Below are 115,343 nucleotides of genomic sequence, written 5' to 3'. Positions count from 1 at the left end.
GCGGCACCGGGATCGGCACCACGCCGTAGTGCAGGGACTTCTGCTCGTCGAGGCGGGCGATGTTCCACGACCCGTTGATCATCATCGCCGCGTTGCCGCCGACGAACTGGTCGGCGACGTCGTTCTGGTTCCAGGTCACCACGGACTTCGACGCCGCACCCGAGTTCACCAGGTCGGTGACGTACTGCAGGGCCTGGGCCGCCTTGGGGGAGTCCAGCTGGGACAGTTCGGCGCCGTTGCTCCAGAAGAACGGGAGGAACTGCCAGGTGCCTTCCTCGGACGGGATGGCGGAGAAGGCGAGCCCGTACTTGCCGTCCTTGGTCAGCTTCGCCGCGGCGGCCTTCAGCTCGTCCCACGTCTTCGGCGGCTCGACGCCGGCGGCCTGCAGGAGGTCCTTGTTGTAGATCAGCGCGAGGCCGTTGACGCCGGGCGCGACGCCGTACACCTTGCCCTGGTAGGTCCCGGCCTTGACGATGCTGTCGTAGTAGCCGTCGGTGCTGATGCCGTAATCGCTCAGCGGGGTCAGCGCGCCGGTGGCGGCGACCTGCTGCAGCGTGGGGTTGTCGGTGAAGAGCAGGTTCGGCAGCGTCTTCGAGCTGGCGCTCTGCAGCACCTTCGGCAGCATCTGGTTGGTCGGCACCTTCTGGCGCTCGATCTTGATCCCGGTCTGCCCGGCGCAGGTGTCGAGGATCTTCTGCCACGCGGCGGAACCCTGCTCGTCGGCGTAGTAGTCGAGCTCGGTGATCGACGTGGCGGCCGGGGCGTCGGCGCCGCCGGGCGCGGCCGGGGCCGTCGGGCTGGGGCTGCAGGCGGCCAGCAGCACGGCACTCGTGGCGCTCGCGGTCAGGACGAGGGCGCGACGGACTACGGGCATGGTGATTCTCCTTCGGCAGCGGAGCAGAACCGGGGGTCAGGCGCGGGGCGCGGCGGTGCTTTCGCGCCGGGTGAGGCGGGGCCCGAGCAGCCGGACCTCCGGGGTGGTGTGGCCGGCGAGCCGGCGCATGGTCATTTCGACGGCCTGGGTGCCGACCTCCTCGGCCGGGATGGCCACGTTGGTCAGCGCGACGGCGTGCTGCTCGGCCATGCTGTCCGGGCAGACGGCGATGACCGAGATGTCCTCGGGCACCCGCAGGCCGCGGTGGCGCAGGTCCGACAGCAGCCCGGGCAGCACGGCCTCGTTGTGCACGACCAGGCCGGTCAGGCCGGGATCGGCGGCGAGCAGCTCGTCGAGACAGGCGCTCACCGCTTCGTAGGAGTGGGCGCACGCGTGGGAGGCCGCGCGCACGTCCCGGCTCTTCGTCGCTTCGTCGAAGCCGCGCAGGAACCGCGTCGCGTAGCTCGTGCCCCGCCGGTAGACCGCCGGGGACGGGCCGATCAGCGCGATCGAGCGGTGGCCGAGGTCGGCCAGGTGGGCGACGCAGGCCGAGGCGGCCGCGGTGAAGTCGAGGTCGACGCAGCTCAGCCCGGCCGGGTGGTCGGGCACGCCGATGAGCACCACCGGCAGGTCGAGAGCGAGCAGCATCGGCACCCGCGGGTCGGCGGTTTCGACGTCCATCACCATCAGCGCGTCGGCGATCGCCGAGGACGCGACCCGCTGCAGCGCGGCCGGCCCCTCGTCCTTGGTGAGCAGCAGCAAGTCGTGGTCGTGCGCGCGGGCCGCGGTGACCGCCGAGGCGACGAACTCCATCACGACGGCGACGTTGAGGTCCGTGCGCAGCGGGACGACCAGCGCCAGCACGTTGGTCTTGCTGCTGGCCAGCGCCCGGGCACCGGCGTGGGGGTGGTAGCCGAGCTTGCGGATGCTGTCCTCGACCAGCCGCCGGGTCTTCGGCGAGATCGAGCGTTTGCCGCTGATCACGTACGACACCGTGCTGGGGGCGACCCCGGCCGCGTTGGCGACGTCGTTGATCGTGACCACGGGCGGCCTCCTGAAGGCGGGGAGGGGGACGGGCGGTGTGTCGAAGCGCATCGACGATGGCACGAAGGTAAGTGACACCCGCCGGAAACACAAGCATCATTCACCGTTTGCCGGTATTCGATGGTTATTCGACAACAGAGGTGTTCGTCGAAATCGTCGAAGGTCCCTGTTGAACGTTCTTTTTGCAGCTCAGTGCCACGATCAAGCCGTCGTCTCGACCGGCCTGGGAGCGTTCCCAGGAACTCTTGACCTTCTGCTCACGCGGCTGTAATAGTCGTCGGGTTCCCCGCCGTTCGACGCGAATGTTCCGCGCCGCGCCGTCGAAACGATTCGACGAATCGGAGGCCGTCCGTGCGCTTGTCCCTCTTCCGCCGTGCCCTCGTCCCGGCGGTGGCCGCGACCCTGCTGCTGGCTTCGTCGCCGGCGCTCGCGGCGCCGCCACCCCCTTTCCGCGATCCGTCGCTGCCCCTGGCCACCCGGATCGACGACCTGCTGTCCCGGCTGACGGCGGACGAGAAGATCTCGCTGCTGCACCAGTACCAGCCGGCCATCCCGCGGCTCGGCATCGGCGTCTTCAAGACCGGTACCGAAGCGCTGCACGGTGTCGCCTGGTCGACCGACTACGACAACTCCGGTGCCGTCGTCAAAGCCGACGGCACGGTGTTCCCGCAGGCCATCGGCCTGGCCACCAGCTGGGACCCGGCGCTGGTGAAGCAGGTGGGCGCGGCCGTCGGGCAGGAGGCGCGCGGCTTCAACGCCCGCAACCCGACGCTGTGGGGCCTCAACCTGTGGGCCCCGGTGGTGAACCTGCTGCGCGACCCGCGGTGGGGCCGCAACGAAGAGGGTTACTCCGAAGACCCGTACCTGACCGGCGAATTCGCGAAGGCCTACGGCCACGGCATGCAGGGTGACGACCCGCGGTACCTGCAGGCCGCGCCGACGCTCAAGCACTTCCTGGCCTACAACAACGAGGTCAACCGCGACACGACGAGTTCCTCGGTGCCGCCGAAGATCCTGCACGACTACGACGAGCAGGCGTTCAAGATCCCGCTGGAGGCGGGCGCGGCCAACGCCGTGATGCCGTCGTACAACCTGGTCAACGGGCGGCCGAACCACGTCAGCCCGGACCTCGACGGCAAGCTGCGGAAGTGGGCGCCGGACGACATCGCCGTGGTCAGCGACGCCGGCGCACCGTCCAACCTGGTCAACTCCGAGAAGTACTACGCCACCAAGGCCGAAGGCGACGCGGCGGCGATCAAGGCGGGGCTCGACAGCTTCACCGACAACGACACCGACGGCTCGATCACCGTCGCGGCGGTCAAGGAGGCGCTCGCGAAGGGCTTCCTGACCATGGCCGACGTCGAGAACGCCGACCGCCACCTGCTGTCGCTGCGGTTCCGGCTCGGCGAGTTCGACCCGCCGGGCCGCAACCCGTACGCGAAGATCACCCCGGCCGTCATCGGCTCACCGGAGCACCAGGCGCTGGCGCGCAAGGCCGCCGACGCGCAGATGGTGCTGCTGCGCAACAACGGCGGCGCGCTGCCGCTGAACGCCGCGAAGAACAAGAAGGTCGCGGTCGTCGGCTCGCTCTCGAACACGCTGTACGAAGACTGGTACGCCGGCGCGATGCAGTACAAGGTCACGCCGCTGCAGGGCATCAAGGAACGGCTCGGCTCGGCGGGCACGGTCGCGTCGTCCGAAGGCGTGGACCGGATCGCGCTGAAGGACCTCGGCACCGGCCGGTACCTGACGGCCCCCGCGACCACCGGGAAGATCACCGCCGGCGGCACGGTGGCGGGCACCGCCGAGTCCTTCGACGTCTACGACTGGGGCGCGGGCAAGAACACGCTGCGCGCGGCCGCGAACGGCAAGTTCCTGAGCTACTCCGGCGGCGCGCTGGTGAACGACGTCGACCAGCCGGCCGGCTGGTTCGTGCAGCAGCAGCTGAAGCTCGACGCCCAGCCCGACGGCAGCTACGTGCTCGAGTACGCGGGCAACGAGGTCAACGAGCCGTGGTTCGGCCCGAACAAGTTCGCCGTGGTCGGCGCGGACGGCGTCCTGACGATCTCCTCGCCGGATGCCGCGCACGCGACCAAGTTCGGCCGGGACGTGCTGAGCAGCGGCGTCGGCAGCGCGGTCGCCGCGGCGAAGGACGCGGACACCGCGGTCGTCGTGGTCGGCAGCATGCCGTTCATCAACGGCCGCGAAGCCAACGACCGCACGAGCACCGAGCTCGCCCCGGCGCAGCGCGCGCTGATCGAAGCGGTGCAGAAGGCGAACCCGCACACGATCGTCGTGGTGGAGAACAGCTACCCGACGACCGGCTGGGACACCTTGCCGGTCCCCGGCATCCTGTGGACCAGTCACGCGGGCCAGGAAACCGGGCACGCGGTCGCCGACGTGCTCTTCGGCGACACCGACCCGAGCGGGCGGCTGACGCAGACCTGGTACGCCTCCGACGCCGGGCTGCCGAACATCCTGGACTACGACATCGCCAAGACCGGGATGACCTACCAGTACTACCGCGGGAAACCGCTGTTCCCGTTCGGCTACGGCCTGAGCTACACCAGTTTCCGCTACGACAACGTCCGCGCGTCCCTGGCGGGCGGCCAGGTCCGGGTGAGCGTCGACGTGACGAACACCGGCGCCCGCAGCGGGTCCGACGTCGTCCAGCTCTACTCGAAGAACTCCGGTGTGCAGCGGTTGCGGGACTTCTCGAAGCTGACCCTGGCCCCGAAGGAGACCCGCACGGTGCGATTCGACGTGCCGGTGGCGGACCTGGCGTCCTGGGACGTCGCCCGCGACCGGTCCGTCGTGGCGGCGGGGGTGTACGAGTTCTCGGTGGGCCGCAACGCCTCCGAACTCTCGGCACCGCAACCGGTCTACGTGCCGGGGGAGCGGCCCCAGCCGCGCGACCTGAGCCGGCCGACCCAGGCCCAGAACTTCGACGACTACTCCGGCACGACGTTGACGGACACGTCGAAGGTTTCGGGGACGTCGGTCGCCACCGCGGCCGGCAGCTGGGTGGCGTACCGCAACGTGGCGCTGAACGGCCCGGGGCGCTTCTCGGCCTCGGTGTCCGCGACGGCGTCGTCGAAGGTCACGGTCCGCCTGGACTCGCCGACCGGCCGCGTGCTGGGCACGGTCCCGGTTTCGCCGACGGGTGACCGGTACGCGTACACGACGGTGACGGCGGCGCTGGCCAAGGCGAGCGGCCGGCACGACGTCTACCTGACGTTCGACGGCCCGGTGAACCTGGCGACGTTCTCGCTGCGGTGACCTAGGGTTTGCGGCCCACGCCCGCATAGGGCAAGGAGTTGACCGAAGGGTCGTCGGACATGTCGCCGGCGCCCTCGGGGTTCCACATCGCGCAGCCGACCAGGCCCGGTTCGACGAGGTCGAAGCCCTCGAAGAACCGGAGCACCTGGTCGTGCGTGCGCGGGAACGGCTGGTTCTGCTGGTTCTGCCGGGTCGTGTAGACCTCGATCGCTTCGTCGAGGCCCTCCGACCCCGAGTCCGCCGCGACGTGCGTGACGGCGAGGAAGCTGCCCGGCGCGAGCCGCTCGCGGTAACGGGCCAGGATGCCCACCGGGTCCCAGGAGTCGGGCACGAAGTGCAGCAGCAGCAACATGAACACGCCCGTCGGCTGCTCGGGGTCGAGCAGCCGGCGGGCCGGCTCCGCGTCGAAGATGTCGTTGACGTCGCGCAGGTCGGCCTGGATCACCGCGCAGTTGTCGTTGCCCTGCAGCAGCAGCTCGCTGTGCGCGACGGCGACCGATTCGCGGTCGACGTACACCACCCGGCACGACGGGTCGACCTGCTGGACGATCTCGTGCAGGTTGCCGACGGTCGGGATGCCGGAGCCGACGTCGAGGAACTGCCGGACCCCGGCGTTCACCATGTACCGCGCGGCGCGGCGCAGGAAGGCGCGGTTGAGCCGGGCGGCGTCGCGGATGCCCGGCATGATCTTCAGGATCTGCTCGCCGAGCGCCCGGTCGGCGGCGAAGTTGTGGTCCCCGTCGAGCCAGAAGTCGTACACCCGGGCCGGGTTCGGCACCGAGGTGTCGATCTCCGGCGGTACCCAGCTCAATTCTCCGGTCACGGGACCTCCCACCCTCGCGGACGCTGCGGGACCGGAGCTTAGCCCCTCATCCGTTCGTGTGGACCCGCGCTCCGCAGCCCCGGCGTCCGGCTAAGGTGGCCCGGTCGCGAGGGAGGCGAGGCCATGACGAACCCGCGTCCCGTGCCCGGCCGGGTCCCGCTGCTCGGGCACACGGTGCCGCTGCTGCGCGACCCGCTGAAGTTCTTCACTTCCCTGTCCTCGCACGGAGAAGTCGTCAAAATCCGGCTCGGGCCGCTGCCGGTGCACGTGGTCACCACCCCGGAACTGGCCTGGCAGGTGCTGGCCACCGACGCCGACAAGTTCGACAAGGGCCTGGTCTTCGACAAGATGCGCCCGCTCTTCGGCGACGGCCTGGCCACCTCGAACGGCGAGCTCAACCGCCGCCAGCGCCGGCTCGTGATGCCCGCCTTCGGCCGCACGCGGATCGCCGGCTACGCCGAGCACACCATGACGACGCTGGCCGACGACCTCGCGAGCTCGTGGCGGCCCGGCGAAGTCGTCGAGTTCGACAAGCGGATGCAGGACCTGGTGCTGACCATCGCCGGGCAGACGCTGTTCTCCACCGCGCTCGGCGAGGAGGCACTGGCGGAGATCCGGCACTCGATCCCGGTCATGCTGAAGTACGTGCTGATCCGGGCCTTCTCGCCGAAGTTCGTCGAGAAGCTGCCGATCCCGGCGAACCGGCGGTTCGACACCGCGGCCGCGCGCCTGCGCGAGGTGATCGGCGAAACCGTCGTCGCGGCCCGCGAAGACGGCGCCGACCACGGCGACCTGCTCTCGATGCTGCTGCTGGCCCGCGACGAGGACACCGGCGAAGGCATGTCCGATCGCCAGGTGCACGACGAGGTCATCACGATCCTGACCACCGGCGCCGAGACCACCGCCGTCGCGCTGGCCTGGTTTTTCCACGAGCTGGGGCAGCACCCGGAGGTCGAACGGCGGTTCCACGCCGAAGTCGACGAAGTGCTGGGCGGGCGTGCCGCGCGCTTCGAAGACCTGCCGGATCTGGTCTACACCCACCAGATCGTGAACGAGATCGTCCGCCGCACCCCGCCGCTGATCCTGATGCGCCGCGCGCGGGAGGACGTCGAGCTCGGCGGGGTGCCGATCCCGGCGGGCAGCGAGGTCGCCGTCAGCCAGCACACCCTGCACCGCGATCCGCGCTGGTTCCCCGAGCCGGACCGGTTCGACCCGGACCGCTGGGCGCCCGGCCGCACCGCGGACCTGCCGAAGGGGGCGTACATCCCGTTCGGCGCGGGCGCGCGGCTGTGCCCGGGGCACGTGTTCGCGCCGACGGAGATCGGCATCGTCGCCGCGACCATCGGGGCGCGCTGGCGCCTGGTCCCGGTGCCCGGCAAGAAGGTGTACGCGCAGATCAAGGTCACGATGCAGCCGAACCGCCTGCCGATGACGGTGGTGCCGCGCAAGACCTGACGGTACCGGTTCGGCTACCGGGTGTAGTGTTCCGGAGTTCCTTCACCTGTCCGAGTCCAGAGGGAGTGCGGCGTGAAGCTGCCCGTCAAGGTGACGTCGGCGTTGTTCGCGTGCGGTGTCCTGTGCGCGTCGCTGACCGCGGCGGTGCCCGCCGAGGCCGCCGCGATCTCCTGCAGCGACACGGATCTGCCGGTCACCGGCCCGGGCCTGCCCCCGCTGGTGCCGGGGGCGCCCGCGACCGTCCACGGCCGGCTGTGCCTGCCCGCCGGGGACGCCCCGGACACCGTCCAGCTGCTCGTGCACGGCGGGACGTACAACAGCGCGTACTGGGACCTGCCCTACGAGCCGGAGCGCTATTCCTACCAGCGCGACATGGCCGCGCACGGTTACGCGACCTTCGCCGCGGACCAGCTCGGGGCCGGGCGGAGCAGCCGGCCGCTGAGCCTGCCGCTGTCGGTCTGGGCCGCGGCCGAGTCGATGCACGAGGTGGTCGGGCACCTGCGGGCCGGCCGGGCCGGCGGCGTCCGGTTCGCGAAGGTGGTCATCGTCGGGCACTCGGTCGGCTCCGGGGTCGTCGCCGTGGAAGCGTCCACGTACCGCGACGTCGACGGCGTCGTCCTCACCGGCATCACGCACCTGCCGGCCCTGCCCGTGCTCGCCCTCGGCGCGGCGCTCGGCCTGCAGCCGGCGCTGCTCGACGGGCAGCTCGGAACCCTCGGCAGCGACCCGCTGTACTTCACGACGAAGCCGGGAGCGCGCGCCGGGCTGTTCTACGCGGCGGGCGACGCCGACCCGGCCGTGATCGCCGCCGACGAGGCGACGAAGGACCAGGTTTCGGTGCCCGGGATGGGCACGGTGGCGTTGTTCGGCATCGTGTTGCCCGCGACGTGGGGAATCTCCGTGCCGGTTTTGCAGGTGGTCGGTGAAAAGGACGTCCTTTTCTGCGGGGTGCTGGCGTTGCGCGACTGTTCCGACGCGGCGGTGCTGCGGGCGCAGGAAGCGCCCTATTACGCCGACCCGTCGAAGTTGTCGACGTACGTGCTGCCCGGCGCGGGGCATTCCGTGGCGCTGCACGAAAACGCGGGCGAATACCGCAGTGCGACCCGATCCTGGCTGCAGGCGCGCCTCGGGATCGCTCCGCAGGGTTATCACTCGATCGGACGAAACTGAACCCGTGCGTGTCGCACAATTCCGGGCCAAGATATATCGATTGACCCGAACGGTGTGTACTGAACCCTTGGACAGCCTGAGGTGACTGCTCCCCAACCCCGCGGCAACGCCCCGCGGAACCAGCCGGACGCCGATCGCGCGGCGAAACGGCTCGGTGCGCTCGCGCGCAAGTGGGGCTACCTGATCAGCACCACGGCGTACCTGCCGCACACGCCCGAGGAGATCGAGCGTGAGCTGGCCGCCCTGGCCGGGCGGCTGTTCGAGGCGGTGGCGAGCGAACCTCCGGACCTCGCGGCGGCCGCGACCGCCGGCGGGCGGCTCGTCGAGCTGCGCGGCGTCGGCGCCGAAAGCCTGCGCCGCAGCCTGGAAGTCCTGGGCAAGGCACTGGTGCGCGAGCCGGAGCTGCGCGGGCTCGACCGGCTGGCCGAGCGGGTCGTGCTGGTGCTCGGCGCGTTCAGCTCCGGGTACGGCGAGATGCTGCGCGAGGACATCCAGAAGCGGCAGGAGGGCTTGAGCCGTGCCCTGCTGAAGGTCGAGCAGGAGACGCGGCAGAAGCACGTCATCTCCCGCGCGCAGTTCGAGGAGGTGTTCGCCGGCTCGGCCAGCGGCGTCGCGCTCACCGAACTGGACGGCCGGGTGCTGCGGGCCAACGCGGCGCTGGCCAAGACGCTCAACCGCACGCCGGCCGAGATCGCCGCGATGACGCTGTTCGACCTGGTCCACCCCGAGGACGTCGAGCAGTTGCGGGAAAGCTACGGCGAGCTGGTGGCCGGCCGGCTGCACCGGCTGCGCGCCGGCCGCCGCCTGCTCGGCAAGGACGGCGAGCCGATGTGGGCGACCTTCGCCGCGTCGGTGATCCGCGACGCGGTCGGCAAACCCCGCCAGCTGCTCACGATCGTCGACGACGACACCGAGGTGTCATTGCTGCAGCGGCGGCTGAGCCACCAGGCCCTGCACGACGTGCTCACCGGGCTGCCGAACCGGCAGTTCTTCAGCACCCGCCTGGAAACCCTGCTCCGCGACGCGGACCCCGCGCGCGGAGTCACCCTGTTCCACCTCGACCTCGAAGGCTTCTCCCAGATCAACGGCGGTCTCGGCCAGGAACTCGGCGACCGGCTGCTGCGCGGGGTCGCCGCCAAGCTGAAGCTGGTGTTCGACGGGGAGAAGGCCCTGGTGGCCCGCCTCGGCGGCGACGAATTCGGCGTGCTGGTGCAGAACACGGCGGACACCCCGGGGGTGGTGACGCTCGTCCGCCGGATCACCCACGAGCTGGCCGAAGCGGAGTACGTCGACGGGCAGCGCGGGGTCGCGGTGCCGGCCGCGATCGGCGTGGTCCACCGCCCGCCGCGCGACATCACGCCCGCGGAGCTGCTCCAGGCGTCGGACCTGACCCTGCGGCGCGCCCAGCGGACGGGCAGCCAGTGGGGCCTGTTCGACCGCGAGCTGGACCGCCGCGACCGGCACGACTTCGGCCTGGCCGCGTCGATGGCGGGCGCGTGGGAGAACGGCGAGATCGAAGACCGCTACCAGGTGCTGACGTCGGCGACGACCGGCGCGGCCGAGGCCGTCGAGGCGCGCCTGCGATGGAACCACCCGGCGGAAGGCGTGCTGCCGCACGAAACCTGTGTCCGGCTGGCCGCGGAGATCGGGCTGGCGCTCCCGCTGGGCACGTGGCTGTTGCGCACGGCGGCCGAGCGGCTGGCGGCCTCCGGGCTCGCCGTGCCACTGGTCGTCGAGCTGACGACCCAGCAGGCGGCGGACCCGGAATTGGTCGGCGAAATCCGCCGCGTCCTGGACGACACCGGCCTGCCGCCGGACCGCCTGCGCCCCGGCTTTCCGACGGCGGCCCTGGACGTCAGCGACGCGGCGGACAACTTCAGGGTGCTGGGCGAAATCGGCGTCCGGGCGGAGATCCACGGCCTCGGCGACATCACGTGCCTGACGGAGTTCCCGGCCGGCGCGGTCCGGATCGCACCGAACCTGGCGGCCAAGCGCGAACACCCCTTGGTGGCCGGCCCGCTGTCGGCCCTGATCGACGCGGCCCACACGGCCGGGGCCGCGGTGTCGGTCGCCGGGGTGCGGACTTCGGAGGAAGCCGGGTGGTGGCGGGACCGGGGTGTGGACCTGCTTTCGGGTCCGGCGTTCGCCGACCTGCCGGACGGCTTCCCCGGCTGAAGAGGTCAGATCCGCACGAGGACCTCATCGAGAGGCTTGCGCTGCAGGTCCGGCACCACACAGTCGTCGGCCGGGTAGCCGACCGGGATCACTGCGAACGCCTTTTCGTTGCGCGGGCGGCCGAGCAGTTCCCCGAGGAACCGCATCGGCGACGGCGTGTGCGTCAGCGCGGCGAGGCCCGCCACCTGCAACGCCGTCAGCAGCATGCCCACCGCGATGCCGACCGACTCGTCGACGTAGTAGTGCTTGCGGACGCTGCCGTCGTCGTCGAGGGCGAACCGTTGCTGGAACACGACGATGAGGTACGGCGCGTCCGTCAGGTGGGGCTTCACCGCGTCCGTGCCGAGGGGCCGTAGCGCGTCGAGCCACGCATCGCCGAGGCGGCCCTCGTAGGAAATCCGCTCCTCGGCCTCGGCGGCTTCGCGGATCCGCCGACGCACCGCGGGATCGGTGACGAGGACGAACGTCCACGGCTGCTGGTGCGCCCCGCTCGGCGCGGTCGAGGCGACGGCGATCGCGTCGAGCACCGCGCGTTCGGGCACCGGGTCGGGGGAGAACATCCGCACCGAACGGCGGGCTTCCATCCGCTGGCGCAGCGCGGCGGCCCGGGCGATCGCTTCGGTGTCCGGCAGCCGGGCGGGCCGGTAGGGGACCGGGTGATACGTCATGTCCGGATTGTGGCGCGGGACACGGAGCGCGCAGCAGGGCCGAACGTACGATTCGCGGTGTCAAGCGTCCGCTGTACGGACAGTAAGGTGATCCTTGCTTGAGAAATTGCGCCGAACAGTCCAGGGAAACTAGGCCGAACGGTCCTGTCGCGTGAAGTGATCTCCTCATTACCCTCCAGTAGCAGACAGTGGTGCCGATCACAGTCGCTCCGGGAGGCTTCATGGCGTCGCGCGTCCGAGGACCCGGCTCCGAAGACCGGCGCGAACTGCGGATCCGGCACCTCACCGGCTGCCTTCCCTGCACGCTCAAATGCGCGTATTGCGGGCTGCCGGTGCGGCTCACCGGGCCGGGCGACCACCCCGGCTACGGCGTGGTCGAAGAAGTGACCGGCGATCTCGTGCTGCTGCACCGGTTCTGCCGCGCCGCGCTCGGCCGGTGCCGGACCCGGGGGTGCGTGCTGCGGCGCGCCCACCTCGGCCGCGCGACCGAGCAGTACGAAACCGGCCGGCGGCCCGGGCGTTACCAGCGCCTCGGCGTCCGGCGTTCGCCCGACCTCGATCTGTACCGGAAGCACTGGCGGATCGCGAAGATGCGGTACGCGTGCAAGGCGTGCCGGTACTACACCGGCTCGCACTGAGCCGGTCCTTCCATCACGACGCGGAGGACTCGTGCTCGTTCGTCTCATCCTCGGCCTGCTCATGACGGTCGTCGGCCTCGCCGTCGCCGGCAAGCGGGTCGCGTTCCTCTACCGGCTGATCAAGGCCGGCCAGCCCGACGCCAAGCGGTCCGACGAGCTCGGTGCCCGGGTCTTCGCGCAGGTGCGCGAGGTGTTCGGCCAGCGCAAGCTGCTGAAGTGGTCGGTGCCCGGCCTGGCGCACTTCTTCACGTTCTGGGGCTTCGTGATCCTCGCCTCGGTGTACCTCGAGGCGTACGGCGCGTTGTTCGACGAAAAGTTCGCCATCCCGTGGATCGGCCACTGGGCGGTGCTCGGCTTCCTGCAGGACTTCATCGCCGTCGCGGTCGCCGTCTCGCTCGGCGTGTTCACGATCATCCGCATCAAGAACGCCCCCGAGCGCAAGGATCGCGCGTCCCGCTTCTACGGCTCGCACACCGGCGGCGCCTGGCTGATCCTGATCATGATCTTCAACGTCGTCTGGACGATGTTCTTCTTCCGCGGCGCCTCGTCGGCGTCCGGCAACTTCCCGTACGACTCGGGCGCGTACGTCTCGCTCGGCGTCGGCAACCTCCTCGAGCCGCTCGGGCACTCGACGACCGAGGTGCTGGAAACCATCGGCCTGCTGCTGCACATCGGCGTCATGCTCGTCTTCCTCAGCATCGTGCTCTACTCCAAGCACCTGCACATCTTCGTGGCGCCGATCAACGTCTCGGCGAAGCGGCTGCCGGACGCGCTCGGCCCGCTGCTGCCGATGGAGTCCGCGGGCAAGCCGATCGACTTCGAGGACCCGGGCGAGGACGACACGTTCGGCCGCGGCAAGATCGGCGACTTCACCTGGAAGGGCATGCTCGACTTCGCCACGTGCACCGAGTGCGGCCGCTGCCAGTCGCAGTGCCCGGCGTGGAACACCGGCAAGCCGTTGTCGCCCAAGCTCGTCATCATGAACCTGCGTGACAACCTGTTCGAGGAGGCGCCCTACATCCTCGCGGGTACCGAGCACGAGGGCGCGCGCCCACTGGTCGGCCCCGAGGACGACGGCGGCGTCATCGACCCGGACGTGCTGTGGTCGTGCACCACCTGCGGCGCGTGCGTCGAGCAGTGCCCGGTGGACATCGAGCACGTCGACCACATCGTCGACATGCGCCGCTACCAGGTGATGATCGAGTCGGCGTTCCCGACCGAGCTGGGCGGCCTGTTCAAGAACCTGGAGACCAAGGGCAACCCCTGGGGCCAGAACAACTCCGAGCGGCTGGCCTGGACGAAGGACCTCGGGTTCGACGTCCCGGTGTTCGACGGCGAGCTGGCCGAGGACGTCGAGTACGTCTATTGGGTCGGCTGCGCGGGCGCGTTCGACGACCAGGCCCGCAAGACCGTCCGCGCCACGGCGGAGCTGCTGCACATCGCCGGGGTGAAGTACGTGGTGCTGGGCAAGGAGGAGTCCTGCACGGGTGACCCGGCCCGCCGTGCGGGCAACGAGTTCCTCTTCCAGATGATGGCGCAGCAGACGGCCGAGACGCTCAACGCCGTGTTCGAGGGCCGCGAGCCGAGGTTGCGCAAGATCGTCACGACCTGCCCGCACTGCCTGAACACGCTGAGCCGCGAGTACCCCCAGCTGGACGGGCACTACGAGGTGGTCCACCACACGCAACTGCTCAACCGCCTGGTCCGCGGCGGGCAGCTGACCCCGGTCAAGCCGGTCGAGGACGGCCCGAAGGTCACCTACCACGACCCCTGCTACCTCGGCCGCCACAACAAGGTCTACACCCCGCCGCGCGAGCTGGTCGGGGCCACGGGCGCCGAGCTGGCCGAAATGCCCCGCCACGCCGACCGGGCCCTGTGCTGCGGCGCGGGTGGCGCCCGCATGTGGATGGAGGAGCAGATCGGCAAGCGCATCAACCTGGAGCGCGTGGACGAGGCGATCGCCACGGACGCGGAAACGATCGTGACGGGCTGCCCGTTCTGCCGCGTGATGCTGACCGACGGCCTGGTCCAGCGCCAGAGCGAGCAGAAGGCGGAGAACGTCGACGTGCGCGATGTGGCGCAGCTGCTCTTGGAGCGGGTGAAGGCCACGGACACCTCGGCCCCGAAGGTCTGAACGGGTTCACCCGTTCGCCCTATATCCACCGGCCGCCGCGCGGCTCTTCCTTGAGAGGCAGGGAGCCGTGCGGCGGGAGGAGAGCCGATGGCCGGGGCGAGGATCGAGACGGTCGGCGGGGCCGGGGTGCGCCTGGTGGTGCGCCGGGGCTCGTGGCTGGTGGGGCGCGGGCCCGACGCGGACCTGCGGTTGCCCTCGGACCAGGTTTCGCTGCGGCACGCCTGGATCCGCCAGGACGCGCGCGGCACCTGGGTGGCCGACGCCGGGTCGCGGAACGGGACGTGGGTCAACGGGCGGCGGCTGGCGCCGCGGCAGGACCACCCGCTCCGCCACGGTGACCGGCTCGAGTTCGGCCCGGTCGCCGCGGTCTACTCCGACGGGGACGGCGGCGGGCAGCAGACACGGAGCTGGCAGCGGTCGTCCGGCGGGGTCTCGTTCGGCGACGTGTCCGCGGGGACCATCAACAACGCCGGGCGCGATGTCAACAACAGCTACGACAACCGCCAGCACCACAAGTACGAGTTCAGCACCCCCGAGGGACAGCTGATTTCGGAACTGGCCACCGGGCGGGGCGCCGGCCGCGCGGTCATGGTGCTCGGGTTGCTCATGGTGCTGGCCGGGTTCGCGATCTGGGCGTCGGTGATCTTCCGGTTCGTCAAGGCGGGATCCGACGCGGTCTCGTCGGGGTCGTTCGACGCGCCGCCACCGCTGCTCGGCCCGGAGGTCTTCGACGGCGTGCCGCTCGGGGCGATCGGCTTCGCGCTCTTCGGGCTCGGCGGGGTCGTGGCGATGATCGGGCTGGTGCTGGCCAAGGCGGCGCGCGAGCGGCGCCGGAACAGGAGGCGGTAGTGGACGGCATCCACTTCCACGGCGACGTCCGGGCCGGGACGGTCAACAACGCCGTGCACGGCGACATCAACACCGTCCACGGTGGACACCAGGAGATCCACCGCGGCCTCGACGCGCGGCAGGTCGCGTCGCTGGTGCGGTCGGTCCGTGCGGAACTCGACGCCGCCCGGTTGCCGCCGGCCACGAAGGACGCCGTGCACGACGCCCTCGACGAGGTCGACCGGGACGTCGTGCACGGCGGAACCGGCGTGGGCGCAAAGGTGCGCCGGGCCAGGGATCTGCTGCGGGACGCCGGCGGCCTCGCGACCGCCGGCGCCGGGTTGTGGACCGCGGTGCGGGCTCTCGCCGCCGCGGCCGGCGTCCCGTTCTAACCGTCCACAGCGGACGCGACCACAGTGGACGGTGCCGCGGGGGCGGCGCCGCCCAGCTGCGCGGTCGGCACCCGGTAGGTCTCCCGGGCCGTCGCCGCGGACAGTGCCGCCACCACGCACACCGCCGCGGTGAAGATCGCGACGCCGAGCCAGTCCTCCTTGCCGGACCCGATCGCCGCCACGACGCTGGGCGCGAACCCGGCCACCGCGAAGCCGATCTGGGTGCCGATCGCCATCCCGGACAGGCGGACCCGCGCGCTGAACATCTCGCCGTACAGTGCCGGCCAGACGCCGTTGATCCCGGAGTACGCCACCCCGAACAGCACGATGCCGAGCACGAACAGCAGCGCGTACGAGCCGATCGAAATCGACCACAGGTACGGGAAGATCAGCACGCCGCAGGCCAGGCAGCCGGTGATGAACACCGGTTTGCGCCCGACCCGGTCGGCGAGCCCGGCCAGCAGCGGGATCGCCGCCAGCGCGACGACGTTCGCGAGCACACCCACCCAGAGCATCGGGGTGCGGGACAGGCCGATCGTGTTGACCGCGTAGCTCAGCGCGTAGACGGTGAAGATGGTGCTCACCGAGGCGATCGTCGCCGCGACGATCACCCGCAGCACGTCCGCCCAGTGGTGCCGGAACAGCAGCGCGACCGGCAGTTTCGCGACCTCGGTGCGTTCGAACACCGGCGTCTCGTCGAGCTTGCGCCGGATCACGAAGCCGACGACCACGACGAGCGCGCTACCCCAGAACGGCAGCCGCCAGCCCCAGGTCAGCAGGTCCTCCTGGGGGAGGGCGGCGACCGGCAGGAAGATCGCGGTGGCCAGGATCTGGCCGGCTTGCGTGCCGCTCAGGGTGAAGCTGGTGAAGTAGGCGCGCCGGTGTTCGGGGGCGTGCTCGAGGGACATCGAGTTCGCGCCGGCCTGCTCGCCGGCCGCGGAAAGGCCTTGCAGCAGCCGGAGAACGACCAGCAGCACCGGGGCGAGGACGCCGACGCTCGCGTACGTCGGCAGGCAGCCGACGCAGAACGTCGCGAAGCCCATGAGCAGCAGGGTGAAGACGAGCACGCGCTTGCGGCCGAACCGGTCGCCGACGTGGCCGAGGACGAACGCGCCGACCGGCCGGGCGAGGTAGCCGACGCCGAAGGTGGCCAGGGCCAGGAGGGTGCCGGTGGCGGGGGAGGAGGCGGGGAAGAACACCTTGCCGAACACGAGCGCGGCGGCGGTGCCGTAGATGAAGAAGTCGTAGTACTCGAGCGCGCTGCCGATCCAGGCGGCCAGCGCCGCCTTGCGGGGCATCGATCCGGTCACGGGGAGGTGCTCCTGACGTCCGTGCTTCGTTGCTCAGACTGCGGCGGGGAAGCAATGTACGGTCTAGTTAGTTAATAAAGAGTGCGAGACCGGGGCGCCGGGTGTCAAGAGATCCTTTTCGCTGGTGGGGGCGCGGGGCTCAGCGAGCCGTCAGGTACTCGATCAGCAAGTCGCCCAGCATGGTGCGGTGGTGCTCGCGCCGGGCCGGGTCGAGCATGTCGCGGCCGAAGATCGCCTGGAACGTGTGGCGGTTCGCCAGCCGGAACACGCAGAACGAGCTGATGACCATGTGCACGTCGAGCGCGTCGACGTCCTCCCGGAACAGGCCGGCCGCCCGGCCGCGCTCGAGGATCCGGGTGATCCCGCCGAGTGCCGGGTCGGCCAGGCCGGCCAGGATCTCCGACCGCGACAGGTGCTCCGCGTGGTGGATGTTCTCGATGCTGACCAGCCGGATGAAGTCCGGGTGCGCCTCGTGGTGGTCGAACGTCAGCGCGGCCAGTTGCCGCAGGGCGTCCTCGGGCTCCAGGTGCTCGACGTCGAGTTGCTGTTCCGAGGCCCGGAGCTCGGAGTACGCCCGCTCCAGTACGGCGAGGTAGAGCTGTTCCTTGCCGCCGAAGTAGTAGTAGATCATCCGCTTGGTGGTGCTGGTGCGCGCGGCGATCTCGTCGACCCGGGCGCCGGTGTAGCCCTTGTCCGCGAACTCGCGCGTGGCCACCGCGAGGATGTCGGCCCGCGTCCGTTCCTTGTCGCGCTGGCGCTCGGCCTCCGACGATGGTGCGGCCACCGGGCTCCTTCCGCTGCAGGTCGACGGGCCTCACTCTAGCCCAGCCCTTCCGTCCGGGAGGACGCCGCGCTACCGTGAACGTACTAGTTCGTACATTAACGGCCGGAGGGCGCCGCGTGACCAGCTACCTGATCGGGCTCGTCGGCACGGGCATCGGGCCGTCCGCCAGCCCGGCCCTGCACGAACGCGAGGCCGACGAGCTCGGCCTGCGCTACGTCTACCGGCTGCTGGACCTCGACGTCCTGTGCCGCCCGGTCGCCGACGTCCTCGCCGCCGCCCGGCTCGCCGGGTTCGACGGCCTCAACGTCACCCACCCGGCCAAGCAGGCCGTCCTGCCGCACCTCGACGAGCTTTCGCCGGAAGCCGAAGCCCTCGGCGCGGTCAACACCGTCGTCTTCCGGAACCACCGCGCGATCGGCCACAACACCGACGCCACCGGGTTCGCCCGCAGCCTCACTCGCGGCCTGCCCGACGCCCCGATGGACGACGTCGTCCTGCTCGGCGCCGGGGGAGCGGGCGCCGCGGTCGCGCACGCCCTCCTTTCCCTCGGCACCGGCCGGCTCACCGTCCACGACGTCGACGGCGGCCGGAGCGCTCGCCTGGCCGAGGCGCTCGAGCGACGATTCGGCCCCGGCCGCGCGCAAACCGGCGACCTGACCGCGCTCGAAGGCGCCGACGGCCTCGTGCACGCCACCCCGACCGGGATGGCCGCCCACCCCGGCTCACCGGTGCCGGCCGAGCTGTTGCACCCGGGGCTGTGGGTCGCCGACATCGTCTACCGCCCCCTGGAAACCGCGCTGCTCGCCGCCGCGCGGGCGCGCGGCTGCCGGGTGCTGCACGGCGGCGGCATGGTCGTGCTCCAGGCCGCCGAGTCGTTCCGGCTGTTCACCGGCGCCGAACCCGACCCGGTGCGGATGCTGCGCCACTTCGACGCCCTGGAAGGGAAAGCCGCCCGTGCCGCCTGAACCACGCACCGCCATCGCCACCGTCTGCCTGTCCGGCACCCTGGAGGACAAGCTCGCCGCGGCCGCGGCGGCCGGGTTCGACGGCGTCGAGCTGTTCGAGAACGACCTGCTGGTCTCCCCGTCGAGCCCGGCCGAAATCCGCCGCCGGTGCGCCGACCTCGGCCTGTCCATCGACCTCTACCAGCCGTTTCGCGACTTCGAAGCCGTGCCGCCGCCGCAGCACGCGGCCAACCTGCACCGGGCCGCGCGCAAGTTCGACGTCATGGCCGAGCTCGGCGCCGGCACGATCCTGGTCTGTTCGTCGGTCTCGCCGGAGGCCATCGATGACGACGAACTGGCCGCGGAACAACTGCACGCGCTGGCGGAGCTGGCCGCCGCGCGCGGCCTGCGAGTCGCGTACGAAGCCCTGGCCTGGGGCCGGCACGTCAGCGGGTACGAGCACGCCTGGCGCATCGTCCGCCGCGCCGCGCACCCCGCGCTCGGCGTCTGCCTCGACAGCTTCCACATCCTGTCGAAGGGCCACGACCCGGCGCCGATCCGCGCGATCCCCGGCGACAAGATCTTCTTCCTCCAGCTCGCCGACGCGCCGAAGCTGCCGATGGACGTCCTGCCGTGGAGCCGCCACCACCGGCTCTTCCCCGGCCAGGGCGACTTCGACCTCACCGCGTTCACCGGGCACGTCCTCGCCACGGGTTACCGCGGTCCGCTGTCCCTGGAAGTCTTCAACGACGTCTTCCGCCAGGCCGACCCGCGCCCGGCCGCGGTCGACGCGCTGCGCTCGCTGCTGGCCTTGAAGGAATCGCTCGGCGTGCGGGACCTGCCGGCCGCGCCCGCGCTGACCGGCCACGCGTTCGCCGAGGTCGTCACCGACCCGGGTGCGGGCCGGATCCTGGCGTCGCTCGGGTTCGCCCGCACCGGCGTCCACCGGACCAAGCCGGTCGAGCTGTGGGAGCAGGGCGACGCGCGGGTGGTGGTCAACGAAGGCGGCGCGGCCCACGGTGCCGTCGGGGCGGTCGCGCTGGCGAGCACCGACCCGGCCCGCTCCGCCCGCCGCGCCGAGGCCCTGCTCGCGCCGGTCCTGCCGCGGGTGCGCGGCCCGCGCGAGGCCGACCTGGCGTCGGTCGCGGCGCCGGACGGCACCCAGGTGTTCCTCTGCGGCGACGACTGGCGGGACGACTTCGCGCCCACCGGCGAAACGGCGCCCGGGGCGGGGATCTTCGGAATCGATCACGTGGCCCTCACGCAGCCCTTCGACCACTTCGAGGAAGCGGCGCTGTTCTACCGCTCAATGTTCGGGCTGACGCCGTCCCCGGTGGCCGAGTTCGCGGCGCCGTTCGGGCTGGTGCGCAGCCGCGCGGTGGCGGCGGGGGCGGTCCGGCTGACGCTGGACAGCGCCGTGGTCCGCCGCGGCGAGTGGGCGCCGGCCGTCCCCGAACCGCAGCACGTGGCGTTCGCCTGCGCGGACGCGGTGGCGGCGGCCGCGGCCACGCGTGCGGCCGGCGCGCCCCTGCTGGAGATCCCGGGCAACTACTACGACGACCTCGAAGCCCGCCTGGACCTGCCGGCCGAGCGGCTGGCCGCGCTGCGGGAGCACTCGGTGCTGTACGACCGGGACGCCAACGGCGAGTTCCTGCACTTCTACACCGCGCTGGCCGGGGCGCGGGTGTTCTTCGAGGTGGTCCAGCGGATCGGCGGGTACCGGGGTTACGGCGTCGGCAACGCGCCGGTGCGGATGGCCGCCCACCGCGCCCGCCGACACGCGGCCCCACCGGCGAAAACGCCGGCCTGAGCACCATCGCCGGCCCCGGGATTTCTTTCCCGGGGCGGTTTTCGTCGTGGCCGGCCACCGCGGGCGCGCGGGATTCCCGTGCCGCAGCGGTGAAAAACGGCCGGGACGCCTTCCTATCCGGACGACTTCTGGCGCCCGCCGCCGGTGGCCGGTGACCGCCCGGCTACTCCCCGCATGCGTTTACAACGTTCCGGCAACCGCCTTGACAGGGCCTGTGGTACGTACCACTCTAACCCCAACATTGGTCTACACCATTTGGGGCGTCCGGCCGCGGTGGCCGGGCAGGGAAAGGACGGCATCGAGTGAAACGCTGGCTCAAGCTCGCGGCGGGCGCCGCCGCACTCACGCTCGCGACCGCGGGCTGCGCGGGCTCCGGTGGCTCGGACACCGCGGCCTCGTCGAGCGGCAATGCACCGCTGAGCGGGACCGTCACGGTCTGGCTGATGACCGGCTCCGCGCCGGAGACGCTGACCGGCGCGCTCAACAAGGAGTTCGAGGCCGCGCACCCCGGCGTCAAGGTCAAGTACGAGGTCCAGCAGTGGGACGGCATCCAGCAGAAGCTGACCACCGCGCTGGCCAGCGGCGCGCCGCCGGACGTCATCGAGATCGGCAACACGCAGACCGCGGCGTTCGCCGCGCAGGAAGGCGTCCTGACCGACCTGACCGCCGACAAGGACAGCTTCAACGGCGCGCAGTGGCTCAAGGGCCTCGCCGACTCGGGCAGCTACGACGGCAAGGTCTACGGCGTCCCGTTCTACGCGGCCAACCGTGAGGTCATCTACCGCAAGGACATGTTCGAGCAGGCCGGCATCACCAAGACGCCGACGTCGAACGACGAGTGGATCGACGCGATCGGCAAGCTGAAGACGAAGTTCGGCTCCGACCCCGACTTCCAGGCGCTCTACATGCCGGGCCAGAACTGGTACGCGCTGCTGTCGTTCATCTGGGACAACGGCGGGGACATCGCCAAGGCCGACGGCAAGAACTACAAGGCGAGCCTGGACACCCCCGAGGCCAAGGCCGGCCTGGAGTTCTACAAGAAGCTCGTCGACACCTCCGGCACCAAGGCGCCGAAGGACGCCGACGAGGCCAAGCCGCAGCAGGCGACCGTCTACGGCGCCGGCAAGGTGGCCATGATGATCGGCCTCCCGTGGGAGCTGGCGACCGCGGCCAAGACCGACGCGAGCCTGACCGCCAAGACCGGTGCCTTCGCGATCCCGAGCAAGACCGCCGGCCAGAGCGCCCCGGTCTTCCTGGGCGGCTCCAACCTGGCGATCCCGGCCAACAGCAAGAACGTGGCCGCGGCCAAGGAGTACATCAAGCTGCTCTCCAGCCCGAAGTACCAGAGCCAGCTCGCCGCCGCCGGCGTCGTGCCCGGCACGTCGACCGACCTCACCGGCCTGGACAAGGACCCGCTGGGCAGCGTGATGGCCAAGGCGTCGGCCAACGGCAAGGCCGTGCCGGCCAGCCCGAAGTGGGGTGACGTGGAGTCCGGCCAGAACCCGGTCAAGGACATGCTGACCGCGTACCTGACCGGCAAGAAGACGCTCGACCAGGCGACCGCCGACGCCAACGCAGCGCTCAACAAGCTCATCGGCGGATGACCGCGACCGCGAATGTGACGATGCCGGCGGGGGCCACCCCGCCGGCATCGCCGCGCGACACCCGGGTCACCAAGCGCAGGCGGGGCCGGTTCGGCGACCGGCTGCTCCCGTACCTGCTGCTGCTCCCGGCGCTGGCGGCCATCCTGGTGCTGCTCGCCTGGCCGCTGGTCCAGGTGCTCGCGATCAGCTTCCGCAAGCTCGACATCGGCCAGCTCGTCTCCGGCAAGATGGTCTGGATCGGGTTCGACAACTACACCAACACGCTCTCCGACCCGGAGTTCTGGACGATCACCGTCCGGACCTTGGTGTTCACCGCCGCCATCGTGGCCGCCACCATCCTCGGCGGCCTCCTGCTCGCCGTGCTCATGCGCCACCTCGGCCCGGTCGTGCGGATCATGGTGCAGGTGACGCTGGTGCTGGCCTGGGCCACGCCGGTGATCGCCACGACCACGGTGTTCCAGTGGATCTTCGACCAGCAGTACGGCATCCTCAACAAGACGCTGGACCGGCTGGGCTTCCACGGCTTCATCGGGTTCTCGTGGTTCTCCAGCGGGCCCAGCACGCTCACCGTGATCGGGCTGCTCATCGTGTGGCAGGCCGTGCCGTTCGTGACGTTCTCGCTGTACGCGGGCATCATCGGCGTCCCGCGCGAGCAGTACGAGGCCGCCGGCATCGACGGCGCCAGCGCGTGGCAGACCTTCCGCGCGGTCACCTGGCCCGCCATCCGGCCGATCACCACCATGGTGACGTTCCTGTCGGTCCTGTGGGACTTCAACGCCTTCGCCCAGATCTGGGCGATCCGCGAAGGCGGACCCGACGGCGGGAGCACCACCCTGGCCGTCGTCCTGTACCTCAAGGGCATCGCGGGCAACCACTTCGGCGCGGCGGGCGCGATCGCGACGCTGATGCTGATCGTGCTGGCGCTCATCACCGGCCGGTACATCCAGCTGCTCGTCCGGACCCCGGAAGGTGATCTCAAGTGAGGAAATCGCTGCCGCAGCGGATCGCGCTGTCGGTCGTCGGCGTCCTGGTGGCGCTGGCCATCGTCTTCCCGACGTACTGGATGTTCGTCACGTCGCTGAGATCACCCGGCCAGATCCTCTCGCCGAAGTACGACCTGATCCCGACGTCGTTCTCGTTCGGCAACTTCGCCACCGCCCTGGGCAAGGACAACTTCCCGACCTACCTGCTCAACAGCCTGATCGTCACGGTCGGGTCGGTGCTGTGCGCGCTGGTGGCCGGCACCCTGGCGGCGATCCCGCTCTCGCGGCTGCGGTTCACCGGCCGCCGGGGCTTCCTGGTGCTGGTCATGGTGGCGCAACTGGCGCCGGTGTCGGCCCTGTTCATCCCGCTGTTCCTGCTGATGCGGGACGCCGGGCTGCTCAACACGCTGCCGTCGCTGCTGCTGATCTACTTCGCCACCACGCTGCCGTTCACGGTCTGGATGCTCTACGGCTTCGTCAACGGGATCCCGTACGAGCTGGAGGAGGCCGCGATGATCGACGGCTGCAGCCAGACCGGCGCGTTCCGCCGGGTGACGCTGCCGCTGCTCGGGCCGGGGCTGGTCACCACCTCGGTGTTCAGCTTCATCACCGCGTGGAACGAGTACCTGTTCGCGCTGGTGTTCATCCAGGACAAGCCGAAGGAGACGCTGCCGGTGTGGCTGGCGTCGTTCCGCACCGCGTTCGCCACCGACTGGGGCGGCGTCATGGCCGCGTCGGTCATCTACGCGATCCCGGCGCTGATCTTCTTCCTGCTCGTGCAACGCAAGCTCGTGTCCGGCGCGACCGCCGGCGCCGTGAAGGGGTAGCCGTTGTCTTCGCCCGAGAAGCTCGCTGAAGCCGTCCTCCTGCCCGGGTTCGCCGGGACGACCGCACCGGACTGGCTGCGCCGCCGGGTCGCCGACGGCCTGGGCGGGGTGGTGCTGTTCGGCCGCAACGTCGTCGACGACGAGCAGGTCGCCGCCCTCGTCGCGCAGCTGCGGGGCGAGCGGGACGGCGTCGTGGTCGGGATCGACGAGGAGGGCGGCGACGTCACCCGCCTCGACGTCAACACCGGGTCGTTCGTGCCGGGGCCGCTGGCCCTCGGCGCGGCCGACGACCCGGAGCTGACCACGGCGGTCGCCGCCGCGCTCGGCGAGCGGCTGGCGGCCTGCGGCGTCACGGTGAACCTCGCGCCCTGCGCGGACCTCACCCTGGCCGCCGAGGACCCGATCATCGGCGTCCGGGCGTTCGGGTCCGACCCGGCGAAGGCGGCACCGCACGTCGCGGCGTACGTCACCGGCCTGCAGAAGTACGGCGTCGCGGCGTGCGCGAAGCACTTCCCGGGCCACGGCGCGGCGACCGAGGACTCGCACGTGGAGCTGCCGGTGCTGCCGCGTACCGTCGAGGAACTGCGGGAGATCGAGCTCGTCCCGTTCGCCGCGGCCATCCGGGCCGGGGTGCGCTCGGTGATGTCCGGCCACCTGGTCGTCCGCGCCTGGGGCGACGAGCCGGCCACGCTCAACCGCACCGCGCTCACCGACGTCCTGCGCGGCGAACTCGGCTTCACCGGCGCGGTGATCACCGATGCGCTGGAGATGGGGGCGGTGTCCGGGGCGTATGGGCGCCACGACGGTCTCGGCCGGTCGGCCGTGCGAGCCCTGGCGGCGGGGGCCGACGCGCTGTGCCTCGGCGGCGCGGCCTTCGAAGCCGAACACCTGGACGCCTGCGTCTCGGCGATCGTGGCCGCGGTCGCGGCGGGGGAGCTGCCCCTGGAGCGGCTGGCGGAGGCGGCGGCCCGGACGGCGGCACTGGGCACCGACCCGGCGCCGGCGTCGGTGGGCCCGGTGGACCGGCGGCTCGGCCTGGAGGCGGCCCGCAAGGCGCTGCGGGTCCGGGGCGAGCCGCGGCTGGCCGGGCCGCCGCTGGTGGTCGACGTCCAGACCGAGCCGACCATCGCGGCCGGGCCGATGCCGTGGGGCCTCGGCGCCCACCTGGCCGAGCTCGTGCCGGGCACCCGGGCGATGACCGCGACACCGGACGACGCCGACGCGGTGCTGGCGGCGGCCCGCGGCTTCGGCAGCGTCGTCGTGGTGACGCGGGAGGCGCACCGGCACCCCCGGGTGCGGGAGCTGCTGACCGCGTTGTCCACTGTGGACTTCATCTGGGTGGAGACCGGCGTCCCCGGGCCGGCCGACGGCGACGGCCCGCGGATCGACACGTTCAGCGGTTCCTGGGTCAGCCTCCGCGCCGCGGCCGAATATCTCGCCTGAACCGGACGAAACCCCGCTCCTGAGCGGGGTTTCGTCCGCTTTGCCGCATCTCCAGAAGTTCAGCCGCGGTTTGTACGCGGCTTGTACCGGTGGAACGCATTCTGTCCGCACACCGGAAAACTGGAGGACGGAACAATGAACATGGGGATCGTGAAGCGGCTGGCCGGGGTGGCCGGAATCGCCGCGGCGATCGTGGTCGCCGGGGCGGGCCCGGCGTTCGCGGCATCGGGCACGGTGCACACCGATTCGGGCGCGCCGCTGACCGTGCGGTCCAGCCCGAGCGCCAGTGCGAGCTCGGTCGGTAGCATCGCCGACGGCACCGCGGTGACCATCAGCTGCCAGACCAACGGATCCACGGTCGACGGCAAGTACGGCACCTCGGACATCTGGGACAAGGTCGGCGACGGCTACGTCAGCGACGCCTACGTCTACACCGGCTCCGACGGCCGGGTCGCCCCGGACTGCGCCGGCTCGACCCTGACCTGCTCCACCGCGGGCACCGGCAACCCGAAGACCTGCGCGCAGGCCGTGGCCTACGCCAAGACCCGCATCCACACGAACGACCTCGACTCCTACGAGGGCTGGTGCGACCGGATCAACGCGCAGAACTACGGCTGGTCCGCCTCGGGTTCGGAGACGGCCTACGTCCACTGGACCCAGATCCCGTCGTCGTTCAAGCACCCGGGTGACTACCAGGTCCCGGCCGGTGGGCTCGCCTTCTTCAAGAGCAGCGGGGCCGGCCACACGATGATCTCGATCGGCGACGGCAAGTTCCTGTCGAACGACATCAACGGCTACGGCAGCTACACCGAGACCACGATCGCGCAGATCAAGAGCAAGTGGGGCCAGACCTACCTCGGCTGGTCGCAGCCGTGGTTCAAGGTCAACCACTGACACCCTGACCACGCACGGGCCCCTGTCCTCCTTCCCCGGACAGGGGCCCGAGCGCGTCCCTCCACTGTGGACGTCAGGACATCGCGATCGCGGTCTTGGCCCGGACCGCGGTCGAGCCCTGCAGTTCGTTGTCCGCCGGACGCGCGTCCTCGCGGTAGGGGTCGATGCTCGCGTAGACCTTGAACTGCGTCTTGCCCGCCGCGGCGTCGGCCGCGGTGTAGGTGTAGGCGAACGGGAGGACCACCTTGCGGCCCGCCGGCACCCACTGCTTGAGCTGCCCGATCTCCTGGAAGTAGCCCTGCTCGTTCAGCTTCGACAGGGAGACCACGACCGTCTCGTCGTGCCGGGTGTTCGTGACCGACACCTTGATCGGCTTGGTGTCGTCCACCCGTGCCTTGGCCGGCACCACGAAGTCCGAAAGCGCCACGTCGTGCGTCTCGACCTGCACCGTGCCGGAGCCGGATCCGGTCCGGCCGTCGGCGGTCGATCCGGTGACCTCGAGGCGGTACTCGCCGTCCGCGGCGTACCGGTGCACGATGGGCGCACCGGTGATGGGCGCCGAGCCGCCGTCGCCGAACCGCACTTCGCCGCTGACGAAGTCCCGGCCCAGGCTGTCGCCCGAAGAGGGGTACAGCGTCACATCGGTGTAGACGGACGGGTTGTTGGGGGACGCCGACACCCACGGCCGCAGCGGCGGCGCCGTCTCGAGCCGGAGCTGGAACACCGACGCGGCCTCGGCGTCGTCGGCGACGCGGATCCGGTAGGACTGCCCGGCTTCCGCGGTGAACACGGCAGCCCGGCGGTCACCGGAGGCCACGCAGTCCACTTCGGACAGCGAGTCCGCCGTCGTGCCCCGGTACACCGTGATGCCGGGGCCCCAGTCGTACATCGCCAGCGCGCTCACCGACCGGGTCCGGTCCGGCGTGAACGCGAACCAGACGGACTGCTCCGCGCCCGGGTCGCAGCTCGGCCGCGCTTCCCCGGCCTCGGCCGAGGCGACGGTGAGATCACCGGCGTAGTCGCCGGGCACGGAAACGGGCGTGGCCGCGGCAAGGCCGTCGTTCGGTGCCGGTGGCACCGCGGTGAACTCGGCGGTCAGGTCGCCTTGGTTGTACTGCTGGGCGAACATCACGTGGTAGGTCGTCCCGGCGGTGGCGCGGAAGGTCGCGTAGCCGGGAGTGCCCCAGGCACGGCAGGCGACCGGGGTCAGCGTCCCGCGCTCACCGGTGTAGACCGCGACGAACGGCCTTTCCCCGGTGCCGGCCGGCGTCACCCGGACGATTTCGTCCGCGGTCGCGGTGTAGTCGTACCAGACGGTCCACGTCGTGTAGGTGTTGCACGGTGCCGGGTCGTCGGCCGCCTTCGTCGCCTCCCGGACGTCCTGGGACGCCTTGAAGGGCAGGGCGGTGACGGCGGTGGCGGAGCCGAAGTCGTCGTTGGCCGGGGCGGCCGCGTGGGCGACCCCGGGCAGCAGCAGCGCGGCCGTGGCGGCCGCGAGGCAGGCGAGCAGCGGTCGGAATCTCATGTGTTCCCCCGGGAAGTCAGACGGCGGCGATGCGCGTGGCGGGCGGCTTGACGGTCGTGGCGACGGAGATCGCCTCGTTGTCGGCCGGAAGGGCATCGGCCGCCGGGTACGCCAGCTGGACCTCCGCGCGGAAGGCGACCTTCCCGGACGCCGCGTCGTCCGGGGTGAAGGTGTAGGCGAACGGGAACCGGACCTTGCCGGTGGCCCGCGCGGGCACCTGCAGCGTCAGCCGGCCGACCTCGGCCCAGTAGTCCGTGGACCGCTTGGACAGCACGACGGTCACCGTCTCGGCGTACCGGGTGTTCGTCACGTCCACGTTGATCGGCTTGCTGTCTCCCTGCCGGGCCGCCGACGGGACGGTGAACTTCGAGATCCCGACGTCGTGCGTGGTCACCGTGACGGACCTGGTCACCGTCGCGGTGCGCCCGTCGGGTGAAGTCGCGTGGAGCGTGGCGGTGTAGACACCGTCGGCGGCGTAGCGGTGGTGGACGGTGTCGGTGCCCACGGGGGCCGACGTGCCGTCGCCGAAGTCCCACGTCCCGCCCAGCGGCAGGTCGATCTGCTCCCAGGACGAAGCGGAGAAGCCGACGTTGTCGAACACCGTGGGGGACGACGGGTACACGTCCACGTCCGGGTTCAGCGGCGGCGTCTCCTGGAGCGTGAACCGGAAGGTCCCGTAGCCGTGGTGGGCCCCGGTGACGCGGATGGCGTAGACCGTGCCGGGGTCCGGGCGGAACATCGCCGGGCGCGAGGAGTTGTTCCGCGCGCACGCGACCTGGGTCAGGGCCGCCGGTGAGCTTCCGGAGTAGACGGTGACGGTGGCATCGGTCCCTTCGACCCGCGCGGAAAGGGATGGCGCGGGGCCGGAGGCGGGGTACGTGTACCAGACCGACGGCTGGCCCTCATCGTCCACACAGGTCGAATCGGGCTCGCCGGCCTCGGCCGCGGCGACCGAGAGGTCCGGCTGGCTCGTGAACGGCAGCGCGGTCACCGGCTCGGCGTTCGCGTAGGTGTCGTTGGGCGCCGGGGCGACCGAGTCGACGGCGAACTTCAGGGCGCCGCCGGGGGTGTCGATGCCGGCGACCAGGAAGGAGTACGTCGTCCCGGCCGTCGCGCGGAAGGTGATGGCCGGCCCGGTGCCGTAGTCACAGGCGTCGGCGACGTTCAGCAAGCCGCCGCGTGCTCCCGTGTTCGCGGACAGGAGCGTCCGGTGGTCGCTGCCCGCGGTCGTGGCGCGCAGCAGGCCGTCCTGCGTCGCGGTGTAGCTGAACCAGACCGTGCCGGCCGCGGCGTAGCCGCTGCACCAGCCGGGATCGTCGGCGGCCTTGGTGGCCGCGCTGCTGTCCTCCTCCGCCGTGAACGGCAAGGACGTGACGACAGTGGCGTTGTCGAAGTCGTCGTTGGCCGGTGGTGCCGCCGCGTGGGCGACCCCCGGGACCACAGTGGCCAGTGCCGCGGCCACCACCGGGACCACGGCCATCCGGCCACGAGAACGTAACGGGAACAACACGGAATCCGCCCCCCTCGCGGGGTTCTCCGCCCCCATGACGAAGATCCCCGCGAGGCGTATCGGCGATCACCCGATCCGCGTGACAGCCTTCGCGCAAGTTGCCCCGAATGACGTAGTCGCGGCCGGTGTCACACCTTCATGATCCGGTGCGCGGGGTCCGCCAGGTACGCCAGGAGGTTCCCGGGCCGGTACGGCGGCTGCATCTGTTCGCTGCGGTGCAGCGCGCACGAGCCCGCGAACTCGGTCGCCGGGTCCGCCCGGCCGATGACGCGGTTCGCCGAGCCGAACCACCGGAAGAACGCGTTGAGCGAATTGTGCAGTTCGCCGAGTTCGTCCCGCGCGGCCAGGTAGTCGAAGGCGTTCTCCGTGAAGGCGAGGCCGCACTGCTCGGCGCGGTCGGCCATCCACCGGAGGGCGAGGTTCGACAGGGCGGGCTGCTGGTAGCCGCCGCCGACGTCGGAATGGGCGCCGGCAAACCAGACCTGTTCGCGGAGCCGGCCGTCGGCCGCTTTGGACGGTGCCCACACGGCCGGGCTGAACGACTTGCGGTGCTCGTCCACCGCCAGTGCCTGGAACGCAGCCTGCACGATCGACGTCAGCTCCATGTCGTGGAACTGCCACCGCTTGTTCAGCAGGTGGATCAGCCGGCCACCGCTGAGGGGGATGCCCAGCGCGCCGACGGTGTCCCAGACGCCCACGAACCGGACGGGGGTGCGGTCTTCGCGGGCGTACTTCGCGCGGAACTCGCGGGCCCGCGGGCTGTCCGGGCCGGAAGTGGCCCGGTCGCGGGCGCGGTAGAGCCCGTAGGCCTCCTCGAGCCGGCCGAGCTCGCCGGGGCGCAGGACACCGCAGTTGCGGATGAAACCCACGGTACTGCGCGCGGTGTAGGCGCCGCGGCTGAAGCCGAAGAAGAACAGTTCGTCGCCGGGTTCGTAGTTTTCGGCGACGAAGCGGTAGGCGCTCTTCACGTTCTTCGAGAGGCCGACGCCGAAAGCGCCGCCGGTGAGGCGGTCCCACAGCTTTCCGGTGCCGACGCCTTCGTGGTAGTACACCCGCTGCGGCACGCCGGCCGGATCGGTGGGCGCGACCACCTTCTGGAGCTGGCCCACATTGGTCGGAGCGGGCTGGCGGAGGGAGTTCCACGTCCCGTCGCAGCAGATCACCAGACGTTTCGCCATGCTTCCTCCCCGGGTCCGTGCCCTCGTGAGTCGCCGGGACCCGGTGCCGCGTTACGGCCACCGGAATACCCGATCCGCCGGCCGTTTCCCGATTTCCGGATCTTTGCGCGTCCGGTGATTTCCCGCTGCCCGGAATCGGGTCGCGCGTGAGGGTGAATCCGCGTTACGCGGTCCGCGGGACCACCGACTCAAGGGGTGAGTTGTGCGCCGGACGGCGGGACCCCGCGTAGGCTCGGCGAAATGGAGCCCAGGCGCGGAACCGTGGCACCGGAGCTGGACCGGTGGGCCCGCCGGGCGGAGCGGGAGGCCCGGCGGACCGTCGTCGTCCGGCTGCGGGCCGGCACCGATCCGGGGCCGGCGGCGGAGCGGCTGGCCGAGCTCGGCACGGCGGTCGCCGACCGCGGCCCGGGCTCGGTGACCGGCGAGGTCACCCCCGGCGTCCTGCGCCGGATCGGGCAGGAGCCCTGGGTGCTCGCCGTCGAGCCGCCGCGGGGTCTCCGGCAGCTCGGGTGACCGGCGCGCACCTCGAGGCGTCCGGAACGGTTCCGGAGCCGGCCGGAGGCGAGGTGCTCCCATGGAAGCTCGGCGTGACACCCACTTGGACGCGCGGCTGCGCGGGGCGATGGCCGCGGCCCAGGCCGGCGGGCCGGCCGGCGGCGTCGGGGCGCGCGCCCTGGACGTCGGTGGGCTGCTGGCCGCCGCCGGGGAGGTGGCCGGCCCAGCGCAAACGACGGTCAAGCTGCTGGTGCCCGCCGGTGCCGTGCCGGCCGCCGCGGCGTGGTGCGAGCAGGCCGGCGGGTCCGTGGTGTCGGCCCCGCCGGACGCGAGCGGCGACGCGGTGCTGCTCGCCGACGTCCCGGTCGACCGGCTGTCCGAACTGGACGGCCAGACCTGGCTCCGCCGGGCCGAAGCCCCCAAGGAGCTGTTCGCCCGGCTCGACCAGGCCCGCGGCGCGGTCACCGGCCTCGACAGCACGCTCGGCCTCCCGGAACACGCCGGGCTGACCGGCGCCGGTGTGCTGCTGGCGATCGTCGACAGCGGCGTCGACTACACGCACGCGGACTTCCGGCGCGGCGACGGCTCGACCCGGCTCGAGCGGTTCGTCTGGGCCCGCCACCAGCAGGGCGCGACGGCGTCGGAGTTCACCACCTTCGACACCGCGCAGATCCAGGACGCCCTCGACGGTGGCCCGGCGCTGCCGCAGGGCGACCCCGGCGGGCACGGCACCCACTGCGCGTCGATCGCGGCCGGCAACGGCCTGGCGCTGGCCGGCCGGCGGTTCCGCGGGGTGGCGCCCGAAGCGGCGTTGTACGCGATGCGCAGCGAACCGCTGCTGGACGTGCACACGATCCGGGGCATCCGGGACGCGTTCGAGCTCGCCGGCGACCGCCCCTGCGTGCTGAGCCTGAGCAGCGGGACGCACTTCGGCGCGCACGACGGCACGTCGGCGCTGGAGAACGAGATCGCCCGGGCGTCCGGGCCGGGCCGGATCATCGTGGTGGCGGCGGGCAACGAAGGCGACGACGGCATCCACGCGTCGGGCCGCCTGGTGCCCGGCCAGGACCTGGTGTTCCCGGTGCGCGTCGCGGACACCGGGTTGCTCTACTGCGACGTGTGGATCCCGCGCGGCGACGTCGTCGACGTCTGGGTGGAGGCCCCGGACGGGACGCAGTTCGCGCCGGACCCGGACGAGGTCCCGACCGCGCGCGGCACGTTCGTGGCCGACTTCGTGGAGAACCCGCTCAACCGCGACCAGAACCTGACGTTCCTGATGATCGACGGCCACGTCGACGACCGCTGGACGGTCCGCATCCGCGCGGTCTCGGTGGTCCACGGCGAAGTGCACGCGTGGGCGGGCACGGTGGCGGGCGGCCGGATGCTGTTCCCGGGCGCGCCGCTCGACGGCTACACGGTGGGCATCCCGGCGTGCGAAGAGCGCGCCATCTCGGTGGCGTCGCTGATCAGCCGCACCAGCTTCGAAGGGCCGGACGGACCGTCGCCGCTGCCGGCGTTGCAGGTCGGCACGCTGTCGGCGTACTCCAGCCAGGGCCCGACCCGCATCGGCGGCTTCAAGCCGGACATCGCGGCCCCGGGCCAGGTGGTGACGGCGGCCCTGAGCAAGGGTTCGGAGTTCGCGGCGGACCCCCGCCTCGCGGCTCGCCTGCACCCGAGCGGCTGTTACGTGACGATCCAGGGGACGAGCATGGCGACGCCGTTCGTGGCGGGTCTGGTGGCGCTGATGCTGGCCCAGGAGCCGGCGCTGACCCCGGAGGACGTCCAGCAACGCCTCCGCACCACGGCCCGGCGGGACGCGGCGACCGGCCCGGTCTGGAACCCCCGCTACGGCTGGGGCAAGCTCGACGCGGCGACGATCCTGTCCGGGTGAGGCCGGGGCGTCCGTCAGAGCGGGTGGGTCTCCAGGTATTCGGTCCACACCTTCTTCGGCACGCACATCCGCCACGCCTCCACGACCAGCTCCCGCATCTCGCCGAGGTCGATCGCCGCCAGGCGGCACCGCACCCAGCGGAAGCGCAGGTCCGACGGCTCCGGCAGCAGGAACTTGCCGGGCTCCCCGGCGATCAGTGCTTCCCGCTGCTCGCGGGGAAAGGCGAACCCCATCAGGGTCTCGTCCGCCGAGAGGGCCACGAACACGATCTGCCCGACCCGGAACTTGATCCGGTCGCGCACCACCGCCTCGTAAGCACGCGGGAGGGTGGACGCGAACGCGCGGACGTCGTCACCGGTGACCATGCCACCATTCTCCCGCGGAACGCGGAACCGGCGGCGCACCATCCCCGGGTGCGCCGCCGGTCCCGGGTCACGCCCGGCAGGTGCGGCCGCGGTTCACGCAGTTCACCAGGCCGTTCATGATCCGCTGCGACATCACGTTGGCGAAGTCGTCGTGGTCGGACAGCGGGTTGTGCTTCTCCTGCGGGAAAGCGTCCACTTTGTACTGCTTCTTCAGCTGGATGTCCCGCGGGATGTCGTAGGTCAGCGAGATCTGCAGCTGCGGCACCGCCTTGAACCCCTTGCCGCACCGGCCGAACTGGTCCGGGAACACGATGTGCGTGCGGTGGTTGGCGCTGTCGGTGTTCTTGCCGTCCCAGCAGCTCGGGAAGGTGTGGATGCGCTTGACCTTGCTGCCCTGCGGGCAGATCGGGTACTTGTCGACCAGCCGGTTCTCGAAGCCGGTGCAGGTCCAGCTCGCCTTGGCGTTGGCGGGCCCGTTGGTCGACACCTTCGCGTCGCCGTAGAGCACGCGCAGGAAGCGCGGCATTGCCACGACCTTCCCGACCGGGCTGCCGCGGAAGGTGAGCTGCACCTTCTGCGGCCGCAGGATCTTGCCGTCGTTGCCGGGCAGCTCGTTGTTCTCGTCCTGCCCGGGCAGCGCGCCGCCGGCGGTGCTGCTCGGGGGCGGCGTCGGCGTTCCGGTGTCCTTGCCCGGCTTCGTCGTGCACGGCGCGAGACCGCCGAGGTCGCCCGGCTTCTGCGTGAACCGCCCGATCGCGATGGCGATCCGGTCGATGATCGCGGCGCGGCGGTCCTTGAGCGGGTTCAGGATGGCGTTGCGCACGAAGTCGGGGCCGCCCTGGCCCTGCGTCGCGGCGATGCGCTGGTTGGCCTCGTCGGCCTGGCTGTCGAGCTGGTCGAGGTTGCTGTCCACTTCGGCCATCGCCTGGTCGGGGATGTCGGCCAGCTTGCTGGCGACGTCCGGGCACGCGACCTGGACGGTCTTCGCCTCGCGGTCGGCCTGCGCCCGGTCGCCGTCGGGCTTCTTGGCCGGCTCGTTCTTCTCCTCTTCGCCGGTGTCGATCCGGACCACGGGCCAGAAGTAGGCGGATTTGTCGCCGTTCTTGCAGGTGGTCCCGGCCTTGACCAGGCTCTTGTTGTTCGAGTCGGCGTTCGTCGACAGGTTGCCCACGTAGTCGTGCAGGTGCTGGGCGCCGTTGCGGACGCCGGGCTGGGCGATGAAGTTGTCCGGGTTGAAGTGCTGGTTTTCGTTGCGGCCGCAGTCGACGGTGAACGTTCCCGTCGACGCGCCGGTGACCGGGCGCGGGTCGAACTGGTTCGGCTTCACCTTCAGGATGTCGACGAAGAAGGCGGGGTTCGCTTCGTCGGCGCTGGCTTCACCGGTGTTGCCGGTGGTCGTCGCGACGACGATGCCGCCGACGGCGATCGCGAGGGCGAGGCCGCCGGTCGCGATCTTCGTCCGGCGGGAAAGGCGATGCCGTCCTTGGGTGCGGGACATGGGGAAATCCTCCGGGTGTCGGGCTGGCGGGAACGCGCGACACTGAACGGGTACGAGCCCAGGCTCGTCCCGGACAGGCGGGGTTCTTGCGGGTGTGTGCGGGATGTGTCGGCAGGAACGAAACCCGGCTGGTCCACTGACCCGACATCAGTGGGTGCGCGCCCACCTGCCCGTGGCCGCGCCGTCAACCGGCTGGTTATCGTTCCGTTATGGACGCTACACGGGCGCTTGACACCGGGCAAGAAGTTCTTTTCGACAGTTACGAACCGTCAGGCCGGGTTCGCGTCTGCGTAGCGAAAGAGGCTGTTGACCTGCGGATTCGCTGCCCGCGGCAGGCTCGTGGAAAAAAGTTTGAACCGAAGTGAACCGGCATCCGTATCCCTCGGTGAGACCGGTCGAATGCCCGCAGCGCGGACGGCGTCGTGAATTGCCGCGAAATGCGGGAATGGCGCTTTTGGCGGCCGATTCACGGCAGCGACGACCAGCCGCTCGCGGCGCCACGGCTCGTATTCGCAGGCCACGATCTCCGCTCAGGTGGGCGGGCGGTGCCCGGCGGCGAGTCCCGTGGCCCGCCAGGCGTCGCGGGTGACAGCGAGCGGGTTAACGCACTCGGCGATCACGCTGACGCCCGTCCGGAGCAGATCGCCGGCGACCTCCCGGGCGACCACGTACCCAGCCGCCCCCAGCGGCGGCTCCGGCGGGGTGCTGCGCAGGATCGCCTGCTCGATCGTGTCGACCCGCAGGAAGGCGAAGCCGGTGCGGCGCGCCGGTTCCACGGCGACGGTCGTCTTCCCGGTCGCGGGCAGGCCGCCGAGCACGATCGGCACGGGGGACACCGGACGATGATCGCAGGTTCCCGGGTCAGGACGCTTCCCGGTGGGCGAGCAGGCTGCGCCGCAGGGTCGCGAGGGCGCGGTGCTGGGCGACGCGGACCGCACCGGCGCTGCCGAGGCCGACCGCGGCCGCCGTTTCCTCCGCCGTCATGCCGAGGATGATCCGCAGCACCAGGATTTCGCGCTGGCGCGGCGGCAGCGTGTCGAGCAGCCCGGACGACCAGTCGAGGGCCGCGGAGCGCTCGACCTCCTCGCCCGTCGGGTCCGCGCCGCCCGAGCGGCCGGCCGGCGGTTCGGCGACCGGGCTGGTGCGGTCGCGCGCCCGGCGGCGGTGGAAGTCGGACACCTTGTGCGCGGCGATGCCGAAGACGAACGGCACGAAGCCGTCGGGTTCGTGGCGGTACTCCGGCAGGGCGCGCACGATCGCCAGCAACACGTCCTGGGCGCAGTCTTCGGCGTCCGACGAACCGTCCTGCCAGGTGCGCAGCCGGCCCAGGCAGTAGCGGAAGACGATCGGCCGCAGCGCGCGCAGGAGCCCGGCCACCGCGGCGCGGTTGCCCTGGATCGCCGCCCGGACGAGCACCGGGTCGAGGGCGAACGTCGCCGTGGGCGTGGGACCACCCTCGGCGGAGTGCGGCGGCATCGGCCCTCGCCCCCTCTTTCGGCTGAATCGGCAACGGACGGTTACGACGCTAAGTCACTCCGCGTGGCCGCCACACCGGCCGGGCGGCCGTCCCGAACCGGGTCTTCCGGCCCTGGTCCGGATCGGCTCGATGTGCCTTCCCGCCGCGGTCGCGGGTGGCCGGGCCGAACGGCCCTATCGGCGGACCGGGTGAACCGATCACGCTGGTGGCCGGGGATTTTTCACAGGAGAAACACAGGGACGCGATGGTGGACGAAGTGGGCTTCGGGCTGCTGCTGGACCGGCAGCAGTGCCTCGCCTTGCTGCGGACGGCGAGCCTCGGCCGGGTGATCTACACCCACCGGGCGATGCCGGCGGTGCGCCCGGTGCGCTTCACGGTCGTCGACGACGCCGTGGTGTTCGCCGTCCCGCCCGGCAGCCCCCTGTACGCCGGCGCGCGCGACGCCGTCGTCGCCTTCGAGGTCGACGAGTTCGCCGCCGACCTGGGCGCCGGCTGGTACGTCAGCCTGCTGGGCCGCGCCACCGAGTCCGGCGCCGTCGACCTCACCTGCCCGTGCCCGGCGCCCGCCCGCGCCGGCCACCGGTTCCTGCGCGTCCCGGCGGAGACCATCAGCGGTCACCGCCTCGCGTGCCACGCGGAGTGATTTCCCGATCGCCGTAACGGAGCGGCGCTCGTCATCGACCCACCGGATGGACGAACCGGATTGGGCCGACACGGGCAGTGGCCTGTGGGACCCTTGACGGCCCGGGGCAGGCCCGGGACTCGGGCGGAACCAGCGGGGTCGACGGGACGTGGCGGACGAATTCAGCATGCCGGCGATCCTGGCCGCCGTGGGCGGCATCGCCCGCGAGCTGGAGCTGCCCACGCTGCTGACCCGCGCGGTGACGGCGACGTGCGAGCTGCTCGGCGCCCGGCGCGGGCGGCTGGACCTGGCCGAGAACGGCACCGCCGACTACGGCCGGGGCGCGCTCGGCCCCGGCGCGGTCGAGCTGCCGGTCCGCGCGGGCGCGGAGACCTTCGGGACCCTCGCCGTCGAGCCCGGGGCGGGGCGCGCGTTCGGCCGCCGCGAACGCGAGGTGCTCGGCGCGCTCACCGCGGCCACCGGGATGGCCGTCGAGAAGGCCCTGCTCGTCGACCAGATGCGCCGCCGCGAACGCTGGCTGGAGGCGTCCTACGACGTCACCCGCGCGCTGCTCTCGGCCCAGGACCTGCGGGCCACGCTGCGGCTGGTCGCCGAACGCGCCCGCGTCGTCGCCGGCGGGACGGCCGGCGCGATCGCCCGGCCCGACGGCCCCGGCCGGCTCGTGTTCGACGTCGTCGAGCCGCCGGGCGAGGACGCCGACCGGCTGACGGGGATGACCGTGCCCGTCGAAGGCACCGCCACCGGCATGGCCTTCGCCACCCGCCACCCGGTCGTGGTCCGCGACTACGGCGAGCGCGTGCAGGAGCAGCAGCGCGAGCACGACGGGCCGATTCCCGCGATGGTCAAGGACCTCGATTCGGCGATCTCGGTGCCGCTGATCGTCGGCGAGGAGACGCTCGGGGTGCTGGTGGTCGCGAAGTTCCGCGACCGCTCGCCGTTCACCGAGTCCGACGTCCAGCTGGCCGAGACCTTCGCCGGGCACGCCGCGCTCGCCGTCGAGTTCTCCCGGGCGCAGGAGGCGCGCCAGCAGCTGGCGGTGTTCGCCGACCGCGACCGGATCGCCCGCGACCTGCACGACCTGGTCATCCAGCGGCTGTTCGCGACCGGGCTCGGGCTGGAGGGGGTCAGCAGGCTGATCGCCGACGCGGGGGTCGCCGCGCGCGTGGCCGGGTTCGCCCAGGACCTCGACGGCACGATCCGGGAGATCCGCAACAGCATCTTCTCGCTCCAGGCGCCCGCGCAGGCGCAGGGCAGCCTCCGCTCGGAACTGCTGCGGGTGGCCGTGGACGCGCGGGACGCGCTGGGCTTCGAGCCGCGGGTCGGGTTCGACGGGCCGCTGGACGCCGCGGTGCCGGAGGCGGTCCGCTCCGACCTGATCGCATCGCTGCGGGAAGGGCTGACGAACGTCGCCCGGCACGCCGGCGCGAAGTCGTCGTCGGTCGAGGTCACGGTGGACCGGCTCGGCCGGCGGCTGACGCTGGTGGTGCGCGACGACGGGACCGGCCCGCCGGCGGAGGCGGGCCGGATCAGCGGCCTGGCCAACCTCGCCTCGCGGGCGGCCCGGTGGGGCGGCCACTGCGTGCTGGCGGCGGGCGAGGACGGCGGGTCGCGGCTGGAATGGACGGCGGAGCTGCCGGCGATGACCGGCGAGCAGGGGAGTGGACGATGACGATCGCGGTGTTCCTGCTGGACGACCACGAGCTGGTCCGGACCGGGCTGAAGACCGTCTTCGAGCCCGAAGCCGACATCGAGGTGGTCGGGGAGGCGGGGACGGCGGCCGAGGCGCTGGTGCGGATCCCGCAGGCCCGCCCGGACGTGGCCGTCCTCGACGTCCGGCTGCCCGACGGCGAGGGCGTGGCGGTGTGCCGGGAGATCCGGTCCACCGTGGACCCGCCGCCCGCCTGCCTGATGCTGACGTCCTATTCGGACGACGAGGCGCTGTTCGGCGCGATCATGGCGGGCGCGGCCGGGTACATGCTCAAGCAGGTGTCCGGGCGGTCGCTGATCGAGGCCGTCCGCACGGTCGCCGCGGGCGGCTCGCTGCTGGACGCCACGCTGACCGCGTCGGTGATGAACAAGCTGCGCGGTGAGGACGTCGCGGCCCCCGACCCGCGGTACGAGCAGCTCAGCCCGCAGGAGCGGCGGGTACTGGACCTGGTCGCGGAGGGCCTGACCAACCGCCAGATCGCCGAGCGGCTGTTCCTGGCCGAGAAGACGGTGAAGAACTACGTCTCCTCGGTGCTGCACAAGCTCGGCGTCGAGCGGCGCACCTCGGCGGCGGTGTACATGTCCCAGCGGCGGGCCGAGCCCGGACGATCGGGCTGAATTCCCGACCGATCGGACGAAACCGGTGGGGCGTTCGACGTATCCAGCCACCGATGGAGTACACCTGTCGGGTGACGCACGAAGTGGCGTGCGCCGACAGAGGGGACGACATGGCGGGGTTGTCGGGCGGGGACTATGTCACGCGGCAGATCAGGGCACTCGCGGACGCGGTGCGCCGCGAAGGGGCCGGCGGCCTCGGCACGCGCAGCTTCCAGCTGGCCGAGCACCTGGCGGCGGAGGGAGGCGTCCACCGCGGCGACATCATGACGGCCACGGCCACGCTCCTGGCGATGACGGCCTGGTGCGACGGCGAGGTCGAGGCGGCCCGCCGCTTCGCGGAGCTGGCCGGAGAACACGACGAGGAGTCCCGCGAGCTGGTGACCCACCTGCTGCGCCTGGAGGCGGGCGCGGACCGCGGCTGGCTGCCGCGCGACCAGGCGGAGGCGTTGCTGGAGTACGCCCGCCGGGAGCGCCGCGGCGACCTGGCGACTCGGGTCCGCGCACTGGCGGGTGTCCGCCGCGGCCGGCACCGGCGGGAGGACTAGCTCGTCCGGGCCCGCGCGACGGCCAGCACGGGAACGCGGTGGTCGCCGTGTCCCCGGCAAGGAAGCCCTGATCCTCAACCGGCCCGAAGCCACGATGGCCGCGCTGCGTGCCGGGCCCGGCGCACCCCGGTCGAAGAGGTGCTGGACATTCTGGACGGCGAGCCGGCCAGCCGGGCCGGCGGTGCTCGCCGGCAGCGCCTAGTTCGTGAGCGGGCGGTCCGGGTCGGCCAGCCGGTCCGGGTCGACGGTCCGTCCACTGAGGATCAGCTCGCGCACCGCGTCGAGGCCTTCGTCCCACTTGTTCACGTGCAGTCCCGCGACCACCCGGCCGCCGGTCAGCCAGAACGCGTGGAAGGCTTCGGCGTCGCCGCGGGTGACGACGCGGTCGTAGCCGCCGGGCGGGAACCAGCCGGTGAACTCCATCCCGGCGTCGTACTGGTCGGAGAAGAAGTACGGCAGGTCGTCGTGGACCACTTCGCGGCCGAGCATCGCCAGCGCCGCCGCCGGGCCGCCGTTGGTCGCCGCGGCCCAGTGCTCCACGCGGATCCGGCGCCCGTAGCGCTCCTGCCACACGCCGGCGACGTCGCCCGCCGCGAACACGTCCGGGTCCTCCGTGCGTAGACCCGCGTCGACGAGGATGCCGTCGTCGACGGCCAGTCCCGCGTCGGCGGCCAGCTGCGTCTCCGGCCGGGCGCCGATGCCGACGACGACCACGTCGGCCGGGATCTCGCCGTCGTCGGTCAGCACCGCCGAGACCGCGGATTCGCCCGCGAAGCCCGTCACGCCGGTGCCGAACCGCAGCTCGACGCCGTGGCGGCGGTGCAGGTCGGCGAAGTACCCGCCCAGCTCCGGCCCGAGCGTGGCGTGCAGCGGGGCCGGTCCGGGCTCGACGATCGTGACCGGGCAGCCGTAGTGGCGCGCGGCCGCGGCCGTCTCCAGGCCGATCCAGCCCGCGCCGGCCACGACGACCCGGCCGCCGGCTTTCAGCGCGTCCCGCAACCGGTCGGCGTGTGCGAGCCGGCGCAGGTAGTGGACGCCGTCCAGGTCGTTGCCGGGCACCCGCAGCCGCCGCGGCGAAGCCCCGGTCGCCAGCAGCAGCTTCGTGTAGCCGAGGCGTTCGCCGCCGGCCAGTTCCAGCTCGTGCGCCGCCCGGTCCAGCGCGGTGGCGCGCCGCCCGGTCAGCACCTCGATGCCGTGCTCGGCGTACCACTTCTCGTCGTGGACGAACACCGACGCGCGGTCGTCCTGGCCGAGCAGGTAACCCTTCGACAGCGGCGGCCGCTCGTAGGGCAGGTCCGGTTCGGCGCCGACGAGGACGATGCGCCCCTCGAAGCCCTCGGCGCGCAGGGTTTCCGCGGCCTTCGCGCCGGTGAGCCCGGCGCCGGCGATGACGTAGGTGTCCATCAGGCGATCACGCCGGTGAGGGCGAAGAACTCCTGCCGCGTCTTGGGTTCCTCGCGCAGCAGGCCGTGCAGTGACGACGTCACGGTCAGCGCGCCGCTCGCCCGCACCCCGCGCAGGGACATGCACAGGTGCTCGGCCTCGATCACGACGCCGACGCCCTTGGGGGCCAGGTGCTCCTGGAGCCAGTCCGCGACCTGCTTGGTCAGCCGCTCCTGCACCTGCAGGTCGCGCGCGAACATCTCGACGACGCGGGCGAGCTTGGACAGCCCGAGGATCCGCTCGCCGGGCAGGTAGCCGACGTGCGCGACCCCGCGGAAGGGCAGGAGGTGGTGCTCGCACAGCGACTGCACCGGGATGCTCTTCGCCAGCACGAGCTCGTCGTAGCCCTCGTCGTTGGGGAAGGTCGTCAGCTGGAAGTCCCGCGGCTGCAGCATTTCCGCGTAGGCGTTGGCCACCCGCCGGGGCGTGTCGCCCAGGTGCTCCGACGACGGGTCCTTGCCGAGGGCCCGCAGCAGGTCGGCGACCGCGCGCTCGGCCGCGTGCAGGTCGACGGCGTCGCGGTCGTGGACGACACCGAGGTGCCGCAACGGGGTCGGTGCGCTGACGGGTTCGACGGTCACGGGGGCGCCTCCTTCTAAAATCAAGACGCACCGACGTTAGAAGCCTCGAGGGGTTTTCGTCAACAGTCATTTGTTTTAGAATGCGCTGATGCACGAAACCCAGGCTGTGGCCGCGGTCGCAGCGCTCGACGAGCCGACCCGGCGCCGGTTGTACGAGTACGTGGTCCGCCGCCCGGAGCCGGTGAGCCGCGACGACGTCGCCGAGGCGCTCGGCGTGCCCCGCGCGACGGTGGCGTTCCACCTCGACCGCCTCGTGGAGGAGCAGCTGCTGGTGGTGGGCCACGAGCGCCGGACGGGCCGGAGCGGGCCGGGGGCGGGCCGCCCGGCGAAGCTGTACCGGCGGTCCGACCGGCAGGTGAGCATTTCGCTGCCCGAGCGCCGGTACGAGCTGGCGGGCCGCATGCTGGCGGCGGCGGTGGAGGAGGCCGACGAGACCGGCGCTTCACCGCGGGAGATCCTGGCGAGACGCGCCCGCGCACAGGGGGAGGAGCTGGCCGCGGGGGCGCGCGACATCGTGAGCACGCTGGAGGAGAACGGCTTCGAACCGCGTACCGAGGACGGCGAGGTGCTGCTGGCGAACTGCCCGTTCCACCGGCTGGCCGAGGCCCACACGCGGCTGGTGTGCGAGATGAATCTCGGGCTGGTCGAAGGAATGCTGGCGGGCGTGGGGGAGCAGGGGCTGCGTGCCCGGCTGGACCCGCGGCCGGGGTGCTGCTGCGTCCGCCTGGCGGCGGACTGAGCGGAGCGCGCCGAGGTGGCGTTCCATGCCGCTGACGCACCGAACGCCACCGGGGACCCGTGTCGCTACCTCGGCGGGACCTCGCCGAGCCGTCCGGCCACGCCGGTCGTGATCGCGCTCGCGCCCAGTTCCGTGCCCGGCCTGAGCCACGGCTCCTCCGGTTCCGCGCCGGCGATCGTGCGCTCGCCGATGAACCCGCCCGTCGCCGGGTCGATGATCAGCTGCCGGATCTCGTGCCGGTCGTCCAGTCCGAGCGCGACACCGGTCCGGCCGTCCAGGTTCGTCGACGCGGCCAGGACCGTGATGCCCGGGATCTTCGCCAGCGCCCGGTACCACTGCGCCCGCAGCGCAGCCGGCATCTGGCCCGCGCGGAGGATCTCGATGCCGAAGTGGAACATCGCCGACGGCGTCGAGCCGCGGCCCTTCGTCAGCTGCTGCAGCTTCGCGTACAGCGCCGCCGGGTCGTGGGGCAGTGCCGCGTAGAACGCCGGGCTGTCCCAGTCGGTCGCGTCGCCGCACTTCTTGGCCGGCTTGGCCTTCGGGAAGAAGTCGCCGCAACGGCCCTGCCACTGGCCCTGGTCCGTCTTCGTGAGCTCCGGCTCCGGGGCCTGCGACTGCGGCACCGAACCGCCGAGGAACTTCCCGGTGTTCAGGATCTTGCGCGTCTCCTGCCAGACGTCGTTCTCGTTCGCGGGGATCCAGCGGTCGATCTCCTGCTCCCACAGGTACGTGTAGCCCGTGCCGTCGCCGGTCTGGACGCCGCGCCGCACCCACGTGTGCTCGGCGACGTACCGGAACTGCCCCGGCCCGACGGGCTGGTCGGCCGCGCCGACGGTCAGGTCCGCCGCCCGGGTCAGCACCTGGACCGCCGACATCAGGCGGACGTCCGGGGCCGCCGCGGTCGGGACCGTGGTCACCGGCGGTGCGGCGGCCGGGCCGGGAGCCGGCGGACGCTGCTGGACCACGACCACGGTCACCGCGGCCACGCCCGCTGCCACGGCCGCGATCGGCAGCGCGAGCCGACGCCGGCGCCGCGGGACGGCCGGCTCGGCGTCGAGTTCGGCCAGCAGCCGGGCCCGGGCCGGGGCCAGGTCGGCCGGTGCGGTGCGGGCTTCGCGGTGGAGCAGCTCGAGGGTCTCGTCGAGCTCGTTCATGACTGGTTCTCCTCGGTGGGGACGAGCTGGGCCTGGAGCCGGTGGCGCACGCGGTGCAGGCGCGAGCGCACCGTGCTCGCGGGCACGCCGAGCGCCTCGGCGACTTCGGCCGGTTCGAGACCGGCCCAGGACGTGAGCAGCAGGACGTCGCGGTCCTGTTCGGACAGTGCGGCGAGCTCGGCGGCGAGCACGCGCAGGCGCGCCGCCGCGTCGACCCGGCCGGCGACCGTGGTGTCGTGGTTCTCGGCCGGGCGGTCTTCGACACCCGCCTTCGCGGTCAGCCGGAACCCGCGAACCTCCTGGCGCACGTGGTTGCGCAGCAGGTTGGTGGCGATGCCGTAGAGCCAGCCGCGGATCGGCGCCTTCGCCGGGTCGTAGCTCGCCCGTCTTCGCAGCGCGACGACGAACGTCTCCGCCACGAGGTCGTCGGCGGCGTGCACGCCCACCCGGCCCGCGAGGTAGCCGCGCAGGGGAGGGGCGTACTCGTCGAAGAGCCGCGCGAAGATCTCCTTCGGATCCCGTGCGGCGAGGTCGGGCCGGTCCAGCCGTTCGACGATTCTGGTCACGGTACTGGTTGTCGCGGCCCGCCGCGCCCGTCCCCGGCCACCCATCCGGATGAGACGCACGCCACAATCCGGGAACACGGCGGCGGCCTGCGGACAACACCCGGTATGCGCAGGAGGAACGCGATGGTGCTCGCCGGGACGTGCGCCGCCGCGGTGGTGGCGATGCTGGCGGTGGCCGCCGCGGTGCGCCCGCCGGGGCCGGCCGAAGCCGGATCGCTGCCGGTGGTCCCGCCGTCGTTGACGACGAGCGTGGCCACGACGGCGACCGCGGCGCCGGCGCAGGCGTTGCCCACCGGCGTCGAGCTCGCGCACCTGATGCCCGGGAAGCTGAGCGTCCTCGTCCACGACCGCGAAACCGGCCGGGACCTCGTCTCCCACCGGCCGGACGCGCCGTACCCGGCCGCGGCGCTGGTCAAGCTGCTCATCGCGCTCGAAGCGCTGCGGCAGGGCGAGCCCGCGGGCGCCGTCGCGGAGATGCTCTCGCGCAGCGACGACGCGATCGCGAGCCGGCTGTGGGCCGAACTGGGCGGCCCCGCGATCGTGACCGGCTGGGCCGCGCGGATCGGCATGACTTCGACCCGCCCGCCCGCCGATCCCGGTCGGTGGGGCAGCACCGTGGTCACCGCGGCCGACCTCGCGCGGTGCTACCGGTACCTGCTCGACGCCGCTCCCGTCGCGACCCGGCAGATCGTCCTGCGGGCCCTCGACAGCACGGCCCGCCGCGGCGCGGACGGGTCCGAGCAGCTCTTCGGCGTCCCGGCCGCGGTCACCGCCACCGACTGGGCGGTGAACCAGGGCTGGTCGTGCTGCGACCCGGACCGCACCCTGCACACCAGCGGGGTGGTCGCCGGCCGCCGGTACGTCGTGGTCGTGCTGACCGCCCAGCCGGCCGCCACGAGCCGGGCGGACGGCACCCAGCGCGTCACCGCGGTCGTGAAAGCGCTCTCTCGTCCGTTCGGGTGGTCCTGACGCGGCGCGGGGCGTCCGGACCGCGCCGGTTCGGCGGTACCGTCTCGGTGGTGAGACGGTACGACGTGGAGGGGGCCAGGGTGGTGGACCGGGCGAAGCCGGGGGAGCAGACGAGGACTCCCCTGCCGGGGCCGCGGCAGCCGAGCCTGGCCGACGTCGCCGGGATGGCGGGTGTCTCGCACATGACCGTTTCGCGCGTGGTCAACGAGAGCGGGCCGGTGCGCCCGGAGACCCGCGAGCGGGTCCTCGCCGCCGTGCAGAAGCTCGGCTACCGGCCCAACACGGCCGCGCGGGCCCTGGTCACCGGCCGGTCCGGCACGCTCGGTGTGGTCGCGCTCGAGTCCAATCTCTACGGACCGGCGAGCACGCTCTACGGGATCGAGAACGCGGCCCGCGAGGCCGGGTACGGCGTGGCGATCTGCAGCGTGACGCGGCCGGGCCGGACGTCGATCGGCGACGCGGTGGAGAGCCTGCGGCGCCAGGCGGTGGAGGGGATCGTGGTGATCGCCCCGCACGTGACGGCCGGACGCGCCCTCGAGGCGGCCCCCGCGGACATCCCCCTGGTGGCGGTCGGCGGCGGCGAGGCGGCGCCGGTCCCGGTGATCTCGGTCGACCAGTACGACGGCGCCCGCCGCGTCACCGAGCACCTGCTGTCCCTGGGGCACCGGACGGTCTGGCACCTGGCCGGCCCGGAGGACTGGCTGGAGGCCCGCGACCGCGAGCGAGGCTGGCGCGAGACGCTGGAGGGGCGCGGATTGCGAGTACCGGCGGTGGTCCGCGGCGACTGGAGCCCGCGGTCGGGCTACGAGGCCGGCCGGGCGCTGGTGGGCAAGCGCGGGCTCAAGGCGGTGTTCTCGGCCAACGACCAGATGGCGCTGGGCCTGCTGCGCGCGTTCACCGAGGCGGGCATCCGGGTGCCGGAGGACGTGCAGGTCGCCGGGTTCGACGACGTGCCGGAGGCGGAGTACTTCACGCCGCCGCTGACCACGGTGCGCCAGGACTTCATCGAGGTCGGGCGGCGGACGTTCGGGCTGCTCGAGGAGCGGATGGCCGGTGGGGACGCCGGGGCTCGGCATCTGGTGGCGGCCGAGCTGGTGGTGCGGGAGAGTACTCGGGCTCGGTGATCCCGGCTTTCCTGGTGGGTGTGTCTTGCTGCTCGGGTGTGTTTCGCGACCCCGATGCCCGATTGTGACTACGGCCGGCGGCGCCGTGTCAAGGCGGGAAAGCGTGCCTTGACACGGCGCCGCCGGCCGTGTTGGGGCTTCGGATCGGGGTTGCGGGGGGTGTGGGTCTTGCTGCCCGTGCCAAGCCCGCCCTGCGGGGCCAACCCCCACCCGGCCAACCCCACCCGGTCGACCCCATTGCTCGGCCGCGCATTCCCTTTCGCCCGAATGCTGTTAGCGCTAACAAGACCACTGCACTGATCCATCCTGGTGTTGTATCTTGACCGCTTCTGTTCGGTCGGCAAAGGTTCGTGTTCGATTGTGGTCCCCGCGCTTCAGGAGGCTCCGCATGCGCTCCCGCCGCCGTTGTCGGACGCTGTTCACCGTCCTTCTCTCCGCCCTGCTCGCCTTCGCCGGGGTCGCCGTTCCCCAAGCCGCCGCTGCGCCTCCTCCGCGCCCCACCCACACCGTCACCTACGACGGCTACTCCTTCCTCGTCGACGGCTCGCGCACCTACCTCTGGTCCGGGGAGTTCCACTCCTACCGGCTCCCCAGCCCCGACCTCTGGCTCGACATCTTCCAAAAGATGAAGGCCGCCGGCTTCAACGCGACCTCTCTGTACTTCGACTGGGGCTACCACTCGCCGAAGCAGGGCGTTTACGACTTCAGCGGCATCCGGGACCTCGACAAGCTCCTCGACCTGGCTCAGCAAGCCGGCCTCTACGTCATCGCTCGGCCCGGGCCCTACATCAACGCCGAGGTCGATGGGGGTGGCTTTCCCACCTGGCTGTCCACCACGCCCGGCCACACCCGCAGCGCCGACCCCGTCTACCTCGAGTACTCCGACGAGTGGCAGACGCAGATCGACCGGATCATCGCCCGCCACCAGCTCACCACCGGTACCGGCAGCGTGCTCGCCTACCAGGTCGAAAACGAGTACTACAACGGCAACGCCGACGGCCGCGCCTACATGCAGCACCTCGAGGACAAGGCGCGCGCCGACGGGATCACCGTTCCGCTGGTCGGCAACAACAACGGGACCTTCAACGCCGGGGCCGCCGCGCTCGACGTCGATGCCGCCGACTCCTACCCGCAGGGCTTCGACTGCTCGAACCCCACGCGGTGGAACGGTGTTCCCGACATCAGCTACGACCACGTGCCCGGCAAGCCGCTGATCACCGCCGAGTTCCAGGGTGGCGCCTTCGACCCGTGGGGCGGCCCCGGCTACGAGAAGTGCGCCCAGCTGATCAACGACCAGTTCGCCGACGTCTTCTACAAGCAGAACATCGCCGTCGGCGCCACCGGGCAGAGCTTCTACATGCTGCACGGTGGCACGTCCTGGGGCTGGAGCGCGATTCCGCAGAACTACACCTCCTACGACTACGGCGCCGCGATCACCGAAGGCCGCCAGTTCGACCCGAAGTACGCCGAAGACAAGCTGATCGGCTACTTCACCCAGTCCGTCGCCCCGCTGACCAAGACCGACGGCCTGGCCGGCGCGCCGCTGACCGACCCGGCCCTCACCGACACCGCGCGGATCAACCCCGACACCCGCACGCAGTTCCACACCCTGCGCCACAGCGATTCGACGTCGACCGCCACCAACACCACCAGCGTCGCGCTCGACCTGGCCGCGCACGCCGGGTACACCTACGACGACCGCGCCACCGAGGTCGGCTACACCGGCACGTGGAGCCACGTCGGCCCCGAAGTCGACTACACCGGTGGCGACTACCAGCACACCGAGTCGTTCTCGAACGTCACCGGCGACAGCGTCAGCATTCCCTTCACCGGCACCGGGATTCGCTGGGTGACCTCGAAGGACCCGAGCCACGGCGTCGCCGACGTCTACCTGGACGACACGAAGGTCTCCTCGGTCGACCTCTACGCCGCCGGCAAGCAGAACCAGGTCACCGGCTACGAGGTCCGGGACCTGCCCGCCGGGGCGCACACGCTGAAGATCGCCGTCACCGGGCAGAAGAACGCCAAGGCCACCGCACCCTACGTCGTGGTGGACGCGGTCGACCTGCTCTCCGGCAGCACCGACTACTACCCGGTCGTGCCGCAGCAGCCCGGCACCGGCATCACGCTGAACGGGCGGCAGTCGAAAATCCTCGTCGCCGGCTACGACCTCGGTGCCACGCGGATGCAGTACTCGACGTCGGAAATCCTGACCAGCGCCGCCATCGGCAACCGGGATGTCGCGGTGCTCTACGGCGACCTGGGCGGGCCGGGGGAGACCGTGCTGCGGTTCGCGAAGCAGCCGGCCGTCCAGGTCCTCGGCGGCGCGGCCACGTCCACTTGGGACGCCGCCCGGGGCGACCTGCGGCTGAACTACACCCACGACGGCCTGACCCGCGTGCTCGTCACCGCGCCCGGCGCGCGGCCGCTGCTCCTGCTGCTCGCGGACAAGGCTACCGCGGCGACGTTCTGGCGTCAGGACACCGCGTCCGGCCCGGTGCTGGTCCGCGGCACCCACCTGGTCCGGACCACGGCCGGGCAGTACGGCACCCTGAGCCTGACCGGCGACACCGGAGCCGACGGCGCGTTCGAGGTCTTCGGCACGGCGAAAGCGGTGCTGTGGAACGGTTCCCGAGTGCCGGTGAAGCCGACTTCGAGCGGCAGCCTCAGCGGAACGGCGCCGGCCGCGAAGGCCGTCACGCTGCCCGCCCTGACCGGCTGGAAGCACCAGCAGGAGTCGCCGGAGAGCCAGCCGGCCTTCGACGACTCCGCGTGGCCGGTCGCGGACAAGGAAACCTCCAACAGCTCGACCGCGCTCGGCACGAAACCCGTCCTGTTCGCCGACGACTACGGCTTCCACACCGGCAACACCTGGTACCGCGGCCACTTCACCGGCGACGGGAAGCAGACCGGGATCACGCTGTCGAGCCAGAGCGGCGGCCCGGCCGGCGCGTTCTCGGCGTGGCTCAACGGCGCCTTCCTCGGCAGCTCGACCAGCCCGCAGCACACCTTCACCTTCCCGGCGGGGTCGCTGCGCCAGGGCGACAACGAGATCTCCGTGCTCACCGTGAACATGGGCCACGAGGAGGACTACGGCGCCAGCAACGGCAACAAGGCCGCCCGCGGGCTCACCGCGGCCCGGCTCACCGGCACCCCGCTGACGTCGGTGACCTGGCGGCTGCAGGGCGTCCGGGGCGGCGAAACCGGCCTGGACCCGGTGCGCGGGCCGCTCAACACCGGCGGGCTCTACGGTGAGCGCGCGGGCTGGTCGCTGCCCGGGTTCCCGGACCGCGGCTGGGCACCGGCGTCGCTCCCGGCGCAGGACACGACCCCCGGTGTCTCGTGGTACCGCACTGCGGCGGATCTGGATTTGCCGCGCGGCCAGGACACCTCGCTCGGCCTGACCATCACCGACGACCCGGCGCGGCAGTACCGCGCGCTGCTCTTCGTCAACGGCTGGCAGCTCGGCCAGTACGTGAACTACCTGGGGCCGCAGCACAGCTTCCCGATCCCCACCGGCATCCTGAACCCGAACGGCCGCAACACGATCGCCGTCGCGGTGTGGAACCTCGACGGCAGCACCGGCGGCCTCGGCACGATCGCCTGGACCAACTACGGCAGCTACCGCTCGCCGCTGACCGTCCGGCAGAACGCCTCGCCCGGCTACGACCCCGCGCGGTACGCGATGCCGCCGGCACCGACGGCCGGGGTGTCGCTGACCGCGCCGGACACCGCCTCGGGCGGCCAGGCGTTCACCGCGTCGGCGACCGTGCGGGTGCCCGCGGGCGCGCCGCCCGCCTTCGACGTCAAGCCGGCGCTCACCGCTCCGGCGGGGTGGACGGTCGGTGCCGCGTCGCCGCCTTCGGTACCGCGGATCGACAGCGGGAAGTCCGCCACATTCACCTGGGCCGTGACTCCTCCCTCCACTGTGGACACCGCCGCGCTGAAGGTCGCGGTGGCCTACCGGCAGGCGGGCCGCGCGGGCTCGGTGACCGGGGAACGGATCGTGGGGGCCGTTCCGCCGGCGCCGCCCGCGGGGCAGGTGGCCGTCGGCTCGCTGCCGTTCCTCACCGCCACGAACGGCTGGGGCCCGGTGGAACGCGACACGAGCAACGGCGAAGCGAGCGCGGGCGACGGCAAGCCGATGACCATCGGCGGCGTGGCCTACGGCAAGGGGCTCGGCGCCCACGCGGCGAGCGACGTCCAGCTCTACTTGGCGGGCGCCTGCACCCGGCTGACGGCGTCGGTGGGTGTCGACGGCGAAACCGGCACCGGCGGCAGCGTGAGCTTCAGCGTCTCGGCCGACGGCGTCACGAAGGTGACGACGCCGGTGGTCCGGGGCGGGCAAGCGGCGGTCCCGGTCGACGTCGACGTCACCGGAGCCCAGGTGCTCGACCTGGTGGTCTCCGACGGCGGCGACGGCAACGGCCAGGACCACGCCGACTGGGCGGTGCCGACGCTGACCTGCGGCACCCCGCCCAGCCGGTGAACCCGGGTGGCCGGGCTCAGGGCAGCACGAGGCGGACGGCGAGCGCGGTGATCACCGCGCTCGACACGAGCGCCGTCACCAGCCGGCCCCGCGGGCCGGTCAGGACCCGCCCGAGCAACGCGCCGCCGCCGGCCAGGGCGGCTTGCCAGCTCGCCGACGCGGCGAACGCGGCGAGCACGAACACCACCTGGTCGAGGACGGGGACGGTGTCCCCGGCGCGATCGCCGACCACCAGGGCGGTGAAGTAGACGACCGTGGCCGGGTTGACCAGCGTGATGCCGAGCAGGCTCAGGTAGGCGCGGCCAGGCGCGAGCGGCGTCACCGGCCGGGTGGCCGGTGCGCGGTGGGAGCGCACCGCACGCAGGGCGCCGTGGGCGGCGAGGACGATCAGGACGGCCGCCGAGGCCCACCGCAGCGGCCCGGCGACCGGGGCGATGACGCCCGCGATCGCGGCCCCGCCGAGCACGGCGACCAGTGCGTACACCCCGTCGGCGGTCGCGACGCCGAGCGCCGCGGCGAGACCGGTCCGGAGTGACGTGCGGGCGCTGAGGGCCACCAGATACGTCCCCACGGCGCCGACCGGGATCGCGATGCCGTAGCCGGCGACCAGGCCGGCGAGCAGCGCGGCGCTCACGGCGCCGAGGTGATCGACCCCCGCGGACGGCCCGGCTGCTGCTGGACCGGCGCGGTGGTCGCGGCGACGGTCGGCAGGAGCGGGGTGCGATACGTGGTCATGCGCAGATCGTGACCGCCGCGGTGGGGGAGGGCAACCGCATTTCCAGCCGGTGGGCTCCGGGGAGCTGTGCTTGAATCGGCCCCGGGGAGGCACGCGAGCGAGAGAGGGCTTTCACGATGCGGGTCGACCTGAGCGGGAAGACGGCACTCGTCACCGGCTCCACCCAGGGCATCGGCGCGGCGATCGCGGCGGGCCTCGCCGCGGCGGGCGCGCGGGTCGCGATCAACGGCCGCAGCGAGACCGGCGTCCACAAGGCCATCGCGCGGCTGCGCGAGGACCTGCCGGACGCGGACTTCCTGCCGGCTCCCGGCGACGTGTCCGAGGAGGCCGGCGCGGCCCAGGTGGTCGAAGAGGTGCCGGACGCCGACATCCTGGTCAACAACCTCGGCATCTTCGGCGCCCGGGAGCCGCTGGACATCACCGACGCCGACTGGCGGCACTACTTCGAGGTCAACGTCCTGGCCGCGGTGCGGCTCACCCGCGCGTACCTGCCGGGCATGACCGACCGGGGCTGGGGCCGGATCCAGTACATCGCCAGCGATTCCGCGATCGTCATCCCGGCCGAGATGATCCACTATGGAGTGTCGAAGACGGCGCTGCTCGGCGTGTCCCGCGGGTTCGCCAAGCACGCGGCCGGCACCGGCGTCACGGTCAACGCCGTGATCGCCGGGCCGACCCACACCGGCGGTGTGGAGGACTTCGTCTACGAGCTGGTGGACAAGGACCTGCCGTGGGAGCAGGCCCAGCGCGAGTTCATGAAGCAGCACCGCCCGCAATCGCTGCTGCAGCGCCTGATCGAGCCCGAGGAGATCGCCCACCTGGTGGTGTACCTCAGTTCGCCGTTCGCGTCGGCGACCACGGGTGCGGCCGTGCGGGTGGACGGCGGGTACGTCGACGCGATCGTGCCCTGAGCCGTCACGGCGTGACCGGGACGTTCGTCAGCCCCGAGCGGGCGTTCGTCACCGTGTTCGACGCGTACACCACGTTCGGGTTCGCCGCGCACTTCGACACGGAGCTGATCTTGATCGCGTAGGCGCCCACGCCGCCGAGGTCGGACTTGTTGCCGCGCCAGACGTTCCCGCAGCCGTTGTCGAACGACGGGCTCGTGCTCGTGTTGTGGTTCTCGTAGCCGTTGGCGAACGTGCCGGGCGGGGCGAACGTGCCCGTGTTGCCTTCGATCGTGTAGCCGATGCCCTTGACGTCGATCCAGGAGTCCGCCGAGTTCTGGCCGCTGATGCCGCGGCCGTCGAAGGTGTTGCCGCGGATGACGCCGTCGAAGGTGCCTTCCTTGACGTCGATCGGCTCGGCGGCGATGAACGGGCCGATGTGGTTGTCCAGCACCTGGATCCGGTCGCCGCGGTCGACGCCGCCGGTGTTGCCGTGGCAGCTCCAGTTGGAGTTGGCCGAGCCGAGGTAGACGCCTTCGCCGTAGCCGGGCTGCACCAGGCCGGTGTAGGTGATCGTGGAGTTCTTCAGCACGCTGTCGGCCGAGGAGCGCCGGAAGTGCACGGCCTCTTCGTCGATGTGGTGGACGGTGACGCCGTCGATGGTGGTGTGCGGCGAGTTGTCCGCGACGATGCCCTTCTTCGAGTCCTGCACGGTGAACCCGCGCAGGGTCCAGTAGGGCGCGTTCGCGAGCCAGAGACCGTAGCCGGAGTCCCAGCCTGCGGTGGGTATCGGGCAGTCGGGGGCGTCGCCGGAGGGGCCGTCGTTGATCAGGACGGCGTTCGCCGGGCCGGACAGCGTGATCGGCCGGGCCGCGGTGCCGGCTTTCGTGGTGACGAAGGAACCGCGGTAGGTGCCGGCGGCGAGCCGGATCGCCTGGCCCGGGACGGCGTTCGCCAGCGCGGCCTGGAGCTGGGCGGCCGTGGCGACGTCGACGGTGTCGCCCGCGGGCGGGGCGGTGGTGGTCGACGTCGGGGTCGTCGTGGCCGGGGTGGTGGGGGTCGTGGTCACCTGGCCGCCGTCGCAGGGCGTGCCGTTGACGGTGCAGCCGGTGGGGAGGCCGGCGCCGCTGACGGTGAAGCCGAAGTTCTCGGTGCCGCCGGGCGGGACCGTGCCGTTGAAGCCGGCGTTGGTGAACCGGTAGTGCTGCCCGGCCTGCGTGCGGACGCTGCTCCACGAGCTGCTGACGGCCGAGCCGGCGGGCAGGTCGAACTCGACGGTCCAGCCGGTGGCGGTGGTGTCGCCGCGGTTGGTGATCGTGTAGCCGCCGCCGTAGCCACCGGTCCAGACCGACGTCCGGGCGAAGGCGGCCGAGAGTTCCGCCCCGGCGGCCCGGGCGGACGGTGGCCCGCCGAGGGCGGTGACGGCGAGGACGGTGGAAACACTGACGGCGCCGAGGAAAACGGCGCGGCGGGACGAGGGGCGTGGGGACACCGATGGCCTCCGGAACAGCGGAACCTGCGGAGGTGTGCGGCGGACACCCGGACGTTTCCTTTATAGGTCACCGGCCCGAGCGCAGTCAACAGGATGAACAATGGTCACGTATGTGAACGCTGGGGCCCGTAACACTTTTCGGTGACGCCGAGCTGAAGAGACGTTCGAGGGGGCATTCTCCCCGGTGAACCCCTTGGCCCACAGGGGAAAGCTCGGCGGAAGGAGAGCACGATGAACACCCGGATCGCTTCTTGGGCCACGGCCGCTGCACTCACGGTTTCCGCGGTCGTCGCCGCGGCCACGCCGGCGTCGGCGGACATGGTGCCGGGCAGTTCGACCCAGTTCTACGCGTACTGCTCGGTCGACCTGCTGGGGGTGCCGGTCGCCTGCACGCAGACGGACCAGGCGCACGCGTCGCACGTCTGCCAGTACGTGGCGACCCCGCTCGGCCTGGGACTGGACTGCATCCAGCGTTCGACGGCCTGACCGGCCCGGCCGGAGGGGACCTCCCCGTCGCGGGCGGGGAAGGTTCCCTCCGGCTTTGGTACGGGATCGGGACATTCCTGGGTCACACCTGTCGAACATCCCCGACGAACCGGCGATCTTCCCCGGACAGAGTGATCGGGGTGCGCACCCGGCGCACCCGGCACCCGGAGGAGACCGATGGCCCGCACCCGCATCCCGCCCCTGGCCGCGGGGATTGCCGCCGCCGTGGCCGTGGCGCTCGCCGCCGCCTGCTGGGTCGTCTTCCCGCCCGAGACCGCCGGCCGGGCCTTCGCCGCCCGTCCGGACGTCGACCTCCCGCTGCCGTGGCCCGCCGGGGGCCAGGCGAGCGTCGAAGTCCAGAACCTGGGCTCGCTCGGCAGCCGCGGCGAGCAGCGGCCGGTGCCGATCGCCAGCGTCACCAAGGTCATGACCGCCTACGTGGTGCTCAAGGACCACCCGCTCGGCCCCGGCGAGGCCGGTCCGGAGATCACCGTCGACGAGCAGGCCGAAGCCGAGTCGACCTCGGCCGAAGAATCGAGCGCGCCGGTCCGTGCGGGACGCCGGCTGAGCGAGCGGGACCTGCTCGCCCTGATGCTCGTCCCGTCCGGGAACAACGTCGCCCGGCTGCTCGCCCGGTGGGACGCCGGCAGTCAGGAAGCCTTCGTCGCGAAGATGAACCGCGAGGCCGCCGCGCTGGGCATGACCAGCACCACCTACACCGGCGCCAGCGGCGTGGAGGACTCGACCACGAGCACCGCGACCGACCAGCTGCGGCTGGCCCGCGAGGCGATGAAGAACCCGGTGATCCGCGCCATCGTCGCCACACCCAGCCTGCGGATCGACGGCGTGCCGGGCGCGGTCGTCAACACGAACACCCTGCTCGGCCGCGACGGCGTCATCGGGCTGAAGACCGGCTCGTCCACCGCGGCCGGAGGGGCGCTGATGTGGGCCGCGCGGGCCGGCAACGGTGCGCTGATCCTCGGCGTCGTCCTGCACCAGAACCCGGGTGGGTCGCCGGCCGCCGGGCTGCGGGCCGCCCTGGAGAACAGCGCGACGCTCATCGCCGCGATCCAGCGCGAGCTCCCGGCGGTCACCCGATGACCGCGACGACCGAGCGGCCGGCCGCCACCGGTGCGACGTGGCGGCGGGGGCGGGTCACCGCCGCCTTCGCCGTCCTGACCGCGCTGCTGCTGCTCGCGCACCCGCTGGTGCCCAACTGGGTGGGCAACGCCGGGAGCCTGCTGGAGACGTTCCTGCCCTGGACCGGCCTGCTCGTCGTGCCGCTGCTGGTCGCGGCCCTGGTCCGGCGCGCCCCGCTCGCGCTGGTCGCCCTCCTGCTGCCGGTGCTGGCCTGGGGCGGGTCCTTCGGCGGCCGGCTGTTCGACAAGCGCTCGCCGGGCGGGGACCTCACGGTCGTCTCGCACAACGTCAACGACGAGAACCCCGACCCGGCGGGCACCGCGCGCGCCCTGGCCGCGGCGGGCGCGCAGGTGATCGCGCTCGAGGAACTGAAGAAGCCCGAGGTGCCGAAGTACGAGGACGCCCTCGCGGCGGGCTACCCGTACCACTCGGTCCAGGGCACGGTCGGGGTCTGGAGCACCTTCCCGCTGCGCGACACGCGGCCGGTGGCGATCATGCCGTGGACCCGCGCGCTCCGGACCACAGTGGACACTCCGAAGGGCCCGGTGGCGCTCTTCGTGGCCCACCTGCCTTCGGTGCGGGTCCGGCTCGACGCCGGGTTCACCGCGAACGGCCGCGACGAGGCGATGGGCCTGCTGGCGGACGCCGTCGCCGCGGAATCCGCGCCGCGGACGGTGCTCGTCGGCGATTTCAACGGCACGGCGGACGACCGGGCGCTCGCGCCGATCACCGCCCGGATGCAGGCCGCGCAGGACGAAGCGGGCGACGGTTTCGGCTTCACCTGGCCGGCCGGCCTGCCGCTGGCGCGGATCGACCAGGTCTTCGTGTCGGGGATGCGCCCGGTCGCGGCCTGGACGTTGCCCGCGACCGGCAGCGATCACCTGCCCGTCGCCGCCACGGTGGCGTTCTGAACCGGCGAACACGCGTACCTCAACGGACGACACGCGTACCTGGATGGACGACACGGCGCCGACCCACGGGGCCGTTGTGTCGTCCCTCTGGGTACGCGTGTCGTCCGTTGTGGTACGGGCCGCGGGAGGCGCGAACATGCCGTTGAACACCGGGCCGTGCTGACGGGCGGTGAATTTCAAACGACGCTCCGCGCAGGTCGCGCCGTCGAATTCGTCGGCGGGCCGAGGTGAAGAGCATGTGACTAGACCGTTACGCGACCCGGGGTTGACCCCGTGGGTGTTATCGCTAACACTAACTCCTCGTCGTCACCGGAACAGGTGACGCAGACCATGTCGGAGCGGACGGAAGGGGACGCCGGTGGCCGAACGACCCCGCTCCGGCGGCCCCGTCAAGGCGACCGCCGCCGGGACGCGGCAGCCCAGCCTGACCGACGTCGCGGGCGTGGCGGGCGTGTCCCACATGACCGTGTCCCGGGTGATCAACGGGACCGGCCCGGTGCGCCCCGAGACCCGGGCCCGGGTGCTCGCGGCCATCGAGGAACTGGGCTACCGGCCGAATTCGGCGGCCCGGGCGCTGGTCACCGGGCGGACCGGCACGCTCGGCGTCGTCGCGCTCGAGTCCAATCTGTACGGTCCGGCCAGCACGCTGTACGGCATCGAGAACGCCGCCCGGGAAGCCGGGTACGCGATCACCATCTCGAGTGTCAGCCGGCCGGGCCGGTCGTCGATCGCCGACGCGGTGGAGAACCTGCGCCGCCAGGCGGTCGAGGGCGTCATCGTGATCGCCCCGCACGTCAGCGCGGGCCGGGCGCTCGAAGCCGCGCCCGCGGACTTCCCGGTCGTCGCGGTCGGCGGCGGGGAGGCGGCACCGGTGCCGGTCATCTCCGTCGACCAGCGCGACGGTGCCCGCCGGGCCACCGAGCACCTCCTGGCGCTGGGCCACCGCACGGTGTGGCACATCGCCGGGCCGGAGGACTGGCTGGAGGCCCGTGACCGCGAGCTCGGCTGGCGGGAAACCCTGGAACGCCACGGCGTCGGGGCCCCGCGGGTGATCCGCGGCGACTGGAGCTCGCGTTCCGGGTACGAGGCGGGGCGATCCCTCGCCAAGGAAAAGGATCTGGACGCCGTCTTCGCCGGCAACGACCAGATGGCACTGGGCTTGCTGCGCGCGTTCGCCGAAGCGGGCATCTCGGTGCCGCGGGACGTGCGCGTGGCGGGCTTCGACGACGTCCCCGAGGCGGCGTACTTCACGCCGCCGCTGACGACGGTGCGCCAGGACTTCATCGAAGTCGGACGGCGTACGTTCGGCCTGCTGGCCGGGCGGATGGACGGAGGCGACCGGCACGCGCGCGCCCTGGTCGTCCCCGAGTTGATCGTGCGCGAGAGCACCGGACCGCGGTAGCGCGGCGGCCGGCGGGGACCTGGTGGTTCCCGAGGGATTGTTAGCGCTAACACGCACCAGAGATCTCCACCCGAGTAGTCCCCACCCAGGTTTTCCCACTGATCATCGTCGATCGAGGAGTGAACGTGCTGAAGAAGCGATGGGCCGCCGCGGCGGCCGCGGCGGCCGGACTCGTGCTGCTCACCGCCTGCGGGAGTGGCGGTTCGTCCGGCGGTTCGTCCGGCGGGGCCGTCACGCTCGGCTTCGCCCAGGTGGGCGCCGAGAGCGGCTGGCGGACGGCGAACACGAAGTCGATCCAGGAGTCCGCCAAGACCGCCGGGATCGAGCTGAAGTTCTCCGACGCGCAGCAGAAGCAGGAGAACCAGATCTCCGCGATCCGCTCGTACATCCAGCAGAAGGTCAAGGTCATCGCCTTCTCGCCGGTCGTCGAGTCCGGCTGGGACACCGTCCTGAAGGAAGCCAAGACCGCCAACATCCCGGTCATCCTCACCGACCGCGCGATCGACTCGCCGGACAAGTCGCTCTACAAGACCTTCCTCGGCTCCGACTTCGTCGCCGAGGGCAAGAAGGCGGGGGAGTGGCTGACCAAGGAGTTCGGCAGCGCCACCGGCCAGGTGAACATCGTCGAGCTGCAGGGCACCACCGGCTCGGCCCCGGCGAACGACCGCAAGAAGGGCTTCGCGGACGTCATCGCGGCCGACCCGAAGTACAAGATCGTCGCCTCGCAGACCGGTGAGTTCACCCGCGCCAAGGGCAAGGAGGTCATGGAGGCCTTCCTGAAGTCCCAGCCCAAGATCGACGTCCTCTACGCCCACAACGACGACATGGCCCTCGGCGCCATCGAGGCCATCGAAGCCGCGGGCAAGGTCCCGGGCAAGGACATCAAGATCGTCTCCGTGGACGCGGTCAAGGACGGCATGCAGGCGCTGGCCGACGGCAAGATCAACCACATCGTCGAGTGCAACCCGCTGCTCGGCCCGCAGCTGATGGACCTGGTCAAGAAGGTCGCCGCCGGCGAGCAGGTGCCCGCCCGCATCGAGACCCAGGAAACCGAGTTCGACCAGGCGTCGGCCAAGGCCGCGCTGCCGCAGCGCCAGTACTGATCCTCGCCCCCGCGTCCACCCCGGAGCACACCAAATGCCTGAACCGCAGCCCATGGTGCGGATGAGCGGTATCCGCAAGGAGTTCCCCGGCGTCCTCGCCCTCGACGGGGTCGACTTCCGGATGTACCCCGGCGAAGTCCACGCCCTGATGGGCGAGAACGGCGCCGGGAAGTCCACCCTCATCAAGGTGCTGACCGGGGTGTACGGGGTGGACGCGGGCACGATCGAACTGGACGGCGACACCGTCGCCTTCAACGGGCCGGGCTCGGCCCAGCAGGCCGGCATCAGCACGGTCTACCAGGAAGTCAACCTCTGCCCGAACCTGTCCGTGGCCGAGAACGTCTGCCTCGGCCGCGAACCCCGCCGCTTCGGCCGCATCCAATGGGGCCCGATGCGGACGCGGGCCGAGGAGCTGCTGGCCCGGCTGGACGTCCACGTGGACGTCTCGGCCGAGCTGTCCACCTGCTCCATCGCGGTGCAGCAGCTGGTCGCGATCGCCCGCGCGCTCGACGTCGATGCGCGGGTGCTCGTCCTCGACGAACCGACGTCCAGTTTGGACGCCGGTGAGGTCGAACAGCTGCTGAAGGTCGTCCGGTCCCTGCGCGAAAGCGGCATGGCGATCCTGTTCGTGTCCCACTTCATCGACCAGGTCTTCGCCATCGCCGACCGGATGACCGTGCTGCGCAACGGAAAACTGATCGGCGAGTACCGCACCGCGGACATCACGCCGGTCGAACTGGTCACCAGGATGATCGGCAAGGAGCTCCAGGTCCTCGAGGACCTGGAGGACTCCGGCCCGTCCCGGGCCGAGGTCGCCGGCGCACCCGTGCTGGTGTCCGCCGAAGACCTCGGCCGCAAGGGCGGCGTCGCGCCGTTCAGCCTCGACATCCACGCCGGCGAGGTCGTCGGCCTGGCCGGCCTGCTGGGCTCCGGCCGCACCGAACTCGCCCGGCTGCTCTTCGGCGCCGACCACTCCGACAGCGGAACGGTGACCGTCGACGGCGACACCACCTCGCTGCGCACGCCGCGGGCCGGGCTCGACCACAAGATCGCGTTCCTCTCGGAGAACCGCAAGGCCGAAGGCCTGGTCGAGGAACTGACCGTCCGCGAGAACATCGTCCTGGCGCTGCAGGCCTCCCGCGGCTGGGCGCGGCCGCTGTCACGCCGCCGCCAGGACGAAATCGCCGAGAAGTACGTCAAGGCGCTCGACATCCGGCCCGCCAACCCCGAAGCGCTGGTGGGCAACCTCTCCGGCGGCAACCAGCAGAAGGTGCTGCTGGCCCGCTGGCTCATCACCGAACCGCGGCTGCTGATCCTCGACGAGCCCACGCGCGGCATCGACATCGGCGCCAAGACGGAGATCCAGAAGCTGGTCACCCAGCTTTCCGGCGACGGGATGGCCGTCGTGTACATCTCCGCCGAACTGGAAGAGGTCCTGCGGCTGAGCCACCGGGTCGTGGTGCTGCGCGACCGGAAGGTCGTGGCGGTCCGGGACAACCAGGGGCTCACCGCGGACGACATCATGGCCACGATGGCCGAGGGGGTGCAGGCGTGAAAGCCATGACGAAACACCGGCTCTTCTGGCCCGTGGTGGCCCTGCTGGTACTGCTGGTGGGCGACCTGATCGCGAGCCCGTCGTTCTTCAAGATCGAGCTGCGCGACGGGCACCTCTACGGGAACCTCGTCGACATCCTCAAGAACGGCGCCCCGCTGATCCTCATCGCGATCGGCATGACGCTGGTGATCGCGACCCGCGGCATCGACCTCTCGGTCGGCGCGGTCGTGGCGATCAGCGGCGCGCTCGCCTGCCTCTGGGTCAGCGACAACCCCGACGGGGTCGGCACCACGCTGATCGCGTTCGGCCTGGCGCTGGGGCTGTCCCTGGTGCTCGGGGTGTGGAACGGCTGGCTCGTCGCGGCCCTGGGCATCCAGCCGATCATCGCCACGCTGATCCTCATGGTCGCCGGCCGCGGCATCGCGCAGCTGATCACCGACGGGCAGATCATCACCGTCAACTCCCACTCCTTCGAGTGGATCGGCAGCGGATTCCTGTTCACCCTGCCCGGCGCGATCTTCATCGCGCTGGGGGTGTTCGTGCTGGCGTCGGTGCTCGTCCGCCGGTCGGCGCTCGGCCTGCTGGTCGAAGCGGTCGGCGGCAACCCCGAAGCCAGCCGGCTGGCGGGCCTGCGCTCGGCGCGCCTGACCTGGCTCGTCTACGTCTTCTGCGCCCTGTGCGCGGGCATCGCCGGGCTGATGATCAGCGCCAACGTGCACAGCGCCGACGCCAACCACGCCGGGCTGTTCATCGAGCTCGACGCGATCCTCGCCGTCGTGGTCGGCGGCACCCAGCTGACCGGCGGCCGGTTCTCCCTCGGCGGCTCGGTGATCGGCGCGCTGCTCATCCAGACGCTCACCACCACCGTCTACGCCCTCGGCATCCCGCCCGAGGCGATCATGCTCGTCAAGGCCGTCGTCGTGCTGGCGGTGTGCCTCCTGCAGTCGCCGGCCTTCCGCCGGAAGCTCCGGCGCCGCCGGGCCGCCACGCCGGGACGTCCGGCCACCACGCCCGCTCCCGAGAAGGTGGAGGTCACGGCATGACCACGCTCGCCCGCGTGAAGGGCTACCGGCCGCAGCAGCGGCACGTGCCGATCCTCGCGACGCTGGCGCTGCTGATCGCCGCGTACGTGTTCGGCGCGATCCAGTACGAGGCCTTCGGGTCCGGGCAGGTCGTCCTCGACCTGTTCATCAACAACGCCTTCCTGCTCGTGGTCGCGGTCGGCATGACGTTCGTGATCCTCACGGGCGGCATCGACCTGTCCGTCGGGTCGGTGGTCGCCCTCTCCACCGTCGTCTCCGGCGACCTGATGCAGAAGCACGGCTGGCCGGCGTACGCGGCGATCGCCGTGGTGCTGGTGGTCGGCGCCGTGCTCGGCGCCGGGATGGGCGCTCTGATCCACTTCTTCGAGATCCAGCCGTTCATCGCGACGCTGATCGGGATGTTCTTCGCCCGCGGCCTCTGCTACACGATCACCACCGAGGCCTACTCGATCGACAACGCCACGATCGCCACCCTGGCCCAGACGCAGATCCCGCTCGGCGGCGAGCTGCACATCTCGATCAGCGTGGTGGTCGCCCTGGTGGTCGTCGCCGCGGCGGCGTACGTCCTGGCGTTCACCCGGTTCGGGCGCACGGTGTACTCGATCGGCGGCAACGCGCAGTCCGCGATGCTGATGGGCCTCAAGACCGGCCGCACCAAGATCGCGGTGTACACGATCAGCGGCGTCTGCTCGGCCCTCGGCGGGCTGCTGCTGGTGCTCTACAAGTCCTCCGGCGACCCGCTCAACGGCGTCGGCCTGGAGCTGACCGCGATCGCGGCGGTCGTCATCGGCGGCACCATCCTCACCGGCGGTTCCGGCTACGTCCTGGGCACCGTGCTGGGGATCATGGTGCTCGGCATCATCCAGACCCTGATCACCTTCGACGGCACCCTCAACTCCTGGTGGACCTCGATCATCACCGGGGCCCTGCTGTTCGTCTTCATCGTCCTGCAGCGGCTCGTCACCCGACGGACCCGCTGAACCTCAAGGGAGACCCATGCTCCGCAGACTGCGGCGGCCCACGGCCGTGCTCGCCGCTTTGGCGCTGTGCGCCGCCGTTCCCATCGCGGCGGCGCCGGCCGCCATGGCCGAAACCGACCCGGCCCTGGCGGGGCTGTGGACGTTCGACGACGGCAGCGGGACGACCGCGTCCGACACCGCGGGCACCCACCCGGCCACCCTGAACGGTGGCGCGGGCTGGGGGCCGGGCATCCGCGGCGGCGCACTGACGACCGACGGGTCCACCGGCTTCGCGGACGCGGGGGCACCCGTGCTCGACACCACCAAGAGTTTCTCGGTGAGCAGCTGGGTCAAGCTGGACAAGACGTCCGGCTACCAGACGTTCGTGAGCGTCGACGGCACCCAGGTGAGCAATTTCTTCCTGCAGTTCCGCGACGACTCCCGCCGGTTCGCCTTCACCCGGCTGGCCGGGGACGCGCCGACCGACGGTGTCGTCGCGGGCGCGAACTTCGACCCGGTCGCGGGCCAGTGGTACCAGCTGACCGGCGTGTACGACGCGAGCGCGTCGACGCTGTCCCTCTACGTCGACGGCACCCGCCAGACCACTGTCGCCGCGCCCACGGCGTGGGCGGGCTCCGGGCACCTGGTGATCGGCCGCGGCAAGTACGGCGGCAACCCGGTGGACTTCGTGGACGGCACGATCGACGACGTCCGCGCCTACTCGGGCGCGCTGACCGCGGCCGACGCGGCTCGGCTGGCCATCGCCGGGCACTGGGGCCTCGACGAGGGCACCGGCACCACGACCGCCGACGACTCCCTCGACGCCCGCACCGCCACCCTGACCGGCGGTGCCGCGTGGGGTGACGGCGTCGTCGGCCCGCACGGCGTCGCGCTGAACGGCACCGACGCCGCGGTCGACGTCCCCGGGCCCGTCGTGGACACCGCGCAGAGCTTCTCGGTGTCGGCCTGGGTCAAGCCCACCGCGGCCGGCGGCTTCCGGACGGCCGTGAGCGTCGACGGTTCGTCGATCAGCGGCTTCTACCTGCAGCGCGCCGCCGACGGCCGGTTCGCCTTCACCCGCCGCGCGGGCGACGGTGACACCGCTTCATCCTCAGCGGTGTCCACGTTGCCCGCGCAAGCCGACCAGTGGCAGCACGTGGTGGGCGTCTACAACCGGGCGGCCGGCACGCTTTCCCTGTACGTCAACGGAACCTTCCAGCAGAGCGTCCCGTTCACGACGCCGTGGACCGCTTCCGGGCACTTGGAGATCGGCCGCGGCAAGTGGGCGGGCGCCGCCGCCGACTGGTTCGCCGGCGGCATCGACGACGTCCGCGCGTACCCGACGCCGCTGACCGCCTCCGCCGTCGCCGCGCTGGCCGCGAGCGGCTCGTGGCACTTCGACGAAGGCAGCGGCACCCTCGCCCGCGACGCTTCGGCGAACGCGGCCGACGGCACGCTGCACGGCGCCACCTGGACCGCCGGGGCGGCCGGCAAGGCCGTCCAGCTCGACGGCAAGTCCACTGTGGACATGGGAACCTCGCCCGCGTTCGACACCGGCACCGGCTCGCTGTCCCTGGCCGCGTGGTTCCGCACCACCGCGGGCGGCACCCTGGTCGACCACGGCGACGGCTACGCGCTCGGTGTCACCGGCGGCAAGCTCACCGCCCGGATCGGCGCCATCCAGGTGACCACGAACGGCGGCGGCCTCGCCGACGGCAACTGGCACCACGCCGCTTTGGTCCTGGACCGCGCTTCGCAGCGGCTCACCGTCTACGCCGACGGGGACGCCTCCGCGGTCACCAGCGCCTGTGGGACGCCCACCGGCACGACCCTCGACGTCTCCGCCTGCCCGGCCTCGGGCACCGCGGCGGCCCCGTTCACCGTCGGCGCCGGCTTCACCGGCGCCGTCGACGAGGTCGAGCTGCGCCGCTTCCCGCTGACCGCGGCCCAGATCGGCACCCTGGCCGGGGCCAACCAGCTGGCCGTCGACGCCAACGTCGTCCGCGCCAACACCCGGCCCACCACCTACGGCTCGATCCTCGAGGACATCAGCCACTCGGTCGAAGGCGGCCTCTACGCCGAGCTCGTCCGCAACCGCACCTTCAGGGAGGGCTACCAGCCCGGCAGCGGCGCGGGCAACACGCCGGTGCCGTACTGGTCTCTGCTCACCTCGGCGGGCGCCACCGGGACGTACTCGGTCGACACCGCGAACCCGCTGAACACCGCGCTCGACCGCTCGCTGAAGCTGCACGCCGAGGCCGTCCCCGCCGCGGGCCGGGTGGCCGCCGCCAACGTCGGCTTCTACGGTGTCGCCGCCAAGCCGTCCACCAAGTACACCGGCAGCTTTTTCGCCAAGGGCACCTGGACCGGTGGCGTCCGGGTCAGCCTGGAGAAGCCGGACGGCACGGTCCTGGCGAGCAAGGACGTCCAGCCGGCCGGGGCCGCGTGGACGCAGCAGACGTTCAGCTTCACCACGCCGTCGACGATCACCGCCTCCACCGACAACCGGATCGTCGTCTCCCTGGTCAACAAGGGGAAGAAGGCGCTGAGCGGGGACGCCTGGTTCCAGCAGGTGTCGCTGTTCCCGCCGACCTTCAAGAACCGGCCCAACGGCGTCCGCGCCGACCTCGGCCAGAAGCTCGCGGCGCTGAAGCTCGGCCTGTTCCGCGTCCCGGGCGGCAACTACCTCGAGGGCAACACGCTCGACACCCGCTTCGAGTGGAAGAAGACCACCGGCAAGCTCGAAGAGCGGCCCGGCCACCAGAACACCGCGTGGGGCTACTGGTCCACCGACGGCTTCGGCATCCTCGACTACCTCAAGCTGGCCGAGGACATCGGCGCCCAGCCGCTGCTGGCCCTGTTCGCCGGGTACACCCTCAACGGCCAGCACGTCAGCCAGGCCGATTACCCGGCCTACGTCCAGGAAGCCCTCGACGAGATCGAGTACGCCATCGGCGACAGCTCGACCACGTGGGGCGCCAAGCGGATCGCCGACGGGCACCCGGCGCCGTTCGACCTGCACTACGTCGAGGTCGGCAACGAGGACTGGTTCGACACCTCGGGCAGCTACGCCTGGCGCTTCACGGACATGAACAACGCGATCAAGGCGAAGTACCCGCAGCTGACCGTCATCGCCACCACCGGCGGCCTGCAGGGCGGAGCCGCGTCGACCACGCCGGGCATGCGGCCGGACGCCGCGGACGACCACTACTACCAGTCGCCGCAGTGGTTCACCGACAACTCGACCCGCTACGACACCGCCGACCGCAGCGGCCCGGACATCCTGGTCGGCGAGTACGGCGCCCAGGACGGCCGGCCCACCGGCACCCTGGCCGCCGCCATCGGCGAGGCCGCGTTCCTGACCGGGCTCGAACGCAACAGCGACGTCGTCATCGGGTCGATGTACGCGCCGGTGCTGGTGCAGGAGAACCAGTCCAACTGGCCGGTCAACCTGATCGGGTTCGACGCCGGGACGAGCTACGCCTCGCCGTCGTACTGGGTGCAGCAGATGTTCTCCAGCACCTTGGGCAAGCAGATCGTCACCAGCCGCCTCAACCAGGGCAGCCCCCTGCGCCAGGTGGTCAACGTGACCACGAAGAGCGGAAGGAAGACCTTCACGGTCAAACTCGTCAACCCGACTCCGCAGGTGCAGACCGCCCGGCTGTCGCTCACCGGCGTCACCGCCGTCGACGGCACCGGCACCCTCACCACGCTCACCGGCGACCCGGCGGGGCGCAACAGCCTCGCCGCGCCCGCCGCCATCGTGCCGCAGACCAGGGAAATCACCGGCCTGGCCGCGACGTCGAAACTGACGCTGCCGGCCAACTCGGTGACGACGCTGGTCCTCACCGGCCGCTAAGACCCCGGGACGCGGCGCGTTCACCGCCGCCCGCGCCGCGTCCCGGTCACCAACCAGGAGGGAAGACACCGTGGGAGAACCACTCACCGTCGGCGTCGACTTCGGCACCCTGTCCGGCCGCGCGGTGGTCGTGCGCGTGGCCGACGGGGCCGAACTCGGCTCCGGCGTCTTCGAGTACCCGCACGGGGTGCTCGACGAGACGCTGCCCGCCACGGGCCGCGCGCTGCCGCCGGAATGGGCGCTGCAGGTCCCGGCGGACTACGTAGGAGTGCTCCGCAACGCCGTACCGGCGGCGCTGCGGGACGCCGGCGTCGACGCGGCGGACGTCGTCGGGATCGCCACCGACTTCACCGCGTGCACGATGGTGCCGACGACGGCGGACGGCACGCCGCTGTGCGAGCTGCCCGAGTTCGAAGGCAACCCGCACGCGTACGTGAAGCTCTGGAAGCACCACTCGGCGCAGCCGCAGGCCGTGCGGATCAACGAGCTGGCCCGCACCCGCGGCGAGAAGTGGCTCCCGCGCTACGGCGGCCTGATCTCCTCGGAGTGGGAGTTCGCCAAGGGCCTCGAGCTGTTCGAAGAGGCGCCCGACGTCTACGCCGCGATGCGGCACTGGGTGGAGGCGGCCGACTGGATCGTCTGGCAGCTCACCGGCGGCTACGTCCGCAACGCCTGCACCGCCGGCTACAAGGGGATCCTGCAGGACGGCCAGTACCCGAGCCGCGACTTCCTCCGCGAGCTCGCCCCCGGCTTCGAGGACTTCGTGACCGACAAGCTGGAGCACCCGCTGGGCCAGCTGGGCTCCCGCGCGGGTTCGCTGACCGCGGAGGCCGCGGCCTGGACCGGGCTGCCCGAGGGCATCGCGGTCGCCGTCGGGAACGTCGACGCGCACGTCACCGCTCCCGCCGCCCAGGCCGTCGAGCCCGGGCAGATGGTGGCGATCATGGGCACCTCGACCTGCCACGTGATGAACGGCGCCGAGCTGCACGAGGTCCCCGGCATGTGCGGGGTCGTCGAAGGCGGCATCGTGCCCGGGCTGTGGGGGTACGAAGCCGGCCAGAGCGGGGTCGGCGACATCTTCGGCTGGTTCGTCGAGCACTTCGCCGGCGCCTCGCACGAGGAGCTCACCCGCCTTGCCGCCCAGCAGGAGATCGGCGAGCACGGCCTGATCGCGCTGGACTGGCACAGCGGCAACCGGTCGGTGCTGGTCGACCACGAGCTCTCCGGCGTGATCGTCGGGCAGACGCTCGCCACCCGCGCCCAGGACGTCTACCGCGCGCTGCTGGAGGCCACCGCCTTCGGCACCCGGAAGATCATCGAGACGTTCAACGCCGCCGGTGTCCCGGTCACCGAGCTGATCATCGCGGGCGGGCTGGCGAAGAACGCGCTGCTCATGCAGATCTACGCCGACGTCACCAACCTCCCGCTGTCGGTGATCGGCTCGGCGCAGGGGCCCGCGCTCGGGTCGGCAATCCACGCGGCCGTGGCCGCCGGGGCCCACGCGGACATCCGGGCGGCCGCCGCGGCGATGGGCTCGGTCGAGCGCGCGGTGTACCGGCCGGTGCCCGCGCACGTCACCGCCTACGACGAGCTGTACACCGAATACACCGAGCTGCACGACTACTTCGGCCGCGGCGGCAACGATGTCATGCACCGGCTGGCCGCCCGCAAGCGCGCCGTCGCGAAAGGACAGTCCTGATGTCGCTGACCGGTGAAGTGCTCGACACCGTCGCCGAGCTGAAGGAGACGGTGGCGGAGCTGCACGGCGAGCTGACCCGCAACGAGCTGGTCATCTGGACCGCGGGCAACGTCTCGGCCCGGGTCCCGGGGCGGGACCTGCTGGTCATCAAGCCCTCGGGGGTGTCCTACGACACCCTGTCCGCGGACACCATGGTCGTCACCGACCTGCACGGCGAACTCGTGGAAGGGGACCTCGCGCCGTCGTCCGACACGGCCGCGCACGCCTACGTCTACCGGCACATGCCGGAGATCGGCGGGGTGGTGCACACGCACTCGACCTACGCCACGGCGTGGGCGGCCCGCGGCGAACCGATCCCGTGCGTGCTGACGATGATCGCCGACGAGTTCGGCGGGGAGATCCCGGTGGGACCGTTCGCCCTGATCGGTGACGACTCCATCGGCCGCGGCATCGTCGAAACGCTTCGCTCGAGCCGCTCGCCCGCGGTGCTGATGCGCAACCACGGCCCGTTCACCGTCGGCCGCACCGCGCGCGACGCGGTCAAGGCCGCGGTGATGGTCGAGGACGTCGCCCGCACCGTCCACAAGGCCTTCGAACTCGGCACGCCCGAACCCCTCCCGCCCGAAGACGTCGACCGGCTCTACGCCCGGTACCAGAACGTCTACGGCCAGCACTGACTTCCCAAGGAGAACGATGACTTCGGCATCGAAACCCCAGCTCTGGTTCCTCACCGGGAGCCAGGCCCTCTACGGCGAGGAGACCCTCGAGCAGGTCGCCGGCCAGTCGCTGCGCATCCAGCAGCTGCTCACCGCCTCCGGCGCGCTCCCGGCCGAGATCGTCGGCAAGCCGGTGCTGACCGAGGCTTCCTCGATCCGCCGCGTGCTGCAGGAGGCCAATGCCGACGCCGCCTGCGTCGGCGTGATCGCCTGGATGCACACCTTCTCGCCCGCGAAGATGTGGATCACCGGCCTGGACGCGCTGCGCAAGCCGCTGCTGCACCTGCACACGCAGCTCAACGAATCCCTGCCGTGGTCCACCATCGACATGGACTTCATGAACCTCAACCAGGCCGCGCACGGCGACCGGGAGTTCGGGTTCATCCAGACCCGCCTCGGCGTGCCGCGCAAGACCGTCGCCGGGCACGTGTCCGACCCGGCCGTCGTCGCGCGGATCGACGCGTGGGCGCGGGCCGCGATCGGCGCCGACCACCTGCGGAACCTGCGGCTCGCCCGGTTCGGCGACAACATGCGCGACGTCGCGGTCACCGAAGGCGACAAGGTCGAGGCCGAGCTGCGGTTCGGCGTCTCGGTCAACACCTACGGCGTCAACGACCTGGTGGAACTGGTCGACCAGGTGTCCGAAAGGGACACAGTGGACTCGCTGGTGCGGCAGTACGCCGAGGATTACAACGTTGTCGCGGACCTGGCGGCCGGGGGAGCGCGGCACGAGTCGCTGCGGTACGCGGCGAAGATCGAAGCCGGGATGCGGAAGTTCCTCACCGACGGCGGCTTCGGCGCGTTCACGACGAACTTCGAGGACCTCGGCGGGCTGCGGCAGCTGCCCGGCCTCGCGGTCCAGCGGCTGATGGCCGACGGCTACGGCTTCGGCGGCGAGGGCGACTGGAAGACCTCGGCGCTGCTCGCCGCGGTCAAGGCGATGAGCGTCGGCCGCGATCGCGGCACGTCGTTCATGGAGGACTACACCTACCACTTCGGACCGGGCAAGCCGAAGATCCTCGGCGCGCACATGCTCGAAGTCTGCCCGAGCATCGCCGCGGCGAAGCCGTCCTGCGAGATCCACGCGCTGGGCATCGGCAACCGGGAGGACCCGGTCCGGCTCGTGTTCGACGCCGCGCCCGGCCCCGGTGTCGTGCTCGGCCTGGTCGACCTCGGCGACCGCTTCCGGCTGGTGGCCAACGAGATCGAGGTCGTCACGCCGGACGAGCCGCTGCCGAACCTGCCGGTCGCCCGGGCGGTCTGGGAGCCGGCGCCGTCGCTGGCGACGTCCGCGGAGTCGTGGATCACCGCGGGCGGTCCGCACCACACGGTGCTCACCCAGGCCGTGGGTACCGAGACCCTGCGCGACTTCGCGAATCTGCTGGGAGTAGAACTGCTCGTCATCGATCACGACACGACGCCGCACGACTTCGCCGACCGGATCCGCTGGAACCAGGCCTACCACCGGCTCGCCCAGGGTTTCTGAACACCGAGCTTCTGAGAAAGGAAGAAGGAACGATGAAGTTCACCAGAGGAATCGCGGCGCTCGCCGCCGCGGGGCTCGCGCTCACGCTGTCGGCGTGCGGCTCGAGCCAGAAGACCGCGGACCAGACGGCCGCTCCCGGCGCCAGCGCCGAGGGCAGCCTGGTCGGCGTCACGATGCCGACGAAGTCGTCGGAGCGGTGGATCCACGACGGCGACAACATCAAGGCCGCCCTGGAGAAGCTCGGCTACAAGGTCGACCTGCAGTACGCCGAGAACGACATCCCGACCCAGGTGAACCAGATCGAGAACCAGATCACCAAGGGCGCCAAGCTCCTGGTCATCGCCTCGATCGACGGCACCGCCATCACCACCCAGCTGCAGGAAGCGGCCGACAAGAAGATCCCGGTCATCGCCTACGACCGGCTGATCCGCAACTCGCCGAACGTCGACTACTACGCCACCTTCGACAACTTCAAGGTCGGCGTCGAGCAGGCGAACTCGCTGGTCAAGGGCCTGGGTGACGGTGCCGGTCCGTTCAACATCGAGCTGTTCGCCGGTTCCCCGGACGACAACAACGCGACCTTCTTCTTCAACGGCGCGATGTCGGTCCTCAAGCCCCTGATGGACAGCGGCAAGCTGGTCGTCAAGAGCGGCCAGACCGACTTCGCCCGCGCGGCCATCCTCCGCTGGGACCCGGCCACCGCGCAGCGCCGCATGGAGGACCTGCTCACCAAGACCTACACCGGTGGCGCGAAGGTCCAGGGCGTGCTCTCGCCGTACGACGGCCTGTCGATCGGCATCCTGTCGGCGCTGAAGAGCAACGGCTACGGCACCGCCGGCCAGCCGTACCCGATCGTCACCGGGCAGGACGCCGAGGTCGCCTCGGTCAAGTCCATCATCGCCGGTGAGCAGTACTCGACGGTCTTCAAGGACACCCGCAAGCTCGCCGACACCACCGTCAAGATGGCCGACGCCGTGCTGAAGGGCCAGAAGCCCGAGGTCAACAACACCAAGGACTACGACAACGGCAAGAAGGTCGTCCCGTCCTACCTGCTGCAGCCGGTCACCGTGGACAAGACGAACTACCAGAAGGAACTCGTCGACTCGGGCTACTACACGGCAGGTCAGCTGAAATGACCGAACTGCTCGGCATGCGCGGGATCACCAAGACCTTCCCCGGGGTCAAGGCGCTGTCGGACGTCACCCTTTCCGTGCGCCGCGGGGAGATCCACGCGATCTGCGGGGAGAACGGCGCCGGGAAGTCCACCCTGATGAAGGTGCTCTCGGGCGTCTACCCCCACGGGACGTACGACGGCGAGATCACCTTCGACGGGCAGCGGTGCGAGTTCGGGTCGGTGCGCGACAGCGAACGGCGCGGGATCGTGATCATCCACCAGGAACTCGCGCTGTGCGGCCAGTTGTCGATCGCGGAGAACATCTTCCTCGGCAACGAACAGCAGAAGCGGGGCTGGATCGACTGGAACCGCACCAACCACGAGGCCGACGCGCTGCTCAAGCGCGTCGGCCTCGCCGAAAACGCCACGCGGGCGGTGCAGGAACTCGGGGTCGGCAAGCAGCAGCTCGTCGAGATCGCGAAGGCGCTGTCCAAAGAGGTCAAGCTGCTGATCCTCGACGAGCCCACCGCGGCGCTCAACGACGACGATTCGGCCCACCTGCTCGAGCTGCTGCGCGGGCTGCGGGACGAGGGCGTCACGTGCGTGATCATCTCGCACAAGCTCGGCGAGGTGACGGCGATCGCCGACACCGTCACGATCCTGCGTGACGGCAAGACGATCGAGACCCTGGAAGCGGCTGGGCTGACGGAAGAGCGCATCATCACCGGGATGGTCGGGCGCGACCTCGAGCACCGGTTCCCGCCGCGGGAGCCGGAGATCGGGGAAGAGGTGCTGCGGATCGAGGACTGGACCGTACACAGCCCGACCCAGGCCGGGCGGGTCGTCGTCGACCACGCGTCGCTTTCGCTGCGGCGCGGGGAGATCGTCGGCCTGGCCGGGCTGATGGGCGCCGGCCGCACCGAACTCGCGATGAGCGTGTTCGGCCGGTCGTGGGGCAAGGACATCTCCGGCCGCATCTACAAGCGCGGCGAGGAGATCGAGGTCCGGTCGGTGCAGGAAGCCGTCCGCCACGGCATCGCCTACGCCACCGAGGACCGGAAGCGCTACGGGCTCAACCTGATCGAGGACATCCAGCGCAACGTGTCCGCGGCCGGGCTGGGCAAGCTGGCCAAGCGCGGCTGGGTCAACGAGCACGCCGAGCACGACACCGCCAACCGGTACCGGCGCGATCTGCGGATCAAGGCACCGAGCGTGCAGAGCGTGACCGGGAAGCTCTCCGGCGGCAACCAGCAGAAGGTCGTTCTGGCCAAGTGGATCTTCACCGATCCGGACGTGCTGATCCTTGACGAACCGACCCGCGGCATCGACGTGGGCGCGAAGTTCGAGATCTACACGATCATCAACGAGCTGGCCGCCCAGGGGAAGGCCGTCCTGGTCATCTCCTCCGAGCTGCCGGAGCTGCTCGGGCTGTGCGACCGGATCTACGCGCTGTCGGCGGGGCGGATCACCGGCGAGGCCAAGCGCGAGGAAGCCACCCAGGAACTGCTGATGCAGTACATGACTAAGGAACGGGAATGACCACGACCGAAGCGCGGCCCGCCGTGCCCCCGGTTGAGCGCTCCAAGCGGAGGATCTCGATCAACCCGCGCCAGAGCGGCATCTACGTCGCGTTCGCGCTGATCGTGGTGCTGTTCGAGGTGCTCACCGGTGGCGCGCTGCTGGAACCGCAGAACATCTCCAACATCATCGTGCAGAACAGCTACGTGCTGATCCTCGCGATCGGGATGATCCTGGTGATCATCTCCGGGCACATCGACCTGTCCGCCGGGTCGGTGGTCGCGATGACCGGCGCGGTGTCGGCGGTGCTGATGGTGAATTCGCACGTGCCGTGGTTCTGGGCCGTGCTGATCACCCTCGTCGTCGGCGCGGCGATCGGCGCGTGGCAGGGCTATTGGGTCGCCTACTTCGGCATCCCGGCGTTCATCGTGACGCTCGCCGGCATGCTGGCGTTCCGGGCCCTGACCCTGACGGTGCTGGGCAACCAGGGCATCGGCCCGTTCCCGGACGCGATCCGCACGCTGTCGAACGGCTTCACCGACGGCTACCTCGGCAACATCGGCCTCGGCCCGCTCGGTGGCGCCGACCTGGTGTCGCTGCTCGCGGGGGTGGCCGCGGTCGCCGGGATCGTGTTCACCCAGTGGCGCAAGCGGATGGGCCGGCTGGGCTACGGCCAGGACGTCGATCCCTTCCCGGTGTTCGTGCTCAAGCTGGCCGGGATCGCGGTGCTGGTGCTCGCGCTGGTCGTGCAGCTGGCCCGGTTCAAGAACCTGCCGTGGGTGCTGATCCTGCTGGCGGCGCTGGTGCTCGGCTACTCGCTGGTGGCCGGCAAGTCGGTGTTCGGCCGGCACATCTACGCCGTGGGCGGGAACCTGCAGGCGGCGACCCTGTCGGGCGTCAAGGTCAAGCAGGTGACGTTCTGGATCTTCGTCAACATGGGCGTCTTGGCGGCCCTGGCGGGGATCATCTTCGCGGGCCGGCTCAACCAGGCGGGCCCGACGGCGGGCGTCAACTTCGAGCTGGACGCGATCGCGGCGGCCTTCATCGGTGGCGCGGCGGTCCAGGGCGGCGTCGGCAAGGTGGTCGGCGCGATCACCGGCGGCCTGATCATGGCGGTGATCAACAACGGCATGTCCCTGATCGGCGCCCCGAGCGAGCGCGTGATGCTGGTCAAGGGCGTCGTCCTGCTGGCGGCGGTGGCCTACGACATCTGGACGAAGCGCCGCGCGGCTTCCTGAGCCGGGGCCCCTCCGCCGTGTCGACCTCCCAATCACGCGTGTCGGCTCCCCAGTCACGCGAGCCGCGTGACTGAAGGGACGGCACACGTGATTGAAGGGTCGACACGCGTGATTGAAGGGTCGACACGAGGGCCGCGCCGGGTTCCGGCGCGGCCCTCGCCGGCTCACTGGTTGCAGCGCTTGCCGGTGTTGATGCAGTTGACGACCTGGTTCATCAGGCGCTGGCCCATGACGTTGGCGAAGTCGTCGTGGTCCGAGCGGGGGTTGTGCTTCTCCTGCGCGAAGGCGTCCACTTTGTACTGGCCCTTGACCTGGATGTCGTGCGGGATGTTGTAGACCAGCTTGATCACCAGCTGGGGCACGTTCTGGAAACCCTGGGGGCACTTGCCCTGCTGGTCGGCGAACACGATGTGCGTGCGGTGGTTGGCGCTGTCGATGTTCTTGCCGTCCCAGCAGTTCGGGAAGGCGTGGATCCGCTCGACCTTGCTGTTCTGCGGGCAGATCGGGTAGTGGTCGGTGAGCCGGTCCTCGAAGCCGGTGCAGGTCCAGCTCGGCCGGGCGTTGGCCGGGCCGTTGGTGCTCTGCTTGGCGTCGCCGTACAGGATGCGGAGGAACTGCGGCATCGCGACGACCTTCTTCGCGCCGCCGCTGGTGAACGTGATCGTCGCCGACTGGACGCGCTGGATCTCGCCGTCGTTGTCGCCGACCTCGTTCTTGTCGTTGACGCCCGGCAGCTCGCCCGCCTGGCCGCCCGAGTTCTGGCCGCCGTTGTCGAGGCCGCCCTTGCCGTTCTGCTTGAGCACGCACTGCGCGAGCCCGCCGAGGTTGGCCGGCTTCGCGGCCCGGCGGCCGATCGCGATGGCGATCCGGTCGATGGTGGCCGCGCGCTTGTCCTTGAGCGGCCCGACGACGGCGTTCTGGATGTCCTGCGGGGTCTTGAGGTCGCCGTTCGCGATCCGCTTGTTCGCCTCGTCGATCTGCTTGTCGAGCAGGTCGAGGTTGCGGTTCACCTCGTCCATGGCCTGGTCCGGGACGTCCGGCAGCTTGCTCGCGACGTCCGGGCAGTCGACCTGCGCGCTCGCCTTGTCCTTGGCGCTGCCGGCCCGGTCGGGCTGCGTGGCGGGTGGGTTCTTCTCGGCGTCCCCGGTGTCGATGCGGACCACGGGCCAGAAGTAGGCGGACTTGTCGCCGTTCTTGCAGGTCGTGCCGGCCTTCGAGAGGCTCTTGTTGTTCGAGTCGGCGTTGGTGGAGAGGTTGCCGACGTAGTCGTGCAGGTGCTGGGCACCGTTCTTGATCCCCGGCTGGGCGATGAAGTTGTCCGGGTTGAAGTGCTGGTTCTCGTTGCGGCCGCAGTCCACCGTGAACGTGCCGCGCGCGCCCTTCTGCTGCAGCGCCTTGTTCACGTTGATGCCCGAGGGGACCTTCGCGATGTCGATGAAGAACGACGGGTCGGCCTCGTCGGCGCTGGCCTCACCGGTGCGGCCGGCGGTGGTCGCGACGACGATGCCGCCGACGGCCAGCGCGAGAGCCAGGCCGCCGGTCGCGATCTTCGTGCGGCGGGTGATGCGATGTCTGCCCGTGGCGGGGGTGCGGGAGTTATTCCGGGCCATGTTCACCTCGTTCGGTTGTCCGGGCACGCCGAAACACGCCTGCGTACCCGGTCTGGAGACGCGCGGAACCCGGGGAGTGAGCATCGGGCGCGGGTATCGGGGGAACCCGCCCGGTGTCACTGGTTCCGGCATTGGGGGGAACGGCCGCCGCCGGGGACCGGTTCAGCCCGTTACCTTTTCGTTATTTATGGAAGGTGAACAAAGTTCACGTATGATCTTGTGATCGCTAACATCACCTCATGCCCGTGGACGACGCAGGTCCTGACGGTCCGCTCCGCGCGCGGCCCCTTCGGCGCCGGGGCACGCTCGGGGTGATCGCCACCGGCTCGTCGGCCTCGGGGCCGGTGCTGCACGGCCTCCGCGAGGCCGCCCGCGAGCAGGAGTACGTGCTCAGCGTCTTCAGCGTGTCGAGCCGGAGCAGCGCGGCGGTGCTGGCGGCGGTGGCCGGCCTCCAGCTGCAGGGAGTCGCCGGGATCGTGGTGCTCGACGGGCACCTGCTGGCCGAGCTGGCCCCGGTCGCCGGCATCCCGTTGGTCCCGGCGGCGTCGACCGACCAGTACGCGGGCGCGCGCCAGGCGACCGAGCACCTCCTCGAACTCGGCCACCCGACGGTCTGGCACCTCGGCGGCCCGGAGGAGGGCCCGGTGGCCCGCGCCCGTGAACGCGGCTGGCGCGAGACGCTGGAACGTCACGGAGCCGAGGTCCCGCCCGTGGTCCGCGGCGACTGGTCGGCCCGCTCGGGCTTCCGCGCGGGCCAGTCCCTGGCGGTCGAATCGGGTGTGGGCGCGGTGTTTTCGGCGAACGACCACATGGCACTGGGGCTCCTGGCGGCCTTCGCGGAGGCGGGCATGCAAGTTCCGCGAGACGCCCACGTGGTCGGCTTCGACGACGTCCCCGAGGCGGCGTACTTCGCACCCCCGCTGACCACGGTCCGCCAGGACTACCTGGCGGCGGGCCGCCGCACCCTGGCCACGATGGCGGCCCGCCTCGACGGAGTCGCGCTTCCGGCCTGGGGAACGGTCGAGGCCGAGCTGGTGGTGCGCGAGAGCAGCCGCTGCCTCAAGGGCGCGTAGGTTCCGGCCCGGAAGTCACCGGGTCAGTGGCAGGGACGCCATCCCGCGCAGCGCCGGGTTGGGACGGCGCGTCACTTCGCCGCCGATCCGCAGCGTCGGAAACCGCTTTCCCAGCTGTTCGAGCAGCACGGTCATTTCGAGCCGCGCCAAGGCCGCGCCGAGGCAGAGGTGCAGGCCGTGCCCGAAGAACAGCCCACGGCCGCCGTCCCGGGTGATGTCGAAGCGGTCCGGGTCGGCGAACCGCGCGGGGTCCCGGTTCGCCGACCCCGAGAGCAGCACGATCACATCGCCCTCGGGAACCTCGCGGCCGTCGAGCACCGCCGGCCGGGCGGCCGCGCGCTGGGTCACCTGGGCGGCCCCGTCCCACCGCAGGATCTCCTCGGCCGCGCCGGCCGCCAGTCCCGGATCGCCGGTGAGCAGGGCGAACTGGTCCGGATGGGTCAGCAGCGCGTGAATCCCGTTGCCGAGCGCGCCCGCGGTCGTCTCGTAGCCGCCGCCGAACAACACGAGCAGCGAGTTGAGCACCTCTTCGCCGGACATCAGCTCCTCGCCGGCGGCGGGCCTGGCCAGCAGCGCGGACGTCAGATCGTCGCGCGGCTCCGCCCGCCGCCGTGCGATCAGTTCCGTGAAATAGGCGTGGTATTCGACGGCGGCCGCGTCGACCGCGGCGCGCAGCTCCGGCGACATCGCGGGGTCGACCTGCTTGCCGATCAGGTCGGTGACGCGGCGCAGCCGGTCGTGGTCGGTTTCGGGCACGCCGACCAGATCGCCGATCACCGCCATCCCCAGCGGGTAGAGGACGGTGCCGACGAACTCCGCCGCGGCCCCGCCGGCGGTGGCGTCGGCGAAGCGGTCGAGCACCCGGTCGGTGGCCCGGCGGACGGAAGGCTCCAGCGCCTGGACGCGCCGGACGGTGAAGTCGCGGACCAGCAGCCGGCGTTCGCGGGTGTGGTCCGGCGGGTTCTTCCACGGCAGCAGATCGGCCAGCAACGCCATCGCCGGGTTGTCCCGCCAGCCCGGCGTGTGCCGGTCGCGCCACCCGGCGTCGAGGACGCGGAAGGTCTCGCCGTCGGCGAGCACCTGCTGGCAGTCGGCGAACCGGCTGAGCACCCAGCCGCCGAAGACCTCGCTGCGGAAGACCGGCGTCTCTTCGCGGAGCTTCGCGTAGACGGGGTACGGATCGGCGAGCCCGGCCGGGCTGGACAGGGACAGCAGGGCTTGGTCGGCGGCTGCGGACACGAGTGCTCCCTCCGGTGGCGGAAAGCGGTCCCCGCAGTCTTCTCCCGATGCCCCGGCCGGGCAATGTCCGGCAGCCGGGTCGCCGACGGAGCCAGGTCGCCGACCGGCCACCATTCGGCGGACCGCCGGTGTGGCACTACAGCTTCAGGCGGTCACCGAGCCCGCGGACGTGGTCCGCCCGGCCGCAGTCGAGGTCCTGCTGGCGGCGGCGTTCCGCGACGAACGCGCGGCCCAGCCCCGTCCGGTCCGAAGTGGACATACTGCGGCGCAGGTCGTTCAGCAGCCCGCGTTCCTCGCCGCGGACGTGCGCGTCGACGACGTTCTCCAGCCGCAGCAACGCCTTCTCGAAGTCGTCGCCGTCCAGGACGGCCAGGAGGTCGTCGGCGAAGGGAGAGCCCGGCTCGCCCGGGCGGACGATCCGCTCGGTCGCCGTCGCGTGCGCGACCAGGAGGGCCGACAGCTCCGCCACCAGGGCCGACCGGTCGGCTTCGGTGTTGCGCAGGTCGCGCAGCAGCTGCTCGAACCGGCGGTGGTCGGCCAGCAGCACCTCGACCAGGTCCGAACCCGGTGCCGCCGCGGCCGGGGCCGGGCGCATCCAGCCGAACGTCAGCTCCACCGCCTGGCGCCAGTGCGCGTATTCGGAGTCGCGGCGGGCCGGGTCCATCGCCGGCAGCCACTGGCCCGCCCGGTGCCAGTTGCGCCGCAGCCCCTCCAGGTCCGGCCAGTACCCGACGGACAACCCCGCCGCATAGGCCGCGCCGAGCGACACCGTCTCCGCCACCATCGGGCGCACCACCGGCACGTCGAGCACGTCGGCGATGAACTGCATCAGCAGGTTGTCCGCGGTCATCCCGCCGTCGACCTTCAACGTCGAGAGCGCCAGCCCGGAGTCGGCGTTCATCGCGTCGACGACCTCGCGGGTCTGCCAGCCGGTCGCCTCCAGCACCGCCCGCGCGAGGTGGCCCTTGGTGATGTACGACGTCAGCCCGGCGATGACGCCGCGTGCCTCGCTGTGCCAGTGCGGCGCGAACAGGCCGGAGAACGCGGGCACGATGTAGCAGCCGCCGTTGTCGTCGACCGTCCGGGCGAGGGTCTCGATCTCGGGCGCGCTGCCGATCAGCTCCAGGCCGTCGCGGAACCACTGCACCAGCGACCCGGTGACGGCGATCGACCCTTCGAGCGCGTACACCGCGGGCTCGTCGCCGATCTTGAAGCCGACCGTGGTGAGCATGCCGTGGGTGGACAGGACCGGGGTCGGGCCGGTGTTGAGCAGCAGGAAGCTGCCGGTGCCGTAGGTGCACTTCGCCTCGCCCGGCGCGAAGCACGTCTGGCCGAACAGCGCCGCCTGCTGGTCACCCAGTGCGGCGGCGATGCGGATGCCGGGGACCACGCGGGACGTCGTGCCGTAGACCTCGGTCGACGAACGGATCTCCGGCAGCATCGCGCGCGGGACGTCGAAGAACTCGAGGAGCTCGTCGTCCCAGTTGAGGGTGCGCAGGTTCATCAGCATGGTCCGCGAGGCGTTGGTGACGTCGGTGACGTGCACGCCGCCCTCGGCGCCGCCGGTGAGGTTCCAGATCAGCCAGCTCTCGATGGTGCCGAAGAGGACGTCCCCGCGTTCGGCGCGCTCGCGCAGGCCGGGGGTGCGTTCGAGCAGCCAGCGGATGCGGGGAGCGGAGAAGTACGTGGCGAGGGGGAGGCCGCACAGCTGCCGCACCCGGTCGGCGCCGGGTTCGCGGGCGAGCTGTTCGAGCATGGCGTCGGTCCGGGTGTCCTGCCAGACGATCGCCCGCCCGACCGGGTTGCCGGTGCGCCGGTCCCACAGGACGGTGGTCTCGCGCTGGTTGGCGATCCCGAGCCCGACGACCTGCTCGGCGGTCGCGCCGGCGTCGGCGAGGGCCTGCGGGACGATCCGCGAGAGGTTCCGCCAGATCTCGGTGGCGTCGTGCTCGACCCACCCGGGCCGCGGGAAGTGCTGCTGGTGCTCCCGCTGCACGACGGAGACGAGCCGGCCGCGCGCGTCGAACAGGATGCACCGGGTGGAGGTGGTGCCCTGGTCGATGGACATCACGTACCGCTGGACCATGGTCCTCCCTTCGCCACCGGGACGCGCCCGCGCGCCGGCCGGTTCGGAGGTCGCGAATGACTCATTCGAGACCTCCGACGTCCCGAGTGAGTCATTCGCGACACCGGTGCGGCGCCCGGCCGGATGGCCGGGGAGCGGCGAGACGGGGGCACGAGCACCTCCTTCACCACCGGGACGCGCCCAGGTCCCGCGAGACCGCCCGGGCCGCGTCGCGGACCTGCGTCAGCAGCCTCGGGCTCGGGGCGCCGTCGGGCTCGCAGATCCGCTCCACCGCACCCGACACCCCGATCGCGCCGACCACGATGCCGCCGTGGCCGCGGATCGGGGCCGCGATCCCGGCCTCACCCGAGATCATCTCGCCGTTCTCCGCCGCCCAGCCCGCCTCCCGTACCTTCGCACACGCCCGCTTGATCGCCGTTTGGGTGACCAGCGTGCGGCGCGTGTACGGCTCCGGGACCGCCTTCAGCGTCGTGTCGTAGGCCAGCAGCACCTTGCCCAGCGCGGTCGCGTGCAGCGGCAGCAAGGTGCCGACGTCGAGGGTCTGCAAGCTGTCGTCCGGGCGGAACACGTGGTGCACGACCAGCACCCGGCCCTCCAGCGGTGCCCCGATCCGGACGGCCTCGCCGCTGCGGGCGGCCAGTGCGTCGGCCCAGTTGATCGCCCGGGACCGCAGCTCGTTGACGTCAAGGTAGCTCGTGCCCAGGTGCAGCAGGGCCGCGCCGAGCTGGTACTTGCCCGTGTCGCGGTCCTGCTCGACGAAGCCGACGCCCTGCAGCGTGCGCAGGATGCCGTGCGCGGTGCCCTTCGCCAGCTCGAGGGACTCGGCGATCTCGCCGACGCCCAGACGGCCCGAGCCGCGCGCCAGCAACCGCAGGATCGCGGCGGCGCGCTCGATGGACTGGATCGGACCGGGCACGGCGCGACCCTAACCCGACCGGCCCCGATTCGACAATGTCGAACATCCACTTCGGCCGTTCGACAATGCCGACCGGCGTCCGTTGACCGGCCTGACACGCGAACTTAACTTTCATCCACCAATAGGGGGACAAGGTCCTTTGTGGAGGAAAGCAATGGTGCGAAGCCTCAAGGCCCGCGGGCTCGCCGGCGAGATGGCCGCCGAGTTCGTGGGGACGATGATCCTCATCCTGTTCGGGTGTGGCGTGGTGGCGCAGGTCGTCGCCGCGGGCATCGGGGACCACGACAGCATCGCCTGGGCCTGGGGCCTCGGCGTCACCCTGGGTGTCTACGTCGCTTCGCGGATCAGCGGCGCCCACCTGAACCCGGCCGTGACCGTCGCCCTCGCGGTGTTCAAGGGCTTCGAGTGGCGCAAGGTCGCCCCCTACGCGCTGGCCCAGACCGCCGGCGCGTTCCTGGCTGCGATGCTGGTGCGCTGGAACTACACCGAGGTCCTCAACGCGAAGGACCCCGGCCTGACCATCAAGACCCAGGGCGTGTTCTCCACCCTGCCCGGCAACGGCACGCTGCCCGTCGGTGACTGGGCCGCCTTCCGCGACCAGATCATCGGCACCGCGATCCTCGTCCTGGTGATCTTCGCGATCACCGACCTGCGCAACACCTCGCCCGGCGCGAACCTCGCCCCGGTCGTGGTCGGCTTCCTCGTCGTCGCCATCGGCATGGCCTGGGGCACCAACGCCGGCTACGCGATCAACCCCGCCCGCGACTTCGGCCCGCGCCTGGCCTCCTGGCTGACCGGCTACGACACGGCGTTCACGGACCAATACGGCTTCCCGTACTGGTGGATCCCGATCGTGGCGCCGGTGCTCGGCGCGATCATCGGCGGCGCGATCTACAAGTACCTGATCGAGCGCCACCTCCCGGCCGGCGACCCGCTGGACGCCATGCCCGCCAAGGACCTCGAGCCCGCCAACTGAGTAGGAGCACGACCATGCCGGACTTCGTCGGTGCCGTGGACCAGGGCACGACCAGCACCCGCTTCATGATCTTCGACCACGGCGGCAACGAGATCGCCCGCCACCAGCTCGAACACGAGCAGATCCTGCCCAAGCCGGGCTGGGTCGAGCACGACGCCACCGAGATCTGGGAACGCACCCGCTCGGTCATCGCCACCGCGCTCAACAAGGCCGACCTGAGCGTCACCGACCTGGCCGCGCTCGGCATCACCAACCAGCGCGAGACCACCGTCGTCTGGAACCGCCGCACCGGCCGCCCGTACGGCAACGCCATCGTCTGGCAGGACACCCGCACCGACCGGATCGCCTCCGCGCTCGAGCGCGAGGGCAAGGGTGACATCATCCGCCGCAAGGCCGGCCTGCCGCCCGCCACCTACTTCTCCGGCGGCAAGCTGCAGTGGATCCTCGAGAACATCCCGGGCGTGCGCGAGGACGCCGAGAAGGGTGACGCCCTGTTCGGCACCACCGACTCGTGGCTGATCTGGAACCTCACCGGCGGCCCGGACGGAGGCGTGCACGTCACCGACCCGACCAACGCCTCCCGCACCATGCTGATGGACCTCGAAACGCTCGACTGGGACGACGAGCTCCTGTCGTTCTTCACCGTCCCGCGGCAGATGCTCCCGGCGATCCGGCCGTCGTCGAACCCGGGCTTCGGCACCACCCGCGCGGACGGCCCGCTCGGCGGCGAGGTCGCCATCACCGGCGTCCTCGGCGACCAGCAGGCCGCCACCGTCGGCCAGGTCTGCTTCCGGCCCGGCGAGGCCAAGAACACCTACGGCACCGGCAACTTCCTGCTGCTCAACACCGGCCAGGAGCTGGTGCGGTCCCAGCACGGCCTGCTGACGACGCTGTGCTACCAGTTCGGCGACGACAAGCCGGTCTACGCCCTCGAAGGCTCGATCGCCGTCACCGGGTCGGCCGTGCAGTGGCTGCGCGACCAGCTGGGCATCATCAGCGGCGCGGCCCAGAGCGAGAGCCTGGCCCGCCAGGTCGAGGACAACGGCGGCGTCTACTTCGTCCCGGCGTTCTCCGGCCTGTTCGCCCCCTACTGGCGCTCCGACGCCCGCGGCGCGATCGTCGGCCTCACCCGCGCCACGACCAACGCCCACATCGCGCGGGCCACCCTGGAAGCGATCTGCTACCAGACCCGCGACGTCGTCGAGGCCATGCAAAACGACTCCGGCGTCACCCTCGACGTGCTCCGGGTGGACGGTGGCGTCACCGCCAACGAGCTGTGCATGCAGCTGCAGGCGGACATCCTCGGCGTGCCGGTGTCGAAGCCGGTCGTCGCCGAGACCACCGCGCTGGGTGCGGCGTACGCGGCCGGGCTGGCGGTCGGCTTCTGGAAGTCGACCGACGAGCTCGAGCAGAACTGGAACGAGGACAAGCGCTGGACGCCGTCGTGGAGCGACGAGCAGCGCGCCGAGGGCTACGCGGGCTGGCAGAAGGCCGTCGGCCGCACGCTCGACTGGGTCGACGTGCAGTGACGATGAGGAGGAACACCGTGACCCCGCTATCGCCGCAGTACCGGGCGGAAACCCTGCGGAAGCTGGTCAACGAAGAGGTCGACGTGCTCGTCGTCGGCGGGGGAGTCACCGGGGCCGGCGTCGCGCTCGACGCCGCGTCCCGGGGGCTGTCGACCGCGCTGGTCGAGGCCCGCGACTTCGCCGCCGGCACGTCCAGCCGGTCGTCCAAGCTGATCCACGGCGGCCTGCGCTACCTCGAGCAGCTGGACTTCAAGCTGGTGCGCGAGGCGCTCAAGGAACGCGGCCTGCTGCTGCAGAAGCTGGCCCCGCACCTGGTGCGGCCGGTGAAGTTCCTGGTCCCGCTGCAGCACCGGGTGTGGGAGCGCGGCTACATCGGCGCCGGCGTCACGCTGTACGACACCCTCGGCGGCGCCCGCGCGCTGCCGAGGCACCGGCACCTGTCCAAGCGGGGCGCCTTCAAGGTGGCCCCGGCGCTCGCGGACGACGCGCTGATCGGGGCGATCCAGTACTACGACGCCCAGGTCGACGACGCCCGCCACACGATGACGATCGCGCGGACCGCGGCCGAGCAGGGCGCTTCGGTGCTCACGCGGACTCGCGTCACTTCGCTCCTCCGCGACGGCGAGCGGGTCGTCGGCGCGAAGGTGGTCGACCGCGAGAGCGGCGTCGAGTTCGAGATCCGCGCTCGCACCGTCGTGGCGGCCACCGGCGTCTGGAGCGACGACATGGCGGAGGCGGCCGGGATCCCGGCGCCGTTCACCGTGCGGGCGTCGAAGGGCATCCACCTCGTGGTGCCGCGGGAGAAGATCGACCTCGACACCGGGCTGATCCTGCGCACCGAGAAGAGCGTGCTGTTCGTCATCCCGTGGGGCCGCCACTGGATCGTCGGCACCACCGACACCGAGTGGGACCTCGACCGCGAGCACCCGGCGGCGAGCCGCGCGGACGTCGACTACGTGCTCGAACACCTCAACGCCGTCCTGCGCACCCCCGTGACGCACGACGACATCGAGGGCGTCTACGCCGGACTTCGCCCGCTGCTGGCGGCGAAGGCCGCCGCGACGACGAAGCTGTCGCGCGAGCACGCGGTGGCGCACCCGGTGCCGGGCCTGGTCATCGTGGCCGGCGGCAAGTACACGACGTACCGGGTGATGGCTGCGGACGCGGTCGACGTCGCGGTCGAGGAGCTCGGCCGCCCGGCCCCGCCGTCCTGGACCGACCGGCTCCCGATCGCCGGCGCCGAGGGCTACCACGAGCTGTGGGAGGACCGGTCCGGCGTCGCCGCGAAGTCGGGCCTGTCGCTGACCCGCGTCGAGCACCTGATGCAGCGGTACGGCACGCGGATCTGGAACCTCATTTCGCTCATCGAGGAAGACCCTGCGCTCGCGGAGCCGATCACGGAGGGCTCGGAGTACCTCCGCGTGGAGGCGGTGTACGCGGTCTCCCACGAGGGGGCGCTGCACCTGGAGGACGTCCTGACGCGGCGGACGCGCATCTCGATCGAGGAGCGCGACCGGGGTATCGCGGCGGCGCCCGTCGTCGCGGAGCTGATCGCCCCGCTGCTCGGCTGGGACGCCCCGAAGCGCGAACGCGAGGTGGCGAACTACCTCGCGCGCGTCGAGGCGGAGCGCTCGGCCCAGGAAGCCCCGGACGACGCGGCGGCGAACGCCACCCGCCTCGCGGCTCCGGCGCTGCTGCCGAGCTAAACCGGTCACCGCCGCCGCGCGTGGACACCCCGGAACCACCTGACGGGGAGGAGCAGGGGATGTTCAGAGGTGTTCTCGCGACGGCGGCGGTGGCGCTGGTGCTCACCGCCGTTCCGGCGAGCGCGGACCAGCCGGGCGGCCCGATCGACCTGGGCACGCTGCCCGGCGGCCTGACCAGCGACGGGCGCTTCGTGTCGAACGCCGGAACGGTGTTCGGGACGGCGTACGACAAGACGTTCAACCAGCGCGGGGCCCGGTGGGACGCGGCCGGCCGGATCACCGAGTTGCCGCCGCTGCCGGGCTACGCGGCGGTCGACCCCGTCGCGCTCGGCGAGGACGGGGTGGCGGTCGGGAACTCGATGGCGGCCAACGGGTGGCTGGGGCGGGCCACGCTCTGGGGCGCGTCCGGCGTACCGGTGGACCTGCCGCCGGTGCCCGGCTTTCCGGGCTACGCGAACTCCAGCGTGGCCGCGATCAACGTCCACGGCGTCGCCGTCGGGTATTCCTACGGTGCTCCGGGGCCGGACACGGCCGTCAAGTGGGACACGACCCGGGGCACGGTCACGGCCCTCGGCTTCGGCCGTCCCTCCGCGATCAACGGCGCGGGCGCGGTGATCGGCGGGGCGAAGTACTGGGACCCGGCGGGGAACGTCGTCCCGCTGGAAGGTGGCGGCACCGCCACCGATCTCGACGACGCGGGCACGGCCGTCGGTTCGAGCGGCTTCCACGCCGCGAAGTGGGATGCGGCGGGACACCTCACGGTGCTCGACACCACCTGGAAGTTCAGTTCGGCGGCCGAAATCGGCGCGGACGGAACGATCTACGGCGAAGTGGTGGGGGAGGACGGCAAGAGCCGACCCGCCCGCTGGGACCCGGCCGGGCGGCTCACCGTGTTCCCGGCCGCCGGCGACGCCCGGACCTGGTTCACCACCGCCAACGACAGCGGCAGCGCGCTCGTGGAGACCAGCCCGGGCGGGTTCGTCGTCTGGGGTCCCGGTGGCCGGGTCACTCCGCTGCCGTTGCCCGCCGAGGGCGCTTATTGCCGTGCCGCGGACCTCAACGACCGGGGCGCGGTCACGGGCGAATGCTCGGTTCCGGAGCAGAACTCGCACGCCGTGCGGTGGGACCTGCCGGTCATCGGGAACCGGTGAGCGCGCCCAGCTCGGCGAGCACGTACCGGGCGTTGGCCGAGATGACCGGGTTGGTGTGCCGGTAGTACGGCAGCTGGATCACGGCCATCGACAACGCCCGGCCCCGGCCGCGGGCCCAGGTCGCGTCGTCGGGGGCCACGGCGTCGCGGAAGCTCTCGCGCCCGGACGCCGTCAGCAGGCCCCACGCCGGGATCAGATCGATCGCCGGGTCGCCGAGGCCCGCGGTGGCCCAGTCGAGGACGCCGGTCAGGCGGCCGTCGCGCAGCAGGAGGTTGCTCGGCATCAGGTCGCCGTGCACCCAGCGCGGCGGACCGGTCCACTGTGGAGCGCCGAGCGCCTCGGCCCACACCGCGAGCGCCGCCTCCGGATCGAACGGCTCGTCGGTCCGGCTCAGCTCGTCGATCGCCCGGCGGGTGGCCGTGTCCACTTCGGACAGCGGCCTCCCGCGGTGGGCCGGGGGACCGTCCGCGGTGTTCGCCCGCAGGGCGAGAACGAACTCCGCCAGGCCGTGGGCCGTGCGGCCTTCGAGCGCCGGGGAGCCGTCGAGCCAGCTGTGCACCGCCCACGGCCACGGGTACCCCTCGGCGGGCTCACCGACCGCGACGACGGCCGGGACCGCCACCGGCAGCTCGCCCAGTGCGCCGAGGGCCTCGCGTTCCTTCGCGATGTCGCCGGCGCCACCGGCGGTGAGAGGGAGCCGGACGGTCAGCTCGGCCCCGAGGCGGTACACGGCGTTGACCGTGCCGCCGGAGGCCAGGGGAGTGAGGGGCAGCCCGGCCCACCGGGGGAACTGCCCGGCGACGAGCCGCCGGACCAGGCCGGTGTCAATGGTGTGCTGATCGGCGTGCATCGGCATGCTCCCACCGAACCACCCTGGTCAACGGGGTTTTCGTGACCACGAGCACCCCGGATTGCACGACGATGCATAGGCGTGCATAATCATTCGCATGTCCAAGGTGCTCACTTCCCTGCCCGTCGGCGAGCGTGTCGGTATCGCCTTCTCCGGTGGCCTCGACACTTCCGTAGCGGTCGCGTGGATGCGCGACAAAGGCGCGGTCCCCTGCACCTACACCGCCGACATCGGCCAGTACGACGAGCCCGACATCGAGTCGGTGCCCGGCCGGGCCGGCCAGTACGGCGCCGAGATCGCCCGGCTGGTCGACTGCAAGGAAGCACTGGTCGAAGAGGGGCTCGCGGCCCTGACCTGCGGTGCGTTCCACATCCGCACCGGTGGCCGCAGCTACTTCAACACCACGCCGCTCGGCCGCGCCGTCACCGGCACGCTGCTGGTGCGCGCGATGCTCGAGGACGACGTCCAGATCTGGGGCGACGGCTCCACCTACAAGGGCAACGACATCGAGCGGTTCTACCGCTACGGCCTGCTGGCCAACCCCTCCCTGCGCGTCTACAAGCCGTGGCTCGACGCGGACTTCGTCACCGAGCTCGGCGGCCGCAAGGAGATGTCCGAGTGGCTGCTCGCGCACGACCTGCCCTACCGCGACAGCACCGAGAAGGCCTACTCGACCGACGCCAACATCTGGGGCGCCACGCACGAGGCCAAATCCCTCGAGCACCTGGACACCGGCATCGAGATCGTCAAGCCGATCATGGGCGTGGCTTTCTGGGACCCCGAGGTCGAGATCCCCGCCGAGGACGTCACCATCGGCTTCGAGCAGGGCCGCCCGATGACGATCAACGGCAAGGAGTTCGCTTCCGCCGTCGACCTGGTCCTGGAGGCCAACGCCATCGGCGGCCGGCACGGCCTGGGGATGTCCGACCAGATCGAGAACCGGATCATCGAGGCCAAGAGCCGCGGCATCTACGAGGCCCCCGGTATGGCGCTGCTGCACGCCGCCTACGAGCGGCTCGTCAACGCCATCCACAACGAGGACACCCTCGCCAGCTACCACAACGAGGGCCGCCGCCTCGGCCGCCTGATGTACGAGGGCCGCTGGCTGGACCCGCAGGCGATGATGCTCCGCGAGTCGCTGCAGCGCTGGGTCGGCACCGCGATCACCGGCGAGGTGACGCTGCGGCTGCGGCGCGGCGAGGACTACTCGATCCTCGACACGACCGGCCCGGCATTCAGCTACCACCCGGACAAGCTGTCGATGGAGCGGACCGAGGACTCGGCGTTCGGCCCGGTCGACCGGATCGGCCAGCTGACCATGCGCAACCTCGACATCGCCGACTCGCGGGCCAAGCTGGAGCAGTACGCGAGCCTCGGCATGGTCGGCGGCTCGAACCCGAAGCTGATCGGCGCCGCCCAGGCCGCGTCGACCGGCCTGATCGGCGCGATGCCCGAGGGTGGCGCCGAGGTGATCGCCTCGCGCGGCAAGACCGATGACGTCGAGCTGCTCGACAGCGCCGCGATGGAGTTCGGCACGGACTGATCACCCACGACCCGAAGGCCACCACGCTCGCCGTGGTGGCCTTCGGTGCGTTCAGGGGACGAGCACGACCTTGCCGGTCACCGTGCCGGATTCGGCCAGCGCCAGCGCTTTCGCGGCTTCGGTCAGGGGAATCCGCGCGGCCACCTGGGCCTGGAGCTTCCCCCGGACGGCCAGGTCGAAGACGGCGGTCAGGTCTTCGGCCAGGCGGGCGCGGAACCGCGCGAGGTTCCGCTTGCCGCCCCAGACGTTGTAGAAGTGCGCGCGGCGGCGGTTCGGCAGCGCGGTCCACCACAGCAGGCGGGCCAACAGCTTCAGCACCGGCAGCCGCGAGTTGCCCGGCTGGTCCTTGGTGGCCGCGCTGCCGTAGGCGACCAGCGTCCCGCCCGGGGCGAGCAGCCGGAACGAGTCGGCAATGCCGGGCCCGCCGACGTGGTCGAACACCGCGTCGACGCCCGCCGGGGCCAGCTTGCGCACCTCGGCGGGCACGTCGCCGCGGTAGTCGACGGCGGTCGCGCCGAGCGCGGTCACCACGCCGGCGTTGCGGGCCGAGGCGGTGCCGATCACCTCGATCCCGGCCGCGCGGGCCAGCTGCACCAGCGTCGTGCCGACGCCGCCGCTCGCGCCGTGCACCAGGATCGTCGACCCGGCCGGGACCTTCGCGATCCGGTGCAGCATCTGCCACGCGGTGATGCCGTTGACGACGAACGTCTCCGCCTCGGCCGCGTCGAGCCCGTCCGGCACGGGGACCAGGTCGGCGGCGGGCAGGACGAGGTGGGTGCGCCAGCCGCCGATCTTGGTCAGCGCGGCGACGCGCCTGCCGGCCAGGGCCGGGTCGGCGGCTTCGAGCACGGTGCCGACCACGTCGTAGCCGGGCACGAACGGGAACGGCGGCTGGTCGAAGTACTTGCCCCGGCGCATTTGCTGCTCGGCGAAGGAGACGCCGGTCGCTTCGACGCGGACGAGGGCTTCGCCGGCGCCGGGCCGGGGGAGCGCACGGTGTTCGACGCGCAGGCCGTCCGGCTCGACGATGCCGGGGAGGACGATTTCGGTGACGGTCATGGGAGCTTCCTTCCGGATGGTGAGTGACTGATCAATCACTCGATGGGTGAGAAAAAAAGGGCCCTGGTCAGGGCCGGGTTTTCAGTGGCGGATACCGGCGGACAAGACGGCGGCCCACGCGCCGGCGCGCTCGTCCAGGTCGAGGGTGGCGACCAGGTGGCAGAGCTGGCCGTAGGCGATGAACCGCTGCACCTCGTCGTCGGCCGCGCCGGAGCGCGAGCGGGCGAACTCGGTCACCTTGGCCAGCCCGCGGCGGACGGCGTCGGCGATCTCGGGGGTGTCGGCGGCCGACTGGGCGTGCACCTGCAGCATCAGCAGGTTCCGGTCGGCGATCAGTTCGGCGTACGCGCCGCCCATTTCGTAGAGGATCTTCCCCGGGTCGGCGTCCTCGACGCGGGCGGCGCCGTTGGAGAGCGCGTGCACGACGAGTTCGTAACACCGATCCAGCGCGGCGACGAACAGGGAAACCTTGCCGGGGAACAACTTGAAGACGTACGCGGGCGAGATGTCGGCGCGGGCGGCCACCGCGCTGATCGGCGTGCTGTGGTAGCCGCCGCGGGCGAACTCGGCGATGGCCGCGTCGACGACGGCGTCCCGCCGGGCGTCGGAGGTGGAGAGGGTGGCACCGCGTTTCGTCATGTGAGTGACTGTACACTCACTCTCGCTCGGCGCGCAACTCTCCGGCAATCGAGTGACGTTCACCGTCTCGGCGTCTCGGATGTTCGCGAATTCCCCACGGGCAGCGCCGCCGTCCGGTTACAGTCCGGCTTCGAGGTTCCGCCTGGGGGCGGCCGCGGGAACGGGAGCGCGCGATGGGGCCTGAAGTGCGGTTTCACCTGCTCGGACCACTGACCGTGACGGTCGGCGGGCAGCCGCTGTCGCTCGGCGGAGCGAAGCAGCGGGTGCTGCTCGCGCACCTGGTGCTCAACGCGAACCGGACGGTCTCGCCCGGGCAGCTGGTCGACACCTTGTGGCCGCACGATCCGCCGACGTCGGCCACCGCCAACCTGCAGACCTACGTGTGGCGGCTGCGCCGGCTGCTGCCCGACGGCATCGTCGTGCGCACCCGCGACCCGGGTTACTCCCTGGAGGTCGACCCCGCTGACGTCGACGCCCACCGGTTCGCCCGGCTCGTCGCCGACGCCGCCCGCGCGGCCAAGGACGGCTCGCCCGAAACGGCGCTGACGCTGCTGGCCGACGCCGAAGCGCTGTGGCGCGGCGACCCCTTGGAAGACCTGCCGACCGCGCCCGCCTGGGACGCCGAGCTCGGCCGGCTCGTCGAGAACCGGCTGGCCGCGGTCGAGGAGCGGCTGGCGCTGCAGGTCCGGCTGGGCCGGCACGACCCGGCGATCGCCGAGCTCACCGTGCTGCTGGCCGAGCACCCGTACCGCGAACGGCTCTGGCAGCAGTACCTGCTGGCACTCACCGGCGCGGGCCGCCGGGCCGAGGCGCTGCAGGCGTACGCGACGGCGCGCGAACGGCTCGTCACCGAACTCGGCGTCGAACCGGGGCCGGAACTGCGGGCCCTGCAGGCGGCCATCCTCACCGGCGAGCCGCTGCCCGGCCCCGCGCCGGTGGCGCCGGTGCGGCAGCTGCCCGCCGACCTGGCGGACTTCACCGGCCGCGAGGAGTACGTCCGCGAAGTGTCCGCCGCGCTCGGACCGGCGCCGGTCGTGCTGACCGGCGCGCCCGGCACCGGCAAGACGGCGCTGGCGATGCACGTCGCCCACGGCCTCGCGGACCGCTTCCCGGACGGCCAGCTCTACGTCGACCTGGCGGGCACGGGCGCGCCGCGCGACCCGGCCGAGGTGCTCGCCGACTTCCTGCACGCACTGGGCGTCACCGGGAACACCGTGCCGGCCGGACTCGGCCAGCGGGCGGCGCTGTTCCGTTCACGCCTGGCCGGGCGTCGCATGCTGCTGGTGCTCGACGACGCGGCGACCGCCGGGCAGGTCCGTCCGCTGCTGCCCGCCGACCACGGGTGTGCGGTCTTGGTGACGACCCGCGGCCGGCTGCCCGAGCTGGCGGGCGCGAAGCACGTCGAGCTGCCCGTGTTCGGCGAGCGGGAGGCCGCGCAGCTGCTGGCCGAGCTGGCCGGGCCCGACCGGGTGGTCGGCGAGCCGGCCGAAGCGGCGGCGATCGTGCGGTGCTGCGGGTACCTGCCGCTGGCGATCCGCATCGCGGGCGCGCGGCTGGCCGGGCGTCAGGCGTGGAGCCTGCGCACGCTGCACGACCGCCTGGCCGACGAGTCGAGCCGGCTGAGCGAGCTGCGCGTCGGCGACCTCGGTGTCCGGCCGAGTTTCGAGCTGAGCCTGCGTCAGCTGCCGCCGGCCGCGCGGACGGCGTTCGGCCGGTCGGCGGTGCTGGGCGCGCAGGACTTCCCGAGCTGGGTGGTCGACGCGCTGCTGGACCGCGCGGGCACGCACGACGTCCTCGACGTGCTCGTCGACGCGAACCTGGTGTCGCTGACCGGGCAGGATGCGAGCGGGCACCCGCGGTACCGTCTGCACGACCTGCTGCGCTGCTACGCGAGCGAACTGCTGGCGGAGGAACCCCTTCCGGCCCGCCGCGAGACGCTCACCCGTGTCCTGTCGGTGCTTTTGGCGCTGGCGAAAACGGCGTCGGCGGCCCTGCCACCGGCGTTCGGCGCGATGACCGGCCCCGCTGTCGCTGCCGGCGCTGTCCCGGCTCGTTTGGTGAGCGACCCGCTGGCGTGGTTCACGGCGGAGCGCAAACTGCTCGCGGCGGCGGTCCAGCTCGCGGCGGACGCGGGGTTGGCCGAACTGTCCTGGCAGCTGACGGCGGCGGCGGTCCCGTTCTACGACCTCCGCGGCGCGTACGACGACTGGCGACGCAGTCATGCGACGGCCTTGGCGGCCGTGGAGGCGGCGGACGACCGCAGGGGAGCGGCGGTACTCCGCCGAGGCCTCGGCCAGGTCCGCCTGTACCACGACGAATACGAGGCGGCGGCGAAGGACATGCGGCGTTCGGCGGAGCTGTTCGCCGAGCTGGGCGACGTCCGTGGCGAGGCGTTGGCGGTGGCGGGCCTCGGTACGGTGGCCCGGGTCCGCGACCGCCCGCGTGAGGCACTGGACTTCTACCGGCGCGCGCTGTCCGGCTTGGAGCGGGCGGACGATCGCAGCGGCGTCGCCCAGATGCGCAATTCGATCGGGTCGACGTATGCGTTGCTGGGGGCGTTCGAGGAGGCGGAAACGTGGCTGCACCGAGCGCGTGAACTGGCGCGCGAGATCGAGGACGCCCACCGCGAGGCGAAGGTCTTGACGGAACTGGGCACGCTGCACCGCGACACGGGCCGGCTCCCGGAGTCGTTGACGTGCTTGAGGTTGGCGTTGAGCATCCTGGAGGAGCTGGACGACGAGAGGTGCAGCGCGTACGCGTTGCTGGGGATCGGCCAGACGTTGCTGGAGTCGGGCGAGCCGATCCAGGCCCGCGGGGTGTGCGACCGGGCGTTGCGGGTGTTCCGCGAGACGGGCAACCACCAGGGCGAGACAACGGGCCTGGCGTTGCTGGAGCAGGTCCAGCGCCGGAGAGCCCCCTCGGCGGCGGCCCGCACCTGAGCCCGCTCCGCTCGTGATCCGGCTCGAACTCGCGTGATCGAGCCCAGAACTCACGTGACCGGCACCCGAACTCACGTGATCCGGCGCGCGTCTCGCGTGATTCGGGAGGCATCTCGCGTGATTGGAGGGGCATCACTCGTGATTGGAGGGTCGACACGGTGAGGCGGCGGCGCGCCAGCGCCGCCGCCGACCCCGGACCTCAGTTGCTGTTGCCGGGCTTCCAGCCGAGGTAGTTGGCGAAGTAGCCCTGGCGGGCGTGGCCGATGGCGCCGTTGACGCTCGTCGCCCAGACTCCGCCGCTTCCGTCGGCGATGCCGACGTGGCCGTAGGCCGAAATGTTCCAGAACACGAACGCTCCGCGCGGCGGGGTGCCGGTCGTGTGACGGGCGCCGTCGGACGACCGCCAGTGGTCGATCGCGCTCGCGTGGTGGGTCACGCGGTCCCACGCCAGGCGGACCGCCTTCTCGCAGTAGCCCTGGTACGCGGTGCTGCCGTTGCGGCTGGAGAACCAGGCGATCGCCTGGTTCGCGGTCCGCGCCGCGGCGAGGTCGGCCGCCGAGTCGGTGATCACCGCGCCCGGGTCGGCGATGTCGGCGGCGGTCACCTCCGCGTAGACCTCCGACGGGGCGACGGCGGCCGAAGCGACGGTCGCGCCGCCGAAGAGCAGGGCGGCCGAGAGCGCGGCCGCCTGGCAGATCATGCGCATGGTTTCTCCCTCAGTAGGCCGGGCGGGCGGCCCGGCGAGGAGAACCCTGCGCCCCGCCGCTACACCGGCTCTACACCGCCGCTCTCGCGCGGGCGAATGACAAGAACCGCGACGGCGAAGACCGACGCCCATGACAAATTTCCCCGCAACCGAAAACAGTCGTGGCCGGTTGGGAAGTTTTCCACCTAGTATCCGAAGCCCGACGAGGAAAGGACGCACCAATGCGGAAAACCCGTGGAATCGGCGTTGCCGCGCTGCTGGCCGCCGCGCTCGCCATTGTTTCCGCCGGACCGGCCGCGGCCGCCGAAAAGCCGCTCACCTACCGGGGCGGGTTCCCGTTGATCGGTGACCAGCAGGTCGCCGTGGTGGTCAAGGCCGACATCCCGGCGGCCACGACCGCGGGCAGCACGATCTCGGTGCCGTTCAGCCTCGACGTCGACGCCGGTCAGGCCGCCGGCGACGGCCTCCGCCTGGTCGGCGCCACCCAGCTCTCCGGCTCGATCAAGTCCCAGGTGAACGTCGCGGTCGGCGGCCAGTCCGTCGCGATCCCGGTCGAGTTGCCGATCCCCGGGACGCCGGTGCCCGCCGAAGGCAGCCTGAAGTTCACCGCGGTCGGGCAGGTCGACTTCACCGTCCCGGCCGGCACCCCGGCCGGGGAGGCGACCAGCAGCGTCGACGCCGCCGCGAGCACGCACGTCGTCACCGACAGCAGCCTCGGCGAGTTCGACGTCGCCCTGACGCTCGACCCGCCGGACCAGGACGCCGTTCTCGGCACGACGACCGTGTCCTGACCGGGTCGCGAAGCAGGGGCCGCCGGAATCCGTCCGGCGGCCCCGAGCCGATGCCGGAATCCGGCGTCCCGGAACTGCCGGGATCCGCCCGAATCGTTTCCCCTCAACGCAATCCTCCCTTGGTAGGTACCGGATCACCGTGCCGGGCGCGGAGTATTCCGTGCCACCACGTCGAATCGTCACCGGCTGGAGGAGCACTTCGTGAAAACCACCTCACGAGTCCTGTGTGGACTCGCCGCGCTCTCGGTCGCGGCCGGCACGCTGCAGGCGCCGGCCGCCGCGGCCGCGGCCCGGACCGATCTCGGGATCACCATGCAGGCCCAGCAGAAAGACCAGTGGTGCTGGGACGCCAGCGGCAACACCATCGCCGCCTTCTGGGGATACTCCCTGACCCAGACCCGGTTCTGCCAGATCGCGCACAACGAGTCCGGCAGCGACTGCGCCAACAACCAGGGCTACCTGTCCGACCAGCAGCGCGTGTTCCGCTACCTCGGCTTCACGAACGTCGGGTCGTACAACTCGAGCGGCCAGACGCTTTCCTTCACCGGCGTCAAAAACCAGATCGACGCCGGAAAACCGGTCGGCACGCGCATCGGCTGGCGGTCCGGCGGCGGCCACATGCACGTGCTCTACGGATATGACAATTCCGGCGGCGCCACCCGCGTCGAATACGGCGACCCGTGGCCGAACAACAGCCGCTACAACTCGATGAACTACGACACCTACCGCTCGAACAACCAGTTCCAGTGGACCCACACGCTGTACGGGATCGAGGGATGAGCATGCTGCGGAAAGCGATGGGCGTGGCCGTGCTGGCCGGCGCCGCGATGCTCACCACGGACGCCGCCGCGAGCGCGGCGAGCGGGCCCGAGGGCGCGCCGACCGCCGCCGACACCGCCGCCATCGGGCGGGTCACCGGCGGCCCGGACACCCTCGGCCGCCTCGCCGAGACGAAGTTCCCCGGCAGCCACGCGGCGACGGTGGCGCGGCAGAGCGCCGACCCGCGCACGCAGGTCCCGGTCTACGAGCCGACCGCGGCGTTCGTCGCCGGGAAGTCGGACGTCCCCGCCGCACTCGCCTACGTGGCGGTCCCGGCGAAGACCGGTGACGGCACCCCCGCGACCGTCTGGGCGGAGCGCCAAGGCCCGGCCTGGACCGTCGTCAACGTCGCGTCCGGCGACTACGAGCGGCAGTACGCCCAGGCCGCGGCCGGCGGCTACCTCCTGCACGAACCGCAGGTCAACGCCTGGTACGCGGTGCACGGCGACGCCGTGACCGTCCTGGAGGGCTCGGTCACCGGCCTCGCCGCGGGCACGAAGCTGTCCCTGGCCGACTACCGCGCCGCGCTGCACCGGCGGTACGCGGACAAGCTGCCGGGCTCGGCCTACGACCGCGACGGCGCGGGCGGCGGCTACGGCGGCCGGGAACGCGCGGTGCCCGCCGCCGACCCCGGTGACGTCCCCGCGCTGCCGTTCGTGCTCGGCGGCGTCCTCGTGCTGGCCGCGGGTGCGGCCGCGGTGCCGCGGTTGCGGCGGCGGTAGGACGACGGGAGGACGACGAGGGGCCGCCGGAGGAGTCCGGCGGCCCCTTGGCAGCCGGTCATGATCAGGTCACAATGCGCCATGCCCGTTTCGCCCGGTGCGCCGCCGGAAGCGGCGCGCCCGGGGTTGAGCGCGTCGGACCTCGCGCTGGTGGAGGCGCTGCAGCGTGACCCGCGGGCGCCGTGGACCCGCATCGCCGCCGCCGTCGGCACCGACGCGACGACGGCCGCCCGCCGCTGGGAACGGCTGCAGACCGCCGGGCTGGCCTGGCTCACCGCCTACTCGACGCCGCCGACGACCACCGTCGGCTACGTCGACCTCGTCTGCCGCCCGGACGCGCTGAGCGCGTTGACGCGCGAGCTCTGCGGCTGGCCGTCGGTGTTCAGCGTCGAGCGCACCACCAGCCGGTTCGCGTTGTTCCTCGGCCTCGCCGCCCGCGACCTCGACGCGCTGGACGCGCTGGTCACCGGCCGCATCGGCACCCTGCCCGGGGTGCGGGAGGTCCGGTTCGCCGTCGCCACCCGCGTCTACCGCGAGGGCAGCGGCTGGCTGGTCGACGCGCTCGCCCCGGAGCAGCGGGCGGTGCTGGACGACACCGCCGTGCAGGCCCGGCTGGTCGTCCCGCAGCAGTGGAACGACCGGGACCTGCGCGCACTGGTCGAGTCCCTGGGAGAGGACGGGCGGCGCAGCTACGCCGTGCTGGCCCGCGACTGCGGGATGAGCGAGTCGGCGGTGCGGCGCACCCTCGCCCGGATGCTGCGCAACCACGAACTGGACTTCCGCTGCGACCTCGCGCACGTCCCGGCCGGCTGGCCGGTGATCGCGGGCTACCGCCTCGACGTCCACCCGACGGAGCTCGACCGCGCCGGCACGGCGATCGCGCAGCTGCCGGAGACCCGGCTGTCGGCCGCGGTGGTGGGGGAGGGCAACCTCGTCGTCTCGGCGTGGCTGCGGGTGCCGGCCGACTGCACCGCCTACGAGACGCGGCTGGCGGAAGCCGCGCCCGGGGCGCGCGTTCTCGACCGCGCGATCACGCTGCGGATGCCGAAGCGGATGGGCCGCCTGCTCAGCCCGCACGGCCTCGCCGGCACCCACCAGGCGATCATCCCGGCCCGCTGAACCAGGGTCGGACCGACCTGGGGAGGATCATGAGCCTGCGCGAAACCCTGCAACGCCACGTCGACGCCGGCACGCTGCCCGGCGCGGTGGCCATCGTGGACACCGGCGCCCGGCGGGAGGTCGTGGCCGTCGGCTCGGTCGACGTCGAGGGCAGCCGCCCGATGGCCGAGGACACGCTGTTCCGCATCGCCTCCATCACCAAGCCGATCACCGCGGCCGCGCTGCTGGTGCTGGTGGACGACGGCATCCTCGCCCTCGACGACCCGATCGGCCGCTGGCTGCCCGAGCTGGCCGAACCGAAGGTCGTGCGCACCCCGTCGAGCCCGCTCGACGACGTCGTCCCGGCGAAGCGGCCGATCACCGTGTTCGACGTGCTCACCGGCCAGGCCGGCTGGGGCTTCCCGTCGGACTTCACGCTCCCGGCCGTGCAGGCGCTGTTCCCGGTGCAGGGCGACGGCCGCGAGGTGCAGAGCTTCCCCGAACCCGACGTCTGGCTCGCGCGGCTCGCCGAAGTCCCCCTGGCCTACCAGCCGGGGGAATCCTGGTTGTACGACACGTGTTCGGTGCTCCAGGGCCTGCTCGTCGCCCGCGCGTCCGGGCGGTCCTTCCCGGAGTTCCTCGCCGAACGGATCTTCGCCCCGCTGGGCATGACCGACACGGGTTTCGTGGCCGAGCCCGGCCGGTCCACCGCCTTCTCCAAGAACACCGCCGGCGGGCTGGTGCTCGCCGATCCGCCGGACGGGCAGTGGCGCACGATGCCCGCGCTGCCGCTCGGCAGCGGCGGCCTCGCCGGGACGGCGGGGGACTGGCTCGCGTTCGGCCGGATGCTGCTGGGCGGAGACGCGGGCGTGCTCACCCCCGAGGCCGTCCGGTTGATGACGACCGACCACACCACCCCGGCGCACCGCGAGATCGGCGCGTTCTTCCTCGGAGGCCAGGGCTGGGGGATGGGCGGCTCGGTGGACATCGCCGCCACCGAGCCGTGGCACGTCCCGGGCCGGTACGGGTGGGTCGGCGGCACCGGCACCACGGCGCACGTCGTCCCCGCCACCGGCACCGTGGCCGTCCTGCTCACCCAGGTCGGCGAGGACAACCCTGTGCCGCCCGGCTGGATGCGCGACTTCTGGCGCGCGGCGGCCGCGTAGGGTCGGAAGCGATCCAGTACGGCGGAAGGACACAGCGGGTGGGCGAATCGAACTGGGCCGGGAACCTCACTTACGGCGCGGACGCGGTGACGACCCCGCGGACCGTCGCCGAGGTCCAGGACGCCGTCGCCGGCGCGACGCACGTCAAGGCCCTCGGGAGCCGGCACTGCTTCAACACGATCGCGGACTCCCCGGGCGGGCTCCTCCTGGACCTGCACGCGCTCGGCACCGGCGTCGAGATCGGCGACGGCACCGTGACGGTCGGCGGATCGGCTCGTTACGGCGACTTCGCGCAGCAACTGCACGAAGCCGGCCTCGCGCTGCCGAACCTTGCGTCGCTGCCGCACATCACCGTGGCGGGCAGCGTCGCGACCGGCACCCACGGCTCCGGACGCCGCCAGCCCGGCCTCGCCGCGGCGGTGTCCGGGATCGAGCTGGTCACCGCCGACGGCTCGCTGAAGACCTTCACCCGCGCCGACGCCGAGTTCCCGGGCCTGGTCGTGAGCCTCGGCGCGGTCGGCGTCGTCACCCGGCTGACGCTCGACGTGGTCCCCACGTTCGACGTCCGGCAGGACGTGTTCGACGACCTGCCGTGGGAAGCCGCGGACGCGCATTTCGACGAGATCGAAGACGCCGGCTACAGCGTCAGCATGTTCACGAACTGGGCGAACGACCGGATCGACCAGGTGTGGGTCAAGAGCCGCGAAGGCACCGGGCGCACCGGCCTGTTCGGCGCGGTCCCGGCGGACGGGCCGCGCCACCCGGCGCACGCCGCCGGCATCCCCGCGGACAACTGCACGCCCCAGCAGGGGGTGCCGGGTCCGTGGCACGAGCGGCTGCCGCACTTCGCGCTGGCGTTCACCCCGAGCGTCGGGGACGAGCTGCAGTCGGAGTACTTCGTGCCCTACGGCGCGGCCACCGCCGCGATCCGGGCGGTCCGCGAAATCGGCGAGCTCGTCGCGCCGCTGCTGCTGGTCTCGGAAATCCGCGCGATCGCGGGCGACGACCTGTGGCTCAGCCCCTGCCACGGCGGCGACCGGGTGGCCCTGCACTTCACCTGGCAGCCGCGGCAGCCGGAGGTCGAGGCGGTGCTGCCGGTCCTCGAGGAGCGCCTGGCCCCGTTCGGGGCGCGCCCGCACTGGGGCAAGCTCTTCCACGGCGTCCCGGGGGAGTACCCGCGGCTGGCGGAGTTCCGGGCACTGGCGGGGAAACTGGACCCGCAGGGCAAGTTCCGCAACCCGTTCCTGGACCGCAACGTCTTCGGGGGCTAACCCGACGGCGGGGCCGTGGTGGCGCGCACGATCAGGTGCGTGTCCAGCACCTGCGCCGTGTGCTCGTCGGCCTCGCCGTCGAGCAGGCCCAGCAGGATCGTCACCGCCGCCCGGCCCGCCGCCTCGGTCGGCATCGCGATCGTCGTCAGCGGGGGCGCCGAGATCGCCGCGAACACCAGGTCGTCGAAGCCCACCAGGCTGATCTCGTCCGGCACCGGCACGCCGCGGGCGTTCAGCCGGGCCAGCGCGCCGAAGGCGACCAGGTCGTTGTAGGCGATGATCGCCGTCACGTCCGCCGCCAGCGCCAGGTCCGCGCCCTGCAGGCCGCCCTCGAACACCGGCGGGAACGGGCCGAACTCGACGACGTCCGTGCCGTGCTTCTGCGCGGTCTCCGCCAGGCCCTGCTTGCGGGCGCGGTTCGCCCACGACGCCCGCGGCCCGCCCAGGTAGGCGCAGCGGCGGTGGCCCAACGCGGCCAGGTGCTCGATCGCCTGGCGCATGCCGTCCGCGGCGTCCAGCACGATCGACGGGATTCCCGGCACCTCCCGGTTGAGCAGCACCAGGGTCGTCTGGCCGGCGAGCGCGCGCAGCTGGTCGTCGGTCATGCTCGGGCTGCACAGCACGACGCCGTCGACCTGCTTGGCCATCCGGCGCACGAGGTTCTGCTCCATCGCCGGGTCCTCGTCGCTGTTGGCGAACAGCACCGCGATGTCGTCCTGCCGGGCGCGGGCCTGGACGCCGTTGAGCACCCCGGTGAAGAACGGGTTGCCCAGGTCGGAGACCACGATCCCGATGTGCCCGGTGCGGGCCGCCGGTCCCGGCTGCGGCGCGCCGGCGGCGTGGTATCCCAGCTCGTGGGCCGCGGCCAGGACCCGGGTGCGCGTCTGCTGCCGGACCAGGTCCGGGGACGTGAACGCCCGTGAGACGGTCGAGATCGACACGTTGGCCCGGCGGGCGACGTCGTGAATGGTCACGGTCACGGCAACTCCTCGGCAGGCTCCGAGCAACATCATGGAAACGGCCGCGAGCGTTGTCAACAAATCCTGCAAACCGTTCCCGCGACTTGCAGGCCGAGCTGGTCTATTCCAGTAAGCGCTATCTCGAAACGCGCGCCGCCATCCGGAGTATCGAATGTTCGATGATTTCGACATCGCGGTCCTGATGATTGACACGTTTGTCGCGCACACCCTACGGTGGCGACCGGAAGTTTCTCCCGAAAGCCTGACCCCATTCGTCAGTCCCGCGCGGGCCGCTCACCGGTGCCCGCCGATCGGAGATCCATGTCGGGGAGCCGGAGCCGCACCGTGGCGGACCCGCCGAGGCTGGCGGTCGTCGGCACGTCCGGCTACGCCTTCAGCTACCTGCACCGCGCGCGGATCCTGCACGACGAAGGCCTGGTCCGGTTCGCCGGCATGGCCGACATCCGGCCTCCCTCGGCCGCCGCCGGGGCGCTGCTGCCGCCCGGCGGCACCGCGCACCCGAGTGTCGATGACCTGCTCCGCCGTTGCCGCCCGGACATCACCGTCGTCGCGACGCCGCCGCACGCGCACGTCCAGGCCGGGGCCGCGGTGCTGAGGGCGGGCAGCGACCTGCTGCTGGAGACCCCGCCGGTGCTCGACCTCGACGGCTTCGCCACGCTTTCGCGGCTGGCCGCGGAGACCGGGGCGGCCTGCCAGACCGGGTTCCAGAGCTTCGGCTCCCCGGTGCTGCCGGTCCTGCGGGCCGCGATCGCCGACGGCAAGCTCGGTGCGGTCGCCGGCGTCGGCGCGGCCGGGGCGTGGATCCGCACCGACGCCTACTACCGCCGCAACCCGTGGGCCGGCCGGCGCTGGCTCGACGGCGAGGCCGTCGTCGACGGGGCCCTGACCAACCCGTTCTCCCACGCCGTGGCCACCGCGCTGCTGGTCGGCGGGGTAGCCGGGCGTGACCCGGAGGAGATCGCCCTCGAGCTCTACGGCACCCGGGACATCGAGGCCGACGACACCGCCTGCCTGCGGATCCGGTTCGCCGACGGGCCCGAAATCGTCGTCGCCGCTTCGCTGTGCGCCGAACAGGACCACGAGCCCTACGTCGTCGTGCACGGCGAGCGGGCGCGCGCGAAGTTCTGGTACAAGAGCCACCGCCTCGAGATCGACGACGAGCGGTGCCACCTCGGCGAACCGGCCGACCTGCTGCGCAACCTGATCGCTCACCACCTCGACCCGGACGGCGTGCCGCTGCTCGCGCCGCTGTCCGGGACCCGGGCGTTCGCCTCGGTGGTCGAGGCGGTGCGGGACGCGCCGTCGCCGTCGCGGATCCCGGCGGGCTGGATCCGCACGGTCGGCGAAGGGGCGAGCCGGCACCCGGTCGTGCGCGGGATCGGCGAAGAGGTCGCCGTCGCCGCGGACCGGCTGGCGCTGTTCTCGGAAATCGGCGTCCCGTGGGCGAGTGCCGCACGACGCCGGACGGGCGGCGCGGCCGCCGAACGCACCGGATAGCCCCGCCCGGTGCGCACCAGCGCTGGCAGCCCGGTCGTCGACGCCGTTGCTGTAAGCGCTTTCTCAGTGTGCCCGCTGAACCGTGAAAGCGTTGGTGTGCAAAGGGTATTGCCACCATTTGCCCGTTGACACCGCTGCGGCGCACTGCCTACCGTGAGCGCGCTGACAGCGTTTTCAGAAAAGTGCTGACACGCTGAGGACGGAGAGTTCGATGGGGCGGACAACTGAGCGCAGGACCAAGAGGCGGGGTGTGGCCGCGCTGGCCGTGGTGGTCCCGCTGCTGCTGACCGGGGTGGCCGCCTGCGGCTCGGACTCCGGTGGTGGCGGGAACGTGACCATCAACTTCGTTTGGTGGGGCAGCGAAGGGCGGGCGAACCTCACGAAGAAGGCCGTCGAGCTCTTCCAGCAGAAGAACCCCAGCATCAAGGTGCAGACGTCGTTCTCGGCGTACGCGGCCTACTGGGAGAAGCTGGCGACGCAGACCGCCGGGGGCAAGCCGCCGGACGTGCTGAACGTCGACAGCCGCTACCTGGCCGAATACGGCGGCCGCAACGTCCTGGCCGACCTGAACTCCGGTGCGGGCAAGGCGATATCGCTCGCCGACGTGAACCCGGAACTGGCCGCCACCGGCGTCTACCAGGGCAAGCGCTACGCCGTGCCGTGGGCGCAGAACACCCCGGCGATGATCTACGACCCGGCGGCCTTCACCGCGGCCGGCGGCGACCCGGCGAAGGGGATGACCTGGGACGCCTACGCCGAGGTGGCCCGGAAGGCCGGCACCGCGGGCCCGGCGCGCGGGGTGACCGACTTCGGCATCCTCGACACCACGCTGGAGATCTGGCTGCGCCAGCAGGGCAAGCAGTTCTACACCCCCGAGGGCAAGCTCGGCTTCACCGCCGGCGACCTGCGCGGCTACTGGCAGCTGGCGAGCAGGTTCCGCGACACCAAGGCCGCCTCGCCCGCCGACGTCACGGCGTCCTACAACACCTCGCCCGAGCAGTCCCCGCTGGGCAAGAAGCTGACCAGCTCGGAGTTCGCCTACGACAACCTGCTGCCGGCCTACCAGAAGGCGAACGGCAAGCCGCTGAACGTGGCGCCGTACCCGACCGGCGCGAACGGCGACACCGGGCAGTACCGGCGGCCGTCGATGTTCCTCGCCGTGTCCGCGCGCAGCCAGCAGCAGGAGGCCGCCGCGAAGCTCGTCGACTTCCTGATCAACGACCCCGAGGTCGGCAAGATCGTCGGTACCGACCGCGGGCTCGCGCCGAACCTCAAGGTCCGCGCGCAGCTGGCGTCGTCGGCGAAGGGCAACGACAAGACGCTCTACGACTACGAGGCCGCGCTCGAGCCGAAGCTCGGGGCCGCGCCACCGGTGCCGCCGAAGGGTGCCGGGGCGATCCAGAAGCTGCTGCAGCGCACGTACGAAGAGGTCGCGTTCGGCCGGATGAGCATCGACGACGCGGTCAACCGGTTCATGACCGAAGCCCAGAAGGGACTGTCCTAGCCGATGACGACCCTGCGCACGCCGGACCCGCCGGTCGCGCCCCCGGCGCCCGCCGCGCGCGGCCGCCGGGGCCGTCCGGCCGGGCGCCGCCGCAAGAGCCAGCCGGAGGCGTTCGCCTTCCTCACGCCGTGGCTGCTCGGCGCGGTGGCGCTGACCGTCGGCCCGATGGTGGTCTCGCTGTACCTGTCGTTCACCGACTACGACCTGTTCACCTCGCCGGAGTGGGTCGGGTTCGGCAACTTCGCGCACATGTTCACCGGCGACGACCGCTACCTGCAGTCGGTCAAGGTCACGCTGATCTACGTGCTGGTCTCGGTGCCGCTGAAGCTGGCGGTGTCCCTGCTGGTGGCGATGCTCCTGAACACCCGCCGCGGCGCGAACGGCTTCTACCGGGCAGCGTTCTACGCGCCTTCGCTGCTCGGCGCGAGTGTCGCGGCGGCACTGGTGTGGCGGGCGCTGTTCATGGGCGGCGGCCCGGTCAACGAAGTCCTCGCCTTCTTCGGCTGGCACACGCCGAGCTGGGTCGACGATCCGCAGTTCAGCCTCGCCTCGATCGTGCTGCTGGGCGTCTGGCAGTTCGGAGCGCCGATGGTGATCTTCCTGGCCGGGCTCAAGCAGATCCCGGCGGAACTGCACGAGGCGGCCGCGATCGACGGCGCGGGCGCGTTCCGCCGGTTCCGGCACATCACGCTGCCCATGCTCTCGCCGGTGATCTTCTTCAACCTGGTGATGGAGGCGATCCACGCCTTCCAGGCGTTCACCCCGGCGTTCGTCATCGGCGGCGGCCGCGGCGGCCCGGCCGACGCGGACCTGTTCTACACGCTCTACCTGTTCGAGGTCGGCTTCCAAGACTTCCGGATGGGCTACGCGTCGGCGATGGCGTGGGTGCTGCTGGTGGTCATCGCGATCGTGACGGCCATCGTGTTCCGCACGGCGAAGCTCTGGGTCTTTTACGACGACGTGGAGAGCACGGGGGAGCGCAAATGACGGTGCTGCCGCGGAGTGCCCGCTCGGTGGGCCGGCACGTGCTGTGCCTGGTCATCGTCGCGATCGTGCTGTACCCGCTGGTGTGGCTGGCGTTCGCGTCGGTCAAGCCGCCGGACGAGATCCTGTCCCGGCTCGCGCTGCTGCCGACCCGGTTCGTCTTCGACGGCTACCCGAAGGGCTGGGAGGGCGCGGCGGACGTCGGGTTCGGCCGCTTCTTCCTCAACTCGTTCCTGGTGGCCGGCCTGTCGGTGGCGGCGAACGTGCTGTCGTGCTCACTGGCCGCGTTCGCCTTCGCCCGGCTGAAGTTCCGGCTCCGGGGCGCGCTGTTCGCGTTCATGATCACGACCCTGATGCTGCCCTACCACGTCACGCTGATCCCGCAGTACGTGATCTTCCAGCAGGCCGGGCTGGTCAACACGGTCGTCCCGCTGATCCTGCCGAAGCTGTTGGCCACCGAGGCGTTCTTCGTGTTCCTGATCGTCCAGTTCATGCGGGGGATCCCGCGCGAGCTCGACGAAGCGGCGATCATCGACGGCTGCTCGGTGTACCGCACGTTCTGGCACGTGGTGCTGCCGCTGTCGAAACCGGCGCTGGTGACGACGTCGATCTTCACGTTCATCTGGACGTGGAACGACTTCTTCACGCAGATGGTGTACCTGAACGACACGGAGAAGTTCACCGTGCCGCTGGGGCTGCGGCTGTTCGTCGACACCAGCAGCGAGTCGAACTTCGGTGCGATGTTCGCGATGTCCGCGCTCGCGCTGGTCCCGATCGTGCTGTTCTTCCTCGCCTTCCAGCGGCTGCTGGTGGAGGGCGTCAGCACCAGCGGCCTGAAGGGGTGACGGCGTTGCGTACCCGATGGCGAACCGGGCTCGGCGACTTCTCGGACTGCCTGCTGGCGGGGCTGCTGGTCGCGCTGGCGTCGGTTCCGGTGGTGACGGCGGCTCCGGCGCTCGTGGCGGGCTGCCGGGTCCTCGACCGGACCCGCCGGGACGTGGGGAGTCCACTGTGGACGACGTTCTGGGCGGACTTCCGCGAGGCCGCGCGGGGCGGGGTGCTCTTCGGGCTGGGGTGCCTGGCGGCGGTGGTGGTGTTCGCGGTGGACCTCGAGGTGGTGGCGTCGATGCCCGGGGCGGGGGTGCTGAAGCCGGCGTTGTGGGTGCTGGCGGTGGCGGGGGTGGTGGTCGCCGTGCGGACGTGCGAGCTGGTGGCGACCGGCGGCCCGGCCTGGCGCCGGGCGATGTCGACCGCCGCCCGGGAAACCGCCGCCGACCCCACTAACGCCCTGCTCCTCGCCGCGGCCCTCGGGATCGCCGTCCTGCTCGTCTGGATGCTGCCGATCCTCGCCCTCGTGGTGGCCGGGCCGCTCGCCCTGGCCGCCGTCGCGACCGGTGGCCGCCGATGAGGCCGGACGTCGTCGTCTTCGGCATGGCCGGCTACGCGGGCCAGCACCTGCGCCGGGCCCGCGCCCTGCACGACCGCGGCGAACTCGTCCTCGCCGGGGCGTGCGACATCCGCGAGCCGCCGCCGGAGGCGCGCGCGCTGCTCCCCGAAGGCGCCGTCATCACCCGGGACGCGGCCGAACTGCTCGCTCGCACCACGCCGGACGTCGCCGTGGTGGCCACCCCGCCGCACACCCACCTGCCTCTGGCGAGGCTCGCGCTCACCGCCGGGTGCCACCTGCTCGTCGAGAAGCCGCCGGTGCTCGACCTCGCGGCCTTCGGCGAACTCGCCGAGCTGGCCCGCGGCCGCGCCTGCCAGACCGGCTTCCAGAGCTTCGGCTCCGCCGCCGTCCCCGTCGTCCGGGCGGCGATCGGAAACGGCGAGATCGGGACGGTCACCGGGATCGCCGCCGCCGGGGCGTGGATCCGGCGGGACCGGTACTTCGCCCGCGCCGAGTGGGCCGGCCGCCGCCGGGTCGGCGGGCAGCCGGTCGTGGACGGGGCGCTGACCAACCCGTTCGCCCACGCCGTCGCGACCGCCCTGCTGGTGAACGGCACCGCCGAGGACGTGCCCGAGCGGATCGCCGTCGAGCTGTACCGGGCGCGGGACATCGAGTCCGACGACACCGCCTGCGCCCGGCTGAGCTTCGCCGGGGCACCGGACGTCGTCGTCGCCGCGACGCTCGACGCCGAGGCCGACCACGAGCCGTACGTGCTGGTCCACGGCACCGAAGGCCGGATCCGCTGGCACTACAAGACGGACCTGGTCACCATCGGCGGCCGGCAGCGCACGGTCGCGCCGCCCCGCGACCTGCTGGCCAACCTCGTCGCGCACATCCGCGACGGCGAGCCGCTGCTGGCCCCGCTGGCGGCCACCCGCGCGTTCACCGCGCTGGTGGAAGCGGTCCGCGACGCCCCCGAACCGCTGCCGCTGCCCGCCGAGTGGGTCCAGGCCGTGGACACCGGGCCCGAACGGCACTTCGTCGTGCCGGGCGTGGACCGGGACGTCGACACCGCGGCCGAACGGCTCGCGCTCTTCTCGGAACTCGCCCTGCCCTGGACCGGCGCCGGCACGCGCGCCTGAAAAGAGATGAGGTGATGGCGGTGCGTCGCCACGCGATCGTCGGCCTGGGCTCCCGCGCCCAGCTGTTCGCCCGGGCCCTGGCCACGTCGCCGCGGGCCGAGCTCGCGGCCTTCTGCGACCACAACGAAACCCGCATGCGGGTCCACAGCGGCTGGCTCGGTACGGAAATCCCCGGCTACCGGCCGGAGGACTTCACCGCGATGCTGGCGAAGGAACGCATCGACGTCGTCGTGGTGTGCACGCCGGACCACACGCACGCCGGCTACGTCGTCGCCGCGCTGGAGGCCGGCTGCGACGTCGTCACGGAGAAGCCGATGACGACCGACGTCGAAGGCGCGCGGCGGATCCTCGCCGCGCGGCGCGAGACGGGCCGTTCGGTGCGGGTCGCCTTCAACTACCGGTACAACCCGGTGCACCGCCGGGTGCGGGAACTCCTGGCCGCCGGGGCGATCGGGGCGATCGGCTCGGTCGAGTTCAGCTGGCTGCTCGACACCGCGCACGGCGCCGACTACTTCCGCCGCTGGCACCGGGACAAGGCCAACTCGGGCGGCCTGCTCGTGCACAAGTCGGGCCACCACTTCGACCTCGTCAACTGGTGGCTCGGCACCGGCCCCGAAACGGTGTTCGCGCTGGGCCGGCTGTTCTTCTACGGCGACAAGACCGGCCACCGCACCGACGGCGACCGGTTCGCGCTGGACCTCGAAGCGTCACCCAAGCTGCGCGCGCTCTACCTCGACGCCGAGCGGGAGGACGGCTATGTCCGCAACCAGGACGTGTTCGCGCCCGGCGTCACCATCGAAGACGACGTGTCCGTGCTCGTGCGCCACCACGGCGGAGCGGTGCTGAACTACCACCTGCACGCGTACTCCCCGCGGGAGGGCTATCGCGTCGCGTTCTCCGGCAGCGAAGGACGGCTGGAACTGGACGTCCGGGAGAACGAGCACGCGGCCGGCGCCGAGCCGGTGGCGAAGCGGGCGCGCGCCCGGCTGACCGTGCAACGGCACTGGGAGCCGGCGGAAGCCGTGTTCGACGGGCTCCTCGGGGACGGGCACGGCGGTGGCGACGAACGGATGCTCGCGGAGCTGCTCGGCGACGCCGAACCGGACGCGCTCGGCTGCGCGGCCGACCACGACGCCGGCCTGCAGGCCCTGCTCACCGGGCTGGCCGCGAACCGGTCCCTGGAAACGGGCCGGCCCGTGTCCGTCGGGGAACTGCTGGAGGAGATCGGGGAACCGGTGTGAGCCGGGCCGCGGTGGGGGACAGCACACCGGAGGCGACCGAGGAGGCCGACGGCCGGGTGCGCGTCCGCCTCGGTGACGTCGTCCTGGCCGAGTACGTCGTCGAGCCGCCGACGCCGGCCGGGGACTCGCCCAAGCCGTACCTGCACCCGCTGCGCACCACCGCGGGGGAGGTCGTGACCGCCGTCCGGCCGCACGACCACACCTGGCACAACGGCCTGCAGTTCACCATGGCCCACCTCTCGGGCGAGAACTTCTGGGGCGGCCGCACCTACGTCCGCGGCCGCGGCTACACCCCGCTCGACAACAACGGCACCGTCGGCCACGTCCGCTGGGAGAGCATCGACGACGCCGGCGGGCACTGCGAGCTGCGGCACGAGCTGGCCTGGCGCACCGCGGCCGGACGGCGCTGGCTCACCGAACACCGGACGCTGCGGTTCGGGGACGTCTCGCTGCGCGGCGGGCACTGGACGCTCACCTGGTCCAGCCGGCTGCGCAACACCAGCGGTCACGAGCTGCGCTGGGGGAGCCCGGTCACCGAGGGCCGCGACACGGCGGGCTACGGCGGCCTGTTCTGGCGCGGGCCGCGCTCGTTCGTCGGCGGCACGGTCCGGACGTCGGACGGGAAGTCCGCGGCCGACGCGATGGGCCACCGGGCGCCCTGGCTCGCCTTCACCGGCCAGCACGACGAAAGCCTGCGGACCTCGACGCTGCTGTTCGCCGACAGCCCGGACAACGCCGCCCACCCGACGGCGTGGTACGTCCGCGCCGAACCGTTCCCCGTGGTCAGCTTCGCCGCGACCTACCACCGGCCGTGGCTGCTCGAACCGGGCGAGGAGCTGGCCCTGACCCACCACGTCGTCGTGATCGACGGCGCCCCGGACACGGCCGGGCTCGCCCGGCACGCCGCGCGGGCGCTCAGGAGACCGGACACCGACTAAAGGAGCCGACATGCGCTGGAAGGCTTTCGCGGGGTGCTTCGCCCTGCTCGGACTGACGCTCACCGCGGCACCCGCCCAAGCCCACGGCCGCGCCCCCGGCCGGGTCGTCCTCGGCGCCCACGACGGCTGGGCCGCCGCGACCACCGGCACCACCGGCGGTTCGGCCGCCGCTCGTGGAGACATCCGCACGGTGACCAAGCGCTCGGAACTCGCGGCCGCGCTGGCCGCGCAGCCCGGCGCACCGAAGATCATCTACGTCCGCGGCACGGTCGAGGGCAATGTGGACGCGACCGACCGGCCCGTGAGCTGTGAAAGTTTCGCCGATCCGGCGTACAGCCTTCCGGCGTACCTGGCGGCGTACGACCCGGCCACCTGGGGGAGAGTGCCGCCGTCCGGGCCGCTGGAGGAAGCGCGCGAGCGGTCGCAGGCCAACCAGGCGAAGCAGGTCGTCCTCGACGTCGGCCCGAACACCACGATCGTCGGCCTGGGACGCGACGCGACGCTGCACGGGCTCACCTTGCGCGTCACCGGTGACAACGTCATCCTGCGGAACCTGCACTTCTCCGACGCCCACGACTGCTTCCCGCAGTGGGATCCCCTGGACACCGCCGACGGCAACTGGAACTCCGAGTACGACAACCTCGACCTAGTCGGCGCGACGCACGTCTGGGTGGACCACAACGAGTTCAGCGACGGCGGGAACGACACGCAGCCGACGTACTTCGGGCGCAAGTACGAGGTCCACGACGGCCTGCTTGACATCGTCAACGGCGCGGACCTGGTCACGGTGTCCTACAACCGGCTGCACGACCACGACAAGACCATGCTGATCGGCAACACCGACAAACCCACCTACGACGTCGGCAAACTGCGGGTCACCTTGCACCACAACCTGTTCTCCGAGATCGGGCAGCGCGCGCCGCGGGTGCGGTACGGCCAGGTGCACGTCTACGACAACCTCTACTCGATCGAGGACCCGGCCGCCTACACGTATTCGCTCGGCGTCGGCGTGGAGTCCCGGACGTACGCGGAGAACAACTTCTTCCGGATCCCGGCCGGGCTGCCGCTGGGCCGGCTGGTGCACTACTGGAAGGGAACCGTGCTGCACGCGACCGGAACGCTGGTGGCCCAGGGCAATCAGTGGCCGCACGCGGTCGACCTGCTGGCCGAATACAACGCGGCCAACGACCCGGATCTGGGTTCGGACGTCGGCTGGACGCCGGCCCTCGTCGAACGCCTCGATCCCACCTGGGCCGTTCCGGCGCTGGTACTGGCGACCGTCGGGCCCGGCCGCTGACCTTCGACAGTTTCGGCGTTTTCTGAAAACCCGCGCCGGCGGCGACCATCCGGGCGACATGCGCGCCGCTGCGGCGAACGACATTGACACGCCACGACCCGCAACCCGAAACTCGGGGGCAAGAAAGCGCTTTCACAACCCGGTCGGACGTTTTCCATCAGCGCCGATTGAACGCACGAGACCAGGGAGTGATGAATGGTTCCCCCAACGATGTCCCGGATCATCCGGGTCGTGGCGGTCGCCGCGCTCGCCGTTTCGGCGGCGGTCGGCACCGGCGCCACCGCGTCGGCCGCGTCGTGGCCGACGCCGAGCGGCAGCATGCCGGTGGGTGCGACGATCAAGGTCACCAGCGGCACCTACGACGGCGGGCTCAAGCGGTTCTACGGCACCGGCGACCTCGGCAGCGGCGGCCAGGACGAGGGCCAGAGCCCGCTGTTCCAGCTGGCCAACGGCACCACGCTGAAGAACGTCGTCCTGGGCAGCCCCGCCGCCGACGGCGTGCACTGCCTCGGCACCTGCACGCTGCTCAACGTCTGGTGGGAGGACGTCGGCGAAGACGCCGCGACCTTCAAGGGCACGTCCGCCTCGCAGACGATGACCATCGACGGCGGCGGCGCGCGCAAGGCTTCGGACAAGGTGTTCCAGCACAACGGTCCCGGCACGATGTACATCCGCAACTTCCAGGTCAACGACTTCGGCAAGCTGTACCGCTCCTGCGGCAACTGCAAGACGCAGTACAAGCGCAACGTCGTCGTGGACAACGTCACCGCCACCGTGCCCGGCAAGACGCTCGTCGGCATCAACACCAACTACGGTGACACCGCCAAGCTGACCCGGATCACCATCGTCGGGGATTCCAGCCGCAAGATCGTGCCCTGCGAGAAGTACAAGGGCGTCACCAGCGGCGAGCCGACGAAGGTCGGCAGCGGTCCGGATTCGACGAACTGCCTCTACACCGCGGCCAACATCACCTACCAGTAACCGACCCGCGGCGGGGGTGCCGGCCGCCGTCCGGTACCCCCGCGCGTTCCACCGTGGAGGCGCCATGTTCAAGACCCTGCTCGTCGCGTCGGTGGTGGCGGGAGCGTCGCTGACCGCCCCGGCTGCCGGGGCCGCGGCGGCGAACGTCGTCGTGGCCAAGGACGGTTCCGGCAACTACCCGACGGTCCAGGCCGGCATCAACGCCGTCTCGGCCGGCGGCACGATCTCGATCAAGCCCGGCACCTACCGCGAAGTTATCTCGGTGCCGTCCGGCAAGACCGGGATCACCATGCGCGGCACCACCGGGAAGGCTGCCGACGTCGTCATCGACTACGACAACGCCAGCGGGACGAAGAAACCCGACGGCTCGACGTACGGGACGTCCGGCAGCGCGACCGCGACGATCGCGGCGAACGGCTTCACCGCCACCGCGCTGACCTTCCGCAACTCCTTCGACCGGGGCGCCCACCCGGAGATCAAGGACACCCAGGCGGTCGCGGTCAAGACCACCGGCGACCGGATGGTCTTCGACAACGTCACCTTCCTCGGCCACCAGGACACCCTGTACGCCGACACCGCGGCCGTCGGCACGATCGGCCGCCAGTACTACCGCAGCTGCGCCATCAGCGGCGACGTCGACTTCCTCTTCGGCCGCGCGACGGCGGTGTTCGACCGGGTGACCATCACCGCGCTCGACCGCGGTTCCAGCAGCAACAACGGCTTCCTGACCGCGGCCAGCACCCGGCGGTCGAACCCGTACGGCTTCCTGATCACCGGCAGCAAGGTGCTCAGCTCGGCCGCCGACGCCAGCTTCTACCTGGGCCGCCCGTGGCACCCTGGCGGCGACGTCGACGCCATCGCCCAGGTCCTGATCCGCGAGACGTCCCTGCCGGCGGCGATCAAGCAGGCGCCGTGGACCGACATGTCGGGCTTCTCCTGGAAGGACGCCCGGTTCACCGAGTACCGCAACACCGGCCCGGGCGCGGGGACCGGCACCGACCGGCCGCAGCTGCCCGCCGCGCAGGCCGGGAACTACACCCCGCAGAAGTACCTGGCCGGCGGCGACGGGTGGAACCCGGTGCACTGACCGCCGGGGGCCGGGCGGGGGAGACCCTCCGTCCGGCCCTTGACGCACCGGCCCGTGACCGCCGACCATGCTCACCGTCAGACGTTGTTAGCGTTAACAGCGTTCCGGATCAGCGCCGACCCCGAGGACACCCATGAAGCTGCGCCGCCTCCCGGCCATCGCCGCCGTCGCCGCCGCCCTGCTGAGCGCTCCCGCCGCGCAGGCCGCGACCTACCCGGATCCCGGGTACGTGACCGGGGACATCGAGGCGGTGCACGACCCGGCGATGATCCGCGCGGCGGACGGCAGCTACCTGCTCTACTCGACCGACCAGTACCTGCAGATCCGCCGCTCCACCGACCGGATCCACTTCACGAAGATCGGCTCGGTCTGGCCGAACGGCGCCCCGTGGACCGCGCCCTTCACCGATCCCGCCAAGCCGGAGTACCTGTGGGCGCCGGACATCTCGTTCCACAACGGCAAGTACTACCTCTACTACGCCGCTTCGTCGCTCGGCTCCCGCAACTCGGCGATCTTCCTGGCCACCAGCACGACCGGCCTGCCCGGCAGCTGGACCAACCAGGGCATCGTCATCCAGACCAGCACGAGCAACGACTACAACGCGATCGACCCGAACCTGTTCGTCGACTCCTCCGGCCGCTGGTGGCTCAGCTTCGGCTCGTGGTGGACCGGCATCAAGATGATCCGGCTCGACCCGGCCACCGGCAAGCGCAGCACCTCCGACACCGCACTGCGCGGCATCGCCCAGCGCACCGGGAGCACCTCGGCCGAGGAAGCGCCCTTCATCATCCAGCACGGCAGCTACTACTACCTGTTCGTCTCCTGGGACCTGTGCTGCCAGGGCACCAAGAGCACCTACCGCGTGATGGTCGGCCGTTCGACGTCGATCACCGGCCCCTACACCGATCGCAACGGCGTCCGGATGACGGCGGGCGGCGGCACCCAGATCCTGGCGAGCCACGGCGCGGTCCACGGCCCCGGCCACGTCGCCGTCGTCCACGACTCCGACGCCGACGTCCTGGTCTACCACTACTACTACTCGGACGCGACGCCGCTGACGGGCAAGCTCGGCATCAACCTCATCGGCTACGACAGCGCCGGCTGGCCGTACGTGTACTGACTTCCGTATAACGACCTATACCTCGTCCGACCGGAGAATCCAGCCATGCGGCGGTTCCTGTCCCTGCTCGTCACCCTGCTCGTCGCGACCGGGCTTTGTACAGCACCGGCATCGGCCGCCCCGGCGGCGTCACCGAGGCACCAGGTCACGTTCGACAAGTACTCGCTGATGCTGGACGGGCGCCGCCAGATCGTCTGGTCCGGCGAGTTCCACCCGTTCCGGCTGCCGAGCCCGGACCTGTGGCGGGACGTGCTGCAGAAGATGAAGGCCACCGGCTACACGGCGGTCTCGATCTACTTCGACTGGAACTACCACTCGCCCGCGCCGGGGGTGTACGACTTCACCGGCGTCCGGGACATGGACCGCGTGCTCGACCTCGCCGCCGAAGCCGGGCTGTACGTCATCGCGCGGCCCGGCCCGTACATCAACGCCGAGGTCACCGGCGGCGGCTTCCCGGCGTGGCTGAGCACCCAGGCCGGCCGGGCCCGCAGCGACGCGCCCGACTACCTCGCCGCGTCCGACGAATGGCTGTCGCGGATCGACCGGATCATCGCCCGCCACCAGTACACCGACGGCCGCGGGCCGGTGGTCCTCTACCAGATCGAGAACGAGCTGGCCGCCACCGGCACCGCGCAGCGCAACTACATCGCCCACCTCTACGACAAGGTGCGCGCCGACGGGATCACCGTCCCGGTCTTCCACAACGACAAGGGCCGCAACGGCATCTGGGTGCCGCCGGGCTCCGGGGTGGCCGGCACCGTCGAAGGCAAGGTCGACCTCTACGCCTTCGACGGCTACCCCGGCGGCACCTGCCGGACCGACGCGACGCCGGGCAACCCGAACGCGGCCCCGGACTGGGGGACTTACGGGCCGGGCGGGGCGAAAGGCGGTGCGAGCGCGTCGCCGAACACGCCGGGGTTCGTCGCCGAGTTCGGCGGCGGCTGGTTCGACTACTGGGGCAGCAACGGCACCTACCCGTGCACCGCGGTGCGGCAGGGGCCGGGCTACGAGCGCGTCTTCTACGGCACCAACCTGGCGAACGGCCTGACGCTGCAGAACTTCTACATGACCTTCGGCGGCACGTCGTGGGGCGGGCTCCCGGCGCCGGTCGTCTACAGCTCCTACGACTACGGCTCGGCGATCGACGAAGGACGTCAGCTGCGGCCGAAGGCGCTGACCATGAAGGAGATCGGGTCCTTCCTGGCCACCGTGCCGGATCTGGCCAAGATGGACCGGGCCGCGCCGGTGACGCCGTCGTCGGCGGCGGTGAAGGTCTACCACAACGTCAACCCGGACACCGGGGTGCACTTCTACCTGCCGGTGCACTCGCCGTCGAACGCGACGACGGACGACTCC

At 71.7% G+C, this 115,343-nt stretch carries 95 protein-coding genes (2 of these 95 only partly in view); 67 read left to right on the top strand and 28 right to left on the bottom strand.

Annotated features, from left to right (window positions below):
* On the bottom strand, positions 1 to 874 hold the 5' portion of the coding sequence (locus H5965_RS40120) for a sugar ABC transporter substrate-binding protein (RefSeq protein ID WP_310976288.1). Its footprint begins 371 nt before the window's first position; the window shows 874 of its 1,245 coding nt (coding positions 1-874); it begins with the start codon at positions 872 to 874; its stop codon lies off the left edge, out of view.
* A 36-nt stretch (positions 875 to 910) separates the two neighbouring features.
* Positions 911 to 1,918: a LacI family DNA-binding transcriptional regulator gene (locus tag H5965_RS40115; RefSeq protein ID WP_310976287.1), complete on the bottom strand. Its 1,008-nt coding sequence runs from the start codon at positions 1,916 to 1,918 to the stop codon at positions 911 to 913.
* Between the two features lie 351 nt (positions 1,919 to 2,269).
* Here H5965_RS40115 and H5965_RS40110 point away from each other — a divergent pair, with 351 nt between their 5' ends.
* Complete coding sequence (locus H5965_RS40110) at positions 2,270 to 5,197, top strand: glycoside hydrolase family 3 C-terminal domain-containing protein (RefSeq protein ID WP_310976286.1); 2,928 nt, start codon at positions 2,270 to 2,272, stop codon at positions 5,195 to 5,197.
* A gap of 1 nt (position 5,198) precedes the next feature.
* Here the strand turns inward: H5965_RS40110 and H5965_RS40105 are convergent, their stop codons facing one another.
* Positions 5,199 to 6,020, bottom strand: coding sequence for an SAM-dependent methyltransferase (locus tag H5965_RS40105; RefSeq protein WP_310976285.1), 822 nt, complete (start codon positions 6,018 to 6,020; stop codon positions 5,199 to 5,201).
* A gap of 123 nt (positions 6,021 to 6,143) precedes the next feature.
* Here H5965_RS40105 and H5965_RS40100 point away from each other — a divergent pair, with 123 nt between their 5' ends.
* The 3 genes from H5965_RS40100 (at position 6,144) to H5965_RS40090 (ending at position 10,820) form a co-directional block, all read left to right on the top strand.
* Entirely contained in the window at positions 6,144 to 7,475 is a 1,332-nt protein-coding gene (locus H5965_RS40100; RefSeq protein ID WP_310976284.1) for a cytochrome P450, read from the top strand.
* A gap of 78 nt (positions 7,476 to 7,553) precedes the next feature.
* The gene (locus H5965_RS40095) at positions 7,554 to 8,645 is read left to right on the top strand and encodes an alpha/beta hydrolase (RefSeq protein ID WP_396136987.1); all 1,092 of its coding nucleotides are present in this window, start codon (positions 7,554 to 7,556) and stop codon (positions 8,643 to 8,645) included.
* Positions 8,646 to 8,726: 81 nt separating this feature from the next.
* Entirely contained in the window at positions 8,727 to 10,820 is a 2,094-nt protein-coding gene (locus H5965_RS40090; protein WP_310976282.1) for a diguanylate cyclase domain-containing protein, read from the top strand.
* Positions 10,821 to 10,825: 5 nt separating this feature from the next.
* Here the strand turns inward: H5965_RS40090 and H5965_RS40085 are convergent, their stop codons facing one another.
* Entirely contained in the window at positions 10,826 to 11,488 is a 663-nt protein-coding gene (locus H5965_RS40085) for a nitroreductase family protein (protein ID WP_310976281.1), read from the bottom strand.
* A 221-nt stretch (positions 11,489 to 11,709) separates the two neighbouring features.
* Between H5965_RS40085 and H5965_RS40080 the strand changes: the two genes are divergently transcribed.
* The 4 genes from H5965_RS40080 to H5965_RS40065 all read left to right on the top strand — a co-directional run bounded on the left by H5965_RS40080 (position 11,710) and on the right by H5965_RS40065 (position 15,480).
* Positions 11,710 to 12,126, top strand: a complete 417-nt coding sequence (locus H5965_RS40080; RefSeq protein WP_176169908.1) for a hypothetical protein — start codon at positions 11,710 to 11,712, stop codon at positions 12,124 to 12,126.
* Positions 12,127 to 12,157: 31 nt separating this feature from the next.
* Positions 12,158 to 14,260: a (Fe-S)-binding protein gene (locus H5965_RS40075; RefSeq protein ID WP_310976280.1), complete on the top strand. Its 2,103-nt coding sequence runs from the start codon at positions 12,158 to 12,160 to the stop codon at positions 14,258 to 14,260.
* 87 nt (positions 14,261 to 14,347) lie between these two features.
* Positions 14,348 to 15,109, top strand: coding sequence for an FHA domain-containing protein (locus H5965_RS40070; RefSeq protein WP_310976279.1), 762 nt, complete (start codon positions 14,348 to 14,350; stop codon positions 15,107 to 15,109).
* Complete coding sequence (locus H5965_RS40065; protein ID WP_310976278.1) at positions 15,109 to 15,480, top strand: hypothetical protein; 372 nt, start codon at positions 15,109 to 15,111, stop codon at positions 15,478 to 15,480. The genes H5965_RS40070 and H5965_RS40065 overlap by 1 nt, the downstream gene beginning before the upstream one ends.
* Here H5965_RS40065 and H5965_RS40060 read toward each other — a convergent pair.
* Complete coding sequence (locus tag H5965_RS40060; protein WP_310976277.1) at positions 15,477 to 16,790, bottom strand: MFS transporter; 1,314 nt, start codon at positions 16,788 to 16,790, stop codon at positions 15,477 to 15,479. The two genes, H5965_RS40065 and H5965_RS40060, sit on opposite strands and share 4 nt — an antisense overlap.
* 139 nt (positions 16,791 to 16,929) lie before the next feature.
* Positions 16,930 to 17,574 (bottom strand): TetR/AcrR family transcriptional regulator, encoded by a 645-nt coding sequence (locus H5965_RS40055; RefSeq protein WP_310976276.1) that lies wholly within the window; start codon positions 17,572 to 17,574, stop codon positions 16,930 to 16,932.
* Positions 17,575 to 17,690: 116 nt separating this feature from the next.
* Here H5965_RS40055 and H5965_RS40050 point away from each other — a divergent pair, with 116 nt between their 5' ends.
* From H5965_RS40050 to H5965_RS40020, 7 genes are all read left to right on the top strand, one after another.
* Complete coding sequence (locus H5965_RS40050) at positions 17,691 to 18,539, top strand: shikimate dehydrogenase (protein ID WP_310976275.1); 849 nt, start codon at positions 17,691 to 17,693, stop codon at positions 18,537 to 18,539.
* A complete protein-coding gene (locus H5965_RS40045) occupies positions 18,529 to 20,328 on the top strand; it encodes a TIM barrel protein (protein ID WP_310976274.1) in 1,800 nt (599 codons plus the stop codon). The genes H5965_RS40050 and H5965_RS40045 overlap by 11 nt, the downstream gene beginning before the upstream one ends.
* 302 nt (positions 20,329 to 20,630) lie before the next feature.
* Positions 20,631 to 21,932, top strand: a complete 1,302-nt coding sequence (locus tag H5965_RS40040) for a sugar ABC transporter substrate-binding protein (RefSeq protein ID WP_310976273.1) — start codon at positions 20,631 to 20,633, stop codon at positions 21,930 to 21,932.
* Positions 21,929 to 22,915, top strand: coding sequence for a sugar ABC transporter permease (locus H5965_RS40035; protein WP_310976272.1), 987 nt, complete (start codon positions 21,929 to 21,931; stop codon positions 22,913 to 22,915). The genes H5965_RS40040 and H5965_RS40035 overlap by 4 nt, the downstream gene beginning before the upstream one ends.
* Positions 22,912 to 23,742, top strand: coding sequence for a carbohydrate ABC transporter permease (locus H5965_RS40030; protein ID WP_310976271.1), 831 nt, complete (start codon positions 22,912 to 22,914; stop codon positions 23,740 to 23,742). Before H5965_RS40035 ends, H5965_RS40030 begins: the two co-directional genes overlap by 4 nt.
* Before the next feature lie 3 nt (positions 23,743 to 23,745).
* A complete protein-coding gene (locus H5965_RS40025; RefSeq protein WP_310976270.1) occupies positions 23,746 to 25,185 on the top strand; it encodes a glycoside hydrolase family 3 N-terminal domain-containing protein in 1,440 nt (479 codons plus the stop codon).
* A gap of 135 nt (positions 25,186 to 25,320) precedes the next feature.
* Positions 25,321 to 26,079 carry a hypothetical protein gene (locus H5965_RS40020; protein WP_310976269.1) on the top strand — a complete coding sequence of 253 codons (759 nt, stop codon included), beginning with the start codon at positions 25,321 to 25,323 and terminating at the stop codon, positions 26,077 to 26,079.
* Between the two features lie 73 nt (positions 26,080 to 26,152).
* Here the strand turns inward: H5965_RS40020 and H5965_RS40015 are convergent, their stop codons facing one another.
* From H5965_RS40015 to H5965_RS40005, 3 genes are all read right to left on the bottom strand, one after another.
* Positions 26,153 to 27,604 (bottom strand): hypothetical protein, encoded by a 1,452-nt coding sequence (locus tag H5965_RS40015; protein ID WP_310976268.1) that lies wholly within the window; start codon positions 27,602 to 27,604, stop codon positions 26,153 to 26,155.
* A gap of 16 nt (positions 27,605 to 27,620) precedes the next feature.
* Positions 27,621 to 29,084 carry a PKD domain-containing protein gene (locus H5965_RS40010; protein ID WP_310976267.1) on the bottom strand — a complete coding sequence of 488 codons (1,464 nt, stop codon included), beginning with the start codon at positions 29,082 to 29,084 and terminating at the stop codon, positions 27,621 to 27,623.
* A gap of 158 nt (positions 29,085 to 29,242) precedes the next feature.
* Positions 29,243 to 30,292: a DUF2235 domain-containing protein gene (locus tag H5965_RS40005; RefSeq protein ID WP_310976266.1), complete on the bottom strand. Its 1,050-nt coding sequence runs from the start codon at positions 30,290 to 30,292 to the stop codon at positions 29,243 to 29,245.
* A 240-nt stretch (positions 30,293 to 30,532) separates the two neighbouring features.
* On the opposite strand from H5965_RS40005, the gene H5965_RS40000 reads away from it, so the two are divergent.
* Entirely contained in the window at positions 30,533 to 30,805 is a 273-nt protein-coding gene (locus tag H5965_RS40000) for a hypothetical protein (RefSeq protein WP_310976265.1), read from the top strand.
* Between the two features lie 61 nt (positions 30,806 to 30,866).
* Positions 30,867 to 32,678: a S8 family serine peptidase gene (locus tag H5965_RS39995; protein ID WP_310976264.1), complete on the top strand. Its 1,812-nt coding sequence runs from the start codon at positions 30,867 to 30,869 to the stop codon at positions 32,676 to 32,678.
* 14 nt (positions 32,679 to 32,692) lie between these two features.
* Here the strand turns inward: H5965_RS39995 and H5965_RS39990 are convergent, their stop codons facing one another.
* The 4 genes from H5965_RS39990 to H5965_RS39975 all read right to left on the bottom strand — a co-directional run bounded on the left by H5965_RS39990 (position 32,693) and on the right by H5965_RS39975 (position 36,017).
* Positions 32,693 to 33,043, bottom strand: coding sequence for an MmcQ/YjbR family DNA-binding protein (locus tag H5965_RS39990; protein WP_310976263.1), 351 nt, complete (start codon positions 33,041 to 33,043; stop codon positions 32,693 to 32,695).
* Positions 33,044 to 33,110: 67 nt separating this feature from the next.
* On the bottom strand, positions 33,111 to 34,541 hold the full coding sequence (locus tag H5965_RS39985) for a DUF1996 domain-containing protein (RefSeq protein WP_310976262.1): 1,431 nt from the start codon (positions 34,539 to 34,541) through the stop codon (positions 33,111 to 33,113).
* A gap of 530 nt (positions 34,542 to 35,071) precedes the next feature.
* Positions 35,072 to 35,377, bottom strand: coding sequence for a hypothetical protein (locus H5965_RS39980; protein ID WP_310976261.1), 306 nt, complete (start codon positions 35,375 to 35,377; stop codon positions 35,072 to 35,074).
* A 25-nt stretch (positions 35,378 to 35,402) separates the two neighbouring features.
* The gene (locus H5965_RS39975; protein ID WP_310976260.1) at positions 35,403 to 36,017 is read right to left on the bottom strand and encodes a sigma-70 family RNA polymerase sigma factor; all 615 of its coding nucleotides are present in this window, start codon (positions 36,015 to 36,017) and stop codon (positions 35,403 to 35,405) included.
* Positions 36,018 to 36,262: 245 nt separating this feature from the next.
* On the opposite strand from H5965_RS39975, the gene H5965_RS39970 reads away from it, so the two are divergent.
* The 4 genes from H5965_RS39970 (at position 36,263) to H5965_RS39955 (ending at position 39,531) form a co-directional block, all read left to right on the top strand.
* Positions 36,263 to 36,661 (top strand): pyridoxamine 5'-phosphate oxidase family protein, encoded by a 399-nt coding sequence (locus tag H5965_RS39970; protein WP_310976259.1) that lies wholly within the window; start codon positions 36,263 to 36,265, stop codon positions 36,659 to 36,661.
* 166 nt (positions 36,662 to 36,827) lie between these two features.
* Complete coding sequence (locus H5965_RS39965; protein ID WP_310976307.1) at positions 36,828 to 38,330, top strand: GAF domain-containing protein; 1,503 nt, start codon at positions 36,828 to 36,830, stop codon at positions 38,328 to 38,330.
* Entirely contained in the window at positions 38,327 to 38,986 is a 660-nt protein-coding gene (locus tag H5965_RS39960; protein WP_310976258.1) for a response regulator transcription factor, read from the top strand. Before H5965_RS39965 ends, H5965_RS39960 begins: the two co-directional genes overlap by 4 nt.
* A gap of 53 nt (positions 38,987 to 39,039) precedes the next feature.
* On the top strand, positions 39,040 to 39,531 hold the full coding sequence (locus H5965_RS39955) for a hypothetical protein (protein WP_310976257.1): 492 nt from the start codon (positions 39,040 to 39,042) through the stop codon (positions 39,529 to 39,531).
* 198 nt (positions 39,532 to 39,729) lie between these two features.
* Here the strand turns inward: H5965_RS39955 and H5965_RS39950 are convergent, their stop codons facing one another.
* Both H5965_RS39950 and folE read right to left on the bottom strand, forming a co-directional pair.
* Positions 39,730 to 40,935 (bottom strand): FAD-dependent oxidoreductase, encoded by a 1,206-nt coding sequence (locus tag H5965_RS39950; RefSeq protein WP_310976256.1) that lies wholly within the window; start codon positions 40,933 to 40,935, stop codon positions 39,730 to 39,732.
* Positions 40,935 to 41,555 (bottom strand): GTP cyclohydrolase I FolE, encoded by a 621-nt coding sequence (folE, locus tag H5965_RS39945; protein WP_396136985.1) that lies wholly within the window; start codon positions 41,553 to 41,555, stop codon positions 40,935 to 40,937. Before folE ends, H5965_RS39950 begins: the two co-directional genes overlap by 1 nt.
* Before the next feature lie 88 nt (positions 41,556 to 41,643).
* Between folE and H5965_RS39940 the strand changes: the two genes are divergently transcribed.
* A complete protein-coding gene (locus tag H5965_RS39940; RefSeq protein ID WP_310976255.1) occupies positions 41,644 to 42,294 on the top strand; it encodes a helix-turn-helix domain-containing protein in 651 nt (216 codons plus the stop codon).
* A gap of 65 nt (positions 42,295 to 42,359) precedes the next feature.
* Here H5965_RS39940 and H5965_RS39935 read toward each other — a convergent pair whose 3' ends face one another.
* Complete coding sequence (locus H5965_RS39935; protein ID WP_310976254.1) at positions 42,360 to 43,448, bottom strand: CU044_5270 family protein; 1,089 nt, start codon at positions 43,446 to 43,448, stop codon at positions 42,360 to 42,362.
* Positions 43,445 to 44,014 carry an RNA polymerase sigma factor gene (locus tag H5965_RS39930; protein WP_310976253.1) on the bottom strand — a complete coding sequence of 190 codons (570 nt, stop codon included), beginning with the start codon at positions 44,012 to 44,014 and terminating at the stop codon, positions 43,445 to 43,447. The genes H5965_RS39935 and H5965_RS39930 overlap by 4 nt, the downstream gene beginning before the upstream one ends.
* 105 nt (positions 44,015 to 44,119) lie before the next feature.
* Between H5965_RS39930 and H5965_RS39925 the strand changes: the two genes are divergently transcribed.
* From H5965_RS39925 to H5965_RS39915, 3 genes are all read left to right on the top strand, one after another.
* Positions 44,120 to 44,983 carry a hypothetical protein gene (locus tag H5965_RS39925; protein WP_310976252.1) on the top strand — a complete coding sequence of 288 codons (864 nt, stop codon included), beginning with the start codon at positions 44,120 to 44,122 and terminating at the stop codon, positions 44,981 to 44,983.
* 80 nt (positions 44,984 to 45,063) lie between these two features.
* Positions 45,064 to 46,107 (top strand): LacI family DNA-binding transcriptional regulator, encoded by a 1,044-nt coding sequence (locus H5965_RS39920; RefSeq protein WP_310976305.1) that lies wholly within the window; start codon positions 45,064 to 45,066, stop codon positions 46,105 to 46,107.
* Between the two features lie 388 nt (positions 46,108 to 46,495).
* On the top strand, positions 46,496 to 50,596 hold the full coding sequence (locus H5965_RS39915; protein WP_310976251.1) for a beta-galactosidase: 4,101 nt from the start codon (positions 46,496 to 46,498) through the stop codon (positions 50,594 to 50,596).
* 16 nt (positions 50,597 to 50,612) lie between these two features.
* Here the strand turns inward: H5965_RS39915 and H5965_RS39910 are convergent, their stop codons facing one another.
* On the bottom strand, positions 50,613 to 51,230 hold the full coding sequence (locus H5965_RS39910; protein ID WP_310976250.1) for a LysE family transporter: 618 nt from the start codon (positions 51,228 to 51,230) through the stop codon (positions 50,613 to 50,615).
* Between the two features lie 218 nt (positions 51,231 to 51,448).
* Here H5965_RS39910 and H5965_RS39905 point away from each other — a divergent pair, with 218 nt between their 5' ends.
* Complete coding sequence (locus tag H5965_RS39905) at positions 51,449 to 52,243, top strand: SDR family oxidoreductase (RefSeq protein ID WP_310976249.1); 795 nt, start codon at positions 51,449 to 51,451, stop codon at positions 52,241 to 52,243.
* A 4-nt stretch (positions 52,244 to 52,247) separates the two neighbouring features.
* Here H5965_RS39905 and H5965_RS39900 read toward each other — a convergent pair whose 3' ends face one another.
* The gene (locus H5965_RS39900; RefSeq protein WP_310976248.1) at positions 52,248 to 53,711 is read right to left on the bottom strand and encodes a cellulose binding domain-containing protein; all 1,464 of its coding nucleotides are present in this window, start codon (positions 53,709 to 53,711) and stop codon (positions 52,248 to 52,250) included.
* 231 nt (positions 53,712 to 53,942) lie between these two features.
* Between H5965_RS39900 and H5965_RS39895 the strand changes: the two genes are divergently transcribed.
* From H5965_RS39895 to mmsB, 15 genes are all read left to right on the top strand, one after another.
* The gene (locus H5965_RS39895) at positions 53,943 to 54,197 is read left to right on the top strand and encodes a hypothetical protein (protein WP_310976247.1); all 255 of its coding nucleotides are present in this window, start codon (positions 53,943 to 53,945) and stop codon (positions 54,195 to 54,197) included.
* Between the two features lie 177 nt (positions 54,198 to 54,374).
* Entirely contained in the window at positions 54,375 to 55,298 is a 924-nt protein-coding gene (locus H5965_RS39890) for a serine hydrolase (RefSeq protein ID WP_310976246.1), read from the top strand.
* Entirely contained in the window at positions 55,295 to 56,248 is a 954-nt protein-coding gene (locus H5965_RS39885; RefSeq protein ID WP_310976245.1) for an endonuclease/exonuclease/phosphatase family protein, read from the top strand. Before H5965_RS39890 ends, H5965_RS39885 begins: the two co-directional genes overlap by 4 nt.
* A 358-nt stretch (positions 56,249 to 56,606) precedes the next feature.
* Complete coding sequence (locus tag H5965_RS39880; RefSeq protein WP_086850142.1) at positions 56,607 to 57,650, top strand: LacI family DNA-binding transcriptional regulator; 1,044 nt, start codon at positions 56,607 to 56,609, stop codon at positions 57,648 to 57,650.
* A gap of 119 nt (positions 57,651 to 57,769) precedes the next feature.
* Complete coding sequence (locus H5965_RS39875; RefSeq protein WP_310976244.1) at positions 57,770 to 58,753, top strand: ABC transporter substrate-binding protein; 984 nt, start codon at positions 57,770 to 57,772, stop codon at positions 58,751 to 58,753.
* A gap of 52 nt (positions 58,754 to 58,805) precedes the next feature.
* Positions 58,806 to 60,308 carry a sugar ABC transporter ATP-binding protein gene (locus tag H5965_RS39870; protein ID WP_310976304.1) on the top strand — a complete coding sequence of 501 codons (1,503 nt, stop codon included), beginning with the start codon at positions 58,806 to 58,808 and terminating at the stop codon, positions 60,306 to 60,308.
* 5 nt (positions 60,309 to 60,313) lie between these two features.
* Complete coding sequence (locus H5965_RS39865) at positions 60,314 to 61,351, top strand: ABC transporter permease (protein WP_310976303.1); 1,038 nt, start codon at positions 60,314 to 60,316, stop codon at positions 61,349 to 61,351.
* Entirely contained in the window at positions 61,348 to 62,331 is a 984-nt protein-coding gene (gene yjfF / locus H5965_RS39860; RefSeq protein ID WP_310976243.1) for a galactofuranose ABC transporter, permease protein YjfF, read from the top strand. Before H5965_RS39865 ends, yjfF begins: the two co-directional genes overlap by 4 nt.
* 16 nt (positions 62,332 to 62,347) lie before the next feature.
* Complete coding sequence (locus H5965_RS39855; protein ID WP_310976242.1) at positions 62,348 to 66,169, top strand: LamG-like jellyroll fold domain-containing protein; 3,822 nt, start codon at positions 62,348 to 62,350, stop codon at positions 66,167 to 66,169.
* A 70-nt stretch (positions 66,170 to 66,239) separates the two neighbouring features.
* Positions 66,240 to 67,868: a ribulokinase gene (araB, locus tag H5965_RS39850; RefSeq protein WP_310976241.1), complete on the top strand. Its 1,629-nt coding sequence runs from the start codon at positions 66,240 to 66,242 to the stop codon at positions 67,866 to 67,868.
* A complete protein-coding gene (locus tag H5965_RS39845) occupies positions 67,868 to 68,545 on the top strand; it encodes an L-ribulose-5-phosphate 4-epimerase (RefSeq protein WP_310976240.1) in 678 nt (225 codons plus the stop codon). Before araB ends, H5965_RS39845 begins: the two co-directional genes overlap by 1 nt.
* 16 nt (positions 68,546 to 68,561) lie before the next feature.
* Positions 68,562 to 70,070 carry an L-arabinose isomerase gene (araA, locus tag H5965_RS39840; RefSeq protein WP_310976239.1) on the top strand — a complete coding sequence of 503 codons (1,509 nt, stop codon included), beginning with the start codon at positions 68,562 to 68,564 and terminating at the stop codon, positions 70,068 to 70,070.
* Positions 70,071 to 70,102: 32 nt separating this feature from the next.
* On the top strand, positions 70,103 to 71,206 hold the full coding sequence (chvE, locus tag H5965_RS39835) for a multiple monosaccharide ABC transporter substrate-binding protein (RefSeq protein ID WP_310976238.1): 1,104 nt from the start codon (positions 70,103 to 70,105) through the stop codon (positions 71,204 to 71,206).
* Positions 71,203 to 72,723, top strand: a complete 1,521-nt coding sequence (gene mmsA / locus H5965_RS39830) for a multiple monosaccharide ABC transporter ATP-binding protein (RefSeq protein WP_310976237.1) — start codon at positions 71,203 to 71,205, stop codon at positions 72,721 to 72,723. Before chvE ends, mmsA begins: the two co-directional genes overlap by 4 nt.
* Positions 72,720 to 73,940: a multiple monosaccharide ABC transporter permease gene (mmsB, locus tag H5965_RS39825; RefSeq protein ID WP_310976236.1), complete on the top strand. Its 1,221-nt coding sequence runs from the start codon at positions 72,720 to 72,722 to the stop codon at positions 73,938 to 73,940. Before mmsA ends, mmsB begins: the two co-directional genes overlap by 4 nt.
* A gap of 164 nt (positions 73,941 to 74,104) precedes the next feature.
* Here the strand turns inward: mmsB and H5965_RS39820 are convergent, their stop codons facing one another.
* Positions 74,105 to 75,550 carry a DUF1996 domain-containing protein gene (locus H5965_RS39820; RefSeq protein ID WP_310976235.1) on the bottom strand — a complete coding sequence of 482 codons (1,446 nt, stop codon included), beginning with the start codon at positions 75,548 to 75,550 and terminating at the stop codon, positions 74,105 to 74,107.
* Between the two features lie 239 nt (positions 75,551 to 75,789).
* Between H5965_RS39820 and H5965_RS39815 the strand changes: the two genes are divergently transcribed.
* The gene (locus H5965_RS39815) at positions 75,790 to 76,623 is read left to right on the top strand and encodes a substrate-binding domain-containing protein (RefSeq protein ID WP_310976234.1); all 834 of its coding nucleotides are present in this window, start codon (positions 75,790 to 75,792) and stop codon (positions 76,621 to 76,623) included.
* Between the two features lie 15 nt (positions 76,624 to 76,638).
* Here the strand turns inward: H5965_RS39815 and H5965_RS39810 are convergent, their stop codons facing one another.
* The 3 genes from H5965_RS39810 to H5965_RS39800 form a co-directional block, all read right to left on the bottom strand.
* Positions 76,639 to 77,862, bottom strand: a complete 1,224-nt coding sequence (locus H5965_RS39810) for a cytochrome P450 (RefSeq protein WP_310976233.1) — start codon at positions 77,860 to 77,862, stop codon at positions 76,639 to 76,641.
* 136 nt (positions 77,863 to 77,998) lie between these two features.
* The gene (gene glpK, locus H5965_RS39805) at positions 77,999 to 79,948 is read right to left on the bottom strand and encodes a glycerol kinase GlpK (RefSeq protein ID WP_310976232.1); all 1,950 of its coding nucleotides are present in this window, start codon (positions 79,946 to 79,948) and stop codon (positions 77,999 to 78,001) included.
* A 163-nt stretch (positions 79,949 to 80,111) separates the two neighbouring features.
* On the bottom strand, positions 80,112 to 80,864 hold the full coding sequence (locus H5965_RS39800; protein ID WP_310976231.1) for an IclR family transcriptional regulator: 753 nt from the start codon (positions 80,862 to 80,864) through the stop codon (positions 80,112 to 80,114).
* A 154-nt stretch (positions 80,865 to 81,018) separates the two neighbouring features.
* Between H5965_RS39800 and H5965_RS39795 the strand changes: the two genes are divergently transcribed.
* Genes H5965_RS39795 through H5965_RS39780 form a run of 4 tightly spaced genes read left to right on the top strand, consistent with a single transcriptional unit; the run spans position 81,019 to position 86,226 of the window.
* Positions 81,019 to 81,840 carry an MIP/aquaporin family protein gene (locus H5965_RS39795; RefSeq protein ID WP_310976230.1) on the top strand — a complete coding sequence of 274 codons (822 nt, stop codon included), beginning with the start codon at positions 81,019 to 81,021 and terminating at the stop codon, positions 81,838 to 81,840.
* A gap of 14 nt (positions 81,841 to 81,854) precedes the next feature.
* Positions 81,855 to 83,369 (top strand): glycerol kinase GlpK, encoded by a 1,515-nt coding sequence (glpK, locus tag H5965_RS39790; RefSeq protein WP_310976229.1) that lies wholly within the window; start codon positions 81,855 to 81,857, stop codon positions 83,367 to 83,369.
* Positions 83,370 to 83,371: 2 nt separating this feature from the next.
* Entirely contained in the window at positions 83,372 to 85,075 is a 1,704-nt protein-coding gene (gene glpD, locus H5965_RS39785; protein ID WP_310976228.1) for a glycerol-3-phosphate dehydrogenase, read from the top strand.
* 59 nt (positions 85,076 to 85,134) lie between these two features.
* Positions 85,135 to 86,226: a hypothetical protein gene (locus H5965_RS39780; RefSeq protein ID WP_310976227.1), complete on the top strand. Its 1,092-nt coding sequence runs from the start codon at positions 85,135 to 85,137 to the stop codon at positions 86,224 to 86,226.
* Here H5965_RS39780 and H5965_RS39775 read toward each other — a convergent pair.
* Entirely contained in the window at positions 86,210 to 87,076 is an 867-nt protein-coding gene (locus H5965_RS39775; RefSeq protein ID WP_310976226.1) for an aminoglycoside phosphotransferase family protein, read from the bottom strand. The genes H5965_RS39780 and H5965_RS39775 overlap by 17 nt on opposite strands.
* A 97-nt stretch (positions 87,077 to 87,173) precedes the next feature.
* On the opposite strand from H5965_RS39775, the gene argG reads away from it, so the two are divergent.
* Complete coding sequence (gene argG, locus H5965_RS39770) at positions 87,174 to 88,619, top strand: argininosuccinate synthase (protein ID WP_310976225.1); 1,446 nt, start codon at positions 87,174 to 87,176, stop codon at positions 88,617 to 88,619.
* Between the two features lie 51 nt (positions 88,620 to 88,670).
* Here the strand turns inward: argG and H5965_RS39765 are convergent, their stop codons facing one another.
* Entirely contained in the window at positions 88,671 to 89,678 is a 1,008-nt protein-coding gene (locus H5965_RS39765; RefSeq protein ID WP_310976224.1) for a medium chain dehydrogenase/reductase family protein, read from the bottom strand.
* Positions 89,679 to 89,759: 81 nt separating this feature from the next.
* Positions 89,760 to 90,317: a TetR/AcrR family transcriptional regulator gene (locus H5965_RS39760; RefSeq protein WP_310976223.1), complete on the bottom strand. Its 558-nt coding sequence runs from the start codon at positions 90,315 to 90,317 to the stop codon at positions 89,760 to 89,762.
* Between the two features lie 173 nt (positions 90,318 to 90,490).
* On the opposite strand from H5965_RS39760, the gene H5965_RS39755 reads away from it, so the two are divergent.
* On the top strand, positions 90,491 to 93,256 hold the full coding sequence (locus H5965_RS39755) for a BTAD domain-containing putative transcriptional regulator (RefSeq protein ID WP_310976222.1): 2,766 nt from the start codon (positions 90,491 to 90,493) through the stop codon (positions 93,254 to 93,256).
* A gap of 199 nt (positions 93,257 to 93,455) precedes the next feature.
* On the opposite strand, the gene H5965_RS39750 is transcribed toward H5965_RS39755, so the two are convergent.
* Positions 93,456 to 93,962: a hypothetical protein gene (locus H5965_RS39750; RefSeq protein WP_310976221.1), complete on the bottom strand. Its 507-nt coding sequence runs from the start codon at positions 93,960 to 93,962 to the stop codon at positions 93,456 to 93,458.
* A 221-nt stretch (positions 93,963 to 94,183) separates the two neighbouring features.
* Between H5965_RS39750 and H5965_RS39745 the strand changes: the two genes are divergently transcribed.
* The 6 genes from H5965_RS39745 (at position 94,184) to H5965_RS39720 (ending at position 99,829) form a co-directional block, all read left to right on the top strand.
* Positions 94,184 to 94,753: a DUF6801 domain-containing protein gene (locus H5965_RS39745; protein ID WP_310976220.1), complete on the top strand. Its 570-nt coding sequence runs from the start codon at positions 94,184 to 94,186 to the stop codon at positions 94,751 to 94,753.
* A 201-nt stretch (positions 94,754 to 94,954) separates the two neighbouring features.
* Positions 94,955 to 95,533, top strand: a complete 579-nt coding sequence (locus tag H5965_RS39740) for a papain-like cysteine protease family protein (RefSeq protein ID WP_310976219.1) — start codon at positions 94,955 to 94,957, stop codon at positions 95,531 to 95,533.
* Positions 95,530 to 96,294, top strand: coding sequence for a hypothetical protein (locus H5965_RS39735; RefSeq protein ID WP_310976218.1), 765 nt, complete (start codon positions 95,530 to 95,532; stop codon positions 96,292 to 96,294). The genes H5965_RS39740 and H5965_RS39735 overlap by 4 nt, the downstream gene beginning before the upstream one ends.
* A gap of 81 nt (positions 96,295 to 96,375) precedes the next feature.
* Positions 96,376 to 97,413 (top strand): Lrp/AsnC family transcriptional regulator, encoded by a 1,038-nt coding sequence (locus H5965_RS39730; RefSeq protein WP_310976217.1) that lies wholly within the window; start codon positions 96,376 to 96,378, stop codon positions 97,411 to 97,413.
* Between the two features lie 29 nt (positions 97,414 to 97,442).
* A complete protein-coding gene (locus tag H5965_RS39725; RefSeq protein WP_310976216.1) occupies positions 97,443 to 98,558 on the top strand; it encodes a serine hydrolase domain-containing protein in 1,116 nt (371 codons plus the stop codon).
* 38 nt (positions 98,559 to 98,596) lie between these two features.
* On the top strand, positions 98,597 to 99,829 hold the full coding sequence (locus H5965_RS39720) for an FAD-binding protein (RefSeq protein ID WP_310976215.1): 1,233 nt from the start codon (positions 98,597 to 98,599) through the stop codon (positions 99,827 to 99,829).
* Here the strand turns inward: H5965_RS39720 and H5965_RS39715 are convergent.
* Positions 99,826 to 100,809, bottom strand: coding sequence for a LacI family DNA-binding transcriptional regulator (locus H5965_RS39715; protein ID WP_310976214.1), 984 nt, complete (start codon positions 100,807 to 100,809; stop codon positions 99,826 to 99,828). The genes H5965_RS39720 and H5965_RS39715 overlap by 4 nt on opposite strands.
* A gap of 300 nt (positions 100,810 to 101,109) precedes the next feature.
* On the opposite strand from H5965_RS39715, the gene H5965_RS39710 reads away from it, so the two are divergent.
* The 13 genes from H5965_RS39710 to H5965_RS39650 all read left to right on the top strand — a co-directional run.
* A complete protein-coding gene (locus H5965_RS39710; protein ID WP_310976213.1) occupies positions 101,110 to 102,306 on the top strand; it encodes a Gfo/Idh/MocA family oxidoreductase in 1,197 nt (398 codons plus the stop codon).
* A 250-nt stretch (positions 102,307 to 102,556) separates the two neighbouring features.
* Positions 102,557 to 103,810: an extracellular solute-binding protein gene (locus H5965_RS39705; protein WP_310976212.1), complete on the top strand. Its 1,254-nt coding sequence runs from the start codon at positions 102,557 to 102,559 to the stop codon at positions 103,808 to 103,810.
* A gap of 3 nt (positions 103,811 to 103,813) precedes the next feature.
* Positions 103,814 to 104,797, top strand: coding sequence for a sugar ABC transporter permease (locus H5965_RS39700; protein ID WP_310976211.1), 984 nt, complete (start codon positions 103,814 to 103,816; stop codon positions 104,795 to 104,797).
* Positions 104,794 to 105,639: a carbohydrate ABC transporter permease gene (locus H5965_RS39695; RefSeq protein ID WP_310976210.1), complete on the top strand. Its 846-nt coding sequence runs from the start codon at positions 104,794 to 104,796 to the stop codon at positions 105,637 to 105,639. The genes H5965_RS39700 and H5965_RS39695 overlap by 4 nt, the downstream gene beginning before the upstream one ends.
* Positions 105,636 to 106,202: a DUF624 domain-containing protein gene (locus H5965_RS39690; protein WP_310976209.1), complete on the top strand. Its 567-nt coding sequence runs from the start codon at positions 105,636 to 105,638 to the stop codon at positions 106,200 to 106,202. The genes H5965_RS39695 and H5965_RS39690 overlap by 4 nt, the downstream gene beginning before the upstream one ends.
* A complete protein-coding gene (locus H5965_RS39685) occupies positions 106,199 to 107,323 on the top strand; it encodes a Gfo/Idh/MocA family oxidoreductase (RefSeq protein WP_310976208.1) in 1,125 nt (374 codons plus the stop codon). Before H5965_RS39690 ends, H5965_RS39685 begins: the two co-directional genes overlap by 4 nt.
* A gap of 14 nt (positions 107,324 to 107,337) precedes the next feature.
* On the top strand, positions 107,338 to 108,564 hold the full coding sequence (locus H5965_RS39680; RefSeq protein ID WP_310976207.1) for a Gfo/Idh/MocA family oxidoreductase: 1,227 nt from the start codon (positions 107,338 to 107,340) through the stop codon (positions 108,562 to 108,564).
* On the top strand, positions 108,561 to 109,502 hold the full coding sequence (locus H5965_RS39675; RefSeq protein WP_310976206.1) for a PmoA family protein: 942 nt from the start codon (positions 108,561 to 108,563) through the stop codon (positions 109,500 to 109,502). The genes H5965_RS39680 and H5965_RS39675 overlap by 4 nt, the downstream gene beginning before the upstream one ends.
* Positions 109,503 to 109,512: 10 nt before the next feature.
* A complete protein-coding gene (locus tag H5965_RS39670; protein WP_310976205.1) occupies positions 109,513 to 110,799 on the top strand; it encodes a pectate lyase in 1,287 nt (428 codons plus the stop codon).
* 210 nt (positions 110,800 to 111,009) lie between these two features.
* Positions 111,010 to 111,780, top strand: coding sequence for a pectate lyase (locus H5965_RS39665; protein WP_310976302.1), 771 nt, complete (start codon positions 111,010 to 111,012; stop codon positions 111,778 to 111,780).
* A 64-nt stretch (positions 111,781 to 111,844) separates the two neighbouring features.
* The gene (locus H5965_RS39660; RefSeq protein WP_310976204.1) at positions 111,845 to 112,867 is read left to right on the top strand and encodes a pectinesterase family protein; all 1,023 of its coding nucleotides are present in this window, start codon (positions 111,845 to 111,847) and stop codon (positions 112,865 to 112,867) included.
* A 133-nt stretch (positions 112,868 to 113,000) separates the two neighbouring features.
* The gene (locus H5965_RS39655) at positions 113,001 to 113,987 is read left to right on the top strand and encodes an arabinan endo-1,5-alpha-L-arabinosidase (RefSeq protein WP_310976203.1); all 987 of its coding nucleotides are present in this window, start codon (positions 113,001 to 113,003) and stop codon (positions 113,985 to 113,987) included.
* A 45-nt stretch (positions 113,988 to 114,032) separates the two neighbouring features.
* On the top strand, positions 114,033 to 115,343 hold the beginning of the coding sequence (locus tag H5965_RS39650; RefSeq protein ID WP_310976202.1) for a beta-galactosidase. Its footprint extends 1,578 nt past the window's final position; only the first 1,311 of its 2,889 coding nucleotides appear in the window; the start codon lies at positions 114,033 to 114,035; its stop codon lies beyond the right edge, outside the window.

Source organism: Amycolatopsis sp. 505, assembly GCF_031625235.1.
In the GTDB taxonomy this organism is placed as follows: domain Bacteria; phylum Actinomycetota; class Actinomycetes; order Mycobacteriales; family Pseudonocardiaceae; genus Amycolatopsis.
The sequence above is the reverse complement of the archived record's forward strand: the minus strand, read 5'-3'. Positions and strand labels throughout refer to the sequence as shown.

What these genes read in the sequence shown, in the direction of transcription:
- H5965_RS40100 (WP_310976284.1), top strand. Translation starts at nt 6,144, where the DNA reads ATGACGAACCCGCGTCCCGTGCCCGGCCGGGTCCCGCTGCTCGGGCAC.
- H5965_RS40085 (WP_310976281.1), bottom strand. Translation starts at nt 11,488, where the DNA reads ATGACGTATCACCCGGTCCCCTACCGGCCCGCCCGGCTGCCGGACACC.
- H5965_RS40080 (WP_176169908.1), top strand. Translation starts at nt 11,710, where the DNA reads ATGGCGTCGCGCGTCCGAGGACCCGGCTCCGAAGACCGGCGCGAACTG.
- H5965_RS40070 (WP_310976279.1), top strand. Translation starts at nt 14,348, where the DNA reads ATGGCCGGGGCGAGGATCGAGACGGTCGGCGGGGCCGGGGTGCGCCTG.
- H5965_RS40035 (WP_310976272.1), top strand. Translation starts at nt 21,929, where the DNA reads ATGACCGCGACCGCGAATGTGACGATGCCGGCGGGGGCCACCCCGCCG.
- H5965_RS40020 (WP_310976269.1), top strand. Translation starts at nt 25,321, where the DNA reads ATGAACATGGGGATCGTGAAGCGGCTGGCCGGGGTGGCCGGAATCGCC.
- H5965_RS40015 (WP_310976268.1), bottom strand. Translation starts at nt 27,604, where the DNA reads ATGAGATTCCGACCGCTGCTCGCCTGCCTCGCGGCCGCCACGGCCGCG.
- H5965_RS40010 (WP_310976267.1), bottom strand. Translation starts at nt 29,084, where the DNA reads ATGGCCGTGGTCCCGGTGGTGGCCGCGGCACTGGCCACTGTGGTCCCG.
- H5965_RS40005 (WP_310976266.1), bottom strand. Translation starts at nt 30,292, where the DNA reads ATGGCGAAACGTCTGGTGATCTGCTGCGACGGGACGTGGAACTCCCTC.
- H5965_RS40000 (WP_310976265.1), top strand. Translation starts at nt 30,533, where the DNA reads ATGGAGCCCAGGCGCGGAACCGTGGCACCGGAGCTGGACCGGTGGGCC.
- H5965_RS39995 (WP_310976264.1), top strand. Translation starts at nt 30,867, where the DNA reads ATGGAAGCTCGGCGTGACACCCACTTGGACGCGCGGCTGCGCGGGGCG.
- H5965_RS39990 (WP_310976263.1), bottom strand. Translation starts at nt 33,043, where the DNA reads ATGGTCACCGGTGACGACGTCCGCGCGTTCGCGTCCACCCTCCCGCGT.
- H5965_RS39985 (WP_310976262.1), bottom strand. Translation starts at nt 34,541, where the DNA reads ATGTCCCGCACCCAAGGACGGCATCGCCTTTCCCGCCGGACGAAGATC.
- H5965_RS39975 (WP_310976260.1), bottom strand. Translation starts at nt 36,017, where the DNA reads ATGCCGCCGCACTCCGCCGAGGGTGGTCCCACGCCCACGGCGACGTTC.
- H5965_RS39970 (WP_310976259.1), top strand. Translation starts at nt 36,263, where the DNA reads ATGGTGGACGAAGTGGGCTTCGGGCTGCTGCTGGACCGGCAGCAGTGC.
- H5965_RS39965 (WP_310976307.1), top strand. Translation starts at nt 36,828, where the DNA reads ATGCCGGCGATCCTGGCCGCCGTGGGCGGCATCGCCCGCGAGCTGGAG.
- H5965_RS39960 (WP_310976258.1), top strand. Translation starts at nt 38,327, where the DNA reads ATGACGATCGCGGTGTTCCTGCTGGACGACCACGAGCTGGTCCGGACC.
- H5965_RS39955 (WP_310976257.1), top strand. Translation starts at nt 39,040, where the DNA reads ATGGAGTACACCTGTCGGGTGACGCACGAAGTGGCGTGCGCCGACAGA.
- H5965_RS39950 (WP_310976256.1), bottom strand. Translation starts at nt 40,935, where the DNA reads ATGGACACCTACGTCATCGCCGGCGCCGGGCTCACCGGCGCGAAGGCC.
- H5965_RS39940 (WP_310976255.1), top strand. Translation starts at nt 41,644, where the DNA reads ATGCACGAAACCCAGGCTGTGGCCGCGGTCGCAGCGCTCGACGAGCCG.
- H5965_RS39935 (WP_310976254.1), bottom strand. Translation starts at nt 43,448, where the DNA reads ATGAACGAGCTCGACGAGACCCTCGAGCTGCTCCACCGCGAAGCCCGC.
- H5965_RS39925 (WP_310976252.1), top strand. Translation starts at nt 44,120, where the DNA reads ATGCGCAGGAGGAACGCGATGGTGCTCGCCGGGACGTGCGCCGCCGCG.
- H5965_RS39915 (WP_310976251.1), top strand. Translation starts at nt 46,496, where the DNA reads ATGCGCTCCCGCCGCCGTTGTCGGACGCTGTTCACCGTCCTTCTCTCC.
- H5965_RS39905 (WP_310976249.1), top strand. Translation starts at nt 51,449, where the DNA reads ATGCGGGTCGACCTGAGCGGGAAGACGGCACTCGTCACCGGCTCCACC.
- H5965_RS39895 (WP_310976247.1), top strand. Translation starts at nt 53,943, where the DNA reads ATGAACACCCGGATCGCTTCTTGGGCCACGGCCGCTGCACTCACGGTT.
- H5965_RS39890 (WP_310976246.1), top strand. Translation starts at nt 54,375, where the DNA reads ATGGCCCGCACCCGCATCCCGCCCCTGGCCGCGGGGATTGCCGCCGCC.
- H5965_RS39885 (WP_310976245.1), top strand. Translation starts at nt 55,295, where the DNA reads ATGACCGCGACGACCGAGCGGCCGGCCGCCACCGGTGCGACGTGGCGG.
- H5965_RS39870 (WP_310976304.1), top strand. Translation starts at nt 58,806, where the DNA reads ATGGTGCGGATGAGCGGTATCCGCAAGGAGTTCCCCGGCGTCCTCGCC.
- H5965_RS39865 (WP_310976303.1), top strand. Translation starts at nt 60,314, where the DNA reads ATGACGAAACACCGGCTCTTCTGGCCCGTGGTGGCCCTGCTGGTACTG.
- yjfF (WP_310976243.1), top strand. Translation starts at nt 61,348, where the DNA reads ATGACCACGCTCGCCCGCGTGAAGGGCTACCGGCCGCAGCAGCGGCAC.
- H5965_RS39855 (WP_310976242.1), top strand. Translation starts at nt 62,348, where the DNA reads ATGCTCCGCAGACTGCGGCGGCCCACGGCCGTGCTCGCCGCTTTGGCG.
- H5965_RS39845 (WP_310976240.1), top strand. Translation starts at nt 67,868, where the DNA reads ATGTCGCTGACCGGTGAAGTGCTCGACACCGTCGCCGAGCTGAAGGAG.
- araA (WP_310976239.1), top strand. Translation starts at nt 68,562, where the DNA reads ATGACTTCGGCATCGAAACCCCAGCTCTGGTTCCTCACCGGGAGCCAG.
- chvE (WP_310976238.1), top strand. Translation starts at nt 70,103, where the DNA reads ATGAAGTTCACCAGAGGAATCGCGGCGCTCGCCGCCGCGGGGCTCGCG.
- mmsA (WP_310976237.1), top strand. Translation starts at nt 71,203, where the DNA reads ATGACCGAACTGCTCGGCATGCGCGGGATCACCAAGACCTTCCCCGGG.
- mmsB (WP_310976236.1), top strand. Translation starts at nt 72,720, where the DNA reads ATGACCACGACCGAAGCGCGGCCCGCCGTGCCCCCGGTTGAGCGCTCC.
- H5965_RS39820 (WP_310976235.1), bottom strand. Translation starts at nt 75,550, where the DNA reads ATGGCCCGGAATAACTCCCGCACCCCCGCCACGGGCAGACATCGCATC.
- H5965_RS39815 (WP_310976234.1), top strand. Translation starts at nt 75,790, where the DNA reads ATGCCCGTGGACGACGCAGGTCCTGACGGTCCGCTCCGCGCGCGGCCC.
- glpK (WP_310976232.1), bottom strand. Translation starts at nt 79,948, where the DNA reads ATGGTCCAGCGGTACGTGATGTCCATCGACCAGGGCACCACCTCCACC.
- H5965_RS39795 (WP_310976230.1), top strand. Translation starts at nt 81,019, where the DNA reads ATGGTGCGAAGCCTCAAGGCCCGCGGGCTCGCCGGCGAGATGGCCGCC.
- glpK (WP_310976229.1), top strand. Translation starts at nt 81,855, where the DNA reads ATGCCGGACTTCGTCGGTGCCGTGGACCAGGGCACGACCAGCACCCGC.
- glpD (WP_310976228.1), top strand. Translation starts at nt 83,372, where the DNA reads ATGAGGAGGAACACCGTGACCCCGCTATCGCCGCAGTACCGGGCGGAA.
- H5965_RS39780 (WP_310976227.1), top strand. Translation starts at nt 85,135, where the DNA reads ATGTTCAGAGGTGTTCTCGCGACGGCGGCGGTGGCGCTGGTGCTCACC.
- H5965_RS39775 (WP_310976226.1), bottom strand. Translation starts at nt 87,076, where the DNA reads ATGCACGCCGATCAGCACACCATTGACACCGGCCTGGTCCGGCGGCTC.
- argG (WP_310976225.1), top strand. Translation starts at nt 87,174, where the DNA reads ATGTCCAAGGTGCTCACTTCCCTGCCCGTCGGCGAGCGTGTCGGTATC.
- H5965_RS39765 (WP_310976224.1), bottom strand. Translation starts at nt 89,678, where the DNA reads ATGACCGTCACCGAAATCGTCCTCCCCGGCATCGTCGAGCCGGACGGC.
- H5965_RS39760 (WP_310976223.1), bottom strand. Translation starts at nt 90,317, where the DNA reads ATGACGAAACGCGGTGCCACCCTCTCCACCTCCGACGCCCGGCGGGAC.
- H5965_RS39755 (WP_310976222.1), top strand. Translation starts at nt 90,491, where the DNA reads ATGGGGCCTGAAGTGCGGTTTCACCTGCTCGGACCACTGACCGTGACG.
- H5965_RS39750 (WP_310976221.1), bottom strand. Translation starts at nt 93,962, where the DNA reads ATGCGCATGATCTGCCAGGCGGCCGCGCTCTCGGCCGCCCTGCTCTTC.
- H5965_RS39745 (WP_310976220.1), top strand. Translation starts at nt 94,184, where the DNA reads ATGCGGAAAACCCGTGGAATCGGCGTTGCCGCGCTGCTGGCCGCCGCG.
- H5965_RS39735 (WP_310976218.1), top strand. Translation starts at nt 95,530, where the DNA reads ATGAGCATGCTGCGGAAAGCGATGGGCGTGGCCGTGCTGGCCGGCGCC.
- H5965_RS39730 (WP_310976217.1), top strand. Translation starts at nt 96,376, where the DNA reads ATGCCCGTTTCGCCCGGTGCGCCGCCGGAAGCGGCGCGCCCGGGGTTG.
- H5965_RS39725 (WP_310976216.1), top strand. Translation starts at nt 97,443, where the DNA reads ATGAGCCTGCGCGAAACCCTGCAACGCCACGTCGACGCCGGCACGCTG.
- H5965_RS39710 (WP_310976213.1), top strand. Translation starts at nt 101,110, where the DNA reads ATGTCGGGGAGCCGGAGCCGCACCGTGGCGGACCCGCCGAGGCTGGCG.
- H5965_RS39700 (WP_310976211.1), top strand. Translation starts at nt 103,814, where the DNA reads ATGACGACCCTGCGCACGCCGGACCCGCCGGTCGCGCCCCCGGCGCCC.
- H5965_RS39695 (WP_310976210.1), top strand. Translation starts at nt 104,794, where the DNA reads ATGACGGTGCTGCCGCGGAGTGCCCGCTCGGTGGGCCGGCACGTGCTG.
- H5965_RS39685 (WP_310976208.1), top strand. Translation starts at nt 106,199, where the DNA reads ATGAGGCCGGACGTCGTCGTCTTCGGCATGGCCGGCTACGCGGGCCAG.
- H5965_RS39680 (WP_310976207.1), top strand. Translation starts at nt 107,338, where the DNA reads ATGGCGGTGCGTCGCCACGCGATCGTCGGCCTGGGCTCCCGCGCCCAG.
- H5965_RS39670 (WP_310976205.1), top strand. Translation starts at nt 109,513, where the DNA reads ATGCGCTGGAAGGCTTTCGCGGGGTGCTTCGCCCTGCTCGGACTGACG.
- H5965_RS39665 (WP_310976302.1), top strand. Translation starts at nt 111,010, where the DNA reads ATGTCCCGGATCATCCGGGTCGTGGCGGTCGCCGCGCTCGCCGTTTCG.
- H5965_RS39660 (WP_310976204.1), top strand. Translation starts at nt 111,845, where the DNA reads ATGTTCAAGACCCTGCTCGTCGCGTCGGTGGTGGCGGGAGCGTCGCTG.
- H5965_RS39655 (WP_310976203.1), top strand. Translation starts at nt 113,001, where the DNA reads ATGAAGCTGCGCCGCCTCCCGGCCATCGCCGCCGTCGCCGCCGCCCTG.